Below are 110,816 nucleotides of genomic sequence, written 5' to 3'. Positions count from 1 at the left end.
GACTTATGCCGAAGCAACCCGCCGGGTTCGGCCGCTGCGCGAGATCAGGCTTTCGGCAGACGTGCCCGCCAAATAGCAACGCCGGGCACAAGGCCCGGCGTGATGGAAGCATGCTGCAGGAAATCAGGCAGTTTGCTTGACGGCAATGCCTGCCTTTTCGAAATGCGTCTGCAGTTCGCCGGCCTGGAACATTTCGCGGACGATATCGGCGCCGCCGACGAATTCGCCCTTGACGTAGAGCTGGGGAATGGTCGGCCAGTTGGTGTAGGCCTTGATGCCGTCGCGCAGCTCGGCGCTTTCCAGCACGTTGGCGCTGCCGTATTCGACGCCGAGATAGTTCAGGATCTGCACGACCTGGCCGGAAAAACCGCATTGCGGGAAGTCCGGCGAGCCCTTCATGAACAGGAAGACGTCGTTGTTCTTCACCTTGTCGTCGATGAAAGCGTTGATGTCGGTCATGGGAGAAACCTCTTGTAAGCCGGGGTCAAGGGCCGGATGCTGTTGCCTCTAGATAGGACAGGAGAACGGCGCTGTCGAGATCACCATCGGCAACAGGCGATGTTCGTTCAACCTCAGGGCATTTGAAAGCACCGCATTTCGCCAAGGGATTGCACCTCTTTGGTTGCCAGATCATAGAGTTTTTGCTCGGCCATGATTGCGCTCATGCCGCCCATCGTGAAGTTCTCATATTCTGGGCAGGTTTCGGGCGTGGCTGGTGTGTCGGTCTCCTCGAAGAAGACAATGCCGCCGGGGCCGACCACGTAATCCAGTGCCCAGACCGAGTATATGGGCTCGGTTTTGGGGAGTTCGAAGACGGAAATGATCGTGAACGGGTCGGTGCTGGAGCCGGTGACGGCAAGGTTGCTGAAAAGACCGAAAAATTGGTCGATGGATTCGCCAGCCTTGAGGAAGGCCAAATCCATGCTGTCGGCGCCGCATGGAATTGGCGCATCGAGATATTCGCGCTCGCCAAAATAGACATAGCTATCAAGGTCTGCGGTTTGTTTGACAAAGACGGCGAAGTGGCTGTCGCTGCCATAACAGGCGATGTCGTCGGCCTGGGCCGGGGCAGAAAAGGCGGCAACGAGAAGCCCTGCCAATGAACGCGCCCTGAACGTCAAATCCGGGCTGCTATCCAGGGGTGACTAGTGAAATCGTCGATGGTGTCGAATTGCACGGCTTCCCAACCCGCGGCACGGGCACCTGCGATCACCGCAGGGGTGTCGTCGAAGAACAGGGGCGGTTCGTTCGGTGCTCCTATCTTGCTGTCAACGAAGGCATAGAATTTCGGATCGGGCTTTCGGGCGCCGATGCGCGCGGAGTAGAAGATGTCTTCGAAAAGCTGGTTGAGGCCGAGATGGCTCCAGAGCCAGTGGGCGCGCAGGTGTTCCTGATTGGTCGCTATGTAGAGGCGGACGTCGTCGCGGGCCTTGAGGATGCGAACCTTGTTGAGCAGTGGCTCGTTAAGCACGCTGTCTTGATTGAGCCAGTAGTGGGCGAACGCCATTGGTGAGCCACGATAACCGAGCGGTGGCAATCGGCGCTCAAGCGCATCGAGTAGAGCCATTTCACCAACGATGACCTTCTTGACGAAGATATCGAAGATGAATTCCTGGCGGAAGCGATCGGGGTCTACGCCCGTATCGGCCAAAAGGTCCTTGTCCCAAGGACGGACCCGAGCAGGGTTCGTGTGATAGCCATGCACCAGCACGCCATCGACATCGAGCAGGACGGCGCGGGTCACGCTTTGTGTTTCGTCATTGCGCCAAGTCCGGCAAGGACTTCGCGGGGAATGTTCAGCTCTTGAATCACGTCACTGTGGCGGCGGAAGCCGATCAGTTCGCGTTGGACGAAGTAGGCCCAGACGGCTTCCCGGGCTTCAGCGAGAATCGTCGCCCGTTCACCTTCGCCGGCGGACAGGGCCGCGATGGTGCTTATGACTTTACGCTCGGCGCCGCTGAGCGAGGAGGCGCGCTCCGCGAGAATCTCGTGCTCGAGGGCGGCGGTGCCGGCCTCGGGGCGGACCGTGCGGATCAGATCAAGCGAGTCGCGCAGCGACACGGCTATTCCGGGGCGCTGGTCTGAAGGGCCAGGGCATGCAAAGCGCCGCCCATGTCGCCCTGGAGGGCCGCATAGACGATCTGGTGCTGCTGCACGCGCGACTTGCCGCGGAACTGCTCGGAGATCACCGTGGCAGCATAGTGATCGCCGTCTCCGGCCAGGTCCCGGATATCGATATCGGCATCAGGGAGAGCTGCCTTGATCCGGCGCTCGATTTCGCTGGCATCCATTGGCATGGCTCAACTCCTCGTATCGTCGGCAAGACCGCCGACTCCTGCAAGATATGGCAGGGCGGAGGCCGCTTCAATACGGGCCTGACTAAACTCCCCTATTGGGCGGGGTTGGCCGGCTCGTCCACCGTCGCGCCAATGCAGCATTCGGCGTCGGAACGTGTCGAGAAATTGGCGACGATGAAGTTGACGATCGGGCGAGCCTGGGCGGCCACGTCGGTGGCGAACAGGCAATCGAGCGTGTAGCCGCGGCCTGCGTCGACGGTTTCGGTATGGACGATGGTCAACGGTACGCCCATGGGCGAGTCGGTGCTGGTGCCTTCGTAGATCAATGCAGTACCGCTCTGGTAGGCCGTGGTGGCCTTGGTGCCCAACGTGAAGCCGGCAAAGGTCTCGGCCCAGCTCGCGGTCACTTCGCCGTCGTCGAGCGAAGCCAGCGCGTTTTCGGCCGTCCATTCGGTGTCTTCGACCGGCACTATGGTCAAATCGCATTGCAGCGGGGCATTCGGGTGATTGATGGTGACGGTGCCGCCCGCCTCCCCCGAAGCGATCATCGTGTCGGGGTAGATGAGGGTGTAGGGCTGGTTGGCGAGAATGGAACGACTGACATTGACGCTTTGAGCCAGGGCTACGGCCGGCAGCAAGCCGAGAGACAGGGCCACAAGGCCGCCAATTGCCGGACGAAGGTTCATCGTAGTCTCCGAAAAAGTGACGCCGCCCCTTGAGTGTGAGAACACTCCAAAGAGCGGCGATCATAAGGCGGCAATGTTAATTAAGCAGCAGCGCCATCCATGTAGCTGGGGAACCAGCCTTCATGTGCCGTCTTGAGCGTGGCGACCGGGATAGCGCGAGCCTCGCCCAGAATCAGGTCCGTGCCGCCGGTGGTGCCGATCCACGGGCAGAAGACGCCGAGGGCGTCGCTCTCGCGCCACAGGTCGGTAATCTCGTCGCCTTGCGGGTCGAGATTGATGGTCACGAGGTAGCGCCCCTGATCTTCGCCGAAATATTGCAGGATCGGATCATGCTCGACCAGATCGACGACCGTTGCGCCGATGCCCGAGGCGATGGCCATTTCGGCGAGGCCGACGGCCAGGCCGCCATCGGACAGGTCGTGAACGGCCGTGGCGATGCCGGACCGGATCAGCTTGCGGACGAAGTCGCCGGTGCGGCGCTCATGGGCCAGATCGACCGGCGGCGCAGAGCCGTCGCGACGGCCGAAGAGGTCGCGCAGGTAGATGGACTGGCCCAGATGGGTGCCGCGCGTGGCGGGCGAACCAACGAGCAGAATGACCTGGTTTTCGGCGGCGAAGCCGATACGGGCCATCTTGTTCCAATCGGGCAGCAGGCCGACGCCGCCAATGGTCGGGGTCGGCAGGATGCCGCGGCCATTGGTTTCGTTGTAGAGCGAGACGTTGCCCGAGACGATGGGGAAGTCGAGCGCACGGCAGGCTTCGCCGATGCCCTTGATGGCATGGACGAGCTGGCTCATGATTTCCGGGCGTTCCGGATTGCCGAAGTTGAGATTGTCGGTGGCGGCCAGCGGCTCGGCACCGGTGGCGGTCAGGTTGCGCCAGGCTTCGGCGACGGCCTGCTTGCCGCCCTCATAGGGGTCGGCCTCGCAATAGCGCGGATTGACGTCGGAGGTGAAGGCCAGGCCCTTGGTGGGGTGGCCCTCGACGCGGATGACGCCGGCATCGCCGCCCGGGCGTTGCAATGAATTGCCCTGGATCAGGGTGTCATACTGCTCATAGACCCAGCGGCGCGACGCGATCTGGTGGCTGCCCATGAGCTTTAGCAGCGCATCGGCGACATCCATCTGTGGGATGTCATCGGCGGCGAGGGCCGGGGCGGGGACAGATGGCGTCCACGGCCGATCATATTCGGGCGCCTCGTCGCCGAGTTCCTTGATCGGCAGGTTGGCGACTTCCTCACCCTGCCATTTCACCCGGAAGCGCAAGTCATCGGTGGTGTGGCCGACGGTGGCAAAATCGAGTTCCCACTTCTCGAAGACGGCGCGGGCTTCCGCCTCCTTCTCGGGATGCAGCACCATGAGCATGCGCTCCTGGCTTTCGCTGAGCATCATCTCGTAGGGCGTCATATGCGTTTCGCGCACCGGCACCTTGTCGAGGTCGAGCTCGATGCCGAGGTCGCCCTTGGCGCCCATTTCGACGGCTGAGCAGGTGAGGCCGGCCGCACCCATGTCCTGGATGGCGATGACGGCGCCGGTGGCCATCAATTCGAGGCAGGCTTCGAGCAGGCGCTTCTCGGTGAAGGGGTCGCCGACCTGAACGGTTGGGCGCTTTTCGTCGATATCGCCGCCGAATTCAGCCGAAGCCATGGTGGCGCCACCAACGCCGTCACGCCCGGTCTTGGCGCCGAGATAGACGACGGGCAGGCCGACGCCTTCGGCCTTGGAGTAGAAGATTTTGTCGGTATCGGCGAGGCCGGCCGCGAAGGCGTTGACCAGGATATTGCCGTTATAGCGCTCGTCGAACTCGACCTCGCCGCCCACAGTCGGGACGCCAAAGGCATTGCCATAGCCGCCGACGCCAGCCACGACGCCGGAGACGAGATGGCGGGTTTTTTCATGGTCGGGGGAGCCGAAGCGCAGCGCGTTCATCGCTGCGACCGGACGGGCGCCCATGGTGAAGACGTCACGCAGGATGCCGCCAACGCCGGTCGCCGCACCCTGATAGGGCTCGATGAAGCTCGGATGGTTGTGCGATTCCATCTTGAAGACCACGGCCTGACCGTCGCCGATATCGACGACGCCGGCATTTTCCCCGGGACCCTGGATGACGCGCGGACCCGTCGTCGGCAGGGTCTTCAGCCACTTCTTGGACGACTTGTACGAGCAGTGCTCGTTCCACATCGCCGAGAAGATGCCGAGCTCGGTATAGGTCGGCTGACGACCGATCAGGGACACGATCTTCTCGAACTCGTCGGGCTTGAGGCCATGGTCGGCCACGAGCTGCGGCGTGATTTCGATGTTGTTCTGGTAGGTCATCAAGAGGTTTTTCCGTAGGGAGGCTCTGGAAAATATTCCATGCGGGTCTGGGTCGAGCGGGCGAGGTCCTCGCCGAACAGGTGCCCGACAAGCCAAAGCGACATATCGATACCGGCCGAGACGCCGGCGCTGGTTACCACGCTGCCGTCATGCACGTAGCGTTCGTCAAGGATGTAGGTGTGTGGCGCATGGGCGCGCAGGAAATCGAGGGCGCCGCGATTAGTGGTGGCGCGCCGGCCTTCGAGGAAACCAGCGCGCGCCAATAGAGCTGAGCCAGTGCAGACCGAGGTTTGCCAGGTCGCTGCCGCCAGATAGGGGCGCAGGGCGGTGTTGAAGCCGTCATCCTGAGCTAGCACCCGAGTGCCCTTGCCGCCGGGCACCAGCACGATGTCGGCGTGCGGCGCATCGGCGAAGGGATAGTCGGCGGTGACCTTTAGGCCCTTTGCGCAGGTGATGTTGCTATCGGGCCAACCCAGCGTGAACACCGAAAGCGGTGCGCCGAGGAGCTTGGCCATGGTGAAAACTTCCCAGGGACCCACGAAATCGAGCTCTTCCACATCGGGGAAGATCAGGATCGCAACGCTCATCAGGTGCGCAGCGTCAGTCATGGACCACGTTCCAGCGGCGGGACAGGACCTGATCCAGCCCAATGACGATGGCCAGTAGCACCGTGAGGCCGATGGTCATGTAGGCCGCGTTGATCAGAACCTGACCATAGCCCAGCTTGATCGCGTTGAGGATGGGGTAGGGGTATTCCTGCACCCAGACGCCACGGGCCATCGCATAGATGAAATAGACCAGAGTGGGCACCAGCATGATGGGCAGGTTGGCCCAGCGCAGCACGCCGTGGCGCTGAGCGGCGACCCACCACAGGATGTAGAGTGTGGGATTGAGGTAGTGAAGGATGTTATCGGCCAGCAGGTCCGGGCCTTCGAGCACCGCCAGGTGTCGCAGCACGAAGAACACGTAAAGGCCGACTAGGGCGATATTGGCGGCCATCATGCCGCGCACGACCGGGCTGCGGAACAGCTCAAGCCAGGCGGCGGGCAGGACTTCGGACAGGTAAATCAGGACCAGAACGACATTGGTCAGTATGGTGTAGTAGGCGAAGAAATGTCCGAGAAAGCCGGGGAAGTCGCGCCCGTTGGCGAAGGCCAGTTGCATGGACAGCATAAATTGCAGACCCAGGCCAGCCGCACCGAATGCGAGCCCGAGCCAGGGGAGCAGGCGCCGCGGATTGACCGGCGCGCGCACGCTCATTATGCGGCCTCGCCCAGCAGCCCGGAGAACAGGGCCCGCCCATCGTCGCCGCCGTGGGCGGATTCGATCAGGTTTTCGGGGTGGGGCATCAGGCCCAGCACATTCTTTTGCTCGTTGAAGATGCCGGCGATGTCGTTGATGGAGCCGTTGGGATTGGTGCCCTCGGCGTAGCGAAAGGCGACGCGGCCATCGCCTTCGAGGCGGGCGAGCGTTTCGCTATCGGCGAAATAGTTGCCGTCATGATGGGCGACGGGGCACCGGAACACCTGGCCCTGCGCGTAGCCGCGGGTGAAGGCGGTGTCGGCATTGGTGACTTCGAGCTTGACCTCGCGGCAGACGAATTTGAGCGACTGGTTGCGCATCAGCGCGCCGGGGAGGAGGCCGGCTTCGAGCAGGATCTGGAAGCCATTGCAGACGCCGAGCACCTTGACGCCGGCAGCAGCACGGTCGCGGACGCGGTCCATGATCGGCGAGCGCGCGGCAATGGCGCCGCAGCGGAGATAATCGCCGTAGGAGAAGCCGCCAGGGATCACGATCAGGTCGACATCGGGCAGGTCGGCATCCTGGTGCCAGACCGTGGCTGGGGCAGTGCCGGAAACCTTGGTCAGCGCCGCGATCATGTCGCGGTCGCGATTGAGCCCGGGGAAGACGATGACGGCGGATTTCATCGGCTAGTCCTCGCTATGTCAGGAGTTGCGAGGCCCTTTTGGTGAGTCTTGGCAAAAAAGGCAAGGGCCGAGATTGGATATCCCGGCCCTCGCGATCCAAATCTGGCGGCGACACTACTCGGCGGGCGACGCGACTGCCTCGCCACGCGGGTGCCGCGCGCGCAAAGTGCCGGGCAGATGCGCCCAGGCGGGACGTTCGAACAGGAACTTGCCGAGGCCTGTGCGCTGCACCAGCCACCACAGGATGAGCGGCGAGCCGATGGAAACGACCATGGTGACAAGGCTCAGCAGGTTCGGATCGGTAACGCCGACCTTGAGCAGCACGGTGCGGGCGATGCCCATGGGCAGGACGAAGGCGAGGTAGATGATCAGCGATTTGGTGCCCAGCCACTGCAGCCAGGCCATCCAGGGCAGGCGCGTCAGCAGCGCAGCGATGACGCAGAGTGCCGAGGTGCCTGTTAGGGCCAGCGCCAGGTGGACACCAGGCAGCGCCGCATAGCCCATCTGGATGTGGACCGGGCCCATGACGAAGCCACCCGCAAACACCAGGACGGCGTTGGCGACAGCCCATGCGGCAAGACCAGCCAGAGCCAGGCCGACGTGGTCGACGGCCCAATCGGCGAGGCGGAAGAGCTGGGGGGCAAAGACGTAGCCGGCGTAGAAATAGACGAAGTAGGTGGCGAACTGGTCGATGACGTAGCTGCCGGTATGGATGCCGGCCATTTGCAGGCCTGCGGCGACCGCGAGTACAGCCCAGTGCGGCGCGCGAAGCTCGAACAGCAGCTTGGTGACCGCGCCGAAGACGGCGAGCATGTAGATAAACCACAAGACGCCATAGGGCTCGATCAGGCCCCAGGCCGTGTAGCTCGCGGCGCCGATGGGGTCGCGACCGAGCAGGGCGATCTTGAAGACGATATGGATGACCGCCCACAGCGCGTAGAAATAGAAGTAGTGCACGACCCGGCGATCAGCGAAGGCGCGCCAGGGGCGGGCGATCACCTGTGACAGAAACAGTCCGGAGATCAGGAAAAACTCGGGCATGCGGAATGGCGTGGCGAAGGCGATGGACCAGTGCAGGAACCCGGTCTGGCCGGTATCCTCGCCTATGCTCGAGGCGCAATACATCATGACGACGAGGAAGATGGAAAGGCCCTTGGCCATATCCACCCAATCGAGCCGTTTCGCATCTGCCGACATGGCCGCACTCCGCAAGTTTGTGGAGCGCATAATAGAGCCAAGCTCGTTGCCCGCGCATAACGACTTCGCGACAGGCTTAAGAGAAGTGCTTAACTGGTAAGGATTTAGCTAAACACGATCAATCGATGCGGAAAGCATAAATGTGACCGTCGCTGAAGTTCAGGGCCGAGCCAACTGGTGTGGGGGTGCGACCTGAAGCGGCGATGAAGTCGAGTATCTGGGGGCAGTCCTTGCATACCAGCCAATAGGGTGTGGGCAAGGTTGTGAGACCGGGGTCGATTGCTGTGCGGACGCGGGTGCGCCAATCTATGGGTCCCAGCGTGGCACCGTTGTTGCCGCTGCGATAGGTGAACTCCTCGCTGGCGGCGGCCGAGGCCAGCATATAGTCGGGCCAGGCAACCAGTTGCTGGGTCGGAATGATCGTCATGCCGGCGTCGGCCTGGACGCTGCGGTAGATATCGATGTCGCCGCTCGGGTGGTACTGGAGCGAATTCCGCACGTTGGACATGCCCACTACGGCGTTCGGGAGCAGGACGAGAGCCAGCGCCAGAGCTTGTGCTTTCGTGCCGGCGGCGACAAAGGCGGTGATTGCCATTACCATTATGAACGCGGCGTGCCACGGGTGTTCGCCATAGACAACTGCCGTGCCGGCAGCGAATGCGACGGTCGCTATCAACAATGCGCCTAGGATGAATGGGCTGCGCCAGAGGCCGAGGGCGAGCAGACCGACATAAGCGAGGCTTGCGACGGGGTGGCGATAGTTGTCGCCCGGCATCCACCAGGACAGATTGTCGAGTGTGCCCGGAATGAGGTTCGCCAGGTTTGAGCTGGCCTCCGGATTGTTCATTCCAGAGATGAGGGCACTGGCGCCAAATGCCGCTGCCAGCACCGACGGTCCGATCAACCTCGTGACGCCGATGCCACGACGCCATTGCAAGAGCAGCCACAGCGCAAAGACGAAACCGGTGAAGAAGTGAAGACCGCAGCCGATCGCCAATACCCAGGTGGCCGCGACGCCGCGTCCGCTGCGATCGAGAAGAAGGGCAGCGAGAATGGTCGTCAGAACAAGGCTGTACGGCCGGAAATGGTAGCCCCATTGCAGCAGGATGACGCTATTGCATAGCACAAGTGCCAATAGCAGCACCTGACCGCGCAATACCCGCCAGAGAAGCAACGCGTTCAAGATGGCGACCGTCAACGTCAAGTAACGAGCCTGCTCAAAGCTGAAGAGGGTCGAAAGGGCCCGCAAGAGCCAGAACCACAGCGGAGGATGCCCCTCGGCGGGAATAATGAGAAAATCCATGGGCCGCGACAAAGTCTCGGCCAGCAGCCACGCCTGCGCCTCATCCCGCCATGGCGTGTGGCCGGCAAACAAGGCGATTTCGACGACGGCGTAGGCGAGCACAAGGACGAGGCTGACGAGATCGTCAGTTCTGGTCAGCTTCGCGGATTCGGCCGCGCTTGCGAGGTCAGGCGACGCGGCGGGGAACAAGGCGCTCACCGAGTTCTTGCGGAGTGTCACCGGCCTCGTGGTATTCGGCGTCCTCGTTCACGGTCCAGATGTCGAAGACCCTGGTGCCGGCGATGATGTTGCGGGCCGTCAGCATGCCCGTCATCATCGCATGGTCCTGGTTGTTGTACTTGTGCATGCCGTTTCGGCCAGCCAGGTGCAGGTTCGTAAATCGATCATCGAGGCCTTCTGCAATGGTATCGACGTTCAATTTGTAGGTGTCGTCGTACACGGGGTAGGCCTTGGGCTGTCGGACGACCGAGCCGTCGGTGATATCTTCTGGCGAAACCAGACCCAGTCTGCCGATTTCCGCCCTGGCCCGAGCGATGAGATCGGCATCACTCATGTTCCAGGTGTCGTCGCCGGCGTTGCAGAAGTATTCCATCCCGTAGCAGGCTGTATCGGTATTGGGCACCATATCGGGCGACCACGACTTGAAGTTCTGGATTCGACCGACTTTGACGCCGGGATCATGGATGTAGATCCAATTGTCGTCGAAACGCTCCTTGCCGCGGGCGATGAGCCCGACGATGAGGAAGTCGCGGTAGCGCAGACCGGCCGATGCGGCGGCCACCGCTGGATCGCTATCTGCGCCCAGCATGCGGACGAGTTCGTTGATCGCGGCGGTTGAGACGACGTGGTCGGCAGTGACCCTGGTTTCCTTGCCGTTGGCATCCGTGACAACAGCAATCCACTTGCCCGTGCCGGAGTGCTGGCTGATGGCGGTGATGGTCGAGCCCATCATGACAGTGCCGCCCGCATCGACGACCCTGTCGCGGACGCGCTCCCACATCTGGCCTGGTCCCAGGCGGGGGTAGCGGAAGCTGTTGATCAGCGTCTTGATGACGGCGTCGCCTCCGGAGGAACGCTTGCCTATACCGAAGCTCTGAACGATGGCCTGATAAAGATTGAGCCCCTTGATGCGCTGCGCGGCCCAATCGGCAGAGATTTCGGAACAGTCCATGCCCCACACTTTCTCAGTGTAGGTCTTGAAGAAGATCTGGAACAGGCGACGACCGAAATTATTGACCACCCACTGCTCGAAACTGACGACGTTGCGGTGGGGACGCGCCTGGGCCAATGCGTAGGAAATGACACAGCGCAGGGCCTCGATCGGACCCAGCTTGCTCAGCGCGTCGCCAGCGCGCAGCGGATAATCGAACAGCTTACCGCTATAGTAGATGCGGCTTGATCGGGGGCGCTGCAGCAGTTCGTCTCCCATGATCTCGGTCCACCAGGCCTCGACTTCGGCGCTTTTGGAGAAGAAGCGGTGGCCACCTATGTCGAAGCGATAGCCCTTGTAGTTCACGGTGCGGGAAATGCCGCCCACATAGACCGGATCACGCTCGACGATCGTAACGCTGCGTCCAGCCTTGGTCAGCTCATAGGCGGTGGTGAGGCCAGCAGGGCCAGCGCCGATTACGAGTGTTTCAACGTTCATGGACGCACCGCCGACCGGTTGGAGAACAGGGCCTGGAAGCCTCCACCGAAGGAGATGTGCTTGTGGGCAAAGAAGGAATAGACGGTGACCAGCCCGACAGCCGCGAGGTGGGCGAGACGTTCGGCGGGGGCGGTAGTGGGCAGCGTGTTAATCCAGCCGAAAAGGGGCAGGCCGAATAGCCCGACCAACCCGTAGGCCACCGCAAGGCGCAGCAGCAATGTAGTGAGCGAAACGGCGACGAAGCTTGCCAACTGTTTGGGGGCCGATCGTTGGTCGGCAGCGAAGACAAAGCGCCGCGAAACCAGGAAATTCACCGCCATGCCGCAGGTCGCGCCCGCGGCAATGACCGCGCCGTAGAGCCAAGGCATACGGGAAAACTCGAAAGCGAGCAGTAACTGAACGAGCGCCACGTCGACGCAAGTCGCTGCCCCGGCCGAAAGCAAATAACGTCCAAACGCGACCAAGGAAACCGCCGATGCTGCTCAAGATCAGTTCGATCTGAAGCTAGCCAGCCGGAGTTAAGAAACAGTCAGCGCTAGATTAATTCTTCCAGGCGTCTCTGATGCCTGGCGGGTCTGCTTCTTAGACTGGCACCGACGCGTAGGCGGCAAAAAGAAGGCCGAGGGTCGCGACGAACATGACCGAGAGCGAGATGGTTTTGAGCATGGCAAAATGGTCCTGCGCCAACTCTCGGCGCGACGAATAGAGTAGCCGTGAGGCGTTAATTTGAGATTTCGATCGCGTAGTTTTCGATCACAGTATTGGCCAGCAGCTTTTCACACATGCTGGTCAACTGGGAACGAGCCGCCGCCTCATCGGTTCCGTCCAGGGTAAGGTCAAAGACCTTCCCCTGTCGCACGGATGCAACACCCGGAAAGCCCAGGCCCTTGAGCGATCCTTCGATCGCCTGGCCCTGGGGGTCAAGAACGCCGGCCTTGAGGGTGACCGTGACGCGCGCCTTCATTGGGTATGCTCCCGATATGCTACTGAACGAGGCGCGGACCGGTGGTCAGCGCGTTTTCGGTTTCGACGAGAATGCCAAGCCGCTGGGCGACTTCGCGATAGTTCTCGATCAGGCCGCCAAGGTTCTCGCGGAAGCGGTCCTTGTCCATCTTGTTGCGGGTCTTGACGTCCCACAGGCGGCAGCTATCGGGGCTGATCTCGTCGGCCAGCACGATGCGCATGAGGTCGCCCTCGTAGAGGCGTCCGCATTCGATCTTGAAATCGACGAGCTGGATGCCGACGCCCATGAACAGGCCGGTCAGGAAGTCGTTGACGCGGATGGCGAGGCTCATGATGTCGTCGAGCTCAGCCGGAGTGGCCCAGCCGAAGGCGGTGATGTGCTCTTCGCTGACCATGGGGTCATGCAGAGCGTCATCTTTGTAGCAGAACTCGATGATCGACCGCGGCAGCTGGGTGCCGGGCTCAAGACCCAGGCGCTTCACCAGCGAACCGGCCGCGAAGTTGCGGACGATGATCTCGAGCGGAATGATCTCGACTTCCTTGATCAACTGCTCACGCATGTTGATGCGACGAATGAAGTGAGTCGGGATGCCCAAGCCATTGAGCTTGGTGAACACGAACTCGGAAATGCGGTTGTTCAGGACGCCCTTGCCGTCGATGACTTCGTGGCGGGCGCCGTCACCGGCCGTGGTGTCGTCCTTGAAATACTGAACCAGAGTGCCCGGCTCAGGACCTTCGAAGAGGATCTTGGCCTTGCCCTCGTAGATTTTGCGACGACGGTTCATTGGGAATCCGGGACCGTTGAAAGGAGGGAGAATTTGGCCGCTTCATGCGCCAGAACAGGGCAAAATTGCAAGCTCTTTCGCATGAGGGGGCCTTGCGTGCCGTGCATAAGGTCGCAGCGCGACCGCGGCAATTGATTTGGCTGCTTGAACCGCCTATGTCGGTTGGCAAGCGCCGGAGAGGCGGCAATTAGAGAGCCAAGTGGGAGAGTTGCATGAGCCAGTTCGAGGATCGGCAGAAGGGCCAGGAAGCCAAGTTCGCCTTCGACGCCGAAAAGAAGTTCAAGGCGGAAGCCCGCCGCAACAAGCTGGTGGGCATCTGGGCCGCCGAGCTGATGAGCCTGACCGGTGACGAGGCCAAGGCCTATGCCGCCGATGTTGTGGCCGCTGATTTCGAGGAAGCGGGCGACGAGGACGTGTTCCGCAAGGTTGCCGGCGATCTCAAGGCCAAGGGCCTCAATGTTGGTGACGACGTGATTCGGCAGAAGATGCTGCAGCTCGTGCAGGTGGCCAACGAGCAGATCGCCGCCGAGGGCTGATCGCTTTCATAGAATGCTGAAGGGGAGCTGGTGGAAACACCGGCTCCCCTTTGCTTTGCGCGGCACGAGGTTCATAGTCGTCTCACCGACTTGTGGGGAGAAGGCAAATGCATGGATTCGTTCGATATTTTGGTCTCATCGCCGCCATTCTGAGCGGCATGGTGCTCGGTGGAGCGGCTCTGGCGCAGAGCAACGACACGCGCGTCATCGTTCCGGATTTGCCTGGCGGGGCGCTCGTTTCCGGGTGCTATCGCAGCAATAACCGCATCTATGGGCATTACCGGTTCGAGTTCTGCCTGCAACAACGGGGCACCTATTCGGTGTCGGGCAGCGGCGTGCGCTGCAATGGCCGGCTGGATTGGACCGGGCGTGGCGCCGAGGTCAGTGTCCAGCTCCGCCGCACCTCCTGCGGCAACGGTGTCGCCTGGAGCGCCGATACCATGACGTGCCGCCCCAATCTGCTGCTTGGCCTGCTGGGACTGATCATCGATCCCAACCGGCCCGTGCTGTCGAGCCTGACCTGCAATTATCGGCCAGCCGCTGGCAGTGGCGAAGGGCCGACCCGGTTTACGGTGCGGCGGATAAACTAGGGCCGGCCGGAGCCGGCCCCGGCGGCCTACTCGGCGGCCTGGTCGCGCTGACCAGCAGCGTTCAGTGCCTGGTCCAGATCGGCGAGGATATCGTCGATATGTTCGATGCCGATCGACAGGCGCACATAGCCAGGCGTGACGCCGGCCGAGAGCTGCTCGGCTGGTGAGAGCTGCGAATGCGTGGTGGTTGCGGGGTGGATCGCCAGCGAGCGCGCGTCGCCGATGTTTGCGGCATGGTAGAGCAGCTGCAGGGAATCGACGAAGCGGGCACCGGCCTCGCGGCCATTGGCCAGTTCGAAGCCGATCAGGGCGCCCTTGCCGCGTGTGAGATATTTGTCGGCATTAGCACGTTGCTGGCCGGTTTGTAGCGTCGGATGGGTCACGGAGGTGACTTCCGGGCGCTTGCTGAGCCATGCGGCAACCTTGGCGGCGTTCTCGAAATGACGATCGACGCGCAAGGCCAGGGTTTCGAGGCCCTGGATGGTCAGGAAGGCGTTGAATGGCGAGAGCGCAGCGCCGTGGGTTCGGAGCAGTGTGGTGCGGGCCTTGAGGATATAGGCGATCGGGCCGAGGGGCTTGGCGGCCTCGACCCAAATCGCACCATGGTAAGCCTCATCCGGAGTGTTGAGGCGGGGCTGGCGCTCCGGATGGGCCGCCCAATCGAAGTTGCCGCCATCGACGATGAGACCGCCGATCGAGGTGCCGTGACCGCCGAGATACTTGGTGGACGAGTACACGACGACAGCGGCGCCGTGCTCGAAGGGGCGGGCGGTCAGCGGAGCGGCCGTGTTGTCGACGATCAGCGGGATGCCGTACTCACGGCCAATCGCCGCGACTTCGGCGATGGGCAGCACCGACAGCTTGGGGTTAGGCAAGGTTTCCGCATAGTAGGCGCGCGTCTTGTCGTCCGTAGCCCGGCGGAAGTTTTCCGGATCGGAGGGATCGACGAAGCGGACTTCGATCCCAGCCTCGCGGAAGGTGTTCTTGAACAGGTTGTAGGTGCCGCCATAGAGGTCGGTCGAGGCGACGATGTTGTCGCCAACCACGGCCAGGTTTTGCACGGCATAGGCCGATGCGGCCTGGCCGGACGCGACGGCAAGCGCGGCGACACCGCCTTCGAGCGCTGCGACGCGCTTTTCCAGCACATCGGTGGTCGGGTTGCCGAGGCGGGTATAGATATTGCCCAGCTTGCGCAGCGCGAACAGGTCGGCGGCGTGCTCGCTGTCGTCGAACTGAAACGAGGTCGTCTGGTAGATCGGCACGGCAACCGAGCCGGTGGTGGGATCAGCGCGCCAGCCGGCGTGCAGACCCTGCGTCTCGGGATGCTTGGAATTGACGGTCATCTTGGCCTCCGGCTCTTGGCTACTCGCAATGCAGTGAGCGTAGACGCGACGGCTGCAAGGATCGAGGCCTAAACTACCAAATTAGTCGAGTATAGGCGGAAAGGGGTTCTGCCGGATTTCGGTTTGGCGACAATGCTTAGCGCAGGTCCGGTTCAGCCGATGCGCATGCCCATGCCAACGGACGCCGGCATGACGGGCGCAAAGCCGTATTTGGCGTAGAGGTGCTGCGCGTCGCCGTCAGCGATGAGGCTGACATAGGCGCTGGCAGGCGCGTTGGCGCGGAGGTGATCGACCAGTGCGGCAACGATCCGCTTGCCGAGGCCCTTGCCCTGGTGGGCGGGCTCGACCGCGATATCGACAATCTGGAACGCCGTGCCGCCGTCGCCGATGACGCGGCCCATGCCGATGGTTTGGCCAGCATGACGGATGGTAACTGCATACCAAGTGTTTGGTAGGCCGACTTCTGCGGCTTCCAGCGACTTGGCGCTGAGGCCGGCAACCTGGCGCAGGCGGCGATAGTCGGCGGTGGTGGGTGTGCCGACGATCAGTTCATGATCTTTCTGTGTCATTTGAGGCGCTGCATGAGGCGAGTGAACATCAGAAGGCCCTCCGGCCAGGGGCCGTGGCCCGATGCGACATTGATATGGCCGGCCTCGCCGGCGAGGTGGAAATCCGAACCCCAGCAGGTCGCGAATTCCACTGCCCGATCGATGGTGCAGAGTGGATCGTTGGTCGAGGCGACCAGCATCGAGGGAAAGGGCAGGGGATCGCGGAGGATCGGCCGGAAGCCGTAGGTCTCCTCGGGCGCGGCCGAACTCAGCTCGATGTCGGGCGGGGAGACGAGGAACGCGCCGCGCACATTGTTGGGCAGGCGCGGACCGGCATGGGCCACGGCAATGACGGCCAGTGAGTGGGCGACCAGAACCACGGGACGCGTGGTGAGGCGCGCGGCCTGATCGATGGTGGCGACCCAGTCATCCAGATCGGGTTCGTCCCAATCGGCCTGTTCGACCACGGCAGCACTGGCCATGCGCTCGGCCCAGCGCAACTGCCAATGGCCCGGGCTGGAATTGCCGAGGCCGGGCAGGATCAGGATGTCGCATTCCGAGATTTTCATGCGCTGTCGGTCCGGGGATGAAAGAACGCCTTATACTGTTCCATGCCGAGACCGGCATAGAAGCTCTCGGCAGCGGGCTCTGAGACCAGTATGAACCCGAGCTTGGGCCCGAGGATTTCCCTGCACTTGGCGATCAGGCCACGGCCGATGCCCTTGCCCTGCTGGCTGTCGCGCACGGCCAGGTCCATGCAGTAGCAAATCCACGCGCCGTCGCTCATGCAGCGGGCCAAGCCCACCGCCTGGCCGGAGTCATCGCGTGCGGTAACGATGAAGTTTGAGCCATCGATCATCGCCCGCACGCGTTCGGGGTTGGCGATCGGGCGATTGGCGCCGAGTGTCGTCTCGCCGACCACCGCGATGTAGTCAGCGACCGGAAGGTCCTGCTCGCGCTGGTAGGTGATGCTCATCCAAAGACCCGCTTGAAGATCGTATCGACATGCTTGAGGTGGTAGGCGTCGTCGAACATGGCGTCGATTTGTTCGTCAGGCAGAGTCACTTGCGGGTCGGCCTTGAGGTTGACTGCGAACTGGCCGGTGCGATCGCCGCGCATTTCCCAAACCTTCATGGCGTTGCGCTGCACGGCGGCGTAGCTGTCCTCGCGGCTGTAGCCGGCCTGAGTCAGGGCCAGCAACATGCGCTGCGAATTGTGGAGGCCGCCGAGCAGGTCGAGGTTCTTGCGCATGTTTTCGGGGTAGACGACGAGCTTGTCGATAACGCCGGTGAGGCGGGCCAGCGCGAAGTCGAGGGTGACCGTCGCATCGGGGCCGATCATGCGTTCGACCGAGGAGTGCGAGATATCGCGTTCGTGCCAGAGGGCGACGTTCTCGAGGGCAGGGGTCACCATGCCGCGCACCAGGCGGGCGAGGCCGGTGAGGTTTTCGGTCAGCACCGGATTGCGCTTATGCGGCATGGCCGAAGAACCCTTCTGGCCCGGAGAGAAGAACTCCTCGGCTTCCAGCACTTCGGTGCGCTGCAAATGGCGAATCTCGATGGCGACGCGCTCGATGGAACTGGCGACGACGCCGAGCGTGGCGAAGAACATGGCGTGGCGGTCGCGCGGGATGACCTGGGTCGAAACCGGCTCGATCGCGAGGCCGAGTTTCTCGGCGACGTATTCTTCGACCTGCGGATCGATATTGGCGAAGGAGCCGATGGCGCCGGAAATGGCGGCGGTTGCGATTTCGGCGCGCGCGGCGACCAGGCGCGCACGGTTGCGGCTGAACTCGGCATAGGCCTCGGCCAGCTTGACGCCGAATGTGGTCGGCTCGGCATGGATGCCATGGCTGCGGCCGATGGTGATGGTGTCCTTGTGCTCATAGGCACGGCGCTTGAGTGCGGCGAGCAGGGCATCGACATCGGCGATGAGCAGATCGGCGGCGCGGGCCATCTGTACCGACAGCGTGGTGTCGAGAATGTCGGAGCTGGTCATGCCCTGGTGCACGAAGCGGGCATCAGGACCGACGATTTCGCTGAGGTGGGTCAGGAAGGCGATGACGTCATGCTTGGTGGTGCGCTCGATCTCGTCGATGCGCGCGACATCGAAGCCGTAATCGCCAGTGGCGGCCTTGCGGGCGTTCATGACGTCCCAGATATTCTGGGCCGATTCCCTGGGCACCACGCCGAGCTCCGCCAGCTTGGTGGTGGCGTGCGCTTCGATCTCGAACCAGATGGCGAACCTTGTCTCGGCCGACCAGATGGAGACCATTTCGGGGCGAGAATAGCGCGGGATCATGGGCTTAGGCTTTCTGGTTCAGAAATTGAGTCAGGCGCTGCGGCTGTTGGCGGCCTGGCGGATGGCGGCGATGCGCGGGGCGTAGGTGGTGGCGTCATTGCCGCCGAGGATGGCCGTGCCGGCGACGAAGACGTTGATGCCAGCGGTGGCAAGCTCGCGGGCATTGTCGGCAGATACGCCGCCATCAACCTCAAGCTCGATCGGACGATTGCCGATCAGTGCGTTGGCCTGGCGGATCTTCTCCATGGCATGGGGAATGAATGCCTGGCCGCCGAAGCCGGGATTGATGCTCATCACTAGCAGCAGATCGATGTCGTCGAGAATGTTCTCGACCGCTGCAAGCGGCGTTGCCGGATTGATGGCCACGCCGGTGCGCTTGCCTTCGGCCTTGATGGCTTGCAGCGAACGCTGCAAATGCGGGCCGGCTTCGGCGTGAACAGTGATGCTATCGGCACCGGCCTTGGCAAAGGCGGTGATGTAGGGATCGACCGGCGCAATCATCAGGTGCACGTCGAAGGGCTTGATGGTCAGCTTGCGGATGGACTGCATGACCATGGGGCCGAAGCTGATATTGGGGACGAAATGGCCGTCCATGATATCGACGTGAAAATAGTCGGCGCCAGCGGCGTCGAGCGCGACGATCTCGTCGCCAAGGCGACTGAAATCGGCCGACAGAATCGAGGGAGCGATGCGGATGGGTCGCGTGGTCATGAAGGCTTGCCTTGCCACAGGAGGAGCGCGTCTCTGCCATATAGTTTGAGGCTGGCGCGGGCAAGGGTGGGGCATCACAAACCGGCGATGCGACAGCGCGCGCATTGCTTTGTCCTCGCGACGCGCTAGAAACGGCGTCGCAATAGGAGCGTCAGCCTCTTGGAATTTTCTCTGCCATTGGTGTTCGGCGCAGGCGTGCTGAGTTTCCTCTCCCCGTGCGTGCTGCCGCTGGTGCCGCCTTACCTCACCTATATGAGCGGCGCGAGCTTCGATCAGCTGCGCGACGAAGGCACTACGGCCGGTGTGTTGCAACGGCGCGTGGCGTTTACCTCGCTATTCTTCATCCTGGGGTTCTCGATCGTCTTCGTGACCCTGGGTGCGACGGCCACGGCATTCGGCCAGGCCTTCCGCCAGGCGCTGCCGATTCTGACGCCCATTGCCGGCATCATGATCATCGCCATGGGCCTGCATTTCATCGGCGTCTACCGCATCGGGCTGCTGGATCGGCAAATGCGCCATCAGGGACCTGGCGTTGCCAGCGGGCCAATGGGCGGCTTTCTGCTTGGACTGGCTTTCGCCATCGGCTGGACGCCTTGCATCGGGCCGGTGCTGGCGGCGGTGCTGTCGGTCGCGGCCAGTCGGGGGACCGCGCTGGAGGGGGCAGGGTTGCTCGGGCTCTATTCGCTGGGGCTGGGTGTGCCGTTCTTCCTCGCGGGAATCGCGATCGGGCCGTTCCTGGCTTTCTTCAACGGCTTCAAGCGCCACCTGCGCCGGGTGGAGCAGGTGATGGGCGTGTTGCTCGTCGTCACCGGTCTGTTGTTCCTCACCGGCAATTTTACCCGCATATCCTATTGGTTTCTCGAAACTTTTCCGGTTTTGGCGACCTTCGGCTGACTTAGCGCACGTTAACCGTGGTTCGTCTTTCCGCTCGCGCGGGCTCGCATTCGCGTGAGATTGAACATCGGTTTACCCGGTTCGGGCAAGGTGTCCGCGAGGGGGAGGCACGGTGCTGGCTTTTCAGGCAATTCCGGCGAATTCCAGCGCGAGCGGTGTGGGCACGCAGGCCTTGCCGATCGCCGGCCGCGTGCTGGGTGAAATCAGCGCAGCCGTGACCGACGATATCCGCGAGGTCGAGTCGATCTGGCGCGGACTGCAGGCCGGCGGCGTCGAGTCCCCTGGCCAGAGCTTTGATTTCATTCGCCTCTGGGTTGAAAACCGTCGCATTGCGCGGACCGATCAGCGTTACGTGGTCGGCTCCGTCGACGGCGTGCCTGTGGCGCTATTGGCACTGCATCGTAAGCGGGTGCGCGGGGTCCCGGTGTTTACCTGGTTCCCCGGCGCCAATGTCGGCTGCTACGCTCCCGTTGCGAATTACGGCCGGTTGGCGGCCCTTGAGCCGATCGGGCGCAGTCTGCTGTGGCAATCGATGCTGAGCCGCCTTGAAGGGGCCGACGTGGTGTATCTGCGCGCGATCCCCGTCGAAGTGGGCGGGCATGCGGGACTGTTCAACGAACTGGGCGTGACCGTAGCGGTCGAGAAGGTGTATCGATCCGAATATGCGAATTGGGAGGAATGCGACCGGCTCCAGCGCAATAAATCGCGGCGCAAGCACGACCGGCAGCAGGGCGATCGACTCAGCGCGCTCGGTGATGTGACCTTCGAGGTCATTCGCAATGGTGGCGACACAACCGGCGCGATCGATACCATGTTCCGGCAGCGCTCGGCCCGCTTCAAAGTCATGGGCGTCCGCGACCCGTTCGCGCATGATCGGTTGACCAGCTTCTACCACGACGCGGTCAAGCCCGATTCAGGTGTCGACGTGCGGCTGCATGTCCTGCGGCTCAATGCGGAAATCGTCGCGGTGCGCTACAATATCGTGCAAGGCGACCGCATGTTCTGCCTTATTTCCTCGATGAGCGACGATCCGGCCATTCAGCAGGGATCACCGGGCAAGCAATGCCTGCTGCGGGTCATGCAGAGCGTGTTCGACGATGGTATTCGCGTCTTCGACATGGGCAGCGGCTTTACTGACGAAAAGCGGCACTGGTGCAACGTCCAGACTCCGCTGCAGCAGCACTATATTGGGCTGACCCGGCAGGGCGCACTCATCGTGGCGGCGCACCAGGCGTTTCAGCGCGCACGCTTTGCGCTCAAAGCCAACAAGCAGGTTAGATCGGCCATTCGCGGCGCGCAGGTTCTGTTCGACCGGGTGACCGGCGCCGGTAAGCCCGAAGCGCCGGCAGAGAAAGCCGAGTAAGCCGGTTCTCAGCCCAGCGACATCTGCTTGTTGCTGGCCCGCCGATGTTCACTGAATGCGGATGTTATGGCCCGGAGCGTTTCTCGCGTCTTCGGATCGGTCAGCGACGAATGCAGCACAATGGACAGGGACGGAATTGCGGGCAGGCCGAACACCTGGCCGACCTCGATCATGGAAGACGTGGCCAATCGGCGGGGATAGGCGGCGACGGCAAGGCCTGCCGACAGCGCTGCCGTAACCGCCGATGTGCTGCCGACAAAGGCCTCGGTCCACGGAATAGAGGCTCCATCCAACAGGCGTGTCGCCACCTCCCGCACGGAGCAAGCCGGGGAATGGCTGGCTATTCGCAGCGGGTCGCCGGCGTGATGCTCGAAGTCGGCCGAGCTAAACCAGCCGAAATGCTCGGGGCCAAGCACCTCGCCGTCACGGCGGTCCTCATCACTCCGGACGATCACGGCATCGAGGGAGCCGTCTTCGAAGGAATCCAGCAAGGCACGGGAAGTGTCGCTGATGACTTCGAGAGTCAGGCCCGGATCGAGCCGCTTGAGCTTGGCCAGCAGGATCGGCACTTCCGGGCCCATGATATGGGTGGCGATGCCGAGCCTAAACTTCCGGCGTTCGGCGGAGAGGGCGATGAGCGCCCGCTCGTGGGCGCACAGAAATTCCCGGGCCGCGGGGAGGAAGGCCTCGCCCTGGGCGGACAAGCGCACCTGCCTGGGCGTCCGCTCGATTAGCCTTTTGTCGAGGCGATCTTCTAGCCGCTTCAGTTTCACGCTGATTGCGCCTTGGGTCGATCCGAGAGCCTCGGCGGCGCGAGTGAAGCTCTGGAGGTCGGCGATCATGACGAAGGCGCGGACGGCGTCCACTTCAAGCGCGCTCATGGCAGCATCATCCGAAATTGTTGTCTCTGATATGACCTGACATATCATTGTCTAATGATCAAGGCCGGGGCAGGTTCCGCAGCGAACCTCCCGTCAGAACCGGGTCGCGCCGCCGCGTTCTTGCATTGCAAGAGGCGGTTACGCCGACCCTCTGACATGTAGCAACAAGGCCAAAATCGTGAGCTATGCCCCTTCATCCAAGAACAATCTTGCCCTCATTGCCGTCTGCCTTTCCAGCCTCATGTTCGGGCTGGAAATAACCAGCGTTCCATCCATCCTGCCGACGCTGGAAAAGGTTCTGCCGGCCGACTTCCAGCAACTGCAATGGATCATGAACGCCTACACTATCGCGATGTGCGCCGTCATGATGACCATGGGCGCGCTGGGCGATCGGTTCGGTCGCAAGCGCACCTTCATGGTCGGGATCGTGGTCTTCGCGATCGCCTCGCTGATCTGTGGGCTGGCCACGAGCGCACCGCTGCTGATCGCGGCGCGCTTCCTCCAGGGCCTCAGTGGCGCGGCCATGCTGGCATGCCAGGTTGCCGTGCTGTCACACCAGTTCCGCGACGGGGCTGAGCGGGGCAGGGCATTCGGCTGGTGGGGCGTCGTCTTCGGAACCGGCCTTGGCTTCGGTCCGATCGTTGGCGGCGCCATCATCACGCTCGCCACATGGCACTGGGTGTTTCTGATCCATGTGCTGCTCGCGGTGCCGGCGCTGATTCTCTCCTGGAAAAGCATCGAGGAATCGTCCGATCCCAGTTCAGACCGTATCGACTTCGCCGGCATGATCACGCTGTCGCTGGCAGTGTTCGGCATTGTCTATCTAATCACGCAGGGCCGCGAGCTTGGCCTTAGCGGCCCGACGGCGCTGACCATCCTGGCGGCGAGCGTCGCCAGCTTCGTGCTGTTCGTCGTCGTCGAAACGCGCGCAGCACGGCCGATGTTCGATTTCAGCGCCTTCCGCGTCCGCAGGTTTTCGGGAGCGTTGTTGGGGGCGAGCGGCATGAACTTCAGTTTCTGGCCGTTTGTGATCTACCTGCCGATCTACCTGCAGGCCGCGCTCGGTTATGATGCCATCGTGGCCGGCCTGACCGTGCTGGCCTATACCTTGCCGACCATTGTCGTGCCGCCGCTCGGCGAGCGGTTGCTGCTGCGTCGTGGCCCGGGCTTCGTCATTCCGGTGGGGCTGTTCACGATCGGGGCCGGCTTCGTGCTGCTGAACATTGCCGCTACGAGCGCGTATGCGAGCTGGATGACGCTGCTGCCGGGCTGCCTCGTCGCCGGGATAGGGCTCGGGCTGACCAATACGCCTGTGACCAACACGGCCACCGCCGCCGTGCCGCCGGAGCGGGCGGGCATGGCGTCCGGCATGGACATGAGCGCGCGCATGATCTCGCTGGCGGTCAACATCGCTGTGATGGGCTTCATCCTGGTGAGCGGCGTGTCGTTCCACCTGCTGCAGTCGTCGCAATTGCCGGCTTCGGTCGAGGTCGCCGCGGATGCGATCTCGGCGGGGAATTTCGTGGCGGCCGAAGGGCTGGGATTTGCCGCCTCAGTGGCGCGGGACGCGCTGGCGCAGGGTATCGGCTGGGTCACGATCTATGGCGCGGCCTGTGCGTGGGCGCTGGCCTTGCTCAGTGCCATCGTCTTCGGGCGCCGGACCATGACGGAAGCCGCGGCGTCACCGCGCTGACCGGGCGTACGCTGCGCGGTCTCAAGTCAGAGCAACTTGAGGCCGCGCAGCGAGGCGTGACCGGATTTGCCGATGATGATGTGGTCGTGCAGCGTTATGCCCAGAGGCTTGGCGATATCGGATATTTCCTTGGTCATGCGGACATCGGCCGACGACGGGGCGGGATCGCCCGAAGGATGGTTATGGACCAGGATCAGCGCTGTGGCCGATAGCTCCAGCGTGCGGCGGATGACTTCGCGCGGATAGACCGGGGTGTGGTCGACCGTGCCGGTCTGCTGCACCTCATCGGCGATCAGGCGGTTCTTCTTGTCGAGGAAGAGGATGCGGAACTGCTCGATGGACTGGAACGCCATCTGGCTGCGGCAATAGTCGATCAGTTGCGACCATGACGACAGAATGGGCTGCTCGGCATCGATGCGGTCGTGGCCGAAGCGGGCGGCGACGGCTTGGATGACCTTGATATGGGCGACCGAGGTGGGCCCCAGGCCCTCGACCTTTTCCAGCCGGGCCTGGCTGGCGTTGAACACGCCGGAAAACGAACCGAACTCGCGCAGCAGGGACTTTGCCAGCGCCTTGGTATCGCGCCGGGGAATGACAAGCTGGAGCGCGAGCTCAAGCAGCTCATAGTCCTCCAGCGCATCACCGCCGACCTTGAGAAAGCGCTCGCGGACGCGCTGGCGATGGCCGGCGTGATCATCGGCCTCGGTGCGCGGTGCAGGAACGGCGGCCTCGGCAAACTCGTCGGGCCAATCGCTCATCAGGCGGCCCGCATGACCATGGGATTGAACAGGCCGGCGGGCGACAGCGTGAAAATCTCGCAGTCCGTTTCGGTAATGCCGATCGAATGCTCGCACTGTGCCGAGAGCGTGCGGTCGCGTGTGACCGCCGTCCAGCCGTCGGACAGGATTTTGACGTGCGGCCGGCCGAGATTGATCATCGGCTCGATGGTGAAGATCATCCCCGGCTTGAGCGGAACGCCAGTTCCCGGCGTGCCGAAATGCATGATGTTGGGTTCGTCGTGGAAGAGCTTGCCTAGCCCGTGGCCAACGAAATCGCGCACCACGCTCATGCGCTCGCCCTCGGCCACCGCTTGGATGGCGGCGCCGATATCGCCGGTGGTGTTGCCGGGTTTGGCCGCCGCGATGCCGGCTTCGAGGCCGGCATAGGTGACCTCGATCAGGCGCTCGGCCTTCCGCGAGATTTCGCCGACCGGATACATGCGGCTGGAATCGCCGTGCCAGCCATCGACCACCAGGGTGAGGTCGATATTGACGATATCGCCGTCACGCAGCGGCCGTTCATCGGGAATGCCGTGGCAGACGACATGGTTGATCGAGGTGCACAGGGAGTGGCGATAGCCCTTGTAGAAGATCGTCGCCGGGACAGCGCCGTTATCGCGCGCGAATTCATAGGCGACCTTGTCGATAGTGGCGGTGGGCACGCCGGGCTCGACATATTCGGTCAGGATGTCGAGCGCCCTTGCGGTCAGGGCGCCGGCCTTGCGCATGCCCTCGAAGCCTTCCGCACCGTGCAGCGGGATAACGCCGGGTGTGCGGCGGGCTTTAGCAGGGGCATCGACAAAGGTGATCATCAAGAACTCCGGGTAATGCCGCAGAAAGTAGTCGCATGGCCGGCGGATTGGAAGGGCGACACGTATGCTTGACGCCGATATCTCGTGAAGGCATGTCTGGCGGACAGCAAGCCACGGATTGAGACCATGTCGAGTGCAGATAGCGTGACCGCCGGCCTTCTCGTGATCGGCGATGAAATTCTTTCGGGCCGGACGAAGGACGTCAATATCGGCGCCACCGCCGATTTCTGTACGGACTTGGGAATCGATCTCAAGGAAGTGCGCGTGGTAAGCGATGATACCGACGACATCGTCGATGCCGTCAACGCCCTGCGCGCCCGCTACACCTATGTGTTCACCACCGGTGGCATCGGGCCGACCCATGACGATATTACCGCCGACGCTATCGCCAAGGCATTTGGCGTGGCCTTGCCGATCAATGCCCAGGCTCGGGCTATGCTGGAAACGCGCTGGAAGGAGACCGGTACCGAGGTCAACGAGGCGCGGCTGCGCATGGCACGAATCCCCGAGGGCGCCGACCTGATCGTCAATTCGGTCAGCGCGGCGCCGGGCTTCCGCATCGGCAATGTGCATGTGATGGCCGGCGTACCCATCATCATGCGCGCCATGCTGGAGGCGCTGGCGCCCACGCTCAAGGGCGGCAAGAAGGTGCTGTCGGTCGCGGTGAAGGCAGCTGTGGGCGAGGGGACGCTCGGCGGACCGCTCGGCGCGCTGCAGGACCAGTATCCCGACGTCAAAATGGGTAGCTATCCGCAGATGGGTAAGGATCGGGTGATGACCGAGCTGGTGCTGCGCTCGTCCGACCCGGCGCGGCTGGAAGAGGCGGCGGACAAGGTGCGGGCCATGGTCGCCCAGGCACACCGCAATGCCGGCATTGAGCCGCCCGCTGAGACGGAGTGAGCATAAGTCGCGCCAGCGATTGGCGGAACCGCCTGCGTTTGCTAAGCAACGAACCCTGAAATTCACCGCGGCGCGATAGAGCGTCGGCGCAGGAGACACATTTTGAGTAATCCGAACCAGAAGTCGTTCCCGGTCACCTGGGATCAGTTCCACCGCGACAGCCGCGCGCTTGCCTGGCGGCTGGCGGGTCTGGGAACGTTCGACGCGGTCGTCGCCATTGCACGCGGCGGGCTGGTGCCGGCGGCCATCGTGGCGCGCGAGCTCAATATCCGCACGGTCGAGACCGTGGCGGTCAAGAGTTACGACCACCAGAACCAGGGCGGCATCAAGGTGCTGAAGGAAATCAGCCAGTCGGTGCTCGACATTGCCCGCAACGGTGGCAAGGTGCTGATCGTCGACGACCTGGTCGATACCGGCTCCACCGCCCGCGTCGTCCGCGAAATGCTCCCCGGCGCCCACTTTGCCACCGTCTACGCCAAGCCCAAGGGCCGCGAGATGGTGGATACGTTCATCACCGAAGTCAGCCAGGACACCTGGATTTTCTTCCCGTGGGATCTGGACGTGGCCTATGTGGCGCCGATCAGCGGCGGAACGGACTGAGGCAGGACCTACCTTCCATCAGCAACAGGGGGTCGCCTTTGCCGACGGTGCGCAGCACAGGGCTGCGGACTCGGCCTGCTGCGCCCGATGCCGCGGCTTGCAGATGGCGGCGCGAACGCCGAGCACCAAGGTCGCGCGATCGTCATCGATTGACACGTCCGCGATGTCGAATGCTCGCATGGCCTCGCCCGGTTGGGCGATTTCGATGGTCAGCCGCGCCTCATGGTTGAGGCGTACCTTGCGATCGACCTGCTCCAGGATTTTTCGGAACTTGCCGGCGGTCATTTGTCGCTTGCCTGTTTCCTGGGGAATGTCCTCCACCTGCGGTACCGTTTCGTCCCAGGCATCAGGGTTGCCGCCACAGTCCAGCGTCGTGAACGAGCCGCCTTCACCTCGGTCACATGGTAGCCGGCCTGGACGGCCCGGTCGGAATAGGTGATCGACAACGGCAGATCATCATGCCCATCGAGGCGCGCCAGCACCGCGGCCAGGCCGCTCTCGACTTCGATGTAGGGGACGGTTGCATGCGTGTTCATGTTGCGGCATCCATTGTTTCAATGATACTTGAAATATTGGATGAAATTGGAAGAGGGACGATCTGCGTCGCGGTGTTCGCAGAAATCATGCGACGGGCCAAACCGGCCGGCCGAAGCCGATAAACTACGATCCAGCGAGCTGCCGAGCCATGGCGTCGAGCGAAGGCCATGGGGCGCCTTTGCGTAACGCGCGTGTGAACTCCTCGGCCCACTGTCGGCCGTTGGGGAACTGGTCGCCCGCATCCCAACGCCATGCTGCGACCATCACGAGAACGAGGGCGCGGCATTCGTCCAGCAATGCCTGATCCACGTCTGGATAGTGGTCGACAACCGCCTCGGGCACGTGAGCCAGGTCGAACTCGATCGGCCCGCGGCAGCAAGTCTCAAGGTCAATGAAGAGCGGCCCCAGAGTGGTACTCAGCAGATTGCCTGGGTGGGGCTCGCCGTGCAGCAGCTGATCGGCAGCACCGTGGCCGAGAATCGACAGTTTGAGACTGTCCAACATGCCGCTGAGAAAGGCCCGGTCGGCGTCGGATAGTTCAGGTGTCTGGTCGCGGTTCGCCAGGAGGCGCTCGGCTTCGGCAATTCGGTCGGTGAAATGCGGCGCTGCAAGGTCGATTTTCCGCATGCCGATGTGCAGACGCCGTAGCGCATCGCCGTAGGCGGCAGGCGCGACATCCGACGTGACCGGCGCGTGGTACGTCCAAAATGTAACCGCGAAGCCGTCTGCCTCGTAGACACGCGGGGGGATGCGCGGGTCGAGGGCTCCTGCCGGGCTTTCTGTTTCGGCGAGTTGGCCGGCAAGATCGACCTCGAACTGCGCCACGTGGTCGGTCGACGGGGCGATCCGGGCAAGGATGTCGCAAGGGCGGAGGTGCACGGTCAGCTTGTTCGAATTCTGCAGTACCACCGCGTCATCGGCGGTGAGGCCAAGCGCCAAGGCGGTTGACTTGGCCATCGCCAAAGCACGCGAAACATCAGTTGGCTGCATGGACGGGTCCCATCATCTGAAGGCTTGTGGCAGCACGGATAGCGCAGATCGCAGCAGGAGTTGAGCGGTTTTCCTGGTGCCGTGCCGGGTGCTTCAGCAATAGAGGTGGCCACCCGCCAGGAGCGGCCACCTCTATTGGTCACATCAGACTGGCATCCACCACCATTGTGCCATCGAAGCTGTCGTAAAGCCGGACCGTGTCAGGGCGTGACGCGATACCAGCCTGAAATTCAAAGGCTAGTTACGGCTATCCGATAGCTATTTGGCGCCGACGTAGGCCGAAAATCTGGTCCTATTCTGGTGCAAATGGCCGATTGCCCTTGTTCTACGCGCCACACCGAACGATAAACGCGCCCCTTCCAATCACGATAGCAGGTGCGAGATGGCAGATCGGCAGTTCATGCAGCGGGAGCATGTGGAAGCGGTCCTGAGGGAGACGTTTGGCACTGCTCGCTGCCTCGTTTCCTTTGACCGGCTGAGCGGCGGAAGCAAGAAGGGTGTTTACCGGCTCTGCTGGATGATGGCAGCACAGTCATCCTCTATGCGTGGAATGCGTCCGAGAATTACTGGGCGGACAATGGCACCGACCAGAGCGATCCTTTCGCCGAGGCGTCGGGTATCGACTTTCTGGAGACGGCAGTCGCGGCCCTCGAAGGGGCTGGGGCGAGGGGACCAAAATTGCTGCTGACCGACCGCAGCCAGTCATTGTACCCGGCCGATATCGCCGTCGCCGAAGATCTTCGCAACGGCACGCTTGAAGCGCTCATCGCAGCCGATCCGAAGGCATCCCTGGCGCCACTGCGCGAGCTGGGAGCTATGCTCAATGGTATGGCGAGATACACATCCCCCAGCCTTGGCAAGCCATTCGCCATCGCGTCAGGGGCGGTCCGTCAGGATCGCAGAGCTGAGCAGGTAGTGCTGGATCGAGCGCTCGATCATCTAGGCTCCGTCGCCGGCCAGGTAGAAAGCATTGCAGCTAGCCTTCCCGCTGATCGGGAGCACGCTTCAGAGGCTCTATTCGCTCATTCAGCCGCGCGATTCCTACGGTCTTATTCACGGCGAGCTTGGCGCGGACCATGTCATGCTCGATGACAACGGTCAGTCGGTGATGATCGACATTGAAGGCGTGATGTTCTTCGACGTCGAGTGGGAGCACGCCTTCACCAAGATGCGCTTGGGCGATGCCTACGGCGAGCTCGGCATCAATGTCGAACTCGACCCGGCGCGGATGCACTTCTATGAGCTGGCACAATCCCTGTCCCTGATCGAAGGCCCGTTGCGCATCCTCCAGACCGATTTTCCCGACAAGCCGTTCATGCGGATGCTCGTGTCCATCCACACCGACAAGGTCTTGCGACTAACCCGGGCTTGCTGAGAGCTACAAACTCTATGGTGCAGAGCCATTACCGTCCGAGTATTGTGGACGGCAGCCTTCGGGACCCCTAGGGGATAGTCTGATAACCGCAATCAGGTCGCAAGCGGCCAATGGAAGAACTTATCCCCGCCCCCAATCCCTCCTGCATACTCCAGCCGTCCCCGCCATCACGCGGCCCCGACGCAGGGTCGGGCGGGGAGGCTGGAGACGGGGGCGCCCGTTTGGCTGGGCAGAAAGTCGGCAACCGGGCTTGCAACAATAGTCCCGCTTAGCCGGACCCAGTGAGGAAGCTCCAGTTCGTGATGGGCGGCCCTTGGTCCGTTCTATGTCGACAGTTCTTGGTCCAAAGGCCGCCCATCATCCGTGCAACCGTAAGCCGACGGGCCGGGCGGCGTTTTCGACTGTCCGGCGATTGGCCAACAGCGTTGGCATGCGCCCGGCACCATGCTAATCGCGGTCCGACGCGGGCGTGGTGGAATGGTAGACACACCGGACTTAAAATCCGGAGGGGGTATCCCCGTGCGGGTTCGAGTCCCGCCGCCCGCACCAGAGGCAGAGGGACCATGATCGAACGGATCGAAACGGGCATTGCGCCATCTTCGGCGCCTATCAGCGATGCGGTGAAGGCTGGCAATCAGGTTTGGCTTGTGGCCATTGCCGAAGATCCGGCGACGGGCGAGATCGTCGCTGGCGGCATCGAGGCGCAGACGAGGCGGTGCATCGAGAATTTGCAGATCGCGATTCGCGCTGCGGGCGGCGAGCTGACCAATCTGGTGCAGGTGCAGGTGTTTCTGGTCGACCGCGCCGATGCGCCGGGCATGAACGCGGTCTATCGCGAGTTCTTCACGCAGCAGCCCTATCCGGTTCGCGCCACTGTCGTGGTCAAGGAATTGCTGGCTGATGGGCTGCGCGTCGAAATGTTGGCAACGGCGGTGGTGGGATAATGCTGCTCAAGCTTGAACTGCTCGAGGCGATCAAGGCGGGCAAGGTCGACCTGGTGTTCCGGCGCTGGAGCCGGCCGAGCGTCAAACCCGGCGGCACGCTGAAGACCAAGCTGGGCGTGATGTCGATCGGGGCGGTCGACGACATGGACCCAGCCGATGTCAGCGACGCCGAGGCGAAGCGGGCTGGGTTCAGGGATGTGGCCGATTTCCGCAAGTGGCTCGATACGATGAAGCCGGGCCACCTGTTCCAGCGGATCGAAGTTCGGTTCGCCGACGACGCCTAGGGCAGCATCAGTGGCTTGAAGTCGCGCTGGTAGACACCACCGATCCAACGGTTGAACAGATCCAGCGCCTGCGGGGCCTCCGCTGCCGCCACGTCCATCGACACCACGGCAACGAAGAAGGTGCCATCGTCATCGACGGTCACGCGCGGAGCCGCCGCGCCGGGCGAATATGCCGCCAGCCGCTCGGCGACTTCCTCGCCGGCGGCGCGCGCCTGCGCCTCACCGCCAAATGGCAGGACGATATGGGTCGATGCCTGCACGGGACCTTGTGTGGCGGCGAACAGGACATAGGGGAAAACGATCGCCTCGCCCGGCTCGCTGGCAGCGGCCTCGAACTTGGCTTTGGCACCCTCGGGATCGAGCATGAGGTCCATGCCTGGGCCGGGATCGAAGAAAGCCGACACAGCCCACCCCGACGCCACATCGAGGTGCGCGCCTTCGCCGGATGCGGCGCGCAAACCGTTGATCATGGCAGTCCAGATCTGCTTGTCAGGTGATGGGTGTGGCAGGGCCGCCAATGCGGACCGCATTTCGGGCCAGCCGGCGGTGCGCAGCATATAGTCGGTGCCGAAAGCCAGGCGCTGCGCCTTGCCCATGCCACTGGCGAAGGGATCGGGATCGCGGGCCGTGGTCAAGTCTACGGCGTAATCTTCGCCGCGGGCAAAGACGGGGAGGTCGTCGACAACGGTCTCTTCGAAGCCGCGTGATGCCAAGGTCTCCGGCGCCCCATCGGCAAAGCCTGGTTCGGCGAACAGCATTGTGAGCGTTTTGGGTGGGTCGCCAATGGTGAGCACGCCGGTCACCTCGCCAAAGGCTATGCCGGTGACCGGATCGACGCCTGATGCGCTGACCAGGGCCTGTGCGAGCTGGTTGTCGGCCAGCCCGCCGCGGTAGGCGGCGAAGCCGTCCTTCGGGGCGCTATAGTCGAAGATGTAAGGCGTATCTATGCCGCCTGGAAACGCGCCCACAGCGCTCAGCAGATCGTCAAACGCCGCGGCCGGAGCGCTGAGCGTCAGCATGGCCAGCAGGCCCCAGTGGCAGGATCGCGCGAGTTTCATGAGGTGGCTCCAGCTGGTTTTCGCCGACAACCTAGCGGACTGCGTCAGTGGCTAAAACGGTACTGGTGCGACAAAAGTCATGAACTCGCCACTGGTGGGGTGGGTGAGGCCCAGTTCGGCGGCATGCAATTGCAGCCGGTCGGCAGCGGCGAGGGCAACGGGATCGGCGTAAAATACATCGCCCAGAATCACATGGCCGATGGCCTTCATGTGGACCCTGAGCTGGTGGGTGCGGCCGGTGAGAGGGTGGAGCCGCACGCGGGTGACGTCGGCTTCGCGCTCGAGCACGGTCCATTCGGTCTGTGACGGGCGGCCGTTTTCGTAGTCGACGCGCTGGCGCGGCTTGTTGTCCCAATCGGTGGCGAGCGGCAAATCCACGAGGCCGCTATCGGCTTCGATGATGCCGGCAACCCGCGCGATGTAGGCCTTGGTGGTCTTGCGGTGCTCGAACTGGCTGCCGATGCGGCCATGGGCGCGCTTGTTGAGCGCCATGACCAGGACGCCTGATGTGTCCTTGTCGAGACGGTGGCACATGCCGGCCGTCGGCCATTTCTGGCGGGCGCGGTATTCGATGCAGTCCCACAGCGACGGATCCTTGCCCGGCACGCTCAAGAGACCGCTCTGCTTGTCGAGCACGAGGATGTCGTCGTCCACGTGGAGGACGTTCAGGTACGGTTCAAGCGGGGGAAAGTAATCGACGAGTGTGGGCATGGGACCGGGCATGGGCGCGTCCTAGCAGAGACCTTGCACCTCGAACACCCTTCGTCGTCACTTGCCGCGGATACAGACTCGCGCAAGTGTCCGTCTATCAACTGCTGGGGGACACAGCATGTGGGACTTTTCGATTGGTCGTGCCTTGGGGATGATGGGCAAGACCTGGCCCTTCATTGCGTTTCGAATGGTGGTCTATTTCGGTATCGCGCTGGCCTATGTGCTGGTAACGGGCGTGGGCGCCGGCATCGGCTGGGGCATCGGCGCCATGGGCGACGAGGACTTTCACATCAGCGCCACGGCCTGGGGTGGAGGCCTCGGTTTCGTGCTGACGGCCGGGGTCATCTACTTTCTGCGCGAGTATATCCTTTACATCGTCAAGGCCGGTCACATCGCCGTGCTGGTCGAATTGATGGATAATCGGCCGATACCGGACGGGCGCGCACAGATCGACTATGCGACTACTGTCGTGAAGAGCCGGTTTGCCGAGGCGAGCGTGCTGTTCGCGGTCGATCAGTTGGTCAAGGGCGTGTTGCGGGCGATCACCGGGCTCGTCGATGGCGTGGCGTCGATCCTGCCCATTCCGGGATTGCAGCAGGTGGTTGGCGTGGTCCGGGCCTTTTTGCGGATCGCTGTGGGTCTCGTGGATGAAGTGATACTCGCCTATGCGATCCGGACCCGGTCGACCAATCCCTGGGCTTCGGCGCGCACGGCGCTCGTGCTCTATGGGCAGAACTATCAAGTCATGCTCAAGAACGCGGCCTGGCTGACGGTATTCACCTATGTTCTGAGCTTCGTGGTGTTCCTGTTCATGCTCGCGCCTGCCGCTGCGGCAGTGTGGTTTCTGCCGGGCGGCTGGTCGGCGGGTGGGTTCGTCTTTGCCCTAATCTTTGCTTGGGCGGTGAAGGCGGCGTTGATCGAGCCATTTGCGATAGCATGCCTAATGGACGTGTACTTTGGGGTTATCGCGGGTCAGGCGCCCGATCCGGTTTGGGATCAGCGATTGTCGTCCGCGTCCAACAAGTTCAATACGCTCAAGGATAGGGCGGCAGGATGGATCGGGCGGGGCAATCCGAGTGAACCGCAAAATCCGTAAACGTGACGGAGATTTAGCGGAACGTCCCTGGTTCTGGATCGTTGAGCCAACAACAATCAAACCAAGGAGGCCATCGTGCACAAAGATGAAGTCAAAGGCGTCAGCAAGCAGGTCAAGGGTGCTGTCAAGGACGCCGTTGGCGGCCTGACCGGCAATGAAAAGCTGCAGGCCGAAGGAAAGTTGGATAAGGCTGCTGGCAAGGTCCAGCAAAAGGTGGGCGAAGCCAAAGACGCCACTCGGGACGCGCTGAAGCGCTAGTTTCTGACTCGGATAATGCAAAGGCCGCCCCCAGGGCGGCCTTTTTCGTTGTCAGTCGAAACGGTAGTGCAGACGGGCGCAGCTTTCGCCGAGGGCTTGGGCGGAAATCAGCTTGGCGGTCGATTTGAGGCCGGTCGCCGGGAGTAGCGGAATGCCGCCGCCGATGATCTCTGAGATGATGTAGACCTCGATTTCGTCCAGCGCGCCTTTTTCCATGAAGGTCATCTGCAGCTTGCCGCCGCCAAGCATCCAGACGTCGCCGTCGTCCAATGCCCGTAGCTCAGCGATCAGGGCGTCGATATCCGATCGGGTTTCGAGAGGCCCCTTGGGATTGTCGATGGGTCGCGAGGTGACGACGATGACGCGCTTGCCCTCGTATTCCCAACCGCCGGGGAAGCGTTCGATCCAGTCATAAGTGGCGCGGCCCATTACGACCGTGCGGATGCGGGCGATGAAGTTCTTGTAGTCATGCTCGCCCAGATTGAGATCGGGCTGTTGCATGAGCCAGTCGAGGTTTTCGTCTTCTGTAGCGATGAAGCCATCGAGGCTGGAGGCGATGTATCCGACGATTCTGGCCATTTGTCTTCTCCTGCTGTAAGTTGCCTGAATCTATATAAATGAACGTTCATTTACAAATGGAAATTGCATGGCGCGACCGCGGACAGTGACAGACGAGGCCATACTCGATGCGGCAATGGCCCTGATGTATCGCGAAGGGCCGGACGCGCTGACCTTTGCGGCCGTCGGCAAGATGGTGGGCCTGTCGGCGGCCACGCTGGTGCAGCGGTATCCCACCAAGGCGGCATTTTTGCAGGCTGCAATGCTGCGCGGGTGGGATCAACTGGACGAGACGACAGCGGAGCTCGATCGCTCGGCGCCCGTGAGCCCGGAAGGGGCGGTGAGCTTGCTGCTCGCGATGATTCCGCCTGGATTGAGCGAAGCCGAGAATGCCATGGGATTGGCCATTTTGCGGGAGGACATGCGCGATCCGGTGCTGCGCGCCCGCGGCGTGGCTTGGCGAAACGTGCTTTCGGCGGCGCTGGGGCGTCGCCTGACGCAGGACGTGGCCGAGCAGCAAAGGCTTGGCATGATGCTCGCGAGTCAGTGGCAGGGGGCGCAACTCTGGTGGGGGTTCGATCAGAGCGGGCCCCCAGCCGAGGTGATCGGCAAGGAATTGCGGGACTGGTGTGTGACAGTCCTGCGGCGTTAGGATCGGTTATGGAAACGACGACCTTCGATACTGCGCTGGGTGAATTCGGCATCGGGTGGACCGACACAGGCGTGGCGCGGCTACAATTGCCGGGGCTCGAGCATGCTGATCTGCTGGCGCGGATCAATCGTGATGGCGCGCGCCCGGGTGAGCCTCCAGCGGCGATCGAGGCGGTCATCAACAAAATCGAGGATTATGCCGAAGGCGAGACGGTGGATTTCTCGGATGTCGTGCTGGATCTGGCGGGCGTGCCCGCGTTTCACCAACAGGCTTATGCGCTGCTGGTGACGATCGGCTGGGGCAAGACCACCACCTATGGCGCGATGGCGCGGCAATTGGGGGATGTGACGCTGTCGCGAGCGGTGGGGCAGGCGATGGGGGCAAATCCGATTCCGCTGATCATTCCGTGTCACCGGGTCCTGGCGAGCGATGGGAAGCCGGGGGGCTTTTCCGCCCCCGGCGGTGCCGGATCGAAGCTCAGAATGCTGGCGCTGGAGGGCGTGGCGGTGGGTGCTCCTGCCGGGCAGATGACTTTCGGGTTCTAGGCGTGGGCTTTTCGTTTAACCAGCAGGGCAAGGTTGTCGAGCAGGTTCGCCAGATTGCCGGGGAACAGGTCAGCAAGGCGCTGGAAGACGTCTCGACGGGTGGCGAGTTCGGCGACACGGTGCATCGGCTGCGCCGACGTTGCAAGAAGCTGCGCGGGCTGTTGCGCCTGATCGAGCCGCGGTTCGATGACTTCAAGAAAGAGAACGCGGCATTTCGCGAGGCGGCCGATAGCTTGGCGGGGACGCGCGATGCCGCAGTGATGCTTCAGACATTCGATGCGCTGGTGCGATTTGACAGCGCTAGCGATGCCGCGAGGCAGATCGAGCAGGAGCTGGCGGATGCCGTACGCGCCGAATTGGAAACCGGGGTGGCGGCGATCGGCAAGGCGGAGCAACGGAGGCTACTCGACCGCTTCAGCGAGCTCATGACGCCAGTCGCTGAGCGCATTCCCAACTGGTCGATCGACGGAGCAGGCTTTGGGTGCCTGGGGCCGGGCCTGCAAAGCACCTATCGGCTGCTGCGGGTGGGCATGGCCGCTGCCGTGGACGAGCAGACGGCGGATGCATTCCACGAATGGCGCAAGGATACCAAGTATCACTGGCATCATGTGAGCCTGCTCGAGACCACGGCGCCCGAATTGCTTCAGGGGTATGCGGCCCTGCTCGACCAGCTCGGGGAACTGCTTGGGGATCATCACAATCTGGCGGTACTCGATGCAGCCCTCGCCGGCATGAAGGGCAGGGTGGATGGCGATATCGGTATCGTGCGTGGCGTAGCGGCCGAGCGGCAGTCTATGCTGGCGGTGCGGGCTTTCGGGCTTGGCCGGCAATTGGCTGCGGAGAAGCCGCGGGCGCTGCGCAGGCGTTTCGCGCAATATTGGCACCTGTTGCCGCTGGAGAAGTAGGTTGGGCCAAGAGATTGAGCGCAAGTTCCTTGTGGTGTCGGATGATTGGAGGGCGTTGGCAACGTCGAGCGCCCTGTTGCGACAGGGCTATTTGTCGTCCAATGCCAAAGCGACCGTGCGGGTACGCAGCGAGGATGACCGGTCGGCGGTTGTCACGCTGAAGGGCGCGGTCAGCGGCCTGTCGCGGGCCGAGTACGAATACGCGATTCCCGTGGCCGATGCGCGCGAACTGCTGGAGATGGCGAAGCCGCACGTGATCGAGAAGCGCCGGTATGTCGTGCCGTTTGGCGGACTCACCTGGGAAGTGGATGTGTTCGAAGGGCGGCATGCCGGGCTGGTGATCGCCGAGGTGGAACTGGAGCGCGAAGACCAGCATGTCGAGCAACCCGGCTGGCTGGGGCGCGAAGTGACGGATGACGAGCGCTACTACAATGCTAGCCTCTCGCGCGCGACGGCATTGCCGGATGCGAAGTCACCGGGGGCTGTTGACCCTGACGTGGCGTGAGGGACTATCCAGCTGTCTTGCGGAGACGTGGACAGATGAAGACCTACACAGTCAATAAATTGGCGCAGCTTGCCGGCATCTCGGTGCGGGCGCTGCATCACTATGACGAAATTGGCCTGCTGAAGCCCGCGTTCACTGGCGACAATCGCTATCGCTATTACGGCGATGAGGAACTGCTGCGTCTGCAGCAAATCCTCATCCATCGGGAGCTCGACATTCCGCTTGCGGAGATCGGAGCCATTCTCGATGCGCCGGGCTTCGACAAGATCGAAACGCTGCAGAGGCAGCGCGAACGGCTGGACGAGAACGCGAAGCGATACGCCAGGATGGTCAAGACGATCGACCGCACGATCGCCAGACTGAAAGGAGATCGCGCCATGAAGGACGCGGATTTGTATTCGGGCATCGTGTCGCCCGAGAAGCAGGCGGAGTACGAGCGGTGGTTGATCGACCGATACGGTGCGCCGATGGAGCGCGATATCGCGCATAGCCGCAAGCGCATGGACAAGATGTCCAAGGCCGAGATCGACGCGGCCATGCAGGAATTGCGCGCGGTGGAGGAGGGCCTGGCCGAAGGGCTGCGGCGCGGTGTGCCGCCGCAATCGACCAGCCTCGACCCGATGATCGAACGGCACAAGGATTGGGTTGGCGGCGCCTGGGACCGCGAGTGTACGCCGGAAGCCTATGCGGGGTTGGCCGATGTCTATGAGCATCCGGACTTCCGGAAGCGCTATGAGGCCATCGAGCCCGGCTTTGCCGACTACCTGATGACAGCCATGCGCTCCTGGTCGAAGCGTCAGGCGCAATAAGTGCGGGCGCCGGCGTGACAGGCCGGCGCCTCGCGGCTAATGGAAACGGGCAGTTCGTTAGAGTTCGCCCATGACCAAATCCAACCCGACCGTCGCGCTCTGGCTGGCCACGTTCTCCCTGATCGTCATGGCTGCAATGTCGGCGGCCATCCATGAGGCGGCCAAGGTGGCGCCGGTGGGGCAACTGGTCTTCTGGCGCAGCTTTGTGGCGCTGTTGCCGATCATCATCTACATGGCTGTTCGTGGGCAGCTCCGGGCTTCGCTTCGCACCAGGTATCCGCACAAGCATCTGATCCGCGGCTTGCTGGGCTGTGCGGTCATGTTCTTCTCGTTCATCTCGCTGGCCTACCTGTCCGTTGGACTGGCGACCGCCTTGAGCTATCTGGCGCCGATCCTGTCGATTTTGGCGGCCATTGTGTTTCTGCGAGAGCGGCCTAGGGCGCTTATTTTCGTCGGAGTGGCGCTGGGGTTCGGAGGCATACTGCTGATGCTCTATCCGACACTTGTTGGCGCCGAGCTGCGCGACGGTGCTTTGATCGGCGTGGCGGCCGGCATCGCCATGGCGGCCACCAATGCCCTGTCGCGGGTGCAGGTGAAAGACCTCACCCGAACTGACCCTCCGGCCAGCATTGCATTATCCTTCGCGGTGATCTGCAGCATTGTTGGTCTGGGAACGGTGATTTTTGGATGGGCCGACCTCGATGTACGCGCCTTTGCGCTGTTGGCCGGGGCGGGCCTTCTGGGCGGCGTCGGGCATGTGCTGATGATGGAGGCGGTGGCGCGGGCGCCGGTGTCGCTGCTGGCGGCTTACGAGTACACTGGGATCGTCTGGGCCTTCCTGTTCGACATCGCGCTATTGGGTGTGGCGCTCAATCGCTGGGCAGTCAGCGGGGCGCTGGTGGTGGTCGGGGCGGCGGTTCTGGTGGCGTATGGGCAGGGAAGGTTTTCGGCCAGGCCGGTTCCTGCGGAGTAGACGCATGCTGATCAGGGTTGATGACCTGGAACGGATACAAAGCGGCGCGGTGGACACGGCATTCCGCCGCTGGACGCGCCCAACGGTCAAAGCCGGTGGGACGTTGACCACCGCGATTGGCATGCTGGCTATCGACGCGGTGGATACCATGTTTGCGGAAGGACTGTCCCTAGCCGATGCGCGGCGAGCGGGCTTTGATGATGTGGCTGGTCTCATGGCCTGGTTGGACAGCGGAAAGGCGGGCACGCTGTACCGCATTCGGCTGCATTATCTGGGCGAGGATCCGCGCATCGGCCTTCGCGAGTCGGCCGATGACCTTGAGGCAGTCGAAGCTGCTCTGGCAAAACTCGATGCTCGCGGGGCCTGGACAGAGCGGGTGCTACGTCTGATCGAAAGCCATCCGGGACGGCTGGCGCAACTGCTGGCCGACGAAATGGGGCTCGAAAAGCTCAAGTTCAAAGGCAAGGTGCGGCAGCTCAAGGCACTTGGGCTGACCGAGAGCCTGGACATCGGCTACCGGCTGTCCCGGCGTGGCGAGGCACTGCTGGCGCGGCGGCGGACTATTGCCAGCGCTTGAAGGTCTTGAGATGATCCAATGACTTGGTCACCGTCTGGGTGATTTTCTCGATGCTGTCGGTGACAGGCACGGGCAGGATGTTTTCGACTGTGGGGTCAGGGACTTCCAGCGTGGCGAACTGGCTGTCGAGGAGGCTGGTCGGCATATACTCGTGCTTGCGCTTGGCCATGCGCGCAGCGATGACCTCGCGACTACCGTCGAGGTAGACGAAGAGGATGGGTTCGCCGGCTTTCTCGATGAGGTAATCGCGATAGACGCGACGGAGTGCCGAGCAAGCGCCGACAGCCGCCCCCTTCTTCTCGGCGGCTTGATGCAGCGCGATGGCGAGCCGTTCCAGCCATGGCCAGCGGTCGTCGTCGGTAAGGGGGATGCCGGCACGCATCTTCTCGACATTGGCTTCGGGATGGTAGCCGTCGCCATCGAGAAACGGCACATGCAGCCGACGGGCGATGGACTGGCCGACCGTGGATTTGCCCGAAGAGCTGACGCCCATGGCGATGATGATGCGAGCGGGGATGAGGGCCATGTCAGACGGTCGCCGTGAACGCGCCATCGACGTAGAGAATGTGGCCGTTGACGAAGCGCGATGCCTCTGACGCCAGGAACACGGCAGCGCCGCCGAGTTCGGAGGGCTGGCCCCAGCGTCCCATCGGTGTGCGGCTCTCGATCCAGGCGTTGAATTTGTCGTCCTTGAACAGGGCTTCATTGAGCTCGGTGGCGAAGTAGCCTGGCGCGATACCGTTGATGTTGAGCCCGTGACGGGCCCAATCGACGGCCATGCCGCGGGTGAGGTTGGCGACGGCGGCCTTGGTCGCCGCGTATGGCGCGATCGAAGGGCGAGCGAGTTCGGACATCAACGAGCAGATATTGATGATCTTGCCGGCACCGCGCGCAATCATGTGCCGGGCGACGGGCTGGCTGACATTGAAAACCGAGGTCAGGTTGGTGGTGACGACCTGGTCGAACTTCTCGGGGGGAAATGCCTCGAGGCTCGAGCGAAACTGCATGCCTGCATTATTGACCAGAATATCGATCGGTCCGATTTCATCCTCGATATAGGTCACTGCGTCGTTGACGCTATCACGGCTGGTCACGTCGAAGGCGATGGCCTTGACCGTGGCGCCGGTGGCCGCAAGCGTCTGCGCGGCTGCGCCCAGCGCGACGTTGTCGCGGGCGTTGAGAATGACGGCCGCACCGGCCTCGGCCAGCGCCTGGGCCATGGCGAAGCCGAGGCCACGGCTGGAGCCTGTGACCAAGGCACGCTTGCCGGCGAGGTCGAAAGCAGAGGACATGGAACAGGTCTCCGAAAGTGGAGCGACCGTAGGGATACCCCCTCGAACGCGCAAGCGTTTCTACCATACAAGGGGCGATATTTGCCCAAAATTTGCTCGAATACGACTTCCGTCGAAGGCCGGTTTGTGGTCAGGTTCGCCGCCGCGTGGCATGCGCTGCGCGCATAGATTGAGACGTAAAAGACCTCGGAAGGACGCATTAATGTCGACTGCGGATATCGGCCTGATCGGCCTGGCGGTGATGGGAAGCAACCTCGCCCTCAATATTGCCGAGAAGGGCTACACTATCGCGGTCCACAACCGGTCAGCCGGGCGCATCGACGAGTTCGTCGCTGAAGCCAAGGAGCAGGGGCTCGATGGCAAGACCATTGCCAAGTATGAGCTGGCCGACTTCGTTCAAACGGTGAAGCGCCCGCGCTCGATCATCATCATGGTCAAGGCCGGCAAGCCGGTGGACGAGATGATCGAGCAGTTGCTGCCACACCTGGAGCAGGGCGACGCCATCATCGAGTGCGGCAATTCGCTGTTCACCGATACGCAGCGGCGCTTTGACTACCTCAAGCCCAAGGGCATCGGCTATCTGGGCGTCGGCGTTTCTGGCGGCGAAGAGGGCGCACGCCACGGTCCCTCGATCATGGTTGGCGGCTCCAAGGAGCAGTGGCACAATGCCGAGGCGGTGCTGACCGCCATCGCGGCGCAGTTCAATGGAGAAAGCTGCTGCGCCTATCTCGGCGAGGGCGGCGCCGGCCACTTCGTCAAGACCATCCACAACGGCATTGAATATGGCGACATGCAGATGATCGCCGAAGTCTACGGCGTGATGCGCGATGGTCTCGGGATGACGCCGGGCCAGGCTGCGGACGTGTTCAAGGAATGGAACAAGGGGCCGCTGAACTCGTACCTGATCGAGATCACCGGCCACGTGCTGGCTGCCGTCGATGACCAGACCGGCAAGCCGCTGGTTGAACTTATCCTCGACAAGGCTGGCCAGAAGGGCACGGGCGTCTGGTCGGCGATTGCCGCCCAGCAGATGGGCGTGCCGGCTACCGCCATCGAAGGCGCGGTTGCGGCCCGTTCGATCTCGTCGCGCAAGGACGAGCGCGTGGCTGCCGAAGCTATCTATGGCAAACCGAACCGGGCAAAGACCGATGTGACCCTGGCCGATCTCGAAAAGGCGCTGCTGGCCGGAAAGATCGTCAGCTATGCCCAGGGTTTTGCCGTTATCGCCAAGGCCAGCGAAGAGAATGGTTGGAACCTGCCGCTGGCGACCATCGCCAAGATCTGGCGCGCCGGCTGCATCATCCGCTCGCGTTTCCTCGATCAGATGAGTTCTGCCTATGCCAAGGGCGGAAATGTGAACCTGCTGGTGGTGCCAGACTTCGTTGCCATCATGAAGGACGCGCATCCGAGCCTGCGTAAGGTGGTGGCCGCGGCCGCCGTCGGCGAGTTCCCGATGATCTGCCTTTCCGCCGCGCTGAGCTATTTCGACAGCTATCGCCAGGCACAGGGCACCGCCAACCTGATCCAGGGGCAGCGCGACTTCTTCGGCGCACACGGCTTCGAGATTGTCGGTCGCGGCACGGATTTGCACGGCACCTGGCCGAGCACGCTGGGCAAGTAAGTCGAGCCAGATCGCATGTGACCAAGACCCCGCTTCGGCGGGGTCTTTTGTTTAGCCGGCCCGAGCCCGGCTGCCTGTTCGGCGTTCGCGGGAGGGACGGGCTTGCGGCAGGGGTGCTGGCGCGGGCGCCAGGACGGCACGGTCGCGGCCGGCGCGTTTGGCCGTGTAGAGCGCACGATCGGCGGCAGCTAGCATCTGGGTGGTGGTTTCGGACCGGTGGCGGGTATGCAGTCCCATGCTGACCGTAACTCGATGCCCTTTCGGCACGCCCGGGAAGTCGGTCTCGGCGAGGGCGTTGCGAATGGCTTCGGCGTGAGCCAGCAGGCCGTCGCGACTGGATGAGCGGTAATAGAGGGTGAATTCCTCGCCGCCACTGCGTGAGACCAGGTCGGCCTGGCCGTGCGTGGCCAGGGTCTTGGCGATCGCGGCGATGACCTCGTCACCAACCGCGTGCCCGAAGCTGTCATTGATGAGCTTGAAGGCATCGATATCGACGATCATCACGGCTGGCGGGATATCGCCGACCTGCGTGACGCAAAGCGCCCGAACGCCTTTGTCGAAGCCTCGGCGATTGAGCAGGCCGGTGAGGAAGTCGAGGTTGGCCTCGGCGGACAGTTCGTCGAACAACCTGATGGCAAGGGCAATGAGGAAGGCGAGGCCAATACCGAGCACCAGGATCGGCGTGGTGGCCTGGACCGTCGTCCAATAGGCTGAATCGCGCAGCGAGCCACCCGAATTCAGATCGAGCTGCCCAAACAGGGTTGCCAACGCCCTCACCACGGCGAGCGCCGACAGGCCGACGGACAGGCCGACGAAAAGCCGGTCCACGCTTCGTCTCGGACGGGCGCGAACCAGCCACCACGCGGTGGTGCCGCCGAGCATGGCAAAGGTGGCGCTGGAGACGTAGATGCGCGCCTCAGTCGAGGGCACGATGAACAGGAACCAGCAGAAGCTAACGGCCCACAGCGCGCAGATGCAGGCGTAGAGCAGCACGGGTATTCGAGCCTTGACGCGCAGGAGAGCCCCGACGCTGGCGGCGACAACAGCCATGAGGAAAAGCAGGTTCGACGCGATGCGGGACGCCGGCGCGTCGAATGGATCGACGAAGTCATTGATAATGAAGGCAATGCCGCAGGACAGGAAGGTCAGTGCCAGGGCGCCGAGATAGGTCTGGTCCGGACGCCGGCGCCACAGGGCAACAAAGGTGGCGGCTAGAATCGCCGAAAGCGCGGGATTGAGAAGTGAGAAGAAGAAATGCCCGGTCACGTGCGATAATCCGATGCGGCGCCCGGCGCGTATCAGCGGCGATTTCCGATAAGGAAGGGTTAAGCTGCTGGCTCAGATCAGTTTTTTGAACATCACGTAACTGTCGACATAACCGTGAACAGGGTGGTTGAAGGCCTGGGGCAGGGCGCCGACAATGTCGAAGCCCAGCTTCTGCCAAAGGGCCACGGCGCGGGTATTGGTCGAGACGACGTGGTTGAACTGCATGGCGCGGAAGCCACGTTCCCGCGCGCGAACCAGCGAATGTTCGCACATGGCGCGGGCGATGCCTTTGCCTTGCGCGGCCGGGGCGGTCATGTAGCCGCAATTGGCGACGTGGGCGCCGCCGCCGGCCTGGTTGGCCATGAGGTAATAAGTGCCCAAGATAGTGCCGCCGTCTGCGGCGACGAAGACTTCGTGGGTCGGGCTGAGCCAATAGGCGAGCACGCCGTCGTCATCGAGATCGGTGGCGATGGCGTAGGTCTCGCCTGCGGCCAGCGTGGGGGCGACTATGGCGAGGATCGCCGCGTGGTCGGCCGGGCTAGCGGGACGAATTTGCATCGGAGTCGTCGTTTTCCAGAGGCGGCACCCGGACCTGTCCCGGCGGCGCCATTTCGGGTGCATGCGGGTGATCGGCTACGCTGGGCCGGCGACCCAGTTCGAAGCGCCAGGCCGCAAAGGCGAACAGCACCAGGGCAACCAGCACGCTGGCACTGGCAGCGATAAACGGCGCTCCGGGGAAATAGCCCGATGAGCCAGGGCTGTGCGTGTAGTAGGAGAAGATTTGGGTGGCGGCCAACGGCCCGATGATGGTGGCAAGCGAGCTTGCCGCGTTCACCGCGCCCTGCAATTCGCCCTGGCTGTTGTCGGGTACCTGGCGGGACAGGACGCCGTTGATTGCCGGCGGTGCCAGGCCACTGACGGCTCCGACCATGATGGCTAGATACAGCATGTAGACGTCGTCGGAGAAGCCCAGAGCGGCGAAGGCCGCGACGGCGGCGAGGAGACCAATCATTGCCACCGCGGGCTCGCCGATACCCTTCGACAGAGGGCCGGCGACGAGGGCCTGGCTGATGGCGAAGCCGAGACCGAAAGCGCCCAAGGTGCGACCGATCGTAGAAGAGGTGAAGTGGAACACTTCTACGGTGAAATAGCTGAACACGGTCGGTAGAGCCTGGGCGGAGAGCTGGAAAAAGAACAGCACGGCGAGCAGCCAGAGCACCGAGGGATATTTCTTGAGCGCCAGCACGGCTCCGAGCGGGTTGGCGCGACGAATGTCGAACTTGCGGCGGGACGCCTTGGGCAGGCTTTCCGGCAAGACCAGCAGGCCGAAGAGGAAATTGGCGAAGGCAAGCCCGGCTGCGGCATAGAACGGCACACGCGGGCCGAATTCGCCCAATTCGCCGCCGATCACCGGACCGATGATGAACCCCAGACCGAAGGCGGCGCCGATGAGGCCGAAGCGATGGGTCCGCTTATGCGGCGGTGTGATGTCGGCCATATAGGCGGTGGCCGTGGCCAGGGCCGCACCGGCAATACCGGCGATGATGCGGCCGATGAAGAGATACCAGACCACGGGGGCGATCGACATCATCAGGTAGTCAAAGGTGAGGCCGAGCAGAGACACGAGTAGAACTGGACGGCGGCCGAAGCGATCGGACAGGTTGCCAAGCACCGGCGAGAACACGAACTGCATGAAGGCGTAGGCGAAGACCAGGTAACCGCCGATGACGGCCGCATTGGCGACGCTGCTGCCGCCGGTCAGGTCTTCCAGCAGTTCGGGCAGAACCGGCACGATGATGCCCACGCCAACCATATCAAGCAGGATCGTCACCAGAATACAGGTGAGGGTCAGGCGTGAGCGAGTCGCTGCTTGCATGCTTGGGCGCTAACCTTCGGACTTCGAACCAGCGGTGGGATGTGTCGCGCAGTTGACACAGCCGGGACTGCCAAAGCAAGGCCGAAGGGTCGCAGATGGTTCCGCCGCGACGCCCCGGGACACGGAAAAATCGAGTCGGCGGAAGCGGTTATGGTGCGTCGTTGACATGCTGATTCACTCCGGCGTCATAGTCGTAGAGCCAGGCCAGGCGCTTGAGGTGGCCCTGGCTGCCCTGGGCGCTGATCACGAGATTTCGGGCAATGCTCAGTGGCCATTGCATGTGAAAGATCGTGCCATTGGTGCGCGAAGTGCGGGCGACGCGGGTTACGCGCTGGCGGCGTGCCAGTTCGTATTTGGCGAAGGCGGTTTCGGCGCCGGCTTCGCTGATCAGCAGGGGAGCGAGCACAGCAGCGTCCTCAATGCCCATGGCAGCGCCCTGGGCCTGGAATGGAACCATTGCGTGAGCGGCGTCGCCGACGATCCCGATATTGCCCTCGTGCCAGCGTGGCGTCTCGACCGTGTAGAGCGGCCAGGGCGTCCAGGTGCTGCCAGCGGCGGTAAGGATGACGTCGATGCGCGGGCTGTGCCGCGAGGAACGCGGCAGAACGGGGACGTCGCCGGTCTCCGACTTATTTTGGGAGGCTGCGGCGAATAGGGCGACATTGACCTGCCGCCGATGGGGCAGCGGGTAGCAGACCATATGGTAGCCGGGGGCGAACAGCACCGAGACGCGGTCCAGCGCAAGCTGGCCGGCGAGAGAATCGAAGGGCAGTAATGTGCGCCAGGCCACGCGGCCGCGGTACTGGGCGTCCGTTCCGTGCAAGAGGTTGCGGCGCGTAAGCGAGTGGACGCCATCGGTGCCGATGAGGGCCAGGCCCCGGGCGGTGCGCGATTGGCCGTTGGCCTCGTCGATCGAGACGGTGACGCCGCGCGCATGCGAGACGGCGTCCCAAGAGCGGACGCCGAAGAGTATGTCGATATTGGCGAAGCGCCGGCATGCTTTGTAGAGCGCATCGGCCAGGTCGGCCCGGTGCATCACCGCATAGGGTGCGCCGAACCGGTCCCGCATGGCTTGGCCGAGTTCGAGCGTTACCAGGGGTGACGAGCGGCGATAGGGGTAGATGTCGATGCCTGACGGTTCCAGGCTGTGGGCCGAGATGGTCTCGTCGAGGCCGAGCCGATCGAGCACGCGGCGGGCATTGGGACTGACCTGAAGGCCGGCGCCGAATTCGGACAATACCGGATTGCGCTCAAGCACGACGACCGTGGCGCCAAACTTGGCGAGCGCCAGCGCCAGTGTCAGGCCGGTAATGCCCGCGCCGGCCACATAGTAGGTTCGGCCGATGCCGGGCATATCAAAGGGTCTTAGGCGGCGTCGGCGTGGAAGACGGCGGAGAGCGGGTTGGACGTGCCGGCGGCAAGGCGCGAGTTGAACACGTAGTGCGTCGAGCAATAGGGGCAGACGATTTCGTTGTCCTTACCCATATCGAGAAACACATGCGGGTGGTCGAACGGGGGCAGGGCGCCGACGCACTGGAATTCCTTGGAACCCACCTCGATCTGCCGGAGACCTTCGGTATTGTGGAAGTGTGGCGTGCTGCCGTGTGCCATGAGGAATATCCGCGAGCGGTGATTTGAAGTTGGCCGGACCATAGTCGAAGGCAGAAGCCAATGGAAGGCGGGCCACTCCCATTCGCCTATTGATTTCCAGTGCCATTCCCGCGAAAGCGGGAGGATAACACGGTGACAAACATGCCCACCTTCCAATCCGACGGACTGACGCTGGCCTATGAATCGTTTGGTGAGGGTCCACCGGTGCTCTGCATCCACGGCTTCGCCTCGAGCGGCAAGGTCAACTGGATCGATACAGGTTGGGTGGAAACGCTGACGACTGCGGGATACCGGGCCATCGTGCTGGATAATCGGGGGCATGGCGGCTCGGACAAGCCGTATGACCCGGAGCGGTACTATCCGCAGGATATGGCCCGGGACGCGGTGGCGCTGCTCGATCATCTCGGTATCGAGCGGGCCGCTGTGCTCGGGTATTCGATGGGCGCGCGGATCGCGGCGTTCATGGCATTCCAGCACGAGGAGCGGGTGGTCTGCGCCATTTTTGGCGGGATGGGGATGAACCTCATCAATGGCCTGAGCGACGGCAATGACATCATTTCGGGGCTGCGAGCGCCCTCGCTCGATGGATTGAAGCATCCGACGGCCCGGCAGTTCCGGATTTTCGCTGATCACACCAAGGCCGATCGCCAGGCGCTGGCGGCGTGTATGGAAACTTCGCGCCAACCGATGGCGCGGGCCGACGTGCGGCGAATCGCGGTGCCTGTCCTGGTGGCGGTGGGCGAGGCCGACGAGATGGCTGGTCCACCTGAGCCATTGGCGGAGCTAATGCCGGATGCCGAAGCCTTCGTTATCCCCAAGCGAGACCACATGCGTGCAACAGGCGACACGAAATTCAAAACTGCCGCGCTCGCCTTTCTTGGCAGGACGTTCGCGCCGAACAGCCAATCGTGAACCAGTCACTGCGCCAAGACTTTGTCATGTGGTAAGGAATGGCTTATATCGCTTGTGCACGATGAAGCGGAGATGACGCGCGATGACGAGCAGCGCCAAGAAGTCAGCGGAGATCAAATCCGTGGATCCAGTCTGGGAGGCCGTTCGCGGTGGAGCCCGGCAGATCGTGGCGGCCGAGCCGTCGCTGGCCAATATGGCAATCTCGGCCATCCTCAATCACGATACCTTCGAACAGGCGCTGGCGCATCGTCTGGCCGCAAGACTGGATCATGACGACGTATCCGCCGATCTCATCCGCCAGGCCTTCGCCGAGACGCTGAGCGACGCTCCCGATATCGGTGAGGCGGCGCGCGTCGATCTGGCGGCGACGCTGGAACGCGATCCCGCCAGCCACCGGGCGATCGAGCCGCTGCTGTTCTTCAAGGGCTATCAGGCGATCCAGACGCACCGCTTCGCGCATGCCATGTTCAAAGCGGGCCGTCGGGATTTTGCGCTCTATCTGCAAAGCCGGGCCAGCCAGGTGTTCCAGGTGGACATCAATCCGGCGGTGCCAATGGGCCGCGGCATCATGCTCGACCACGGCACCGGTCTCGTCATCGGCGAGACAGCAGTGGTTGGAGACAATGTCTCCATGCTGCAGAACGTGACGCTGGGCGGCACTGGCAAGTCCGACCAGGACCGGCACCCCAAGATCGGCAATGGCGTGTTGATCGGCGCGGGCGCCAAGGTATTGGGCAATATCAGGATCGGCGACTGCTCTCGCATCGGCGCGGGCTCGGTGGTGCTCAAGGAAGTGCCGCCGCGCGTGACCGTGGCGGGCGTGCCTGCCAAGGTTATCGGCGAAGCCGGTTGCGCCCAGCCGGCTCTGGTGATGGACCAGATGGTGCTGGTGCACGACCTCAACGCTTGATCGCGCGAACCGCAACAACCAGATATGGGCGGTTCTCACCGCTAAAATGCACCTCTTTGGGGGTTGTATGCGTTTGATTGCTGACTAGATTGCCGGCTCAACGAAACAGCAGGACAAGACAGTGAACCATCCCGAGATCATCAAGCTGCAGAAGTTCCTGCAACTCAAGTTCAACAACCGCAATATCGACGTGCGGCCGCGCGCCAAGCTCAACGATTCCGTCGAAGTGTTCATCGGCGATGAGTCGATCGGGCTGATCCATGTGGACGACGAGGATGGCGACAAGTCCTACATCTTCAACATGTCGATCCTCGATATCGACCTCGACGAAGTCAGCTAAGCGATTTCACCACGCACCGATTGGGGCGAGCCATCGCTCCATTTCGGGATCGAACTGACGCCACGATTGCAGAACCGTGGCGTCGAAGGCGTAAATGGCGGCGATGCCGCTGGGCAGATAGACGGTACGCACGCATTTCGCGGCACCCTCAGGCTCCACCGCATCCATGCATTTGGCGACGAACGGGTTTGGTGAAATTGCGTCATACCAGACGGTCTCGCCTGAATAGCCGCTACCACCGCCCATGGGCTTGCCCACGAGGCCGGGTACACCGCTCAGCGTTTCATCATTGAACTGATGCAGATAGACGCCGTCGAGCAGGGCACTGCTGGCGCGGGCGCGGCTGCGCGGCAATAGGGTCACGTCCACGGGAATTGCGGCGCCGTCCGCGGGTGTGAACATCACCCGCAGATCGATCTGGTCGGTGAAGCCGTCGTGCAATTGGCCATCATAGCGGAACCACGCGGCGGGAATGGTCAATTCGCGCCCTCCGATGGTCTGGACGATCGGTTTTCCGTCCTCGAGCGTGGGCGCCACGGCACGGTCGCGGCGTCCCAATTCGTCAACGAGATAGGCAGCCCCCACGGCCAGCAGCATGACGATCACGGCTATGCCGGCCAGGTTGTAGGCCAGCGAGTGGGGCGGCTGACGTTCGTTCGCCGGGGCAGATTGTGGATTCATCGCCAGCGTTAACCAGATTCGCCAAGGAGAGGTGACAGGCAATTGGGCGGTCATTATGCTTAATGAAGGGTTAACATTGGGCGCGCAGGCGGCGGGGACGGATCGGCATGACCAAGGAATTGCTGCTGGCAGCCTTCTTGATAGGCGTCGGCCTGTGCATCGCCGGAGCAGGCACCCACCTCTACCAGTGGCTCGCCAAGCAACAGGCCATGCTGCGCTATGACGGCAAGACGTTTGTCGGGTCGATGGGCAACCTGGCCATGAGCTTTCTCTGCGGGCCATACATCATGCTGCAGCTCGGCTGGCGGACGGAGGAAGACGGCACCATATCGACGACGTCAGCGCTGGTGTCGGCCATCGTGGCCTTTGGCTGGGCGTTCGTTACTGGCCTGCTGTTCATGGGCGCCTACGTCGCCATTCGATATTAAGGCGCGCTTGCTGCCGGACGTCACCCGGTAGCGCTATGCGCCAAAAGCAATGAGGCCAGCTTCGGAACCGAAGCTGGCCTCATTCATCAGACCCCTATCAGGGATAGGCTTTGGGCGGGGTCCGGAAACTGTATCACTTGATAGCGGCGGTTGCGGTGACGGTCTCACGAGTGTCGAGCATGTCGACCCACTTGCCGGCGTCGGCCTGCGACTGGCGCTTGACATACTGGTAGGGCGTGCTGCTCCACAGGTCGATCGAGCCGACCTGATTGTCGAGCACCAGATCACCACGGTCGGTGCGGACCATGAGCACGGCATGTCCTTCGCCGCTGGCCTGCTTGACCACAGCGATCAGCAGGGCGCTGGCGGGCCATCCGGCGTCGATCAGGGTGCGGCGCTTGGCCAGCACGTAGTCTTCGCAATCGCCGTAGCCATTGGGATAGGTCCAGAATTCGGCGACCTGATAGAGGTTCTGGTCGGTGACGGGGACGACGGCCTGGTTCACCGAGGCGTTGACCGTGAGCAATTGCTGCCACAGGCCCTCGGTGAGCGACACGGCCGGCACGATCTCGCTATTCGGAGCGCATTCCGACGGGCGGGATTTGCAGAACTCGGCGTGGCCGACGGGAATGCTGGTGTTCTCGATGCCGGTCTGCACGAAAGCGACATTGGTCGTGTCAAGCGCCTGGGCCGGAGCGGCGATTGCGAGCAGCGCCAGCATGGCGCCAAACAGTGCAGCTCCCGGTCCCTTCTTGTTCGAATGCATAGTGTGATCTCCCTGATGGAGACCACGTTAGAGAGGGCGACTTGCCCCGATAGAAAAACTGCAACGCAGTTTTTATGCGTGTTTTATCGATTGAATTCTTGAACGATTAACCATGCGGGCCAGGCACTTGGCGCGGATGGCTCAGTTGCGGATTCCGGCAAGGACCTGGGCGTATACGTCGTCATCTTGCTCGGCGCCGTCACGGCATTGCTTGGAGCCGATATAGATCGTCGCCGCCTCGGCGAAGTGCGACGAGGCATAGGTGAAGTCGCGCTCGATCGTCGTGCCGTCGGCCATGTACCAGTTCTGGTGGTGGGCGGCGATGTCGCTGCCCGAGGCATCGGTCACCAGCGCGGTGACGCAGACATAGTCGTCGTCATGCGCATCATTGTCGGTGAGCCTCTGGCTCAGGCTCAGCCTGCCTGCGGCGAGATCGAAGGTCAGGTTGACCTCGACCCATTGATCGCGCTTCCAGTCCCACTTTTGTCGATAGGTCGGGCAGGTGAGCGTTGCTTCGGAGGTCTGGCAGTCGGCGATGGCGATTTTCTGCCAGGCATAGCCATCCCAGTCGCCACGACCGTCGGAAAAGGCGCCCTGGGGAGAGCCGAACGCCAGGAAAGTGGCGGCAATGGTAGCGATCGAGGAGGCACGCAGCGCTGTCATGGTTCGGTCATAACCGATGTCAAACCGAGCGGCTACTGACGATGGTGTGTGATGGTAACCGGCGAGCCGGATCAGTTCATCCGCAGGTTCTGCTGCACGACCGTGAGCATTTCCTGGGCCGAGGCGAACTCGACGCCGACGCCGTTCTGGAAGTGACGAACGACGCGGGCGCGCATGCGGCCCAGGGTAATCGGCGTGCCCATCGCCGGTCGAACGTCGAGCTCGACTGCGGCGCCCGACAGCGAGATGTCGATGATCTTGCAATTGTAGCGGCGGCCATCATCCAGCACGACGGTGGAATGGCGGATGTCGGGTACGACGCGTTCGTGCCGGCGGTCCTCGGGCAGGTTGAGGACATCCTTGTTGGCGAGCCAGGTGAGCTGCGCCGCCATCTTGTCGCGCTTGCGCGGCGAGGCGGCGATATCCATGGTGAAGCCGCCGTCCATCTGGCTGAGAAGCGTGCCTTCGACACGGCCGATGTGATCGACGTAGACGATGACCTTTTCACCGACAATGCCGGTCACCGGCGCGATTACCATGGCGTCGCCGGGCGACATCTCGATGATCTGGCACGGAAACTCGCGACGGTCGGCCAGCATGTAGCGGCCCAGAACCGACACTTTGACGCGCTGAAAGCGGTTGGGTTCGGCGCGGGTGCGGGCAGGGGCGATGAACTGCGGGGATGGGATGTCGTCGCTGAGCATTCGCCTGACCGCTGAAGCCGTTACGTTTTCAACAACAAGCTAGACGGTCTTGGTTAACGCATAGTGATGGGCTACGGGCATTTGCGCAGCGGCAGCCGCGCAAATTGCCAGCTTTGCGTTATCAGTACAGTTACTGACGGCCGCCGTCGATCACGGCCAGATGGGCGTAGCGGCGGGCACTGCGGCCATAGACCGTGGCAGGCATGGCGGTGGGGGTGTGATGGGCAAAGGTCACGTCGTTGACCACCTTGGTCGCCACTTCGCGGACGCCATCCTCGAGGGCCACATCATCGGGCCAGATCAGGCGGAGACCAGTGATGCGCTGTTCCATGATGGGCTGGACTCCGAGCCAATAGGGCTCGTCGAGTGCGGTCATCGCGCCCAGAAGGCGGGTGTGGGTGGAGCCGTTGTGCCGCAGGGGCATCAGTATCGTTTCGAAGCTCACCTTGGTGTGGACAGCAGTGGTGCCCTGGAAGGTGACCAGCGCAACGGCATGGTCTTCAGTGACGGCGCGGATAAGGGTTTCCATCGCATCACTGTCGCGCTCGTGCCAGAGTGCAGAGAACGAGCGACCTTTGAGCTCGCGACAATAGCTGGTGCAAAGGTGCGACCCGGCCAATCGGAAGGAGAACTTCTCGCTCTCGTCGAGTTCGAGGATGAAGGTATTGGCGAGAGCCTCGCGAATGCGCGTCGGGTCGATATCCTTCCGCTCGGGCGCGCTGCGCGAGCCACGGATAGAATTCCAGTAGTCATAGAGCGTTCTGGTGCTCGTTTTTTGCATTCTTGTCGTGACCCGCCAAATCGCGCCAGCATCCTCCCCGTGGAATGCCGTCGCCTCCCGCCAACATTGACAAATGCGGGGGGCAAAAGCGCCCTTAAAGAATAGTTAAGGTTAACGGCGCTGTCCCAATGTGGAAAAGAAGGCTGGAAGGCACGGACCGCCAGCGAGTCGGAGCGAAGTGATGAGTGAACAAGGTGGGGCGCCGGTGAATCCGGGCCCGGCGCAGCGCGAGCCGGTCTTCCTGTTGCCTGGCGCGGTAACGGCCGTAATTGGGGTGCTGGCGGCCGTTCATCTTGCGTCAACCTTGGTTCTTAACCAGCAAGGACTCAACCAGCTGGTCACGTGGTTCGCCTTCCTGCCGCTGCGAATCGTGGCTGCGGGCGATGACATTTCGCTGGCGGTGCCGCTTATCTGGACGCCATTCAGCCACGCGCTGCTGCATGGCGGATGGGATCACCTGCTGGTCAATGCCGCCTGGTTTGCGATTTTCGCGACGCCCGTTTCCCGGCGGTATGGGGCAGGGCCGATGCTGGCGATCTTCTTTGTTTCGGCGGCGGCGGGCGCGGCGTTCTTTGCGGCGACGACGCTTTACACCGGCGCATACCTGATCGGGGCATCCGGCGGCGTGGCCGGGCTCACAGGCGCCGCGGTGCGATTCATTTTTCAGCCTGTCATCGTCGCCCAGGATCCGGAAACGGGTCAGCGCGTGGTGGTGGGGCGCAATCTGGCGAGCTTTGGCGATCTATGGCAGGACAACCGGGCGCGCATGTTCATCCTGATCTGGGTGGTGCTGAACGCGGCGGTTCCGTTGCTGCCATTGTTTACCGGCGCTGAAGTCGGTGTTGCCTGGCAGGCCCACCTGGGCGGGTTCTTCGCCGGCATACTCATGGTTGGTCTGTTCGAGCGGCGCAGCTAGCAGCCGTAGACGGCATGGGGATCGAACAGGCGGGGCAGGCCGATGTCGTCGAGGCTCGCTTCGCCCTGTGTCACCGAAGCCCGGCGATAGAAGCATGACTTGCGGCCGGTGTGGCAGGCAGCGCCGCGGCCGGTCTGGTTGACCACCAGTACGATGGCGTCCTGGTCGCAATCGGTGCGGAGTTCGACGACCTCCTGCAATTCTCCCGAGGTCTCGCCCTTTTTCCAGAGCTTGCCGCGCGAGCGCGACCAGTAATGGGCGATGCCGGTTTCCAGGGTCAGCGAGAGAGCTTCGGCGTTCATGTGGGCCAGCATCAGCACTTCGTTGGTGCCGGCCTCGGTAGTGACGACAGTCACGAGGCCAGCAGCGTCGAAACGCGGGGCGAAGGCGGTGCCTTCTTCGAGTTGCTCGTGGGTGAGCGCGGTGGGATCGGCGAAGGTGATTGTCATGCTGGCGTTGTAGCGCCGCATCGGCTCAGAGCGCAATCGGCACCCACACCTCGACCATCCCGTAGCCGGTGACAGGGTCATGGGCGGCGCCATAGCGTTCGAAGTTCGGGCCGCCGGTGGGTATCAGTTCACTCGAGGGAAAGTACTGCGCCCAAATGGAGTAGGCGGTGCGCCGCATGGTCGAGATGTGGCCCGAATGGGCGAAGACAGCGTAGCGCTGGGCCGGGATGTCGATATAGGCCATGCCCTCGTCGAGCTCGGCGGTGGGCGATACCTCCACGCCAGCGACGTAGCCGAAGCTACAATCTTCCTCGAAATCGGCGGCGACGCCGTAGGTCACGTCGCCGCGCTGGCCCGGCATGTGGCCGATATAGGGCATGAACTTCTGCCAGAGGGCCGGGATGCCCTGGTTGGTGCTGAAGGTGTAGCGCTCGCCAAAGCCGGCTATGCGCAGGGGGGCGGCATCCTCGATGCGGGGCCGGGGCAGGTCGACGAGCAGGGTTTCGTCCAGTCGCAGCGGTTCGACCAGCAGGCCGGGGTCAGCGATGCCGTGGGTGCGTAGCTGATCGGGTGTCTGGCCGAAGTGGTCGCGAAAGGCACGGGTGAATGCCTCATGCGAGTTGTAGCCGACATCCAGGGCCACCGCGAGAATGTCGGGCGCGCCGGCCAGCAGCTTATGGGCTGCCAGGGTCAGGCGCCGGCCGCGGACATAGGCCATGACCGGCAGACCAGTAATGGTGGCGAAGCTGCGCGACAGGTGGAACCGCGAAATGCCGCCAACTGCTGCGATCTCGTCGAGGGTGATCTCGTCGGCAAAGCGGGTTTCGATGAACCAAATGGCGCGTTCGATGGACTGCATGGCGGCTCGGCTTTTGATGGTCCGAAATGCCAGCTTAGCCTATGCCGGGCTTGATCGCGATTGCTGTCAGCGGCGGTCGATCATCGCGAAGAAGCGGTCCTGCTCCACACGATCTTCGGCGAAAACGCCGGTGAAACGGTGGGTGATCGTCGAGGCACCATGAGCCCGCACACCGCGCATCGACATGCACATATGCTCGGCTTCCAGCATGACCGCAGCGCCGCGTGGCCCAAGATGTTCGTTGATGGCGTCGATGATCTGCGCTGTCAGGTTTTCCTGCGTCTGCAGGCGGCGGGAGAAGACCTCGACGAGCCGAGCCAGTTTGGACAGGCCGACAACGCCGTCATGTGGCAGGTAGGCGATGTGGGCCTTGCCCACGAACGGGACCATGTGATGCTCGCAATGCGAGCTGAACGGGATGTCCTTGACCAGGACGATATCGTCATAGCCGCCGACTTCCCGAAAGGTCTTGGAGAGGATGGCCTTGGGGTCCTGCTCGTAACCGGCAAAGAATTCGCCAAAGGCACGCGTGACGCGGCCGGGCGTTTCGAGCAGGCCCTCGCGGGTCGGATCATCGCCAGCCCATGCCAAGAGCGTGCGTACTGCGGCTTCCGCTTCTTCCTGGGTTGGCCGAGGGAATACAGCAGTCGAGGTGGTCACGGCGCCCAGGGGCTTGGTACGAGCATCCATCGAAGTGGTTCCTTGCGTCTGGTCATTCTTCGAAACCATGACGTTTGACGACTGCAAATTGCGACACAACCTGACAGTCCGGCTAGGACGACCTATATAGGGGGCGGTGGCGACAGTCACAAGAAACAGAATTGTGCGTTTTATGGAACTTAGCGATCTCTATTCCCAGAAGATCCTCGACCTTGCCGGAAACGCGCGGCAGCCCGGGCGACTGGCGACCCCGGATGCCAGCGCACGGAAGGTAAGCCGGGTGTGCGGGTCTGTGGTCGAGGTCGACGTGACCGTGCGCGATGGTGCCATCGTGGCTTATGGGCACGATATATCGGCCTGCGCGCTCGGGCAGACCTCGGCGGCCGTGGTCGCGCGCGAGATTGTCGGAACGCCGATTGATGAGTTCCGCCAGGTTCGTCAGCAGATGCATGCCATGCTGAAAGAAAACGGCGTGCCGCCTGCGGGCAGGTGGAGCGATCTCGGTTATCTGGAACCGGTGCGGGAGTATCGCGCCCGCCATATGTCGACGCTGCTGGTGTTTGATGCGGTGGTTGAGGCGTTGGAAAAAATCGAATCCGCGGAATCGGTTACGGCCGCGCGCTGATGGATCGAGTCATCGGCTTCTTCTGGCGAGTGGTGGACCTGCCGTTCAAATCCGCGGCGGTGCTGCTGATCACCGTCTACCGCTACACGCTGTCGATGTTTATGGGGCGCAATTGCCGCCACCTGCCGACATGTTCGGAGTACACGCGGGACTCAATCTGGCGCTTTGGCTTCTGGCCGGGCGGGTGGATGGGCCTGGCTCGCATCTGGCGCTGCCGTCCGGGCGGCACACATGGCTATGATCCGGTGCCGGAGGCCGTGGTCGAGCGCGGGCGGTGGTATGCACCTTGGCGCTATGGGCGCTGGAAGTAGACGGTCCCGTGACGGCCGGTTGTTGGCGAGCATTGTGCTTTTGCCAGCCTCGGCTGCTGGAATTGCTTGGAAACCGTGCTAGACAGGCCGCCTTGTTTGCAAATTGCAAACAGCAATCCCAATTTCTGGAGACCTAAAATGACGATCAAGGTGACGTTCCCCGACGGTGCAGCTCGCGACTATGCGCGTGGCACCACCGGGACCACCGTGGTCGAAGGTATCTCCAAGAGCCTCGCCAAGAAGACGGTGGCCATGCGCTGGAACGGCGTGCTTTCCGACCTGTCGGACGCGCTGGAAGAAGACGGCAAGATCGAGTTCGTTACGCGCGACAGTGGGTCCAAGGACGTTCTGGAGCTGATCCGGCACGACACGGCGCACGTGCTCGCCGAGGCGGTGCAGGAGCTGTGGCCCGGCACGCAGGTGACGATCGGCCCGGTGATCGAAAACGGCTTCTATTACGACTTCAAGCGTGACGTGCCGTTCTCGGAAGAGGACTTCCCGGTCATCGAGAAGAAGATGGCCGAAATTATCGATCGTGGGGCGGCCTTCACCAAAGAAATCTGGACGCGCGACCAGGCCAAGGACTTCTTCCGCACCAAGGGCGAGGCCTTCAAGGTCGAACTGGTCGATGCCATTCCGGCTGACCAGTCGCTCAAGATGTACAAGCAAGGTCAGTGGATCGACCTCTGCCGTGGTCCGCATATGCGCACGGTCAAGGATGTTGGCACGGCGTTCAAGCTGACCAAGGTGGCCGGCGCCTATTGGCGTGGCGACAGCAACAATCCGGTGCTAAGCCGCATATACGGCACGGCCTTTGCGACCAAGGAAGAGCTGGATGCCTATCTCCACATGATGGAGGAGGCCGAGAAGCGCGACCACCGCAAGATCGGTCAGGAGATGGACCTGTACCATTTCCAGCCGGAAGCGCAGGGTTCGGTGTTCTGGCACCCCAAGGGCTATGTGCTCTACAATCAGATGGAGGCGTATATCCGCCGCCGTCTGAACTCGTCCGGCTATGTCGAGGTGAAGACGCCTCAGCTGATGAGCTCGAAGTTCTGGGAGGCGTCCGGCCACTGGGGCAAGTACCGCGAAAACATGTTCGTGGTGCCTGACGAAGTGCCCGGTACGGAAGAGGAAGGCCCGGTCTTGAGCGGCAAGGGCGACCTGATGGCGCTCAAGCCGATGAACTGCCCGGCCCATATCCAGATCTTCAACCAGGGCATCAAGAGCTATCGCGACCTGCCGCTGCGCATGGCCGAGTTCGGTTGCTGCCATCGTAACGAAGCGCATGGTGCTCTGCACGGGCTCATGCGCGTTCGCCAGATGACGCAGGACGACGCGCATATTTTCTGCCGTGAAGACCAGATTCAGAGCGAAACCGAGCATTTCGTGCATCTGCTCTATTCGGTCTATGGCCACATGGGTTTCGAGAATGTCGTCATCAAGCTCGCTACGCGGCCGGAGAAGTTCGGCGGCACGATCGAGCGCTGGGACGCGGCCGAGAAGGCGCTGGGCGATGCCCTGCGCGCGACCGGCTATGATTTCGAGATCGCCGAGGGTGAGGGCGCTTTCTACGCGCCCAAGCTGGAATTCCACCTCAAGGATGCCATTGGGCGTTCGTGGCAGGTGGGAACGCTGCAGCTCGATTACGTGCTGCCGGAACGTCTGGACGCGACCTATGTCGCCGAGGACGGTTCACGTCAGTATGTGGTCATGCTGCATCGTGCGATTCTTGGGTCGCTCGAGCGGTTCATCGGCATGATGATCGAGAGCTATGCCGGCAAGATGCCGATGTGGCTGGCACCAACCCAGGTGGTCGTCGCGACCATCGTGTCGGAAGCGGATGACTATGCTGAAAAGCTGGTGAAACAGCTCAAGGCCGCCGGCATCCGTGCCGAACTCGACGCGCGCAACGAGAAGATCAACTACAAGGTGCGCGAGCACTCGGTCGGCAAAGTGCCGCTGATGTTCGTGGTCGGCAAGCGTGAGGCCGAGGAGGGGACTGTATCGGTCCGCCGGCTCGGCGCCGAAGGCCAGAAAGTCGAGCCGTTCATGGATGCCCTTGTGGCGCTCATGGCCGAAGCGACCGCACCCGATCTCAAGGCGAAGGCGGCCTGAACCGTGCCGCAACGTCCGTCCAATCGCGAAATCAAGGCCCTCACCCATCTGGGTGAGGACAATGCGCTTGGACCCGGCGACTTCAAGGATATCGGTGAAAAGGTCTTTGCCGGCATGCTGAAGAAGGGCTGGGTGATCGAGGCGGAAGGCCTGCCGGGCAAGTACCGCGCGACCATCAAGGGCCTGACGATCCACGAGGGTGAGATCATCTTCGCGGGTCGCTACCGGAACTAGGAAGGGGCGGGGATGGCTGATCCCATTGTCATCACCCGCTCCATTTCCATCGATCCCGGCGAGATCGAAGAAACATTCGTGCGCTCAGCCGGGCCGGGCGGGCAGAACGTCAACAAAGTGTCGAGTGCGGTGCAATTGAGGTTCAACCTCATGGCGTCGCCCAATATTCCCGAAGCCATGAAACGGCGCGTGGCGACGCTGGCCGGGCGGCGACTGACCAAGGATGGCATTCTGATCATCGCCGCCAACAGTCACCGGGACCAACCGATGAACCGCGCCGATGCGCTGGAACGGCTGGTGGGCCTGCTGGTGGCCGGTGCCTATGCCCCGAAGGCCCGCGTAGCGACCAGGCCGACGCTGGCGTCCAAGCAACGGCGCCTCGAGGGCAAGGCCATTCGCAGCGTCACCAAGCGTCATCGCAGCGTCAAGCCTGACGTGGACTGATGGCGCGGTCGAACAGGAGAGTCGGCCAATGAACATCGTCATGATCGGAGCCGGATATGTCGGGCTCGTTGCAGGGGCCTGCTTTGCCGATTTCGGCCACCGGGTCACTTGCGTTGATATCGACGAGGATCGCGTCGCCCAACTGATGACCGGCAAATCACCGATCTACGAGCCGGGTCTGGACCAGTTGCTGGCCACCAACCTGGCGGCGGGGCGGCTGTCGTTCACAACCGATGCCAATGGCGCCGTGGCAACGGCCGATGTGGTGTTTCTGGCCGTGGGTACGCCGACTCGTGGCGAGGATGGCGAGGCCGATCTCAGCTTCGTCCACGCCGCTGCCCTGGGCATTGCGCCATGGCTGAGGCCGGACGCGGTGATTGCGGTTAAGTCCACCGTGCCGGTCGGGACGGGGGATCATGTCGCCGGCGTGGTGCGGTTGGCGCGGCAGGGAGATGACATTGCCGTTGTCTCCAATCCCGAATTCATGCGGGAGGGCGCGGCAATCGACGATTTCAAGCGACCAGACCGCATCATCATCGGGGTCGAGGACGAGCGCGCGCGGGCCGTGATGGCGGAGGTCTATCGGCCGCTTTACCTCAACCAAGCGCCCATTCTGTTCACCAGCCGCCGCAGTGCGGAGATCACCAAATATGCCGCCAACGCGTTCCTGGCGATGAAGGTTACCTTCATCAACGAGATGGCGGACCTGTGCGAGGCCTCGGGTGGCAATGTGCAGGATATTGCACGGGGGCTGGGGCTCGATCGGCGGATTGGGCCGAAGTTCCTCAATGCCGGGCCCGGCTATGGCGGGTCGTGCTTCCCCAAGGATACGCGGGCCTTGCTGGCCACGGGCCGCAATTTTGGCCTGCCGATGCGACTGGTGGAGGCCACGATCGCCGTCAATGCTGAGCGGCAGCTGGCTATGGTCGGCAAGATTGTTGAGGCCTGCGGCGGCGATGTTGCTGGGCGGCGAATTGGGCTGTTGGGGCTGACGTTTAAGCCGGAGACCGATGATATCAGGGAATCGCCGGCCGTCGCCATTGCCCGCATGCTGCTGGAGTCTGGCGCAGAGGTGATCGCGTATGACCCGGCGGGAGCGGCGGCCGCAAAGGCACAGTTGCCAGCACTGACGGTGGTTGGAGATGCCTACGAGGCTGCGGAGGGCGTAGCGCTGCTGGTGCTGGTGACGGAGTGGAATGCCTTCCGATCGCTCGATGTCGCCCGGTTGCGCAGCCAGATGGGTGGCGATGTGTTCGTCGACCTCCGTAACGTCTATCGTGCCGATGAAATCACGCGCCATGGGCTGCGCTATGTCAGTGTCGGGCGGCCCGTCGTCCCGCAAGAGGCTGCTGAATGAATGTGTTCGTTACCGGAACCGCCGGGTTCATAGGATATCACCTGGCGCGGCGGTTGCTCGACGAGGGGCACAGCGTTACCGGCTTTGATGGGCTCACCGACTATTACGACGTGTCGCTGAAGCGCGCCCGGCTGGGTGAACTGGCGGGCTACGAGCGCTTCACTCTCATCGAGGGCAGGGTCGAAGACGCCCAGCTATTGCGGCAATCGCTGGAAGGCGCCGATGCCGAGATCGTGGTGCACCTCGCGGCACAGGCGGGCGTACGCTACAGCCTGGAGCAGCCGGCAAGCTATGTCCAAGCCAATCTGGTGGGGACGGCCAACCTGCTGGAAGCGGTGCGGGCATTGCCGCCGCGGCATTTTCTGTTCGCGTCTTCGAGTTCGGTCTATGGTGGCAACCAGCAGGCGCCATTTTCGGAGCTGCACAGCGCCGACCTGCCGCTGTCCTTCTATGCCGCGACCAAGAAGGGCGGAGAGGCAATGGTGCATGCCTATTCCCATCTCTGGGCCATTCCGTCGACCAGCCTGCGCTTTTTCACTGTCTACGGGCCTTGGGGGCGACCGGACATGGCTCTGTTCAAGTTCGTTGCGGCGATCCTCGCCGCGCAACCGATCGACATTTATGGGCAGGGTCAGATGCAGAGGGACTTCACCTATGTCGATGATCTCATCGAGGCGGTGATGCGGCTGATCGGGCGTCCGCCGACCATTGGACAGCCGGTGGACGGGGATTCTCTTTCAGCTGTGGCGCCGTATCGGTGTGTGAACCTCGCCGGTGGACGGCCGCAACCCCTGCTGGATTTCGTGGATGCCATTGAGGCAGCATTGGGCATGAAGGCGGAGCGCCGGTTTCTACCACTACAAGCGGGGGACCCGCGCGATACCGCGGCTGATCCGACGCTGCTCCGGCAACTCATCGGGGACGTTCCGCTCACCGAAATGTCCGAGGGCGTGGCGCGTTTCGTGGATTGGTACCGGCGGTACTATCGCCTATGAAGCGCGAATAGCAGCAGCGAGTATTGTCCGGTGTCCCAGAGCAGCCTCAAATTTGGAACCAGCGGCCTGCGCGGCCTAGCCGTCGAACTCGAGTGGCAGGCGGCCCGGCGATACACGGCGGCGTTCCTGTGTCACATGAGAAGCTCGGGGCAGATCGGTGGCGGCAAGGTATTTCTGGGCCGCGACTTTCGCCCGTCCAGCCCACAGATCATGGCCGATTGCGCTGCGGCGATCGCGCAGCTTGGGCTGCAGGCGGTGGATTGTGGCGCCATTCCCACGCCGGCACTGGCCTACCACGCGATGGCCGCAGGCTGCGGCGCGATCATGGTCACCGGCAGTCACATTCCGGCTGATCGCAACGGGCTGAAGTTTTATCTGCCGAGCGGCGAAATCAGCAAGGCGGATGAGGCAGGCATTCTGGCCGAATTGAACGACGAGTTCTTTCCGGGTAGCTCGGTGCGGATGGGTGACGAGGCCGACGCGGCGGCTGAGCGCTATTTCCAGCGTTTCGCCGATATCCTGCCCGGGGGCGCGTTGGCGGGCCTGCGTATCGGGGTGTTCGAGCACTCCACCGTGGCGCGTGACTTGTTGGCGTCCATCATGCGTCGCGCTGGAGCGGAGGTCGTTCGACTAGGCCGCACCGATGCCTTCGTGGCCGTCGACACTGAGGCCTTTGGCGATGCCGTTCTGGCGCCGCTTGGAGGATGGGTGGCCAGCGAGAGGCTGGATGCGATCGTGTCCTCGGACGGGGATGGCGACCGGCCCTTGATGATGGATGGCAGTGGGGCTTTTGTGCGGGGCGACGTACTCGGGTTGCTTGCCGCGCGGTTTCTCGGCGCGCGAACAGTTGTAACGCCGGTGACGTCCAATTCGGCGATCGAGCGAACGGGGTTTTTCGACAAGGTCATCCGCACCAAGGTGGGGTCGCCCTTCGTCGTTGCTGTCATGAAGGAAAACCGGGATGGGGTCGTGGGTTTCGAGGCTAATGGCGGCACGTTTGTTGGTGATGGTGTGGTGATCGATGGACGACCTCTGCCCCCATTACCGACACGCGACGCGGTTCTGCCGTTGCTTTGCGCCCTGGGTCTCGCTGCGCGGGAGGGCAGGACCATAGGCGAGGTGGTCGCATCGTTGCCATTGCAACATGCAGTGGCCGACCGGATACAGGACGTGCCGTCAGAGCGGAGTGGGGCGTTTCTCGCCCAGCTGGAAAACGACAGTGCCTTTGCCGAAAGCTTCTTCGCGCCGCATGGCATTGCAAGCCTATCGACGGTCGACGGCTTGCAGTTTCGCACGCTGTCCGGCGACATGGTGCACTTCCGCGCGTCGGGCAATGCGCCTGAACTGCGTTGCTACGTCGAGGGCAGTACGTCAGGGGTGGCGGTCGCTTTGCTTGCCTGGGCCATGGGCGCGGCGGCCAAAGCGGTAGCCTGAAAACGAAAGGGCCGCCCGAAGGCGGCCCCAGGTTCTCTTACTTTGCGGTGGCGTCTATCGTCACCTTGCCGATCAGCAGGCTGGGATCGTCCTCGGCGGCCATGAAGTCCATCATGCCGATGCCGGGCGCGTCCTTGGCCGTCATCTCGATGGTCAGGTGCTTGGCATTGCCGCTGACAAAGCTATTGATCGCGGCCCCCACCTTTTGGGCCTCGGCTGCGCCGGCCAGGAACCCCACAACCGTGCCTTCAGCGAGACCGGCGAAGACCGGACGCATGGTTGCCGGATCGCCACCCTGTTCGGCGGCCACGCTCGCCATGATGATGTCGGAGAGCCCCGCATCGATGACGTCAACCTTGAGGTTGGCCACGGCCACGCCCATTGCAGCCATCAAGGCCTCGTTCTCGTCGAGGCTGAACAGGGTTTCGGTGGCATTGGCGATGGTGCCGACGAGCTTGACTGTGGCCAGGTCCGCGCCGGTTATCGATACTTCGTCGAAGGCGATGGTGTCTTCCGCTTCGTTCCAGGATGCATCCACGGTGAAGCCGGCGTCGATGGAGGTCACGCCCAGAGCCAGCAATTGCTGGACCTGTTCGTCGGTGGAATCGGTCGGCAGATCGACCACGATATTGCTGGCTGTGGTCAGCAGATCGGTCGGGATGCCGTTGAGGTAGCTGCCGAGCGTCAGGTCGAAAGCGCCAACGGTGGCTTTGATGCGAGCGCCTTCGGTTTCCGGATCGGGCACGTCAATGCGCAGATCGGAGAACGAGAAGCCTTCGAAGGCTGGGATCATGGCGCGGGCATTTGCCGTGAGCCATGCCTCGTCGATGGTCTCGGGGGCAGCCTCGATGGCGGCGATAGGGCCAGATAGGTCCATGGCCTTCATGTCGAAGCTGCCGAGCCCGACGGCGCCGTCGCCCTCGACGGCGACTTCCAGGCCGGTCATGGTTATGGCCGGATAGATGCCGGGGCTCATTCCGCCGACGGACATGCCAGCGACCTTGAAGTCGATCGGGCGATCTTCCTCGTCGACGCCGCTGCACTCGAAGCCGCCAAACTCGATGGGCGAGGATTCAAACGCGGTCAGCATGTCGGCATACATGCGCATGGCCTGGCCCATAACCTCCGGAGACGCATCTTCTCCCTCGGCTTCCACCGCCTCGGCCAGCGCCATCATTTCAGCGAAGCTGTGCTTAAGCGGGCGGGCCTTGAACTCTGCCGCCGTCATCGAGCCGATCGTGCAGTTCACTTCCGGCGACGTGATGGTGCCGCCCTCGAAGTTGAAGTCGGTGTAGATGGTCTTGAGCTCGGTCCCGCCGCCAGCGTCGACCAGGCCATACATGCCCAGTACGCCGGCAATGTTGAAGTTCGTAGCCGAGACCGCGCCGAATGCGCCGCTGCCATCCTCAGCGCTGTCAATGCTCATGCCCGAGAGCGTCACCGAAGCGGCCACGCCGTCTGCGACGTTGTTGAGCACGAGGTCGCTGAAGGTCACGGTAGCGTTGGTGGTTTTGCCTTCGACGGTCGTGGTTGTTTGTACATTGATCGCCGGAATGGTGATGCTGGTCGCGTCCAGCCCGGCCAGTGCATCGGCATTGTCAGTCACGTTGCCGCTGAAAATGGCGCGAAGGGTATCTTCATCGACGTTGGAGTCGACAGCGTCGATCGTGGGAATATCGACGGATTCCGTAATCACCGGTGCTGATGCTTCCGTAGCCGGTGAATCCTTGGTCTTGGTCTTTTGGGCCCAGGCAGGTGCCATGGGCAGCGCGACGCTCAGTAGGCAGGCGGCGGCAAGCGCGCCAAGGCGGCGCCGGGACGTGGTGCTGGTCAGCATTGGTAGATTTTCTCCCGCTGTGGTTGTCGGCAATCTGGTCTATTGGCATGACAGCTTCAATAGGCAAACGCCGAACCGGGACATCTTGTCAGCGTCGGCGCTGCGGGCAATATAGCGCCCAGTTCCACAACCCGACGAGCCCAGTCCGTGTTCCCAACCGGCGCCGCTACACTGCTCTTCGTTTCGGCTATCGTGCTCGTATTGGTGCAGGGCACTTTGGCGCAGTCGCCATCTGTGCCGCAGGTTCCCGCCAAGCTCGGTACACCAACCATGACGGTCCCGTCGACGGCGCCCTCGCCCGATCCGGGAAGCCTCTTCAACCATGCGGGCTCGATCGGAAAGACGCTGCGATTTGTTGTGGTTGGCAACACGCGCGGTGGTGTTTGGGGCGACGGCATCTACACCAGCGACTCCGTTTTGGCCGCCGCTGCAGTGCATGCAGGCCTGCTGGAGCCGGGCGAAGGCGGGATTGTCAGCCTCGAGGTGATCGAGGGGCCCGCTTCCTATGCGGGAGCTGAGCGCCACGGTGTAACCAGCCTGGCTTATGGCGCCTGGGATATCGCCTATCGGCTGGTCGGGGTCGAGCCGATCGACGGGGCAACTACGCTCCCCGACCCGGGCAACCTTACCCAATATCGTGGCCAGAATGGTACGATCTTCAAGTTCGAGGTGGTCGGCTCGCTGGCCGGGTCTGTCTGGGGCGACGGCGTCTATACCGACGATTCTGCGCTCGCGGTCGCGGCTGTGCATGCCGGAGCGCTCAGGCTGAATGAAGCCGGAGTCGTGGCGGTCGAAATTCTTCCAGGCCAATCGGCTTACGCGGCAGCCGACGCGAATGGCGTGATCTCCAGCGCCTATGCGGAATGGAGTGGCAGTTACCGCATTGTGCCTGCGCTGGGCGCCAAGGTTAGCAGCAAGCTCTCGAACTAGTGGGCGGTGGTCAGTACTTCGATTTCACGCGCTGATCCGGCCTGAACCTGGAACTCGCGGTTGAAGACCTGTTCGCCCTGCTTGGCCAGAACCAGATAGTCGCCTATCGCCAGAACGGTCGAGGGGAAGGCCCCTAGGTCGGAGAAAATAGTCGCGCCGTCGGCGGTCTTGACCGTCCACTCGACGTCGGCAATGGCCTCGCCGCCGGCCTCGGAGACAAGCTTGAACGAGACCTGGCTGGCGTGGTGGTAGAGCGTGGCGTCAGTCAGTTGACCCGGCTCCACCCGCAGATCGGCCCGGACCACCGCGTTTACCGACCCGAAGTGGGAGACGATATGGTAGGTGCCGGCGTTGAGGGTCACGATATCGTTGGGCAGAAGACCTTCGGCAATCACGGTGCGGGTGGCTTCGTCGCCGCCGGTAAAGATGTCGAAGGTCAGCAGGTTGGCCGGGATGGCAATGTCGCCCGTGACCGCCGAATTGAGACGGAGGGCGCCAGCCTCAAGCACGAAGCTCTTTTCGTTGGCGCCGGAGACCACGGCCATCGTCTCGCTGGTCTGGGCGCGGCCATAGGCGACATGCACGACATACTCGCCAGGTGGTAGCTCAACCTTGGCGGAGCCTTCATCTGACTTGGCGACAAGCGCCAGTTCACCGCTGGCGTCGGGTTTGGTGTCGAATATGCGCCAGACTAGGCCATCGGGAATCGGGGCGCCGTCCTGGGTGATGCGGGCGGTGAGCACGACCGACTGCGGCGCCGAGGTCACCGCTGCGATAGCATCGGTTGCTTCGGTCGTCGCGGGCGCGGCCGCTGGCGGCGGGCTGGCGGGTAGAGCGTCTGGATCAGGTCGGGGGCGTGGCATCGGGGGCATCTCGTCCGCTGCCTCCTGAGCGGCGGTAGGGACGACCGGCACAATGGCCATAGGGGATAGAAGGGCCAGGGCAAGCAACAGGGCTGGCAATTGTCGCACGCGCATCTGGTCTCCTGCCGCAACACTGAATCGGCATCGCCGTCATAGGAGGCGATTGGGGAAAAGCTGTGTCACAGAGATCGCGCGATGAAAACAGGGCAATGGCAAGGCTGGTGGTTTTTGTCGCATGCCGCCTGTGGGTTCTGGCGCACCGCGGCCTTTGTGGCTAAAGCTCGCGACGGTCACAGGGAGCTCCGAACATGCCCGTCAATACTGCGTTACGCGACTACCTTCTGACCCGCCGCTCGGTGGGTATTGCGTTTTTGCAGGAGCCAGGTCCCACGCCAAGCGAGCTGGAGCAAATTTTGACGATCGGCACGCGCGTGCCCGATCACGGCAAGATCACGCCCTGGCGTCTGGTTCTCATCGCGGGTGAGGATCGGATCAAGGCCGGTGAGGCGTTGGCGGCAATCGCCAAGCAGAATACGCCGGATCTCGACCAGGCCAGTTTGGACATCGAGCGGCAGCGGTTTCTGCCCGCGCCGCTGACCATAGGCGTGATTTCCTCGCCTAAGGTGCATCCGAAAGTGCCAGAGTTTGAGCAATTGCTTTCGGCTGGCAATGTAGCGTTCAACCTGATGCATGCTGCCTATTCGCTCGGATTTGCGGCCTCGTGGGTGACGCGCTGGTACGCGTTCGACGCCGCTGCCGCCGCCATGCTCGGGGTGCGCGAGGGCGAGCGCTTCGTGGGGTTTGTGCATATCGGTACGCCGACCGCGACGATCGAGGACCGGCCCCGGCCAGCGCTTGGTGATATCGTCAGCCGCTGGGGTGACGCCCAGGCATGAGTGGATGGTTAACGCGCAGTTAACGTTTGCCGATATTAAGATGCGGGGACGCGATTCTGGAGAGCGACCCCGCCCATGGGCGTACAGCCGATTTCAGTGCCACAAAGCCTGGCCTATGTGCTGACCGCAGCGGGAGACCGGAACGGGGTCGACTTCGACTATCTCCTGCAGACCGCGGTTCGCGAAAGCAGCCTCAACCCGGAAGCTAAGGCGCAGACATCTTCGGCGGTAGGCCTGTTCCAGTTTCTCGAGAGCACCTGGTTGCAGGTGATGAAAGAAGAAGGCCCGCGTCTCGGTTACGGCGACATAGCGCAGAATATTGAGCGGAATAGCGACGGCGACTATTTCATCCGCGATCCGGCCATCAAGGCGCAGGTGCTGAAGCTGCGGGAGGACCCGCAGATCGCGTCGGACCTGGCGGCGGCTTTCACCAAGTCCAATGGCGACTATCTGCAGGCCCGCTTCGGTCGCATGCCCAGTGCCGGAGAGCTCTACATCGCCCATTTCCTGGGGGCACAGGGGGCGGAGCGGATGTTCACGGCCGGTTTGCAAAACCCCGACCAGATCGCTGCCGACCTTTTTCCCAAGCAGGCCTCGGCCAATCGAGCGATCTTCTACTCGGACGGGCAGGCGCGCACGATCCGGGATGTGTATCGGGTTTTGGTGTCCAAACACGAAGCCGGCGACACCAATGCCAATTTCGCGGCGCAGCAATTGGCGGGGCAGGGACCGGCACCTGCCACCTTGCCGGTCGTGCCGTCGCGGTTCTCGCCGGAGAACATGTCGTTTACGGGCCTGTTCAAGACCGAGCCAGAGACGACCGGGCCCGCCGACCCTGACGCCGGGGGTGCGTTCTTTACGCAGCTTTACGCGAGGTAAGGCGCTGCGGACATTGTCCGGCTGCCGCATTTATGGTGAACCGTTCCTTAAGCCTTCCCGCATAAGGTCAATTTGCCGATGTGCGGAGAGCGGAATGGTTGCGTATCAGGAGTTCGTGTCACTTTCCCAGTCGCTGGATAGCGAGGAACGTGGCAGCGCGGCCCACCTTTCGGCTTTGGCCTATCTCAACCATGTCGGGCCGGCCGATGAGCATGCCGCTCTTTACGCCGCTCTGATCGGCTTTCTGGACGATCCCTCGGTGAAGGTTCGCGCCGCGCTGGCGTATGGCCTGTTGCACTCGACCGAAGCGCCGCGGCCCATCATGCTGGCCTTGCTGCACGATAGTGCGGTGATCGCGCGTGCCGTGCTGCAATACTCTCCGGTTCTGATCGATGCCGACCTCATCGGGCTTGTTCGCACGCTCGATCTTTCCATGCTGCTGTCGATCAGCCAGCGATCGACGATCAGTCCGCGCCTCGCCGCAGCGCTCGTCGCGCGACAGGATAGCCAACTGACCCTCCGGCTGGTGAAGCGCCGCGAGATTGCCCTCGGCGACACGTTGCTCACCGAACTGGCCGTTGCTTTTGGCGAAGACGCCGAAATGCGAGGGGCGCTGCTTGGACGCAAGGACTTGCCGGCCGCTGCGCGCTTGCTGCTGGTGCAGAAGGTGACCGAGGCATTGCGCCAAGCCCGCATCGTCAAGGGTGCACTGCCGGCTGATCGGCTGGGGCGTGTGTTGCGCGACAGTTCGGATACCGCCCTTTCGGCAATTGGCGAACGCGAGGCTGTCAAGGCGTGCCCGATCTATGTCTCCGACCTGATCGTCACCGACAGGGTCAATACCCGCATCCTGCTGCATGCCGTGGTTACCGGTCATGTGATGTTCTTTGCCGATTGCCTTGCTGAACTGGCGCAGACGCCGCGCGGCAAGGTCTTTGCCCTGCTCGAAAGCGGCAGCCGACCGGCGCTTAATGCATTGTTTGCGCGGTGCGGCCTGGGCGCTGGCGTCCGCAACCTGCTGGCACGCCTGGTGCTGCATGCCCGCGCCACCGATCTTGCCGACGATGCAGGTGCACGCCACTACGTGGTCACCGCGTTAACCGAGGAGCTGATCGGCGAGCATGATGGGGTCATCCCCCCGGAACTTGAGGAAGCATTCGCCTATCTCAGCGAGCAGAATATCCTGCTGGCGCGCAAGGCGGCGCGCGGCGTGATGGCAAGCTTCGCCCAGGACGCCTCGGCGCCAATGGCCCTGCCAGGCTTGATGGAGGAAACCCGGCTCGCCTTGCCGGCCGCCTGAGCTAAGCCGCCTGCGTCAGTATCGGAACTGCTCGCTGAGCACGCGTTCCTCAAGGCTCGTGCCGGGGTCGAACAGCAGCGTCACGCCGTGGGTCCGATCCTCCTGCACCGTCACCTCCAACACGTTCTGGAATTCCACATTATCAGCCACCGCGCTGACCGGGCGCTTGGCCGCCTCGCGCGTGACGAACTTTACCACGGCGCGGTTTGACAGAATGGCGCCGCGCCAGCGACGCGGGCGGAATGGAGAAATGGGGGTCAGCGCCAGCAGCGGCGCCTCGATCGGCAAAATCGGGCCGTGGGCGGAGAGATTGTATGCCGTAGAACCGGCCGGCGTGGACAGAAGGGCGCCATCGCAGATCAGCTCATCCAGCCGCGTCTCGCCGTCAACAATGATCTGGATCTTGGCCGCCTGGTAGGTCGAGCGGAACAACGAGACTTCGTTGAGCGCGAGGGCGGTCTGACTTTTGCCCGATGTATCGAGAACCTGCATGGACAGCGGGTAGATGCGGGTACGCTGGACGACGCTGAGGCGCTGCTCAAGGTCGTCTTCAGAGAAAGCGTTCATCATGAACCCGACCGAACCGAAATTCATGCCGTAGACCGGCACCCCGACGCGCATGACGCGGTGCAGCGTCTGCAACATCAGCCCGTCGCCACCCAGGGCAACCACGATATCGGCGGTTTCCAGCGCGTAATCACCATAGCGGGCCTTAAGGCGCGCAGCAGCGGCATCTGCTTCCGGCGTGCCATTGGTGACGAAGTTAATGCGGTCAGCGGGTTGGCTCGACACGGTAGTCTCCGGAAAGAGTCGCGCGTCTGCCTAGCATAGGGAGGGGGCGGGAGCCAGCTAGCGAGAGGCCAGATCGGAGGGCAACGGGATACGATCCGCGTTGGACTAGACTTCTGCCGTGTCAAAGAAAGAGAGCGTACCGGATCGATCCATGCGCACCGCCGTCAGGATGCCGGTGGCAAAGGCCGCGGTATCGATGCCGATACGGTGGGAGCGTATGCTTGGCCTGTCCGAAGGTGTGTGACCGTGAACCACTCGCGGGCCGGAATGGCTCTCAAGGCCCAAGAAGGCTTCGCGGATCCAGATGAGATCTTCGTCTTGCTGCGCTTCAATGGCGACGTTAGGCCGAATGCCCGCGTGGACGAACACCATGCCTGGCAGTGACAGCATGATAGGCAGGCTGCTCATGAAGGCCACATGGTCCGGCGGGATACTGTCGTCGAGTATCGATCTGCGACCGGTCAGGTCGGCTTGCGCAAAGAGGGCCTCGTCGATGCCGTATGACCTGAGCGTCTCAATGCCGCCAAACCGGAGCCAGCTGGAATCGTTGCGGGGATTGGCGAGGAAATCCAGCATCATCGCCTCGTGATTGCCGAGGAGGCACACGCGCCGGAAGCCCTCAGGCGGAGGCCGGCAAAGATGATGCAGGACGTCGGCGGATGCTGGTCCGCGATCGACGTAATCGCCCAGCATGATCAGCCATTTTTCGCCAGCCACACTGGCTGCATCGGCGGTGATGATGGCTTCAAGCCGCATCAGTTCGGCGTGACATCCGTGAACGTCGCCTATGGCGTAGACGACAGCCGGCCATTCGTCAGAGCTCAACCGGGGATGACCGATATCCTCACGGACCGGCGGCGACAGGAGTTGTTTGATCAAGCGGAGCATGCGGTTGTTGCGGCCTTCGAGAGTTCGGCTTGTGGATGGTGCTGCTCAGGCCGTCGGCCACCTGCCTTGCTCGCGAAGCAGCATCAATCGAGCTTTGCCATGCAGTCAACGGTCATGCCATGGACCGTTTTGATATGGGTCGCTTGCTGATTGGCGCGGCGAATGCTAAACGCGCCCGCATGCCGGTATAGCTCAGTTGGTAGAGCACCTGATTTGTAATCAGGGGGTCACGGGTTCGAACCCTGTTGCCGGCACCATCCGATTTTGACGTTCTCCAAGAACCCCTGGGACGGACGCACGATAGTCGTTCGTTCTCTATAGATACCGCTCCATGAACTGGTCCGGAATATCGAACAGCTCCGCCTCCAACTCGGGCAGTTCGGCGATCGATGCGAGCCATTGCAGCAGAATCTCTTCATTCATGCTTTCCGCGAGGGCATCAAGCACGGCCCGCCGGTTTTCCGGCGGGAAGAACGGCCCGTCCTTGTTTGACGGATCACCCTTGAGGCAATGGGACCAATTCCAGTGGATGGCGGGTTCGCCGCTACGCTGGAGTTCAGATGGCGATTTGACATCGCCGGTCAGCAAGCCATGGCCCCCGACGAACCAGGTGAGGAGTTGCGCGTGCCAGTAAGGACATTCAATCAACAACGCTGATCGGATCCAGGACTGGACGTCGTCGGGCGTGAGGTATTTGAGCAGGAAGGCCATTGAAGCCGACAGGTCGCCGCTCGCGTCGTGCCAACCCCATCGGCCGTCGGGCCATGCATGCCGGTGTAGTACAGCGCCGAGGACAATCCGGCCATTGTGCCAGCAGGACGGGAGCACCAGGACACGCCCGAGCGTGTTGATCGCGTCCTCGCGAAACAGCTTGTATGGCGGTTCTACTACTCCAGCCGGGTATACGGCCATGAATGCGGTGACCAGCGTCTCGCCGAGCGTGCTCACCCAGCTCTCGTTCGCACGCGGGATGAGGCGCGGAAGCAGATAGTGGAACCAGTCGCGCCATTCGTCGGATGGACCGAAGCTCGACGCTCCGCCCGCGATCTCTTCCAGTGGCTTGTCGAGCTCCTTGATTGGCAGGCCGTCGAGGTCACCCATCAAGTTGGTGAACATGTAGCGGGTTTCGCCCATGAACCACGCCTCTCCCATTGGACTATCCGGACGAGGGAAGGCTTTCCGCATGCGGGCCAGCGCAGCTTCGCCGGGGCCATTGGAGGGGTGCCATCGAAAGGCTGCGCTGGTCATCATGTCCTTTCTAGAGCGATACTGGAGGCCTTTCCGGCATGGTATTCGTGCGGCGGCATGGGGCCAATGATATTCGGTGACCCTGCCTCTCCGGTCCAAGTGAGGATTTTTTTTGCGCAACAGGTGCTGCGGGAGCACTTCTTTGGCACTGCGTGAACGTCGCACAGAGTGCTATGGCGAGCTTCGGCGGGGTCGCAGACAAATATGCCCCAAGGCCTTGTAGGCTAAGGGTTTGCGGGGGTTTTGGGCTTGATCGGAAGGCGGCTCCGGCCTAACCACTGGCAGGTAATAGCGCCCAGTTGGGGCGTGGTGTTGGAGTATGGGCCGCGTGAGCCAGAGTCCCTTGACCCACCTGCAGACCCTCGAGGCGGAGAGCATCGAAATCCTGCGCGAGGTTGCCGCGAGTTTCGAGCGGCCGGTGATGATGTATTCGATTGGCAAGGACTCCAGCGTCCTGCTGCATCTAGCCCGCAAGGCGTTCTTCCCCAGCAAGATTCCGTTTCCGCTACTGCACGTCAACACGACCTGGAAGTTTCGCGAGATGATCGCGTTCCGCGATCGGATGGCGGAGGAATACGGGTTCGATCTGATCAGCCACACCAATCCCGATGGCCTGCGCGACAATATCAATCCGTTCGATCACGGCTCGTCGCGCTATACCGACATCATGAAGACCGCAGCTCTGCGGCAGGCGCTCAATGCTGGGCAATACGATGCCGCTATCGGTGGGGCGCGGCGTGACGAGGAGAAGTCGCGCGCCAAGGAGCGCATCTTTTCGCACCGCAATGCCACCCATGCCTGGGATCCAAAGAACCAGAGGCCCGAGTTGTGGCGGGTGTTCAATACGCGCCTCAATCCGGGCGAGAGCATGCGTGTGTTTCCGCTCAGCAACTGGACCGAGCTGGATATCTGGACCTACATCTATTCCGAAGGCATTCCGATCGTGCCGTTGTACTTCGCCAAGAAGCGCCCGATCGTCGAGCGGTTCGGCACACTGATCATGGTCGATGACGATCGCATGCCGCTCAATACCGATGAGGTGCCGCGCGAGGAAATGGTGCGCTTCCGTACGCTGGGCTGCTATCCGCTGACCGGCGCGATGCGATCCACGGCGGCGAGCCTGCCCGAGATCATCATGGAAATGCAGGCCAGCCGCACATCTGAGCGGGAAGGGCGGCTGATCGATAGCGACAGCGTTGGTTCGATGGAAAAGAAGAAGCAGGAAGGGTACTTCTGATATGACCCTGCCGATGGCTACACCTGATACCGATATCGACCTCTGGCTCAACCAGCAGACCGATAAGTCGTTGCTGCGCTTCCTCACCTGCGGCAGCGTCGATGATGGCAAGTCGACGCTGATCGGGCGGCTGCTTTATGACAGCCAGCTCATCCTCGACGATCAGTTGGCGAGCCTGAAGAAAGAGAGCCGCAACCGCACGACCGGCGATGAGGGTATCGACTTCTCGCTGCTGGTCGATGGCCTGGCGGCCGAGCGCGAGCAGGGCATCACCATCGACGTCGCCTATCGTTTTTTTTCGACCGACAAGCGCAAGTTCATCGTCGCCGACACGCCTGGCCACGAACAGTATACGCGCAACATGGCAACCGGTGCGTCGAATGCCGATCTGGCGCTGGTGCTGATCGACGCCCGCAAGGGCGTGCTGACGCAGACGCGTCGGCATAGCTTCATCCTGTCGCTGATCGGCGTGAAGCACGTGGTGCTGGTGGTCAACAAGATCGATCTCGTCGACTACGATCAGGCCGTGTTCGACAAGATCGTCGCCGAGTATCGCGCCTTCGCCGAGCCCCTCGGTTTCAAGAGCCTGGCGGCGGTGCCGGTTTCGGCGCTGCGGGGCGACAACATCCTCGCAACTAGCCCACGCACGCCATGGTACAGGGGCTCGGCGCTGGTGCCATACCTTGAAACTGTCGAGGTGGCCGAGGATCGAACGGAGCAGAAGTTCCGCTTCCCGGTGCAATGGGTCAATCGGCCCAATCTCGACTTCCGCGGATTATCCGGCACCGTGGCGTCAGGCGCCATTGCGGTTGGCGATGATGTGCTGATCGCCTCGTCGCGCAAGCCGGCCGTGATCAAGCGCATCGTCACAATGGATGGCGAGCTGAACCAGGCGGTGGCCGGGCAGGCCGTAACTCTGGTGCTCGATCGCGAGGTGGACGTGTCGCGCGGCGATGTGTTGGCGCGGCCCGGCGAGACGCCCGAATTCTCCAATCAGTTCCAGGCACGCCTGGTCTGGATGAGCGAGGAGTCCGCTTTTCCAGGACGCTCTTACCTGCTGAAGGTCGGCTCGCAGCTCGTGCCGGCGACCATCACCGATCTCAAGTTCCGCACCAACGTCAACACGCTGGAGCATACTGCAGCGACCAAGATCGACCTCAACGAGGTCGCCACCGTTACCATCGCGACCGACAAGCCGTTGGCCTTTGATAGCTATGCCACTAACGCCTTGACCGGCGGCTTCATCCTGATCGACCGCTTGTCCAACGCTACCTTGGGGGCCGGCACGATCGAGTTCGGCCTGCGGCGGGCGCAGAATCTGACCTACCAGGCTTTCGACGTGAATCGCGCGGTTCGTGCCTCAATGAAGGGCCAGCAGCCGCGGATTGTTTGGTTCACGGGGTTGTCGGGGTCGGGCAAGTCGTCCATCGCCAACCTGCTCGAGAAGCGGCTGACGGCGGAGGGCCGCCATGCCTATATCCTTGATGGCGACAATGTGCGCCACGGCCTCAACAAGGATCTCGGCTTCACCGAGGCAGCCCGCGTTGAGAACATCAGGCGCGTGGCTGAGGTCGCCAAGCTGATGGCTGATGCCGGACTGATCGTGCTGGTCTCGTTCATCTCGCCTTTCGAGAAGGAACGGCGCCTAGCGCGCGAGATTGCCGGCGATATCGACTTTGCCGAGGTCTATGTCGATACGCCGCTGGAAGTCTGCGAGGCTCGCGATCCCAAGGGTCTCTACAAGCGCGCCCGCGCCGGCGAGATCAAGAACTTCACCGGCATCGACTCGCCGTTCGAGGCTCCCACCAATGCCGAGCTGGTACTGCATGGGGCCGAAGACGAGCCAACGGTGCTTTCCGAACAGCTTTATGACTGGCTGAAGATCTAGGCGAGGCCGGCGAAGTCGGCCTGGTCGATCTCATTGAGGGTCTTCATAAGCAAGCCCTTGAAGATTGGTTCCTTCTCGTCGTGATGCGGCACGATCTGCGGCATGCCGTTGATACGGCACACCAAAGTGCCGGCCAGGGCAGCGGTAATTTCGCCCTGCATGAGGCTAAAGGCCCGGGCGCCTGGGCCGACGATCAGGACGTGCGAGGGGTCGAACACCGCCATCATGCGGCTCAGCCCAAAGCCGATGGCCCTGCCGGCGAGGTTAAAGGCGTGGGTCGCAGCTCGATCGCCGGCTTCGGCCCGGGCGATCAGGCCCTCGTACTGTGCTGCGGGCACAGCGGGGGCAGGGGCCGCTGTTTCGGGCACGGAATAGGCCGCACGCAACACGCCATAATCCGAGGCATATGCCTCGATGCAGCCGCGCATGCCGCAGCGGCACAGGGCGCCATTGGGCATGTGGTTCATGTGGCCAAACTCTGTGGCGCCTTCGTCGCCGCGCCCCATGATCTGGCCACGAAACGTGATACCCATGGCTACGGTCGAGCCGACGAAAACCGTGGCGACGCTGGCGTCATGCAGGCTCGGATCGAGCCAACGGGCGCCTTCCGCTAGCAGGCGGCCACGCTTGTGCACGGTTACCGGATGGCCGGTTGACCTGGCTACGTCGTCGGCAAAGGCATGGCCAGCCAGGTGTGCTATTGGCGACCACTTGAGGCTGCGCCCCTCGCGGTCGAGAATGCCCTGGACCGACACCGCGATGCGCTTGAGGTTTGGACTTTCCTTGGGGTTGCGCGCCGCCAGCTGTGACAGGCGTTCGGCAAGGAAGTCCGTTGGTGCGGTCTCCTGGAAGGTGGTCGGCGTTACCGGGCTTTCAAAGCGGTCGACCAGCACGCCGCCATAGTCCACCAGCGAGACCCGTGCCCTGTTTACGTCGATCTCGACCAGCGCGGCGTAGCCGATGGTGCGGTTGAAGCCCACCAGCGTTGCCGGCCGGCCACGTGTGCGGCCCTGCGGCTTCTCCGCCGAAACCAGTTCGACTATGATGTTTTGTGCGACGAGGTCGGTGGTGATCGCGGTTATCGTGGCGTGGCTCAGCCCAGTTTGGGCGGCCAATACGGTTCGCGATTGCGGGCCGTGCACCCGCAACGTGCTCAGCACCAGCCCGCGGTTTTCCCGCCGCACGCTATCGCTATCGCTGACCTTGGGCGCCAAGCGGCCGTCTCCCCTCACTTAGCCGGCTCGTGATAGCACTGGACTAGCTCAATCCGGCATTTAATTCGAGGCTCGAAATTGGCGTTGACAGCGATTGTGGGGCAATGTCACTTCGCCTGTGGCGGTGGGTGGCCGCCGGGGAGGTCGACAGTGGCGTGGCATCAAGCGGTCCTGCTTTGGATCGGCGTTCTGCTGGGGACGACTGCCGCCAGTGCTCAGGATCAATTGGTCATCGGCGTGAGCTGGAACAATTTTCAGGAAGAGCGCTGGAAGACCGATGAATTTGCATTGCAGGCAGCTGTGACCGCGGCCGGTGCTCGCTACATCTCCGCTGACGCCCAATCGTCCGCTGGCAAGCAGTTGACCGATATCGAGAGCCTCATCGCGCAAGGCGCTGATGCGCTCATCGTTCTGGCCCAGGACGGCGAGGCGGTGGGGCCCGCTGTGTCGGCTGCGGTGGCCGAGGGCATTCCCGTCATCGGTTATGACCGGCTGATCGAAAATCCCGACCTGTTCTACCTCAGCTTCGACAATAAGGAAGTGGGACGCCTGCAGGCTCAAGCGGTGTTCGCGGTGCGGCCCACCGGCAACTACGTCTTCATCAAAGGGAACTCGGCCGATTCCAATGCCGATTTCCTGTTCCAAGGTCAGATGGAGGTCCTGGGGCCGGCGCTGGAAGCCGGCGCCATCGTCAATGTCGGCGAGGCCTATACCGACAACTGGAACCCCGAGGTGGCCCAGGGCAACATGGAGCAGTTCCTGACGGCAAACAACAACGAGATAGACGCCGTTGTCGCCTCCAATGACGGTACTGCCGGCGGCGCCATCGCCGCACTCGCCGCGCAGGGTCTCGCGGGAGCGGTGCCGGTCTCGGGGCAGGATGGCGAGCATGCTGCCCTGAACCGGATCGCGCTGGGTACGCAAACCGTGTCGGTGTGGAAGGATTCCCGCGAGCTGGGCAGGAAGGCCGCAGAAGTGGCTATCGCACTGGCGGAAGGGACGGCGCTGGATGCGATCGAGGGCGCAACGAAGTTTTCCGGTGGGCCGCGAGGGGTCGAAATGAACGCCTTCTTTATCGCACCCGTGGCGGTGACGCGCGACAACCTGAACGTCGTGATCGATGCCGGGTGGGTCGGCAAGGCTATTGTTTGCCAGGGCGTCACGCGCGGCAGCGTTGCGGCCTGTGACTAGGAGTTCGATTTGACCGACCAGAACGCATCGCCGGTCACGCATCCCAGTGCATATGCGCGTAATCCGGTGCAGCGCTTCCTGCTGGCTACGGAAATCGACACGCGGTTGGTCGGCATGATGGGGGCGCTGGCCATCGTGTGGATCGGCTTCAACGTTTTTTCCGACGGGCTGTTTCTGACGCCGCGCAATCTCTGGAATCTGTCGGTTCAGACGGCCTCGGTGGCCGTCATGGTCACGGGGATGGTCTTCATTATCGCCACGCGGAATATCGACCTGTCCGTCGGCTCCATCCTCGGACTCGTGGGCATGGTCATGGGTGTCATGCAGACCAACATCTTGCCGGTGCAGCTTGGCCTTGGGCTCGGACACCCGCTGATCTGGGTGCTGTCCCTGTTGGCTGGCCTGCTCGTGGGCGTGGGTATTGGCGGGCTGCAGGGCGTAATCGTCGCCTATTTGCGGGTGCCGTCGTTCATCGTCACGCTGGGTGGCTATCTGATCTGGCGCGGGGCGGCGTGGTGGGTCACCATGGGCCGCACCGTTGCCCCCATGGACCCGACCTTCCAGCTCATGGGTGGCGGGCCAACGGGGTCGATCGGGGCGTTCTGGACCTGGATCGTTGCTGCCATCGCCTGCCTCGGCATCGTAGCCGCCCTCTATTCAGGTCGGCAACAGCGGCTGCGCTTCAACTTCCCGCGGCGTCCGCTATGGGCCGAGATTGCGCTGGGCATTCTCGGCTGCGGATTGGCCATGGCAGCAGCGTGGGTTGCCAATGCCTATCCTTGGCCTCGGCGCATCGCCGAGAGCTATGCCGCAGCCAATGACGTGACGGTGCCCGAAGGCGGCCTCTTCATTTCACACGGCTTGGCAATTCCCGTGCTGATCGCCCTGGGAGTCGGCGTGGTGATGACCTTCATCGCCACCCGTACGCGTTTCGGCCGCTACATTTTTGCCATGGGCGGCAATCCGGAAGCCGCGGAACTCGCGGGCATCAACACCCGCTGGGTGACGGTCAAGATATTCATGCTGATGGGTGGGCTCTGCGCGATTGCCGCCGCCATCTCATCGGCACGCCTCAATGCCACGACCAATGCCCTTGGCACCCTCGACGAGCTCTATGTCATCGCCGCGGCCGTCATCGGGGGAACATCGCTGGCGGGCGGCGTTGGGACGATTGCCGGGGCCTTGCTTGGGGCGCTGGTCATGCAGTCTATCCAGTCGGGCATGGTGCTGCTGGGGCTCGATAGTCCGCTGCAATCGATCGTCGTGGGTGTCGTGCTCGTCTTTGCGGTCTGGCTCGATACGCTCTACCGCCGCCACAAACGCTAGGGAAAGCCAGTCTCGATGCTCGATAGCAGAACACCGCTGGTCGAAATGGCCGATATCTCGATCTCGTTTGGCGGCATCCGGGCCGTTGACCGGGCGTCGATCGACCTGTTCCCGGGGGAGGTCGTTGGCCTCTTGGGCCACAACGGGGCGGGCAAGTCGACGCTTATCAAGATTCTATCCGGTGCTTACAGGCGCGACGCCGGTTCGATCCGCATCGACGGGCAGGCGGCGACCATCAACAATCCACGCGACGCCAAGGGCTATGGCATCGAGACGATCTACCAGCAGCTGGCCGTGGCCGATAATGTCGACGCCGCCGCGAACCTGTTTCTGGGGCGCGAGATCACTACCTCGCTCGGTACGCTCGACAATGCAGCGATGGAGTCGAAGGCCCGCGAAGTGATGGGGCGGCTCAACCCCAATTTCCGCCGCTTCAAGGAGCCGGTCAAAGCGCTCTCCGGTGGCCAGCGGCAATCAGTGGCCATTGCACGGGCCATCCTTTTCGATGCGCGCATCCTGATTATGGACGAGCCGACCGCGTCGCTTGGACCGCAGGAGACCCAGCAGGTCGGCCAGCTTATCCGCCAACTCAAGGCCGACGGCATCGGCATTTTTCTCATCAGCCATGATATTCACGACGTCTTCGATCTCGCCGATCGGATCGTGGTGATGAAGAATGGTCAGGTCGTGGGCAGCGCTCGCACTACCGACGTAACCAAGGACGAGGTGCTTGGCATGATCATTATCGGCAAGGTGCCGGCGGGCGCGACCGCCGGGCCGGGAGCTATTTCCGGCTGAGCGCGTTGTGCGCCGCGCCGTGACTGCTCGACAAAGGGGTACTAGATGGCGACGCGAAGCAAGCGACCGGCCAAGAGCGCCGCGGGAAAACCCAGGAGCCGGCGCGTGGCATTCGGCTTGCGGATTGCGTCGGTCAAATTGCCCCGCCATGGGGCTTTCTTCATCGGGCTGGCCTTGGGGGCCGTCGTGTTCCTGGTCAGCTTATGGCTGGCGCCGGTATTCGCCGTGCCATTTGGCGCCATCACGATGTTCCTGGTCTACCTCGTACTGGTAGCGCTGATGTTACCGGTACTGACGCCGGAATTCCTGCTTTCGCGCGCCGACGAGGCGGATACACCGACGGCCTTCATTTTCGCCGCAGCCATCGGTGTTGTCGGGGTGTGCTGCGCAACGCTGTTCATGGCCCTGAACGGGGAAGAGGGGCCGCTGCTCTACGAGGTGCTATTGAGCGTGATATCGGTGCTGTTGGGATGGTTCACCATCCACACCATGGCCGCGCTGCACTATGCCTACGAGTATTACGAGTCGCCCTCGGCCAACCCGGGCGGTAAGTCGGGTGCCCTCATCGGTGGGCTCGAATTTCCCGAAGGCGACAATCCCGATGGGGTGGCCTTCCTCTATTTCGCCTACGTGATCGGCACCGCCTTCGCGGTTTCGGACATTCGCGTCACGTCCAACAAGATGCGCAAAATCGTGGTGATGCATTCCACGTTTGCCTACTTCTTCAACACGTTGATCGTCGCCGCGACCGTCAATGTCGCGGTCGCAGTGGGCAATATCTGAAGGTAGAGCGGTTGCCGCCCGGGGGACCGCATGCCAAACCTTGGGAAAGCCCACCAAGGAGAATCTCATCATGAAAACCCGTGCCGCCGTCGCCTTTCAAGCTGGCAAACCGCTTGAAATCGTCGAGGTCGATCTCGATGGTCCCAAGGCCGGCGAGGTCATGATCGAGATCAAGGCGACGGGTATCTGCCACACCGATGACTTCACTTTGTCCGGTGCCGACCCCGAAGGATTGTTTCCCGCTATTCTTGGCCATGAGGGCGCGGGCGTGGTGGTCGATGTTGGTCCTGGTGTGACCAGCCTTAGGAAGGGTGACCACGTCATCCCTCTCTACACGCCCGAATGCCGGGAGTGCTATTCCTGCCGTTCCGGCAAGACCAATCTCTGCACTGCCATTCGGTCAACACAGGGGCAGGGACTAATGCCCGATGGAACCTCGCGTTTCTCGTTCGAGGGCAAGCCGATCCATCACTATATGGGCTGCTCGACCTTCTCGAACTTCACCGTTCTCCCGGAGATCGCCGTCGCGAAGATCGATGCTGCGGCCGCTTTCGACAAGGTCTGCTATGTGGGCTGCGGCGTGACTACGGGCATAGGCGCGGTGATCAATACGGCCAAGGTTGAGATTGGCGCGACCGCAGTGGTTTTCGGGTTGGGCGGCATAGGCCTCAATGTCATCCAGGGCCTGCGCCTGGCCGGCGCCGACATGATCATCGGTGTCGATATCAACAATGACAAAAAGGCCTGGGGCGAGCGCTTCGGTATGACGCATTTCGTCAACCCGAAGGAGATCGAGGGTGACATCGTTCCCCATCTCGTCAACCTCACCAAGCGCCGTGGTGACCTGATCGGCGGCGCCGACTACACGTTTGACTGCACCGGTAACACGATGGTTATGCGTCAGGCCCTCGAAGCCAGCCATCGCGGCTGGGGCAAGTCGGTTGTTATCGGCGTGGCCGGTGCGGGCAAGGAAATCTCGACCCGGCCGTTTCAGCTCGTCACGGGCCGTACCTGGATGGGAACGGCGTTCGGTGGTGCCAAGGGGCGCACCGATGTGCCCAAGATTGTCGACTGGTATCTCGACGGCAAGATCGAGATCGATCCGATGATCACTCATACGCTGCGCCTCGAGGACATCAACAAAGGCTTCGAGATGATGCATTCGGGCGAGAGCATTCGCAGCGTCGTAGTCTACTAGCGACGAAGCGGCGCGTATTGGCCGGCTTGCCGCCATGCCCTCGGGCTCCGACCCGAGGGCTTTGCCAGCGTGCCGTGACAGCAGCGTCAAGCACCGAAGCCGCGCCGTCACTCCAGCCAGATCGTCTCGAAAGTCCCAGCCTCATGGATATCGATCTGCTCAAGCAGGTCGGGGCCGAGGTTAGCGAATTTGTGGGGCACATTGGCCGGGCAGACAACGATCTGGCCGGCGACCGCATCGATCGTTTCGTCGCCGACGGTAAACCGCACCCGCCCATTGCGGACGATGAAGGTTTCAGGGTAGGGGTGTCGATGTAGCCGTGGTCCGTCCCCGATCTTTTCGGTGCGGACAAAGATCACGCAGATGTTGGCGCCGTAGGCCCCACCTTCGAACTCCCCGCGCCAGTGATCCTTCGCTTCGGCGGCATCGGCCCATTCGGCCTTGTTCACGACCTTCCCCGTCATCTCGCTCTCCCGGCCAGTCATGGCCCAATTCCTCATTGCGCAAAGGACGCATCATGATCACGCATGCCGACAATCTCTTCATCATCACCGGCGGCCCTGGCGCTGGCAAGACTACGCTTCTTACGGCCGCCGCCTCGGCCGGCATTTGCATCGGAAAGGAGGCCGCCCGGGCTATCATCCAGTCGCAAACCGCTATCGACGGCCCAGCTGTGCATTGGCGGGATAAGGCGCTCTTTGCCGAACTCATGCTCGATCGAGATATTCAGACCTTCGAGGCTTTGAGCTCGATAGCGGGGCCGGTGTTATGTGATCGCGGCATACCCGATCTTGTTGCCTATGCGCACATGTTCCCGCTCGCCCAGGATGCGCATTTCCGACGCGCTGCCAACCTCTACCGCTACAATCCAATCGTCTTCTTCGCTCCGCCTTGGCGCGAGATCTTTGTAACCGATGCTGAGCGCGTGGAGGGCTGGGAGCATGCCGTGAGCGTTTATGCGCCGATGCGTGACGTCTATGCCGAACTGGGGTATCGCGTTGTTGAGCTACCGAAAGCGCCAGTGGCGGAACGACTGGCCTTTGTGAGAGATGTCATTGCCCATGCCTGATCCGACCATCTTCGTGGATGCTGATGCCTGTCCAGTAAAGGACGAGGCTATGCGCGTCGCCGAGCGGCTTGGGCTGGTCGTCACCTTTGTCAGCAATGGCGGAGTCCGCCCGTCGCGCGACCCCATGGTGCGCGTAGTGGTTGTCACGGCCGGCGCCGACGCGGCCGACGACTGGATCGTGGAGCAAGCGCGGGCCAACGACATTGTGCTTACGGCCGATATTCCTCTCGCCAGCCGCGCCATCGATAAGGGCTGCCATGTGCTGGGTTTCACCGGCAAGCCATTCACGACAGCGTCGATCGGCATGGCGCTGGCGATGCGCGACCTCAAGCAGCATTTGCGGGAAACCGGCGATATCAAGGGGTACAATCCGGGCTTTCGACCGGCCGATCGTTCCGCCTTTCTAAGTGCGCTGGACACCCTTGGCCGCAGGGCCAAGTCGTTGGCCGGTAAGTAGTTCTTAAGCTTTCACGAGGGGAATATTAACCATAATCGCCAAAACTGAGCGCAGTTGTGATTGCGCTGAGTTTTGGCTGTGTCGCTTACGCGTTTCGTTATGCCTTTTGTGCTTGCCGGGATCGCCCTTTGTGGGTGTGCCAAGCCTCCCAGCCAACACAGCGTTATGGGGCAGCGTGTCGCCGCCATAGATGCTACGTCGGTCACCGGCAGCATCTTTCCGGCCTCGCAGCCGATCAATCAGCAGCCGCTTCCGGAGCGCATCTTCTCATCGGGCACACTGGGCGGGCGCACGCTGCAGGTAGCGTCGACCACCGACATCATCCTGCGACCCGGCGAGGTCGTGCTGACATTCGACGATGGTCCGCGCCCGGGCAAAACCGGGGAAATCCTGGCAACGCTCGACCAGTTCGGCGTCAAGGCGACGTTCCTGATGCTGGGCTCGGCAGCGCAATCCCACCCGCGGCTGGCGCAGAAGGTCGCTCTGAGCGGACATACGGTGGGTAGCCACACCTTCGACCATGTCGATCTGAATACTCTCAGCCGCCAGGCGGCGCTGGACGAGATCGCCAAGGGTGAACGCGCTGTGTCCCTGGCGCTAGCGGGCGCCGGTCAATCGCTGTCGCCGTTCTTCCGCTTCCCCTATCTGTCGCAGAGCGGTTTCCTGCGCACCAATCTGATGCAGGGAAGCGTTGTGGTGCTCGATGTCGATATCGACAGCAAGGACTATTACTCTGACACGCCCGAGGCCGTTGCCGCCCGCACGCTGGCACGCCTCGACCAGCGCGGGTCCGGCATCATCCTGTTTCATGACATTCACCAGCGCACGGTCGACATGCTTCCCGCCTTCCTGGCGCAGCTCGAAGACCGCGGCTACTCGGTCGTCCGGCTCGTGCCCAAGGATACCGGCATATTCGGCCGCGACGTCATCACCGCCGACGCGCCGGATTTGCGTGGGACGCTTTGACGCTGCAGGTGTAACGAGAGCTATGGACTACCGTCATGTCACTGTTCGCCCCGCGTAAGGTGGACGCCAACAATAACCATGGTTGTTAACATTAACGACAGCGCGCCTCGGACGTAAGCACGCAAAGTCGCTATCCGGTCCTCCTTGCATGGGGAGACCGAGATGAGCGTCGACGCACGAAGCGGTGAGCAGTTTCCGGCGAGCATCGGCACGGGATGGCTTGTGCCGCTGGCCATATTGGTCATCGCTGGGCTAGCAATCGTTGGCTGGACGCTGGCGCCGGCGCTTGCTGTCGGCGATGCGGCCAACGACGCCCTGTTTCTGGCCGACGGTGCTCGACGCATGGCCGCGGGCCAGTGGCCGCATATCGACTTCTCCCTCCCCACCGGCGCTCTGCCGTATGCACTCTACTGGGCCGCGCAAGCCTGGTTGCCGGGCGTGCCGGCCTTTATGGGAATGCAAATTCTCGGTTTTCTTGTCGTTGCGCCGTTTCTTATCCTTTCTACGGCGAACATGCCCAGTCTCTGGGCTCGGCTGGCGCTCACATTAATGGTCGCCGTGACTGCGATCCTGCCGTTCAACGTCACGGCAAGCGGCCTGTGCACGCCGGACCTTTTCGCTTCCTATAACCGACTTGGCGCTGCGTTCTCCCTGGCATTTCTGCCTTGGATATTCCGAACCCGTGAGGGCCAGGGTATCGCGGGACCCGCCGCCGTGATCGTCGCTGCCGTTCTGGTGGCGATCTCCATCAAGGTGGTTTATGCAGGCGTGGTTCTGGCGCCCCTAGGTGTCCTGTTCTTGCTTGATCGTCGCTGGCGCATCATTGCGCTGGCCGCCCTTGTCGGTGTTGCCGCTGTTCTGGGGGCTGTTGAGCTGACGACCGGCCTGGTTCGTGGCTACGTTCATGACATTCTGTCCATGTCCGCGGTCAATGGTCCGTTCGCGAAGTATTTCCTGGGTTCGTTTGTCTACAAGCATTTCTTCACCATCGGTCTGTCGATCGCGCTGGTGGCATGGCTGATGTGGGAGGCGAACGACCGCGTTTCGGTGGGTGCTGGTCTTTTGTTCCGTCTGCAATCTGTGGCCGTGCCCTTGGCAATGGGTGCAGCCGTTTTTGCCGTCGCGGTGTCGGAGAGCCAGAGTACCGGCGGCATGGCGATGACGGCCGCGCTCTCGCTTCTCTTTGTTCCGGGACTGCTGACGGCCAAGGGCCAGTCTCAAACCCGATTGATCTTGGTGGCGGGCGTGGCCGTCGCGATCGGCGGACCCTTGCTCGTAACAGCGGCGCAGCGCAGCTACTGCTCGCTCAGCGCGCGCAATGGCGAGAACATAGCCACCGATTGGTCACGCTCATTTTTGCCGTATGCGGTGGTGCCTGCTGAGGCCGCTCGAATTGCAGAGGCAAACGCGCAGATTTGGGAAACGGCTGATGAGGCTTCACAGCAGCTCCTCGACGAACTGATGGAACCGGTTGAGCCTGTCCGCTACCTGACCGAGTGGAAAACCGCGTATGACGCTGTCACGGCGTTGCGTGAACGTGGTCTCGACAGCGATTTGGGCAAGACGACGACGATAAGCTACGTCGACCTGTTCGGGGCGGCGCTGCAGACCGATATGCCCAAAGGCGTCAAAGTGGTGCCGATCATCGAACGAACTATCGCCGAGCTCAGCGATGCAGAAGCAAGCGCTTATCTTGCCGACGCGGATACGGTGTTCCAACCGACCTGCGGCGTCACCAAGGGGCGTCCGGGCTTTCGCTTGGACACTTGGTTCCTGCCCACGCTGGAACGAGAATTCAGCGCAACACCGCTCACCAATTGCTGGACGATGTATCGTCGAAAGCCGTAGCGATGAAGCGGTTTTCCAGGCTCAAAGCTCTCTTGCTGTTACGCCCGCAACAGCAAGGAACGGTCGTGCTAGCGCGCGATCAGGGCTGGGCCGGTGGTTTTGCGGATCACCAAGCTTGTGTTGAGGACATAGCGAACGTCTCGGATCGCCTGGTTTTGGAGAATGTCCATCAGCAGGTTCAAGGCGGCCTTGCCGGCTTCGACTGAGCGGTTGGATACGGTGGTCAGCGAGGGGTAGGTGGCGGCGCCCAGCACGTCGTCGCAGCCGACCACGGCGAAATCGGCCGGTACGGCGACGCCCTGATCCGCGAGTTCGGCAAGCATGCCCTGCGCGGTGAGATCGTCGAAGGCGATAGCGGCTGTCGCGCCGGTCGCGAGGACGCTGGCGGTGATCTTGCGGCCAGATTCGAACGCCGCGAACTCGTTGGAGATGACGGTGACTTCGAGCCCGAATTCTTTCGCCGAGCGCCGGACGGCGCTTCGGCGCTGCTTGTTGGACCAGGAGCCGTGCGGGCCACCCACATAGACCAGTTTTCTGTGACCCAGGCCAGCAAGGTGGGCAACGGCTTCGGCGACGCCGGTGGCGCTGTCGATCAGGATGCGCGGAATGCCCTCCACGTCGCGGTTGACCAATACCAGTGGGCGGCGGGCGGCATGCTCGATGATCTGCTCTTCGCTGAGCCGCGAGGACACCAGAACGAAGCCCTCTACCTGGCCGGCGAAGCGCCCGATAAGCTTGTCTTCCTGCTGCGGATTTTCATCGGAATTGCCGAGAAACACGCAATAGTCGGAACGATCGGCTTCCGATTGGGCAGCCCGGATCAGGGGTGGGAAGAACGGATTGGCTACGTCCGGCACGATGAGGGCAATGTTGCCATGCCGGCCGGTGCTGAGTGCGCGGGCCGTATGGTTGGGGACGTAGCCCAATTGCTCCGCCGCCGCGAAGATTTTGCGTACGGTTTCCTCGCTGAGCATTTCTGGCCTTGTAAAGGCGCGAGACACGCTGGACTTGGTCACGCCGGCTGCGGCAGCGACCTGATTGATCGTGGGTCTGTTCTGGCGGGGCGTCATCGTGGGGTCTCTAGCTTGCCTTGAACGTCATGACATGGTCGGGGGGCATAAGGCTAGTCATACCCGCTTGACATGCAACCGGTTGCATTAAATAGTCGCCAAAGCTGGGCGTCGCATTCTATCGAGAGCCTGGCGTGTGGAGGTTTTCTTGACGCTTGATGCTTCAACCCGGGCAAACATCACCCGCAAGGCCGGCCTGATGGGCGTTCAGTCCTTTGCCACCAGAGCGCTGATGGGCGAGGCAGCCGCGCGCGATATCGCCGATGCTCTGCGCGGCGCGTTAGCGCACCAGCAGGATGTGCGCATGGTTTTCGCAGCCGCGCCCAGCCAAGCCCAGATGCTGGCCGCATTATGTGCGGCCGAAGGTGTCGACTGGACCCGCGTCACCGCATTCCACATGGACGAATATATCGGCCTAGCGCCCGACGCGCCCGAGCGCTTCGCCTCGTGGCTGGACAACAATCTCTTTGGCCGCGTGCCATTTGCCCAGGTGCATCATATCGTCCCCGAACCTGATGCATCGGCCGCGGCAATGCGCTACGCGGATTTGCTGGCTGCTGCGCCAATCGACTTTGTGTGCTTGGGGATTGGTGTCAATGGACACATTGCTTTCAATGATCCGCCGGTCGCGGACTTCGCCGATCCGCTGGACGTCAAGGTGGTCACCCTTGATGAGCAATGCCGACAGCAGCAGGTCGACGACGAATGTTTCGCCAGCTTCGATGATGTTCCCGAGCAGGCCATTACCCTGACAGTGCCGCGCCTGATGCGCGCCGGTCGGCTTTTTTGCGTGGTGCCCGGCCAGTTGAAGCGGGACGCCGTGCGTGCGTCTCTTTATGGTCCGATCAGCACCGAATGCCCGGCGAGCATTCTGCGTCAACATCCCGATTGCAGCCTCTATCTCGATTCGGAGTCCGACCCCGATGCCCAATAACTCAGTGATCGACGCCGACGCGCTATGCGCGGGTTACTTGTCGGGCGTTACTGCCCTGATGCAGTCCATTCTGGTCGAAGAGCGCGATGCTCTTGACCGCGCGGCGGCGCGGCTGGCCGACCAGGTCGCGGCTGATCGCCTGATCTATGTGTATGGGCCTGGCGGGCACTCCAACCTCGCGGCGCAGGAAATCTTCTTTCGCGCCGGCGGGCTGATGCATGTCAGTGCCATACTGGACGAAGGCACGCTGCTATCCAACGGCGCGCTGCGATCCATGGCCGTGGAGCGCACGCCGGGCTATGGCAAGGTTGTCATCGACGACCAACGCCTCGGGGAAGGCGACCTGCTGCTCCTCACCAATGCCTATGGCATCAACGCTGCGCTGATCGACGCCGCCATAACTGCGCGTCAGCGCGGAGCCTTCCTGATCGGTTTCAATTCACACGCCCATGCCAATGGGAGTGCGGCAACGCATCCGGCGCGTCACCCGACGCGACAGAATTTGCACGATATCGTCGATATCTCGATCGACACCAAGGTGCCGATCGGCGATGCGCTGGTGACGGTCGATGGCGTCGGTGAAAACATCGCAGCGGTTTCCACTTTTGCCAATGCTTTCGCGCTCAATTGCCTAGTGATCCGCACCGTGGCCAAGCTGGCGGAGCGGGGCGTCGAGCCGCCGATCTGGCGCAGTGGCAATGCGCCAGGCGGCGATGAAGCCAATGGGCGGTTCCTGGCGCGGTTCCGTGATCGGGTGCGCTGGCTGTGAGTAAGGCTGCCCGCATTGTTGGACGCGATCCGGCAACCGGGCAGGGGACTGCCATAGATTGTCGTGACGGGAGGATCGTCGCCATCACTCCCGCCATCGTGGACGAGACCGCGCCATTCCTTTCCGCTGGTTTCGTCGACCTGCAAGTCAATGGCTATGCTGGTCATGACTTGAATGCTGGCGCGCCCAGCCGCGAAACCCTTGAGCAACTGGCCCGCCACCTGCTTGCGGCCGGCGTTACTTGCTTTGCACCAACGCTTATTACCGCCAGTGAGCCCGCCCTTTGCGCCGCCTTGGACAGCATCGCTGCGGCAAGGCGAGAAAGTCCGCTCTTAGCGCGGATGATTGGGTTCGTGCATGTCGAGGGGCCGTCGCTCGACCCGGCGGATGGCCCGCGCGGCGCGCATCCACTCGAACATGTCCGCCCGCCCAGCCTTGAGGAATTCGTCCGATGGCAGCGCGCCGCTGAGGGCCTGGTGGGGCTGGTGACTCTGTCGCCGCATTATCCGGGCGCACCGGCTTATGTCGAGGCGCTGACGGCCCAAGGCGTCCTGGTTTCGATCGGCCACACCGGCGCCACGCCAGAGCAGATCATGGCGGCGGTGGATGCCGGGGCAAGACTGTCGACGCATCTTGGAAATGGTGCTGCCAGCATGCTGCCGCGCCACCCCAATTTCATCTGGTCGCAACTATCCGACGATCGGCTGACAGCCAGCTTCATTGCCGACGGACATCATCTTCCCGCGACAACGCTTAAGGCGATGCTCCGGGCCAAGACGCTGGACCGATCCATTCTGGTTTCCGACGCGGCAGCGTTGGGCGGCCAGCCGCCGGGACGTTATCGAAGCAGCATTGGTGGGGACGTAGACGTTTCCGTCGATGGGCGTCTCAGTGTCGCCGGCACGCCCTATCTGGCGGGAGCCGGGCATCTGCTCGATCGCAATATTGCCTATGCCATCGAGGCGGCAGGTCTGTCGCTGGCGGAAGCGCTGCGTCTGGCGACCTGTAACCCCGGGCGATTCATGGGCGGGCGGGGAACGCTTGCGCCTGGTCAGTGGGCCGATATCACGCGGTTTTTCTGGGCGCCCGGCGATCGCAAGCTAACGATTGAAGACGTGTTCCTGGGTGGAGAAAGGGTTTCGGCATGATCCGCGCGGGGGCGGCAGTTGTGGATATTACGCCGGAGCCCGGGCTGCATCTGGCGGGCTTTGCGGCACGCACGGAGCCCGCAACTGGCGTGCACGACCCGCTGACGGCTCGCGCCATCGTGGTCGAAGATACGGCGGTCGTTGTCCTCGACGTGATCGGTTTGCACGAAGACATGGCCGCGCGGATACGCCGACGCAGCCCACTACCAGACGACCGTATCATCGTGGCAGCAACGCATACCCATGGCGCACCGGTCTCCATGTTGGGGCGGCTGGGGCGAGCTGCGGACCCAGAATTTCTGCGGCGTATCGAGGACGGCGCTGTCGAGGCTGTGCGGCTGGCCTGCGAGAACCGGCGCCCGGCGACCATTGCCGCGGGTATGGGGGGCGACCCCGGCGTGGCTTGGAACCGGCGCCATGCTGACGGTCCCCTGGACCGATCGGTGCCCGTGATCCGCATTCGCGATACGAACGGGCAGTGCATCGCCGTAATGGCGTCCTATGCCTGTCACCCCGTGGTGCTGGCTGCGGACAATCTGCTGATGACGTCGGACTATCCGCACTTTGTTCGGCAGGCGATTGAGGCAGCGCATCCGGGAGCGGTGTCCTTGTTTCTCACTGGCTGTGCGGGTGACGCCAATACCGGCCACACGGCCCAGGCGTCCTGGACGCTGGCGTCCAACACTGCCCGAACCTTTGCCACTGCGCAGCGCCTGGGTGAGCGGATCGCGGCAGCGGCCATGGAGGCGGAGGAGCGAAGGGGCGCCGATACGGTCGGCGCTGGGTATCGCGAGATCGATTTGAGCCTGACGCGTCTCGAAGATGCGCCCCTGCCGGGTTTGGCTGCGAGTTGGCGTCTGGAGCAGGAAACGGCTGAGCCCGTCCGGGCCATCCTGCTTGGCCATTGGATCGAGTGGGCTGAGCGTAATCGCAATGTAGCGCCCGGCACTTGGCGGGCCCGGGTCAGCCTGCTCGATTGGGGCGGCATTCCCATCGTAGCCATGCCGGGCGAGATCTTCAGCGAGACCGGACTTTCCGTCCGGGGCGCCTGTGCCGGCCGGCCGGCCTTCGTGCTTGCCTATGCCGAGGGGACGCCCGGCTACATTCCACCGCGCAGTGAGTTTGCATTCGGGGGTTACGAAGTGGAGGAAGCTCACCGCTTTATCGGCATGCCGGGTGCCTTCGCGCCTGGTTCGGCGGAGGCGCTGGCCGAGGCCGCGCGCGCATTGCTCGGTGAACTCCACTTGACAGCGCAACCGGTTGCATAACAAACTCCACTATCGCCTGTGTAGGGAACGAGCGAAACAAGGGGAACTTTCATGACACGTGTATCGAAGCTAGGCCGCCATTCTGCATCTGGTGGGTTGAGGCTGGCATTGCTCGGCTCCGCAATGGGCTTTGCAGCAGTCGCAATGGCACCGGCCGTCAGCGCACAGGAAATCCGGGTCTGGAGTGGTTATCCGGAGCTGGCGCCGTTCTATGAGCATGTCGCCGAAGGCATGAAGGCCGAGTATCCCGATCTCAGCGTCAAGGTGGAAGCCATCGCGCTGCGCGAGCACGAGAAGCGGCTCGCGCTGGGGCTGACGTCGGGCGAAGCCGCTGAAGTCATCGAACTCGGCACCTCGACGGCGACGCGCTACCTCGAAAACGGCCTGTTCAACGTCGCGCCAGAGGCCGTCGCGGCCTTCGTGCAGGACCCGGCTAACTTCAATGACTTCTTCCGTGACTCGGCCAGCTATGACGGCACCGTCTATGGCCTGCCGCTGTTCCGCGGCCAGAGCGCACTCTACTACAACACCGAAATGTTCGAGGCCGCCGGCCTTACAGAGCCACCGGCCACCATGGCCGACTACACGACATATGCCGAAGCCCTGACGCAGCGGGATGGCAGTGGCGCTCCTACCGTGTCTGGCTGGAGCATGCGCCTTTCCGGCGGCGGCCAGGGCATTGCCGAGAAGTTCTGGATCAACATGTTCCAGTACGGCGAAAGCCTGGTCGAGCAGGATGCCGACGGCAAGTGGAAGGCGGACTTTGCTAATGAGCAGGGCCGCGCTGCGCTCAAGCAGTATCTGGAGAACGTCCACACGCTGAAGACGGTGACGATCGAAATGCCGGCCGATGCCGAAGCGTTCGAGCGCGAACAGACCGCTATGTTCATCCGCGAGTCCTGGGTTATCGGCGATATCGCCGCCAAGGCACCGGATTTGCCCTATGCCACGACCACGTTGCCGCGCGGCTCAATCGTTGCGCCGGTGTCGCTGTGGATCAGCGGCGAGGGCGCGGAAGCGGAAGCCGCGTGGGCCTTCGCGCAGGCGGCCAACGAGCCGGACAACCTGCTATGGCTTTTGGACAATGTCGGCTGGCTGCCAAACCGGTCTGGTTTGGACTATAGCGCGATCCTGGAGGCCAAGCCGGCACTGGCAGCTTTCGTCGATTATCCGGAAACCTATGAGTTCTTCTCGCTGCCCAATATCGGGCCGGTAGAGGAAATTCTGACCCGGACGGCGGCGCGCCTGACCGAAGCCTTCGCCAACCCTGCGCTGGCCACGGACGACGCGGCGATCGACGCAGTGCTGGTCGCCACGCAGGACGAGATCAACGGCCTACTCCAGCGTGAAGGGCTGCTGGCCGAATAAGCCAGCGCTGCCGAATGCCAACCAGCCTGGGAGGTTTCGTCCCTCCCAGGCCCCACCAGCGGAGATTGCAATGCTGCGGCGCAAGAGATGGCTCTTCGCTATACTCGCCATCCTGCCCACGCTGGCACTCTTTGCCTGGCTGCGCATGTATCCCATTTTCGAGACCCTGCGGCTCAGCCTGCACAAATGGGACATCCTCTCCAAAAACAAGCCGTTCATCGGCCTGGCTAACTTCCAGGAGTTGATGAGCGACCGCCTGTTCCATGAGGCGCTGCTCAACACCACCATCATCGCCTTCGGCGTGCTGATCATCACCATTCCCACCGCGATGGTGCTGGCGGCAATGATCCACTACCGGACACGGTCGCGGGCGTCGGGCTTCTACGAAACGGCTATCTTCCTGCCGCATGTGGTGTCGCTGGTGCCCGCGGCCATGGCCTGGAAGTGGATTTTCGACGCCAGGCTAGGTCCGCTCAACGCCGTGCTCACCTTTTTCGGTTTTGAGCCGCAGGCGTGGCTGTTCGATCCGACGCTCTCGGTTATCAGCGTCATCGTGCTGTGTTCGTGGCAGGCGCTAGGTTACGCGGTGCTGATCTATCTCGTCGGCTTCAAGAGCCTGCCGGTGTCGCTGTTCGAGGCGGCCAAGCTGGATGGCGCTTCAGGTCCGCAATCATTCTGGTTCCTGTCGATGCCGATGCTCAAGCCCATTACGCTCTACGTATCGGTGGTAACCTTGGTCTCCGGGTTTAACGTCTATGCCCAAGCCTTCGTGCTGGCGTCGGACGCGCAGGGCGCGCCGGGCCGGCAGGTTCGCGTGCTGGTGCTCGACATGCTGGAAAACAGCTTCCGCAACTACCGCGTCGGCTATGCCGCGTCCGAGGCGGTTGTCCTCCTCGTGATTGTGCTGGTGCTGACGTTGATCCAGTTTTCCCTGCTGCGGGAAAGGGGGCGTGCATGAGCGCCAATCGCTCGACCCAAAGCGGCAGGAGCCGCCGCCTGCGCAAGATGTTCGTCGATCGCGGGATCGACCTCATATTGCTGGTATTCAGCCTGCTGATGCTGCTTCCGCTGGTGTTTCTCGTCTCCAATGGGTTCAAGACACCTCAGGAAATGCTCGCTTGGCCGCCCACGATTATTCCGGCCGATCCCACGATCGACAATTTCGCCGCGGTGCTGCAGGACACCCCGCTGTTGCGGTGGATGTTCAACAGCATCCTTTTCGCGGTGCTATCGACCCTGGCGATCCTGGCGACCTCCTCGATCGCCGGGTACATCCTCGCCAAGTTCCGTTACAGCTCGCTCAACGTGATCTTCGCCCTGGTGCTAGCGACGGCTATCGTGCCGTTCGAAGTCTACATGATCCCGCTCTATTTCCAGGCGCAAAGCATGGGCATCCTCAACAGCATTTGGGGGCTGCTGCTCGGCTATCTGGTAATGAGTTTCGGCATCTTCCTGATCCGGCAGAACGTCATCCATTCCATCCCCGATGAACTGCTGGAAGCGGCGCGCATCGACGGTGCTGGTGAGCTCTGGATATTCTTCCGCATCGTCTTGCCGCTGCTGCGCGGCGCCCTCGGCGCGCTTGGCGTCCTGGCATTTTTCCAGGCCTGGACGGCCTTTGCCTGGCCGATGATCGTCGCCACCAATCGCGAGGCCTATACGATCGAAGTCGGCTTGGCCCTGTTCCAAACCGGATTCACTGTCGATCTGGGTCGCCTCAGCGCCGCGTCGGCGCTGGTGCTCATTCCCTCGATCAGCCTCTTCGTCATTCTGCGCCGTAACTTCGTGCAGGGCGTGGCCAGCACGGGGCTCAAGGAATGAGCGATCCCGCGGGCTTCATCGAGCGGGCCGCTAGGGTCTACGTCGACGCCAATGCGGCGAGCCTGCACTGGCTGCTGGCCCGCCCGCTGCTCGGTCCCGGCTTTCTGAATAGCAAGCAAAACAGCATGACGCTGGCCGACTACGGCCCCGGCGATGGTCTGCGCAGCCCGCAGTTCACCTATGGCTGGATCCAGGGCAGGGGGCTCGAAGCACTGGTGACGCATGCCGCATTTTTCGCGGCGTCAGACCCTGAATTGACCGCATCCATCGACGCCGTAGCGCGCCCTCTGTACGATATCCTCCGGCGGCTTTGGTCGGGGAATGGCCATGCCTACTTCTGCTACGACCCTAACCTCGAGCCAATTGTCGCCGCGCCGAATGGTGTCACCACGCCGCAAGCCCAGCCGGCCGGCATCTACACCTATTCCGACATCTTCGTGCTCAAGGGCCTGATTGCTGCCGCTGCCCGCTATGACGTGCCGCATCTTGATGGCTACCTGGCCCAGCTGCCCGCGCTTGTCGACGCCATTGAAGGCGGTCAATTCCAGATGGACGAGCGGCAGCCGCTGTCCGCCGAGGCGGCGCGCAACCAGCCTGCCGACTTCGGCCCGCGCATGATCCTGCTTGGTGCCGCCGGCATGCTCAATCGCATCGGCAGGCCCGATGCTGCCCGCTTCGCCGATCGTTTCATCGCTCATGTGCTCGAACACTATCTGGATCCGGCCTCCGGCCTGTTGCGCAATGTGCCAGGCATGGATGTCTGCAACGTGGGGCATGGGATCGAGTTTGTTGGCTTTGTCCTCGATTATTTACCTCGCGATGCCGACCTTGCCTTGATGAAGAGACTGCAGGCTATTCTCATTGCCTCGTTCAACGCAGGTCTTCATGGTCCGGGAGTCGCGCTCACGGTTTCGGTTGCATCTGGTCGACTGACCAGCCCCTATTGCCCATGGTGGTCGCTGCCGGAAACCATCCGCAGTGCGGCCCTGTGTCACGAGCGGACCGGCGATGCGCGCGCGCTCGATATCTGGCAGAAGGCGCATGCGGCATTTTTCGATAGCTATTGGCGCGGCGAACCGGCAATCGCCTACCAGACGATGACGAAAGACGGCCCGGTCGACTTCGTTCCGGCAACCCCCGATCTCGATCCCGGTTACCACACCGGCCTCAGCCTTCTGGCAGCCGTAGAAGCTGCCACACGTATGGGTGCGGGTAGTGCCCTCCAAACCAGCATAGGTGCATAAATGGCTGCCGTAGAAATCACCAACGTAGCCAAGTCCTTCGGTCCCACGGATATTATCCGAAACATCAACGTCAAGGTTCCCGATGGTGCCTTCGTGGTCCTGGTTGGCCCATCGGGTTGCGGGAAATCCACGCTGTTGCGCATGATTGCTGGACTCGAGGACATCGACAAAGGCGAAATCTCGATCGGCGGGCGGGTCATCAATGACGTCGAGCCCAAGCACCGCGATATTGCGATGGTGTTCCAGAACTACGCGCTCTATCCGCACATGACCATTGCCGAAAATATGGGCTTCTCGTTGCGCCTGGCCAAGCAGTCCAAGGCAGAGATCGACCAGCGTGTCGGCGAGGCGGCCCGCATTCTGGGCCTCACCGATTACCTCAATCGATTCCCCAAGCAGCTTTCCGGCGGCCAGCGCCAGCGTGTTGCCATGGGGCGCGCCATCGTACGCCAGCCGCAGGTCTTTCTGTTCGACGAACCCTTGTCGAACCTCGACGCCAAGCTGCGGGTGCAGATGCGCGGCGAGCTCAAGGACATGCATGCTCGCTTCAAGACCACCACGATCTATGTGACGCATGACCAGATCGAAGCCATGACCATGGCCGACCTGATCGTGGTGATGCGCGATGGCGTAGTGGAGCAGATCGGCACACCGCTCGATCTCTATGACTTCCCGGCCAACATGTTCGTGGGCAGCTTCATTGGCTCCCCAGCCATGAACTTCCTCAAAGGCACCGTTCGCCAGGACCAGGGCCAGCAGATCTTTGAAACCGGCAGCGGTTTCCGTCTGCCAGTCCAGGCGGCCGCGGGTGCGCCTGACGGCCTTACGGCAACTCTGGGCATTCGGCCGGAACACCTGGCGCTGTCGAACCCCGGAGAGGGGCTTGGTGGCAAGATCACGACCATCGAACCGACTGGGTCCGAAACCTTCGTGGTGGTGCAACTGGGTGAGGACCGAATATCAGCTCTGCTTCGCCAGCGGCTTACGGCAAGCGTTGGCGATGAGCTGTGGTTGGCGCCGCAGCCAAATACGACGCATCTGTTTGACACTGCGACGACCAAGCGGCTGGCTGACATCGGCAGCGGCAACCGCTGATGACAAGAAAACTCCGCATTGGCATTATCGGGCTGGGTATGGCGTCTCTGCCCCATGCTCGGGCGCTGCTGCTGCTGGGTGACCGGATCGAGACTCTTCACGCCTTCAGTCCATCCGCCGATCGCCGCGCTGCCTTCGCCAGGACCCATGGTCTGCCGACGACGGATGCAGCCGACGCGATCTTCAATGATCCGCGTGTCGATGCGGTTTTGGTGCTGACCCCGCCCAACACGCATCTCGAAATCGTGCAAACGGCGGCTTCGGCCGGCAAGCATGTGCTGCTGGAAAAGCCGCTCGAGGTCAGCCTCGAGCGGGCCGAGCAACTGGTCACCGTTGCTGAAGCCGCCGGGATCACTCTCGGAATTGTGCTGCAAAACAGGTTCCGGCCGGCAGCGCGGGAGCTCAAGACGATCATCGGTGAGGGGCGCCTCGGTCAATTGGTGCAGGTGAGCGCGCGTACAAGCTACTGGCGCCCGCAGAGTTATTATGACGAGCCGGGTCGCGGCACCTTGGCGCGCGATGGTGGTGGCGTGCTTCTGACCCAGGCCATTCACAACCTGGACCTGATGATCTCGCTGGTTGGTGCGCCTGAAACGGTAACCGGGTTTGCCTCGACCAGCCCGGTCCATGTGATGGAGGGCGAAGATGTGGCGGCCGCGACACTTCGCTTTGCCAATGGTGCGCTTGGCAGCATTACGGCCACGACCTGCGCCTTCCCAGGACGCGCGGACGTCATCGAGATCATCGGAAAGAAGGGAAGCGCGCTGCTGGACGGGGAACACCTCACCGTGGCTTTGCATGACGGCACCAAGATCGACTTCGAAGGCGCTGACAGCGGTTCCGGATCGGGCGCCGATCCCATGGCATTTTCCAGCAGGGCTCATCAGGCCCTGATCGAGGACTTTGCCGCCGCGATCGCAACCGGCGGACAGCCAGCCGCATCCGGGCGCGATGTCCTGGCCGTGCATCGCTTAATCGCCGCCATCATCCAGTCCAACGGCCAACCGATCCGCCTTTAGGGTGTTGCGAACGCGACCCGCCCACTAGCTCATGCCGCGCGCTGCCACCCTTTCGGAGTGAACAAAGAAATCGCCGCGAACGAAGTGGACATGGTCGACCATGTTGCTCACGACGCAGGCATGGTTGGGTATTACGCGCAACACATCGCCAACTGCTGGCGCTTGTTGACCGCACTCCAGACGGCCGTGTTCCTCGTTGAGGGAGACAATGGAGATATCGGGACGTCCGACGACAAGGCCGTAGTCGCGAAATCCGAATAGATCCGAAGTCAGGACCTTGGTCCCCGCATCGACCACAGCACGCCTGTCCTCTGGTGAGCTGACCACCGTGGTGAGAACTGTGAGCGCACAGTCAGCCTCCGCGCAGGAACCGGCAGATAGCACCGAGCGGTCGTTGTAGACGTAGCTGCCGGGCCTGTACTCGGTGATCGAGGGGTTATGAGTCAGGGCATGAAGGTCAGGCGTACCGCCGGTGGAAACAGACTCCACTGTCAATCCGTTCGCACGCACCAGACGCGCTGCATCCTCCAGCCATTCGCAAGCCGAATTGCCTTGGCCCGGAGCCGGATAGGTCATGAGACCCGCAAACCTCAACCCCGGCCTGCCATGGATTGATTTGGCGAGTTGAAGCGCCGCTTCGGGTGTCAGGACGCCGCATCGGCGCATTCCCGTATCGCATTCGACAAGCACGGCGAGTGGCTTCGAGGCGCCTTCGAAAGCGGCCGCAAGTCCTCTGACGATCTCCTCGCTGTCCGCCACCACCGTCAAACGGCACCTATCGGCGAGCTGCCGCAAGCGGCGAAGCTTGCGCTCTCCGACTATATTGTAGCTCAGCAGGGTATCCTCGACGCCCGCATCGGCCATGACTTCGGCTTCGCCGAGCTTCTGGGCGGTCACGCCGATGGCGCCAGCGGCAAGCTGAGCATGGGCGAGAAGCGGCAATTTGTGCGTCTTGATGTGCGGGCGGACTTTGAGGCCCAGATCGTCCAATCGGGCCTGTCCGCGGACGATGTTGCGCTCGACAATGTCGAGGTCGATCAGAACGGCAGGCGTATCGACGACGTCGCGCCAGAGTTCATTTCCAGCGAGAGGCAGATTCAGGTTCTTCATTTCGGCGCATCCTGGTCGACATGGCGCAGGTAGCCTAGGACCATGTCAGTCATGTGCGCGAGGCGCCTATCCTCGGCGCTCTCGTCCAGCAGGTCGCGATTGAAGACAACGCTGAGTGTCCAGCGATTGGACAGGAAGAAATAGCCGAGGCCGACAATCGATACGTACAGCTCGATGATATCGACATTCTGGCGAAAGATGCCTTGATCCTGGCCGCGCCGGATCAACTCGCCGAGGCGCGTCGAGAGCGGCGCGAACATGCTGTGGACGCTTTCCGACTTCGTCAGGTGGACCGCCTTCATCAGGTTCTCGGCGTTCACCAGTACAATGAATTCCGGATGGGTCACGAAGTAGTCGTAGGTATGGGCGATCAGCTCCCGTATGCCGGCTTCGGGCTCGAAGTCGTCGAGAACCAAGGCCTCATTCTGCGAACGAAGCTCCTGATAGATGTCTTCCAGGACCGCCACGAACAGCTCATCCTTGGACCGGAAATAATGATAGAGCACGCCCTTGCTCATCCCGGTTCCGGCCGCGATGCGGTCCGTTCGTGCGCCGTCGTAGCCGTATTCGGCAAACTCGACCCTGGCGGCGGTGATCACCGTGCGCATGGTCCGCTCGGGATCCCGCTTCTTGGGAGCGCTGGTTTCAGCTGCGGATTTTTGCTCACCCATTTAGCGATCCGATCCGTTCTTCTGTGTCCGACGCAAACAAATGAAGGTTCGCGGGGTCGAACGACAACCCGACCCGCTCCCCGGAAACCACATGCCGGCGGGTGCGCGATTGAACCGTCCATTCATCAGTGCCGACCTTGAGGATAATGTTGGTCTCGCAGCCCGTATGCTCCACCAGCTCGACAGTCCCGGTAAGCGGGGCCTGGCTGGGGTCGATGATCTCGATATGCTGCGGTCGCACCCCGGCGATGACGGCCTGGACACTACTGCTCTGAAACCCGCTTAGGGTCAGAGGCTGCGTACCGGAGGCAAAGCGGATCACGGTGGTGCTATCCTCGCCGGCCAGTTCGGCCTTGGCAAAGTTTATGGTAGGCGATCCCAGGAATGCCGCGACGAAGACGTTGGCGGGCCGGTCGAACAGTTCCAGGGGCGTGCCGATCTGCTCAATCTTGCCGCGGTTCATGACCACAATGCGGTCCGCCATCGTCATGGCCTCAATCTGGTCGTGCGTTACATAGATCGACGTTGCACCCAGCGATTTGTGTAGCTGGCGCAGTTCGATACGCATGTGATGACGCAGCTTGGCGTCGAGATTGCTCAACGGTTCATCGAACAGGAAGGCTCGTGGCGCTCGCACCATGGCCCGCCCCATGGCGACGCGCTGACGCTGACCACCCGACAGGGCTCGTGGCTGGCGGTCGAGCAGCGTGTCCAGGTGAAGCGTGGATGCAACCTCCGCCACTGCCCGATCGACGTCCCCCTGCTTGGCGCCCCGCAGCTTGAGCGGAAAGCCGATATTCTGCGCCGTCGTCATGTGGGGGTACAGAGCATAGCTCTGAAACACCATCGCCAGGTCGCGACGCTGCGGGCCGAGACCGTTGACGACTTCGCCATCGATTTCTATGGCGCCGCCGCTAATGGACTCAAGCCCGGCGATCATTCTGAGGAGCGTGGACTTGCCGCATCCGGAAGGCCCGACGAGCACGACGAATTCGCGATCTTCGATGGCAATGTTGACGTCGTCGATGATTTTGAATGCGCCGAATTCCTTGCGCACATTCTTGAGGTGAATCGATGCCACTCTGGCCTCCTATTTCACTGCGCCCAGCGACATGCCGCCAATGAGGTAGCGTTGGATACTGGCGAATACGATTGCGACCGGCACCGAGGCGATAAGCGTTGCCGCCATGATGAGGTGCCATTCGATTTGGTAGAGAGTGCCGGTCAGGAAGGCGATCTTCACCGGGGCCGTCTGCTGGGCGACATCGCGCAGCAGGGTCAGCGACATCGCATACTCGTTCCATGAGTTGACGAAGGTGAAGATCGAGGTCACCACCACACCCGGCAGGCAAAGCGGCAGGAAGACACGTATGAAGGCGCTGAAGCGGCTTGCGCCATCGAGCCATGCCGCCTCTTCGAGGTCCTGGGGGATCGTCGCGAAGTAGCTTTTCAGCATCCACACCGCGAAGGCCGTGAAGAACGCGCTATGCGCGATGATGACCGAAAACAGGCTGTTGATCAGCCCGAAGTAAGCAAACATCCGGAACAGGCCCAGGATGAGCACGATCGGCGAAATCATCTGGGTGATCAGCAGGTAATTAGTCAGCGCGCCTTCGCCGGGCACTCGCATGCGGGTCAGCGCATAGGCGGCAGGAATGGCGACGGCCAGCGACAACAGGGTGGCCCCGACGCTGATGATCAGAGAATTGCCGAGCGCCTGCCCGAATCCTCGCTCGAACATCAGCTCCGCGAAATTGCCCAGATAGAAATCGCGGGGCAGCCACGTCCGCTCGAACGTGAAGATCTCGTCCTCTTGCTTGAGCGCGGTCGATAGCATGGTCGCGTAGGGAAACAGAACGACGATGAGGAAGGGCGAGAGCAAGGCCCAGCACAGGATGCTTTTTTTGGCCTTAGACATCGCTGTTTGCTCCCCGCGAGCGCGTCAGGTAGAGGTAAATGATTGCAAAGCCCAGCAATGCAGCGAACATGATCACCGAACCGGCAGCCGCGTTGCCTAACTTGCCGAACGCAAATGCCTGTTTGTAGACATAAGTAATCAAGATGTCTGTCCGATTGGATGGGCCGCCATTGGTCATGATCCATATGATCGGGAACGAGTTGAATACATAGATCACGTTCAGAACGATGGCGATTTGCATGAATGGCCAAAGCAATGGCATCGTAATGTGGCGAAAGCTATTGAACGGTGATGCGCCGTCAATGGCGGAGGCCTCGTAGAGGGTACTCGGGATCGACGTCAGCCCTCCCAGCAGGATGGTGACGGTGAACGGCACCGACACAAGGATGCCGACCAGAATCTCGATCAGGAAAGCTACTCTGGCGTCGGCAAGCCAAGGATAGTTGCCGACCGGCAGGCCCAGCGCAGAGAGGGTCATGTTGAGGGTGCCGAAGTCACCGTTGACGACATAGCGCCAGACCACCGCAGTCATGGCGAGAGAGATCGCCCAGGGCAGGAGCACGATGGTTCGGGCGATGGTTCTTCCATAGAAGTCTTCGTGAAGAATGAGCGCTATGGGGATCGATACCAGGATCGTTCCGCCCACTACCGCAACGGTCCAGATGAGCGTCTGCCACGCGGTTTGCAGGAAGACCGGGTCGGCAAAGGTCTTCGTGAAATTCTCGAGGCCGGCGAAATCGCGGACAACGCCGATGCGGCTGATGTCGAATAGCGACATGCGCAGGACGTCGAAAATTGGGTAGCCAATCACCGAAATCGATAGCAACAGACAAGGCGCAACGAGGAGCAGGGCCCACATCGAGGCCGAGCGCTCGGAATTGACTGCCCGTCCGATATCCGGCGCCTTTCGAAAAGCGTTCATACTCTTTCCCCGTACGCGATGGGTATGCGCCAGGTGGTCGTGAGTGGCCACCTGGCATTGTTGCGGAAGTCGGCCGTTACTGCTCTTCGGCGAGCAGGGCGTCCATCTTGGCGGCGGCTGCCTGAAGACCTGCCTCGACCTCGACCTCACCGGAATAGATGAGAGCCAGTTCCGATTTCAGTCCTTCAGCCATTTCCTCCCAGCGGGGCAGCAGGGGAGCAAACTTTGCTACGGGCCCCATTTCCAGGAACACGGCCATGTTTGGGTTCTCGGTGAAGAAAGGTTCGGTGGATTCCGACTTCAGCACCGGAACGAACCCTTCCAGCTTGCCGAAGGCGAGCCTGTTTTCCTCGTTGAAGATAAACTCGAGGAACTTCATGGCCTGCGGCTTCACATCGGAGCCTTCCACGATCGCAATGGTGTCGGTGACGCCATAGGTCGCCTCGGTCGTGGCGACCGGAATATGGGCGATGCCATATTCGACGTCCTTGCCCTGCTCGGCCAGTTGGGCATTGAACCAGGGACCGGACAGGACCATGCCGAGCTTGCCGGCGGCAAACAGGTTCTGAAGGTCCTCGCGGCTGGATCCGGTTACACCGGGCTGCGCCAGGCCTTCGCTGATGAAACGAAGGTAATTCTCGGTCGCCGCTACGGCCTCGGGAGAAGCAAAGCCGCTCTTGCCGTCTGGCCCGATAATGCTGCCGCCATGCGTCCACAGCGAGTAGAACCAGTAGCCCTCGGTATCGAGGTCTTTGCCCTGCAGGCCCATGCCGTAGATGTCGCCGCCAAGAGCGCTGATTTTCTTGGCCGCCTCGAAGGCCTCGTCCCAGGTGGTGGGGATTTCGGTGACGCCTGCGCGCTCGAACAGGTCCTTATTGTAGAAAAGGCCACGTGCCGACGCGGCGATCGGGAGGCCCCAGGTCTGGCCGTCCTGCTTCTGCAGGTCGAGATAGGTCGGCACGAAGGTATCGGCAAAGCCGGGCGACATCAGATCGTCGATGGGCGCCAGGGCGCCATCAGCGGCAAAGCCCGCCATCCAGCGCGTTGCCATGTGCGAAATGTCGGGCGCAGTTCCGGCAGAGATATCGGTCATCAGCTGTTGCTGCATCTCGGGCCAGGGCAGGTACTCCACCTTTACCTCGATATCGGGATTGGCAGCGTTGAACTGGTCCGCGAGTTCCTGAAAGAATGGCCCAGTTTTGGTGCTGTATTCGGCGAATCGGGCCCTGACCGTATCCTTTGCCCACACGCCTCCAGTTTGCAGCATGACTGCAACCAGAGCGGTGCCAAGTACCAGCCCTCCCATTAATCCTCTACGCATCAGCGTCTCCTCCAGAGTGACGTTGTGAATGTCGAATGACACCGGCATATGTGACGAAGCTTTTGTCGCTGTCAATATTGACTGACTAGTCAGTATGTGATTTTTTCGCGATGCCCGGTGACACTGCCGGGCCTCCGAAAACACACCCAAGCTAGAGCCATGACTCAAAGAACAGTTTTTAGGGGCGCAGAGGTCTTGGCCTTTACCGGTCAAGCGCCAAACGTTGATATCGCGATTCAGAACGGCCGTATCACGGGTGTTGGCGACATTTCCCCAATGGCGGGCGATATCGTTATCGAGGCATCCGGCGCCATCATCACCCCCGCACTGACCGACATCCATACGCATATATATTGGGGTGGTACGGCACTCGGCGTGCGTCCCGAACTTGTCGCGCATAGATCGGCAACCGGGGTGTTTGTGGATGCGGGATCGGCCGGCGCGGGCAATTTCGAGGGCCTGAACTCCTTTATCTTCCAGGACTCGCCGTTCCACACCTTTGCCTACCTGAACATATCGTTCCCGGGGATTTTTGGCTTCTCGTCACGTGTGATGGTCGGCGAATGCTGCGACATGCGTCTTGTCGACAGCGAAAGCTGCATCGAGGTGGCACAGGCCCATCCGGACAAGGTGGTCGGCATCAAGGTCCGGGCTGGGCGCAAGGCCGCCGGCGAGAATGGTGCCAAGGCGCTGGAGATTGCGCTCAAGGTCGCGGATCGACTCGGTTTGCCGGTCATGTGCCACGTCGACCTTGATCCGCCGACGATCGAAGAAGTTCTCCAGCAATTGCGCAAGGGTGACATCATCACCCATTGCTGCCGCCCCGATCCCAACGCAGCGACGCAAGCGGGTCGCGTGCGCCAGACGGTCTGGCAGGCTCGCGAGCGCGGCGTTCACTTCGATATCGGTCACGGCATGGGCGGCTTCTCGTTCCAGGTGTGCCGCGAGATGCTCGCCGAGGGCTTTGTTCCTGATCTGATCAGCTCTGACATTCATTCGCTCTCGGTCAACGGACCGGCATTCGACCTTCTCACAACGATAAACAAGCTCATCGCGCTGGGCGTGGATCCGACAACGGCCTTGGCGGGAGGCAGCACCAATCCTGCGGCTGTGCTGCGGCGTCCGGAATTGGGGCGGATCGCTGTGGGCGACGAGGCCAACATCGCTGTCCTGAGATGGAAAGAGGAACCCTGGTCGTTCAAGGACGCGATGGGCGAAACCCTCGCCGTTTCGAGACGGCTGGTTTGCGACCGGCTGATCGTCAAGGGCCGTGAGATCGGTCCTGACGGCTCGCCGCTCGTCGAACGGGGCCAATTTTCCGGGGGTAGCAAGTGACGCTGAACACTCCAAGCCTGGTCAAAGCCGATCATTTCATAAATGGGCGGTGGACGCCGTCCCGTGCTGGCAAGACCTTCGAGGCGCGGTCGCCTTTCAACAGAACCTTGCTCGGCCATGTGGCCGAGGGTGATCGCGAGGACGCCCGGGACGCGATCAAGGCCGCGGCATCCGGCTTCGTCGCCTTGGCTAAGCTATCGCCGTGGGACCGCGCGCGCCTCTGCAATCGTGTTGCCGAAAGCATCGAGAAGCGCAGGGACGAGCTCGCCACCATCCTGGCGCTTGAACAGGGAAAGCCGCTGGCGACCGAGGCCTATGCCGAAGTCGACGCAGCAGCGACTGGATTCCGTGAGGCAGGCGAGCTGATCAAGTGGCTCGAAGGCGAATATATCCCGGTCGAGACGCCCGGGAAGCGCGCAATCAGCTTCCGCCAGGCCCGCGGTGTCTACGCCGTCGTCACGCCCTGGAATTTTCCGATCAATATTCCGGTCGAATACCTCGCGCCCTGCCTGGCCGCCGGCAATGCCGTTGTCTGGGTGCCGGCGCCGACGACCTCGCTCTGCGCCGCGAAGCTGGTGGAGTGCCTCGTGGACGCGGGCGTTCCCGACGGCGCGGTCAACGTGGTCTTCGGACCTGGCGCGGTGGTGGGCGACGAGGTTGTTTCCAATCCCGGAACGCACGGGATCGGTTTCACAGGCAGCCCTGGCACAGGAAACATTATCGCCACCCGGGGCGCGGGCAAACCGATGCTGCTCGAACTGGGTGGCAATGGCCCGGTGGTGGTGCTCGATGACGCCGATCTGGACCGTGCCGCAGAAGCGGCTGCATTCGGCAGCTTTTTTAATGCGGGGCAAGTTTGTGCTGCCACCGGCCGTATCCTGGTCACTGGGAAGAACCACGATGCGCTCGCCCGGCGAATAGCCGACATTGCATCGGCAATCCGCCTCGGCGACCCTCTCGCACTCGAAACGACGATGGGGCCGCTCAACAACGCCCAGGTTTTCGCAAAGGTCGAGGAACATGTGGCCGATGGCCTAGCGCGCGGCGGCGAACTTATCGCCGGGGGTAGGCCTGGAGTATCTGGCTCTGGCCTTTCCTATCAACCGACCGTCATGGGTCGGGTTGCCCGAGATGCGTTGCTCAACAGGTCGGAAACATTTGGACCCGTCGCCCCCCTGGTGGTGTGCGCCGACGCAGCCGACCTGCTGGAGACCGCCAACGCGTCATCGCACGGCCTGGCGGCCAGCGTCTTCACGCGCGACCTGAGCCAGGCTTTCGCCTTCAGCGAGAAGCTGCGCGCCGGCCTAGTGAACGTCAACAGCGCCAGCTGCTACTGGGAGTTGCACCTGCCGTTCGGCGGCGCTTCCGGCAAAGCCAGCGGGCTCGGTCGGTTGGGCGGCAAGCACACGTTGCGTGAAATCACCGACGTCAAAACCATCACCTTCGACATCACCTGAACAATCCCACGCGGTTAAGACATGAGACTCTGTAGCTTCATACGCAATGATCGAGCCGGGTATGGCGCCTTGGTTGACAACCGGATCGCCGACATCAGCGCGGTTCTGGGCAGTAACTATCCCACGCTCGCCGAGTTGATCGCCCACTCGCAATTCCTGGAGATCGCCACTCGGGCCATCGATGATGCCCAACTCGTAGCGATGTCCGACCTGCAGCTGCTTCCGGTGATCCCGGCGCCACGAAAGATCATCTGCGTGGGGCTCAATTACCAGGACCATCTGGCCGAAACCAAGCACGCGCCGACCCAGCTACCACCCCTATTCTCAAGGTTTGCCGACTCGCAATGCGCGCATGGTGAGCCGATCATACTGCCATCGGTATCGGAACAGCTCGACTTCGAAGCCGAACTCGCGGTGGTCATCGGCAAGGCAGGGCGGCATGTCGAGTCTGACGCTGCGCTCGGCCACATCGCTGGATACTCCTGCTACAATGACGGCTCGATCCGCGACTGGCAGACCCATTCCTCACAATTCCTTCCCGGCAAGAATTTTCCACGAACGGGGGCCTTTGGGCCCTTCCTGGTGACGGCTGACGAGATTGCCGACCCGCAGGACCTTGAGATCGCCTGTCGCCTGAATGGCGAGACGGTGCAGTCGGCCAGTACCAGCCAGATGATCCACTCGGTCGCGAGCCTGATCTCATACATCTCGCGCATCACGCCACTGGGCGCCGGCGACGTCATCGTGACAGGTACACCGGGGGGTGTCGGTTTCACGCGGGTACCGCCGTTGTTCATGAAAGCCGGCGATGTGGTCGAGGTGGTGATCGAGCATGTCGGCACGCTGCGTAATTACGTCGCCCCTGAGACGACCCTTTCTGGGAGGGCGCAATGAGACTCCCGCAACTGGCCGCACCACTGATTGCGTCCGCACCAACCGCACAACGCTGACCACGTCAGTCCCGCTGTACACGTAGCGATATCGACGGCCAAGGCCGATCGAACGGCATTTTCAAGGAGATCCCTATGGGTGAAGTTATTGAGTTTTCCGCCGGGGGGTACTCGTTTTTGCGAGGCGTTTCTCAGTATTCTGGTGGCGTTTCGGCTCTGCCAGGCTTTCGGCTGGAGCGCGCTAGGCTTCGGCAACCGCTGAAGCTGAAGGACGGATTTGCCGTTGCCGAGGCGTATCTCAGGGCCGCTGGTCGCCCCCTTACCGCCTTCGCCGGCTGCGAACTTCGCTCTCCGGCACCGTTTTCCGAGGAAGGATTTGTAGCCTTCAACGAGGAGTACACGCAGACCTTAGCGGCCTGGGGGCTGCTGACGACCGGGCTTAATCCGGTGGCGAGAAGCAACGTCTGCCCCAAGATCGCCCCGCCGCCCGAACCGTCGATCTATGCGTTTTCGTTCACGATGCCCTCCGACGACCCAACACCGTCCTTCGTGATCTCGGGCTCGGCGGAAGTGCCTGAGGGGCACGCGGCCTATCGCGATCATATCGTTCGCCGAGGCGATTTGTCTGCCGATGGGCTACGCACCAAGGCGCAGTTTGTTCTTTGCGAGATGGAAAGTAGGGCTGGCGGACTGGGATTTGGCTGGAACGACACGACGGCGGTCCAAGTCTACACCATTCACAACCTCTACCCATTTCTTGCCGACGAGATTGTCTCCCGCGGGGCGGCACGGGCAGGCTTGACCTGGCACTACAACAATCCGCCGGTTGTCGACCTCGAATACGAAATGGACTGCCGCAGTATTGCGGTGGAACACGTCATCTGAGCGATCTGAGGTCGTAGGTTGGTTATGGAAAATCGGATCGACCTCGGACGCTACGACTATGTCGTCGTTGGCGCCGGATCGGCGGGCTGCGTTATGGCCAATCGGCTGAGCGCCGATGCGACCAAACGCGTCCTCCTGCTGGAGGCAGGCGGATCGGACAACTATCATTGGATTCACATTCCGGTCGGTTACCTCTACTGCATGGGCAATCCCCGGACAGACTGGGGGTATCGCACGGCGCCGCAGAGCGGATTAAATGGCCGTTCTCTTGCCTATCCGCGAGGACGGGTGATGGGCGGCTGCTCATCCATCAACGGCATGATCTATATGCGTGGTCAGGCGGCCGACTATGATCACTGGCGCCTGCTGGGTAATTCTGGCTGGGGTTGGGACGATGTGTTGCCGCTGTTCGTCAAGTCGGAGAACCATCATCGACTGGCAGGCCCGTCTCATGGCCAGGGTGGTGAACTACGCGTCGAGCGTCAACGGCTCTCTTGGCCGATCCTGGAGGCCGTGCGGGAGGCGGCCGAAGAGCTGGGTATCCCCAAGGTCGATGACTTCAATTCCGGCGACAATTTCGGCTCGTCCTACTTCGAGGTGAACCAGAAGGCCGGCTTCCGATTCAATGCTGTGCGCGCCTTCATTCGACCGATACGGCACCGCGCCAATCTCACCGTTATCACCCACGCCCAAGCCGAACGCGTCATCTTCGAAGGTCGACGGGCGACCGGCTTGCACCTGCTACTGAACGGCAAGTCGGCGAGGGTCACGGCTTCGCGCGAAGTCGTCCTCTCCGCCGGCGCCATCGGAACGCCGCAAATCCTGCAGCTCTCGGGCGTCGGCCCCGGCGGGCTGCTGCA

Annotated in this window: 124 protein-coding genes and 2 tRNA genes (2 of these 126 only partly in view); 66 read left to right on the top strand and 60 right to left on the bottom strand. The window is 62.4% G+C overall.

Annotated elements, in window-relative coordinates; translation table 11 throughout:
• Positions 1–76: the final stretch of a Dabb family protein gene (locus MF606_RS12560; protein ID WP_240229595.1), read on the top strand. The gene continues 212 nt to the left of window position 1, outside the view; 76 of the gene's 288 nt are visible here — the last part of the coding sequence; its start codon lies off the left edge, out of view; it ends in the stop codon at positions 74–76.
• Between the two features lie 47 nt (positions 77–123).
• Here the strand turns inward: MF606_RS12560 and grxD are convergent, their stop codons facing one another.
• The 16 genes from grxD to purC all read right to left on the bottom strand — a co-directional run bounded on the left by grxD (position 124) and on the right by purC (position 13,122).
• Entirely contained in the window at positions 124–459 is a 336-nt protein-coding gene (grxD, locus tag MF606_RS12555; RefSeq protein WP_240229593.1) for a Grx4 family monothiol glutaredoxin, read from the bottom strand.
• A gap of 113 nt (positions 460–572) precedes the next feature.
• Complete coding sequence (locus tag MF606_RS12550; protein WP_240229592.1) at positions 573–1,100, bottom strand: hypothetical protein; 528 nt, start codon at positions 1,098–1,100, stop codon at positions 573–575.
• Between the two features lie 17 nt (positions 1,101–1,117).
• On the bottom strand, positions 1,118–1,744 hold the full coding sequence (locus tag MF606_RS12545; protein ID WP_240229590.1) for an HAD-IA family hydrolase: 627 nt from the start codon (positions 1,742–1,744) through the stop codon (positions 1,118–1,120).
• A complete protein-coding gene (locus MF606_RS12540) occupies positions 1,741–2,061 on the bottom strand; it encodes a DUF6665 family protein (RefSeq protein WP_240229588.1) in 321 nt (106 codons plus the stop codon). The genes MF606_RS12545 and MF606_RS12540 overlap by 4 nt, the downstream gene beginning before the upstream one ends.
• A 2-nt stretch (positions 2,062–2,063) precedes the next feature.
• On the bottom strand, positions 2,064–2,297 hold the full coding sequence (locus MF606_RS12535; RefSeq protein ID WP_240229587.1) for a BolA family protein: 234 nt from the start codon (positions 2,295–2,297) through the stop codon (positions 2,064–2,066).
• 92 nt (positions 2,298–2,389) lie between these two features.
• Positions 2,390–2,983 carry a hypothetical protein gene (locus MF606_RS12530; protein ID WP_240229585.1) on the bottom strand — a complete coding sequence of 198 codons (594 nt, stop codon included), beginning with the start codon at positions 2,981–2,983 and terminating at the stop codon, positions 2,390–2,392.
• Positions 2,984–3,063: 80 nt separating this feature from the next.
• Complete coding sequence (gene purL / locus MF606_RS12525; protein ID WP_240229583.1) at positions 3,064–5,298, bottom strand: phosphoribosylformylglycinamidine synthase subunit PurL; 2,235 nt, start codon at positions 5,296–5,298, stop codon at positions 3,064–3,066.
• Positions 5,298–5,906, bottom strand: coding sequence for a DJ-1/PfpI family protein (locus MF606_RS12520; protein ID WP_240229581.1), 609 nt, complete (start codon positions 5,904–5,906; stop codon positions 5,298–5,300). The genes purL and MF606_RS12520 overlap by 1 nt, the downstream gene beginning before the upstream one ends.
• Complete coding sequence (locus tag MF606_RS12515) at positions 5,899–6,558, bottom strand: Pr6Pr family membrane protein (protein WP_240229580.1); 660 nt, start codon at positions 6,556–6,558, stop codon at positions 5,899–5,901. The genes MF606_RS12520 and MF606_RS12515 overlap by 8 nt, the downstream gene beginning before the upstream one ends.
• Entirely contained in the window at positions 6,558–7,226 is a 669-nt protein-coding gene (gene purQ, locus MF606_RS12510; RefSeq protein ID WP_240229578.1) for a phosphoribosylformylglycinamidine synthase subunit PurQ, read from the bottom strand. Before purQ ends, MF606_RS12515 begins: the two co-directional genes overlap by 1 nt.
• Before the next feature lie 114 nt (positions 7,227–7,340).
• The gene (locus MF606_RS12505; RefSeq protein WP_240229577.1) at positions 7,341–8,423 is read right to left on the bottom strand and encodes an acyltransferase family protein; all 1,083 of its coding nucleotides are present in this window, start codon (positions 8,421–8,423) and stop codon (positions 7,341–7,343) included.
• Positions 8,424–8,541: 118 nt separating this feature from the next.
• Entirely contained in the window at positions 8,542–9,915 is a 1,374-nt protein-coding gene (locus MF606_RS12500) for a hypothetical protein (protein ID WP_240229576.1), read from the bottom strand.
• Positions 9,893–11,374, bottom strand: a complete 1,482-nt coding sequence (locus tag MF606_RS12495; protein WP_240229575.1) for an NAD(P)/FAD-dependent oxidoreductase — start codon at positions 11,372–11,374, stop codon at positions 9,893–9,895. Before MF606_RS12495 ends, MF606_RS12500 begins: the two co-directional genes overlap by 23 nt.
• The gene (locus tag MF606_RS12490; protein WP_240229574.1) at positions 11,371–11,838 is read right to left on the bottom strand and encodes a GtrA family protein; all 468 of its coding nucleotides are present in this window, start codon (positions 11,836–11,838) and stop codon (positions 11,371–11,373) included. The genes MF606_RS12495 and MF606_RS12490 overlap by 4 nt, the downstream gene beginning before the upstream one ends.
• 257 nt (positions 11,839–12,095) lie before the next feature.
• Positions 12,096–12,338, bottom strand: a complete 243-nt coding sequence (purS, locus tag MF606_RS12485; RefSeq protein WP_240229573.1) for a phosphoribosylformylglycinamidine synthase subunit PurS — start codon at positions 12,336–12,338, stop codon at positions 12,096–12,098.
• Between the two features lie 19 nt (positions 12,339–12,357).
• Complete coding sequence (gene purC / locus MF606_RS12480) at positions 12,358–13,122, bottom strand: phosphoribosylaminoimidazolesuccinocarboxamide synthase (RefSeq protein WP_240229571.1); 765 nt, start codon at positions 13,120–13,122, stop codon at positions 12,358–12,360.
• Positions 13,123–13,334: 212 nt separating this feature from the next.
• On the opposite strand from purC, the gene MF606_RS12475 reads away from it, so the two are divergent.
• The gene (locus MF606_RS12475) at positions 13,335–13,658 is read left to right on the top strand and encodes a DUF1476 domain-containing protein (RefSeq protein WP_240229569.1); all 324 of its coding nucleotides are present in this window, start codon (positions 13,335–13,337) and stop codon (positions 13,656–13,658) included.
• Between the two features lie 107 nt (positions 13,659–13,765).
• On the top strand, positions 13,766–14,248 hold the full coding sequence (locus MF606_RS12470; RefSeq protein WP_240229567.1) for a hypothetical protein: 483 nt from the start codon (positions 13,766–13,768) through the stop codon (positions 14,246–14,248).
• A gap of 26 nt (positions 14,249–14,274) precedes the next feature.
• On the opposite strand, the gene MF606_RS12465 is transcribed toward MF606_RS12470, so the two are convergent.
• From MF606_RS12465 to rpe, 6 genes are all read right to left on the bottom strand, one after another.
• Complete coding sequence (locus MF606_RS12465; protein ID WP_240229565.1) at positions 14,275–15,591, bottom strand: O-acetylhomoserine aminocarboxypropyltransferase/cysteine synthase family protein; 1,317 nt, start codon at positions 15,589–15,591, stop codon at positions 14,275–14,277.
• Positions 15,592–15,743: 152 nt separating this feature from the next.
• Positions 15,744–16,160 carry a GNAT family N-acetyltransferase gene (locus tag MF606_RS12460; RefSeq protein WP_240229563.1) on the bottom strand — a complete coding sequence of 139 codons (417 nt, stop codon included), beginning with the start codon at positions 16,158–16,160 and terminating at the stop codon, positions 15,744–15,746.
• A complete protein-coding gene (locus MF606_RS12455) occupies positions 16,157–16,708 on the bottom strand; it encodes an RBBP9/YdeN family alpha/beta hydrolase (RefSeq protein ID WP_240229561.1) in 552 nt (183 codons plus the stop codon). The genes MF606_RS12460 and MF606_RS12455 overlap by 4 nt, the downstream gene beginning before the upstream one ends.
• The gene (locus tag MF606_RS12450; RefSeq protein ID WP_240229560.1) at positions 16,705–17,115 is read right to left on the bottom strand and encodes a GNAT family N-acetyltransferase; all 411 of its coding nucleotides are present in this window, start codon (positions 17,113–17,115) and stop codon (positions 16,705–16,707) included. Before MF606_RS12450 ends, MF606_RS12455 begins: the two co-directional genes overlap by 4 nt.
• Complete coding sequence (gene purB, locus MF606_RS12445) at positions 17,112–18,440, bottom strand: adenylosuccinate lyase (protein WP_240229558.1); 1,329 nt, start codon at positions 18,438–18,440, stop codon at positions 17,112–17,114. Before purB ends, MF606_RS12450 begins: the two co-directional genes overlap by 4 nt.
• A 30-nt stretch (positions 18,441–18,470) precedes the next feature.
• Entirely contained in the window at positions 18,471–19,151 is a 681-nt protein-coding gene (rpe, locus tag MF606_RS12440; protein WP_240229556.1) for a ribulose-phosphate 3-epimerase, read from the bottom strand.
• A gap of 159 nt (positions 19,152–19,310) precedes the next feature.
• On the opposite strand from rpe, the gene MF606_RS12435 reads away from it, so the two are divergent.
• On the top strand, positions 19,311–20,045 hold the full coding sequence (locus MF606_RS12435) for a cytochrome c biogenesis CcdA family protein (RefSeq protein WP_240229554.1): 735 nt from the start codon (positions 19,311–19,313) through the stop codon (positions 20,043–20,045).
• 112 nt (positions 20,046–20,157) lie between these two features.
• Positions 20,158–21,408, top strand: a complete 1,251-nt coding sequence (locus MF606_RS12430) for a GNAT family N-acetyltransferase (RefSeq protein ID WP_240229553.1) — start codon at positions 20,158–20,160, stop codon at positions 21,406–21,408.
• 8 nt (positions 21,409–21,416) lie between these two features.
• On the opposite strand, the gene MF606_RS12425 is transcribed toward MF606_RS12430, so the two are convergent.
• On the bottom strand, positions 21,417–22,289 hold the full coding sequence (locus MF606_RS12425) for a LysR family transcriptional regulator (RefSeq protein WP_240229551.1): 873 nt from the start codon (positions 22,287–22,289) through the stop codon (positions 21,417–21,419).
• 241 nt (positions 22,290–22,530) lie between these two features.
• Here MF606_RS12425 and MF606_RS12420 point away from each other — a divergent pair, with 241 nt between their 5' ends.
• Entirely contained in the window at positions 22,531–23,982 is a 1,452-nt protein-coding gene (locus tag MF606_RS12420; RefSeq protein WP_240233841.1) for an MFS transporter, read from the top strand.
• Between the two features lie 26 nt (positions 23,983–24,008).
• Here the strand turns inward: MF606_RS12420 and radC are convergent, their stop codons facing one another.
• Positions 24,009–24,740, bottom strand: coding sequence for a RadC family protein (gene radC, locus MF606_RS12415; RefSeq protein ID WP_240229550.1), 732 nt, complete (start codon positions 24,738–24,740; stop codon positions 24,009–24,011).
• Entirely contained in the window at positions 24,740–25,573 is an 834-nt protein-coding gene (gene map / locus MF606_RS12410) for a type I methionyl aminopeptidase (RefSeq protein WP_240229548.1), read from the bottom strand. The genes radC and map overlap by 1 nt, the downstream gene beginning before the upstream one ends.
• A gap of 126 nt (positions 25,574–25,699) precedes the next feature.
• Between map and MF606_RS12405 the strand changes: the two genes are divergently transcribed.
• Positions 25,700–26,473, top strand: a complete 774-nt coding sequence (locus MF606_RS12405; protein ID WP_240229547.1) for a competence/damage-inducible protein A — start codon at positions 25,700–25,702, stop codon at positions 26,471–26,473.
• A gap of 102 nt (positions 26,474–26,575) precedes the next feature.
• Positions 26,576–27,073, top strand: a complete 498-nt coding sequence (gene gpt / locus MF606_RS12400) for a xanthine phosphoribosyltransferase (RefSeq protein ID WP_240229546.1) — start codon at positions 26,576–26,578, stop codon at positions 27,071–27,073.
• Between the two features lie 18 nt (positions 27,074–27,091).
• Here the strand turns inward: gpt and MF606_RS12395 are convergent, their stop codons facing one another.
• The 3 genes from MF606_RS12395 to MF606_RS12385 form a co-directional block, all read right to left on the bottom strand.
• The gene (locus MF606_RS12395) at positions 27,092–27,394 is read right to left on the bottom strand and encodes a DUF6428 family protein (RefSeq protein ID WP_240229545.1); all 303 of its coding nucleotides are present in this window, start codon (positions 27,392–27,394) and stop codon (positions 27,092–27,094) included.
• On the bottom strand, positions 27,355–27,609 hold the full coding sequence (locus tag MF606_RS12390; RefSeq protein WP_240229544.1) for a hypothetical protein: 255 nt from the start codon (positions 27,607–27,609) through the stop codon (positions 27,355–27,357). The genes MF606_RS12395 and MF606_RS12390 overlap by 40 nt, the downstream gene beginning before the upstream one ends.
• 124 nt (positions 27,610–27,733) lie before the next feature.
• The gene (locus tag MF606_RS12385) at positions 27,734–28,600 is read right to left on the bottom strand and encodes a phosphotransferase (protein ID WP_240229543.1); all 867 of its coding nucleotides are present in this window, start codon (positions 28,598–28,600) and stop codon (positions 27,734–27,736) included.
• A gap of 1,081 nt (positions 28,601–29,681) precedes the next feature.
• Between MF606_RS12385 and MF606_RS12380 the strand changes: the two genes are divergently transcribed.
• From MF606_RS12380 to MF606_RS12365, 4 genes are all read left to right on the top strand, one after another.
• Positions 29,682–29,975 (top strand): hypothetical protein, encoded by a 294-nt coding sequence (locus MF606_RS12380; RefSeq protein ID WP_240229542.1) that lies wholly within the window; start codon positions 29,682–29,684, stop codon positions 29,973–29,975.
• A gap of 463 nt (positions 29,976–30,438) precedes the next feature.
• Positions 30,439–30,524: transfer RNA gene (locus MF606_RS12375), tRNA-Leu, on the top strand.
• Between the two features lie 14 nt (positions 30,525–30,538).
• On the top strand, positions 30,539–30,919 hold the full coding sequence (locus tag MF606_RS12370) for a RidA family protein (RefSeq protein WP_240229541.1): 381 nt from the start codon (positions 30,539–30,541) through the stop codon (positions 30,917–30,919).
• Positions 30,919–31,203 carry an ASCH domain-containing protein gene (locus MF606_RS12365; protein ID WP_240229540.1) on the top strand — a complete coding sequence of 95 codons (285 nt, stop codon included), beginning with the start codon at positions 30,919–30,921 and terminating at the stop codon, positions 31,201–31,203. Before MF606_RS12370 ends, MF606_RS12365 begins: the two co-directional genes overlap by 1 nt.
• On the opposite strand, the gene MF606_RS12360 is transcribed toward MF606_RS12365, so the two are convergent.
• Positions 31,200–32,261, bottom strand: coding sequence for a hypothetical protein (locus MF606_RS12360; RefSeq protein WP_240229539.1), 1,062 nt, complete (start codon positions 32,259–32,261; stop codon positions 31,200–31,202). The genes MF606_RS12365 and MF606_RS12360 overlap by 4 nt on opposite strands.
• 51 nt (positions 32,262–32,312) lie before the next feature.
• The gene (locus MF606_RS12355) at positions 32,313–32,984 is read right to left on the bottom strand and encodes an RluA family pseudouridine synthase (RefSeq protein ID WP_240229538.1); all 672 of its coding nucleotides are present in this window, start codon (positions 32,982–32,984) and stop codon (positions 32,313–32,315) included.
• Between the two features lie 106 nt (positions 32,985–33,090).
• On the opposite strand from MF606_RS12355, the gene MF606_RS12350 reads away from it, so the two are divergent.
• Both MF606_RS12350 and MF606_RS12345 read left to right on the top strand, forming a co-directional pair.
• The gene (locus MF606_RS12350; RefSeq protein ID WP_240229537.1) at positions 33,091–34,068 is read left to right on the top strand and encodes a hypothetical protein; all 978 of its coding nucleotides are present in this window, start codon (positions 33,091–33,093) and stop codon (positions 34,066–34,068) included.
• A gap of 75 nt (positions 34,069–34,143) precedes the next feature.
• The gene (locus MF606_RS12345) at positions 34,144–34,326 is read left to right on the top strand and encodes a CsbD family protein (protein ID WP_240229536.1); all 183 of its coding nucleotides are present in this window, start codon (positions 34,144–34,146) and stop codon (positions 34,324–34,326) included.
• A 51-nt stretch (positions 34,327–34,377) separates the two neighbouring features.
• On the opposite strand, the gene MF606_RS12340 is transcribed toward MF606_RS12345, so the two are convergent.
• Entirely contained in the window at positions 34,378–34,905 is a 528-nt protein-coding gene (locus tag MF606_RS12340) for a dihydrofolate reductase family protein (RefSeq protein ID WP_240229535.1), read from the bottom strand.
• A 67-nt stretch (positions 34,906–34,972) separates the two neighbouring features.
• On the opposite strand from MF606_RS12340, the gene MF606_RS12335 reads away from it, so the two are divergent.
• The 7 genes from MF606_RS12335 to MF606_RS12305 all read left to right on the top strand — a co-directional run bounded on the left by MF606_RS12335 (position 34,973) and on the right by MF606_RS12305 (position 39,850).
• Positions 34,973–35,536 carry a TetR/AcrR family transcriptional regulator gene (locus MF606_RS12335; protein WP_275693077.1) on the top strand — a complete coding sequence of 188 codons (564 nt, stop codon included), beginning with the start codon at positions 34,973–34,975 and terminating at the stop codon, positions 35,534–35,536.
• A gap of 8 nt (positions 35,537–35,544) precedes the next feature.
• Positions 35,545–36,081 (top strand): methylated-DNA--[protein]-cysteine S-methyltransferase, encoded by a 537-nt coding sequence (locus MF606_RS12330; RefSeq protein WP_240229533.1) that lies wholly within the window; start codon positions 35,545–35,547, stop codon positions 36,079–36,081.
• Between the two features lie 2 nt (positions 36,082–36,083).
• Positions 36,084–36,986, top strand: a complete 903-nt coding sequence (locus MF606_RS12325) for a CHAD domain-containing protein (protein ID WP_240229532.1) — start codon at positions 36,084–36,086, stop codon at positions 36,984–36,986.
• A 1-nt stretch (position 36,987) separates the two neighbouring features.
• Positions 36,988–37,491, top strand: a complete 504-nt coding sequence (locus tag MF606_RS12320) for a CYTH domain-containing protein (RefSeq protein WP_240229531.1) — start codon at positions 36,988–36,990, stop codon at positions 37,489–37,491.
• A gap of 35 nt (positions 37,492–37,526) precedes the next feature.
• The gene (locus MF606_RS12315; protein WP_240229530.1) at positions 37,527–38,300 is read left to right on the top strand and encodes a MerR family transcriptional regulator; all 774 of its coding nucleotides are present in this window, start codon (positions 37,527–37,529) and stop codon (positions 38,298–38,300) included.
• Positions 38,301–38,370: 70 nt separating this feature from the next.
• On the top strand, positions 38,371–39,273 hold the full coding sequence (locus MF606_RS12310; RefSeq protein ID WP_240229529.1) for a DMT family transporter: 903 nt from the start codon (positions 38,371–38,373) through the stop codon (positions 39,271–39,273).
• A 4-nt stretch (positions 39,274–39,277) separates the two neighbouring features.
• Positions 39,278–39,850: an ASCH domain-containing protein gene (locus MF606_RS12305; RefSeq protein WP_240229528.1), complete on the top strand. Its 573-nt coding sequence runs from the start codon at positions 39,278–39,280 to the stop codon at positions 39,848–39,850.
• Here MF606_RS12305 and MF606_RS12300 read toward each other — a convergent pair.
• Positions 39,834–40,376, bottom strand: a complete 543-nt coding sequence (locus MF606_RS12300; protein ID WP_240229527.1) for a gluconokinase — start codon at positions 40,374–40,376, stop codon at positions 39,834–39,836. The genes MF606_RS12305 and MF606_RS12300 overlap by 17 nt on opposite strands.
• A gap of 1 nt (position 40,377) precedes the next feature.
• Positions 40,378–41,142: an SDR family oxidoreductase gene (locus tag MF606_RS12295; RefSeq protein ID WP_240229526.1), complete on the bottom strand. Its 765-nt coding sequence runs from the start codon at positions 41,140–41,142 to the stop codon at positions 40,378–40,380.
• Between the two features lie 202 nt (positions 41,143–41,344).
• Between MF606_RS12295 and gndA the strand changes: the two genes are divergently transcribed.
• Positions 41,345–42,763: an NADP-dependent phosphogluconate dehydrogenase gene (gndA, locus tag MF606_RS12290; RefSeq protein WP_240229525.1), complete on the top strand. Its 1,419-nt coding sequence runs from the start codon at positions 41,345–41,347 to the stop codon at positions 42,761–42,763.
• A gap of 51 nt (positions 42,764–42,814) precedes the next feature.
• On the opposite strand, the gene MF606_RS12285 is transcribed toward gndA, so the two are convergent.
• The 5 genes from MF606_RS12285 to MF606_RS12265 form a co-directional block, all read right to left on the bottom strand.
• Positions 42,815–44,029, bottom strand: coding sequence for a GGDEF domain-containing protein (locus MF606_RS12285; protein WP_240229524.1), 1,215 nt, complete (start codon positions 44,027–44,029; stop codon positions 42,815–42,817).
• 72 nt (positions 44,030–44,101) lie between these two features.
• Complete coding sequence (locus tag MF606_RS12280) at positions 44,102–44,587, bottom strand: GNAT family N-acetyltransferase (protein ID WP_240229523.1); 486 nt, start codon at positions 44,585–44,587, stop codon at positions 44,102–44,104.
• The gene (locus tag MF606_RS12275; RefSeq protein WP_240229522.1) at positions 44,568–45,905 is read right to left on the bottom strand and encodes a TCR/Tet family MFS transporter; all 1,338 of its coding nucleotides are present in this window, start codon (positions 45,903–45,905) and stop codon (positions 44,568–44,570) included. Before MF606_RS12275 ends, MF606_RS12280 begins: the two co-directional genes overlap by 20 nt.
• Before the next feature lie 148 nt (positions 45,906–46,053).
• Positions 46,054–47,259 carry an FAD-dependent monooxygenase gene (locus MF606_RS12270; protein WP_240229521.1) on the bottom strand — a complete coding sequence of 402 codons (1,206 nt, stop codon included), beginning with the start codon at positions 47,257–47,259 and terminating at the stop codon, positions 46,054–46,056.
• A gap of 11 nt (positions 47,260–47,270) precedes the next feature.
• A complete protein-coding gene (locus tag MF606_RS12265) occupies positions 47,271–47,516 on the bottom strand; it encodes a zinc-finger domain-containing protein (protein WP_240229520.1) in 246 nt (81 codons plus the stop codon).
• Between the two features lie 141 nt (positions 47,517–47,657).
• On the opposite strand from MF606_RS12265, the gene MF606_RS12260 reads away from it, so the two are divergent.
• The 3 genes from MF606_RS12260 (at position 47,658) to MF606_RS12250 (ending at position 49,678) form a co-directional block, all read left to right on the top strand.
• Positions 47,658–48,428, top strand: a complete 771-nt coding sequence (locus MF606_RS12260; RefSeq protein ID WP_240229519.1) for an alpha/beta fold hydrolase — start codon at positions 47,658–47,660, stop codon at positions 48,426–48,428.
• Between the two features lie 82 nt (positions 48,429–48,510).
• On the top strand, positions 48,511–49,338 hold the full coding sequence (gene cysE / locus MF606_RS12255) for a serine O-acetyltransferase (protein ID WP_240229518.1): 828 nt from the start codon (positions 48,511–48,513) through the stop codon (positions 49,336–49,338).
• A gap of 121 nt (positions 49,339–49,459) precedes the next feature.
• Positions 49,460–49,678, top strand: coding sequence for a DUF3126 family protein (locus MF606_RS12250; protein ID WP_240229517.1), 219 nt, complete (start codon positions 49,460–49,462; stop codon positions 49,676–49,678).
• A 6-nt stretch (positions 49,679–49,684) separates the two neighbouring features.
• Here MF606_RS12250 and MF606_RS12245 read toward each other — a convergent pair whose 3' ends face one another.
• Positions 49,685–50,413, bottom strand: coding sequence for a hypothetical protein (locus MF606_RS12245; RefSeq protein WP_240229516.1), 729 nt, complete (start codon positions 50,411–50,413; stop codon positions 49,685–49,687).
• A gap of 53 nt (positions 50,414–50,466) precedes the next feature.
• Between MF606_RS12245 and MF606_RS12240 the strand changes: the two genes are divergently transcribed.
• Positions 50,467–50,787, top strand: coding sequence for a DUF6949 family protein (locus MF606_RS12240; protein ID WP_240229515.1), 321 nt, complete (start codon positions 50,467–50,469; stop codon positions 50,785–50,787).
• A 133-nt stretch (positions 50,788–50,920) separates the two neighbouring features.
• Here the strand turns inward: MF606_RS12240 and MF606_RS12235 are convergent, their stop codons facing one another.
• From MF606_RS12235 to MF606_RS12220, 4 genes are all read right to left on the bottom strand, one after another.
• The gene (locus MF606_RS12235; RefSeq protein ID WP_240229514.1) at positions 50,921–51,553 is read right to left on the bottom strand and encodes a transglutaminase-like cysteine peptidase; all 633 of its coding nucleotides are present in this window, start codon (positions 51,551–51,553) and stop codon (positions 50,921–50,923) included.
• 141 nt (positions 51,554–51,694) lie between these two features.
• Entirely contained in the window at positions 51,695–52,216 is a 522-nt protein-coding gene (locus MF606_RS12230; RefSeq protein ID WP_240229513.1) for a hypothetical protein, read from the bottom strand.
• 71 nt (positions 52,217–52,287) lie between these two features.
• Positions 52,288–52,920: a PilZ domain-containing protein gene (locus tag MF606_RS12225; protein WP_240229512.1), complete on the bottom strand. Its 633-nt coding sequence runs from the start codon at positions 52,918–52,920 to the stop codon at positions 52,288–52,290.
• Between the two features lie 130 nt (positions 52,921–53,050).
• The gene (locus MF606_RS12220) at positions 53,051–53,701 is read right to left on the bottom strand and encodes a PAS domain-containing protein (protein ID WP_240229511.1); all 651 of its coding nucleotides are present in this window, start codon (positions 53,699–53,701) and stop codon (positions 53,051–53,053) included.
• A 130-nt stretch (positions 53,702–53,831) separates the two neighbouring features.
• Between MF606_RS12220 and MF606_RS12215 the strand changes: the two genes are divergently transcribed.
• Complete coding sequence (locus MF606_RS12215; RefSeq protein WP_240229510.1) at positions 53,832–54,617, top strand: rhomboid family intramembrane serine protease; 786 nt, start codon at positions 53,832–53,834, stop codon at positions 54,615–54,617.
• Here the strand turns inward: MF606_RS12215 and hisI are convergent.
• The 3 genes from hisI to folE all read right to left on the bottom strand — a co-directional run bounded on the left by hisI (position 54,614) and on the right by folE (position 56,615).
• Entirely contained in the window at positions 54,614–55,066 is a 453-nt protein-coding gene (hisI, locus tag MF606_RS12210) for a phosphoribosyl-AMP cyclohydrolase (RefSeq protein ID WP_240229509.1), read from the bottom strand. The genes MF606_RS12215 and hisI overlap by 4 nt on opposite strands.
• Before the next feature lie 25 nt (positions 55,067–55,091).
• A complete protein-coding gene (locus MF606_RS12205) occupies positions 55,092–55,925 on the bottom strand; it encodes an AraC family transcriptional regulator (RefSeq protein ID WP_240229508.1) in 834 nt (277 codons plus the stop codon).
• A gap of 66 nt (positions 55,926–55,991) precedes the next feature.
• Positions 55,992–56,615, bottom strand: coding sequence for a GTP cyclohydrolase I FolE (folE, locus tag MF606_RS12200; RefSeq protein WP_240229507.1), 624 nt, complete (start codon positions 56,613–56,615; stop codon positions 55,992–55,994).
• A gap of 142 nt (positions 56,616–56,757) precedes the next feature.
• Between folE and MF606_RS12195 the strand changes: the two genes are divergently transcribed.
• The 8 genes from MF606_RS12195 to MF606_RS12160 all read left to right on the top strand — a co-directional run bounded on the left by MF606_RS12195 (position 56,758) and on the right by MF606_RS12160 (position 64,103).
• Positions 56,758–57,210: an iron-sulfur cluster assembly scaffold protein gene (locus MF606_RS12195; RefSeq protein ID WP_240229506.1), complete on the top strand. Its 453-nt coding sequence runs from the start codon at positions 56,758–56,760 to the stop codon at positions 57,208–57,210.
• The gene (yidD, locus tag MF606_RS12190; RefSeq protein WP_240229505.1) at positions 57,210–57,521 is read left to right on the top strand and encodes a membrane protein insertion efficiency factor YidD; all 312 of its coding nucleotides are present in this window, start codon (positions 57,210–57,212) and stop codon (positions 57,519–57,521) included. The genes MF606_RS12195 and yidD overlap by 1 nt, the downstream gene beginning before the upstream one ends.
• 138 nt (positions 57,522–57,659) lie before the next feature.
• Complete coding sequence (gene thrS / locus MF606_RS12185) at positions 57,660–59,639, top strand: threonine--tRNA ligase (RefSeq protein WP_240229504.1); 1,980 nt, start codon at positions 57,660–57,662, stop codon at positions 59,637–59,639.
• A 3-nt stretch (positions 59,640–59,642) separates the two neighbouring features.
• Positions 59,643–59,873 (top strand): hypothetical protein, encoded by a 231-nt coding sequence (locus MF606_RS12180; protein ID WP_240229503.1) that lies wholly within the window; start codon positions 59,643–59,645, stop codon positions 59,871–59,873.
• Between the two features lie 12 nt (positions 59,874–59,885).
• The gene (arfB, locus tag MF606_RS12175) at positions 59,886–60,317 is read left to right on the top strand and encodes an alternative ribosome rescue aminoacyl-tRNA hydrolase ArfB (protein WP_240229502.1); all 432 of its coding nucleotides are present in this window, start codon (positions 59,886–59,888) and stop codon (positions 60,315–60,317) included.
• A 28-nt stretch (positions 60,318–60,345) separates the two neighbouring features.
• Positions 60,346–61,674: a UDP-glucose dehydrogenase family protein gene (locus MF606_RS12170; protein ID WP_240229501.1), complete on the top strand. Its 1,329-nt coding sequence runs from the start codon at positions 60,346–60,348 to the stop codon at positions 61,672–61,674.
• Positions 61,671–62,669 (top strand): NAD-dependent epimerase/dehydratase family protein, encoded by a 999-nt coding sequence (locus tag MF606_RS12165; RefSeq protein WP_240229500.1) that lies wholly within the window; start codon positions 61,671–61,673, stop codon positions 62,667–62,669. The genes MF606_RS12170 and MF606_RS12165 overlap by 4 nt, the downstream gene beginning before the upstream one ends.
• Positions 62,670–62,699: 30 nt before the next feature.
• A complete protein-coding gene (locus MF606_RS12160; protein ID WP_240229499.1) occupies positions 62,700–64,103 on the top strand; it encodes a phosphomannomutase in 1,404 nt (467 codons plus the stop codon).
• Between the two features lie 37 nt (positions 64,104–64,140).
• Here the strand turns inward: MF606_RS12160 and MF606_RS12155 are convergent, their stop codons facing one another.
• The gene (locus MF606_RS12155) at positions 64,141–65,940 is read right to left on the bottom strand and encodes a hypothetical protein (protein ID WP_240229498.1); all 1,800 of its coding nucleotides are present in this window, start codon (positions 65,938–65,940) and stop codon (positions 64,141–64,143) included.
• 147 nt (positions 65,941–66,087) lie between these two features.
• Between MF606_RS12155 and MF606_RS12150 the strand changes: the two genes are divergently transcribed.
• Positions 66,088–66,870, top strand: a complete 783-nt coding sequence (locus tag MF606_RS12150) for an LCCL domain-containing protein (RefSeq protein ID WP_240229497.1) — start codon at positions 66,088–66,090, stop codon at positions 66,868–66,870.
• On the opposite strand, the gene MF606_RS12145 is transcribed toward MF606_RS12150, so the two are convergent.
• The gene (locus tag MF606_RS12145) at positions 66,867–67,733 is read right to left on the bottom strand and encodes a hypothetical protein (RefSeq protein ID WP_240229496.1); all 867 of its coding nucleotides are present in this window, start codon (positions 67,731–67,733) and stop codon (positions 66,867–66,869) included. The genes MF606_RS12150 and MF606_RS12145 overlap by 4 nt on opposite strands.
• Before the next feature lie 308 nt (positions 67,734–68,041).
• Between MF606_RS12145 and MF606_RS12140 the strand changes: the two genes are divergently transcribed.
• The 3 genes from MF606_RS12140 (at position 68,042) to MF606_RS12130 (ending at position 70,808) form a co-directional block, all read left to right on the top strand.
• Positions 68,042–68,629: a nitroreductase family protein gene (locus MF606_RS12140; RefSeq protein ID WP_240229495.1), complete on the top strand. Its 588-nt coding sequence runs from the start codon at positions 68,042–68,044 to the stop codon at positions 68,627–68,629.
• Positions 68,630–68,704: 75 nt separating this feature from the next.
• A complete protein-coding gene (locus tag MF606_RS12135; RefSeq protein ID WP_240229494.1) occupies positions 68,705–69,508 on the top strand; it encodes a transglycosylase SLT domain-containing protein in 804 nt (267 codons plus the stop codon).
• A 94-nt stretch (positions 69,509–69,602) separates the two neighbouring features.
• Complete coding sequence (locus MF606_RS12130) at positions 69,603–70,808, top strand: DUF2336 domain-containing protein (protein WP_240229493.1); 1,206 nt, start codon at positions 69,603–69,605, stop codon at positions 70,806–70,808.
• Positions 70,809–70,823: 15 nt separating this feature from the next.
• On the opposite strand, the gene MF606_RS12125 is transcribed toward MF606_RS12130, so the two are convergent.
• Positions 70,824–71,600, bottom strand: a complete 777-nt coding sequence (locus MF606_RS12125) for an NAD kinase (protein WP_240229492.1) — start codon at positions 71,598–71,600, stop codon at positions 70,824–70,826.
• A 105-nt stretch (positions 71,601–71,705) separates the two neighbouring features.
• Positions 71,706–72,479 (bottom strand): metallophosphoesterase family protein, encoded by a 774-nt coding sequence (locus MF606_RS12120; RefSeq protein ID WP_240229491.1) that lies wholly within the window; start codon positions 72,477–72,479, stop codon positions 71,706–71,708.
• Positions 72,480–72,669: 190 nt separating this feature from the next.
• On the opposite strand from MF606_RS12120, the gene MF606_RS12115 reads away from it, so the two are divergent.
• A tRNA-Thr gene (locus tag MF606_RS12115) sits at positions 72,670–72,745 on the top strand.
• A gap of 58 nt (positions 72,746–72,803) precedes the next feature.
• Here MF606_RS12115 and MF606_RS12110 read toward each other — a convergent pair.
• Complete coding sequence (locus tag MF606_RS12110; protein WP_240229490.1) at positions 72,804–73,736, bottom strand: hypothetical protein; 933 nt, start codon at positions 73,734–73,736, stop codon at positions 72,804–72,806.
• 328 nt (positions 73,737–74,064) lie between these two features.
• Between MF606_RS12110 and cysD the strand changes: the two genes are divergently transcribed.
• Together cysD and cysN are read left to right on the top strand one after the other, a co-directional pair.
• Positions 74,065–74,973 carry a sulfate adenylyltransferase subunit CysD gene (gene cysD, locus MF606_RS12105; RefSeq protein WP_240229489.1) on the top strand — a complete coding sequence of 303 codons (909 nt, stop codon included), beginning with the start codon at positions 74,065–74,067 and terminating at the stop codon, positions 74,971–74,973.
• A 1-nt stretch (position 74,974) separates the two neighbouring features.
• Positions 74,975–76,861: a sulfate adenylyltransferase subunit CysN gene (gene cysN / locus MF606_RS12100; RefSeq protein ID WP_420842207.1), complete on the top strand. Its 1,887-nt coding sequence runs from the start codon at positions 74,975–74,977 to the stop codon at positions 76,859–76,861.
• On the opposite strand, the gene MF606_RS12095 is transcribed toward cysN, so the two are convergent.
• Positions 76,858–78,075 carry an ROK family transcriptional regulator gene (locus MF606_RS12095; RefSeq protein ID WP_240229488.1) on the bottom strand — a complete coding sequence of 406 codons (1,218 nt, stop codon included), beginning with the start codon at positions 78,073–78,075 and terminating at the stop codon, positions 76,858–76,860. The two genes, cysN and MF606_RS12095, sit on opposite strands and share 4 nt — an antisense overlap.
• 171 nt (positions 78,076–78,246) lie before the next feature.
• Between MF606_RS12095 and xylF the strand changes: the two genes are divergently transcribed.
• From xylF to MF606_RS12070, 5 genes are all read left to right on the top strand, one after another.
• A complete protein-coding gene (gene xylF / locus MF606_RS12090) occupies positions 78,247–79,266 on the top strand; it encodes a D-xylose ABC transporter substrate-binding protein (RefSeq protein WP_240233839.1) in 1,020 nt (339 codons plus the stop codon).
• A gap of 9 nt (positions 79,267–79,275) precedes the next feature.
• Positions 79,276–80,592, top strand: coding sequence for a sugar ABC transporter permease (locus MF606_RS12085; protein ID WP_420842206.1), 1,317 nt, complete (start codon positions 79,276–79,278; stop codon positions 80,590–80,592).
• 15 nt (positions 80,593–80,607) lie between these two features.
• Positions 80,608–81,390: an ATP-binding cassette domain-containing protein gene (locus tag MF606_RS12080; protein WP_240229487.1), complete on the top strand. Its 783-nt coding sequence runs from the start codon at positions 80,608–80,610 to the stop codon at positions 81,388–81,390.
• A 105-nt stretch (positions 81,391–81,495) separates the two neighbouring features.
• Positions 81,496–82,173 carry a DUF1345 domain-containing protein gene (locus tag MF606_RS12075; protein WP_240229486.1) on the top strand — a complete coding sequence of 226 codons (678 nt, stop codon included), beginning with the start codon at positions 81,496–81,498 and terminating at the stop codon, positions 82,171–82,173.
• A gap of 70 nt (positions 82,174–82,243) precedes the next feature.
• Positions 82,244–83,371 (top strand): S-(hydroxymethyl)glutathione dehydrogenase/class III alcohol dehydrogenase, encoded by a 1,128-nt coding sequence (locus MF606_RS12070; protein WP_240229485.1) that lies wholly within the window; start codon positions 82,244–82,246, stop codon positions 83,369–83,371.
• Positions 83,372–83,478: 107 nt separating this feature from the next.
• Here MF606_RS12070 and MF606_RS12065 read toward each other — a convergent pair whose 3' ends face one another.
• Positions 83,479–83,835 (bottom strand): cupin domain-containing protein, encoded by a 357-nt coding sequence (locus MF606_RS12065; RefSeq protein ID WP_240229484.1) that lies wholly within the window; start codon positions 83,833–83,835, stop codon positions 83,479–83,481.
• Positions 83,836–83,888: 53 nt separating this feature from the next.
• Here MF606_RS12065 and MF606_RS12060 point away from each other — a divergent pair, with 53 nt between their 5' ends.
• From MF606_RS12060 to MF606_RS12045, 4 genes are all read left to right on the top strand, one after another.
• The gene (locus MF606_RS12060) at positions 83,889–84,440 is read left to right on the top strand and encodes an AAA family ATPase (protein WP_240229483.1); all 552 of its coding nucleotides are present in this window, start codon (positions 83,889–83,891) and stop codon (positions 84,438–84,440) included.
• Positions 84,433–84,897, top strand: coding sequence for a YaiI/YqxD family protein (locus MF606_RS12055; RefSeq protein ID WP_240229482.1), 465 nt, complete (start codon positions 84,433–84,435; stop codon positions 84,895–84,897). The genes MF606_RS12060 and MF606_RS12055 overlap by 8 nt, the downstream gene beginning before the upstream one ends.
• 165 nt (positions 84,898–85,062) lie before the next feature.
• Positions 85,063–85,863, top strand: a complete 801-nt coding sequence (locus MF606_RS12050; protein ID WP_240229481.1) for a polysaccharide deacetylase family protein — start codon at positions 85,063–85,065, stop codon at positions 85,861–85,863.
• A 162-nt stretch (positions 85,864–86,025) separates the two neighbouring features.
• Entirely contained in the window at positions 86,026–87,711 is a 1,686-nt protein-coding gene (locus MF606_RS12045; protein WP_240229480.1) for a hypothetical protein, read from the top strand.
• 68 nt (positions 87,712–87,779) lie between these two features.
• Here the strand turns inward: MF606_RS12045 and MF606_RS12040 are convergent, their stop codons facing one another.
• Positions 87,780–88,781, bottom strand: coding sequence for a LacI family DNA-binding transcriptional regulator (locus MF606_RS12040; RefSeq protein ID WP_240229479.1), 1,002 nt, complete (start codon positions 88,779–88,781; stop codon positions 87,780–87,782).
• Positions 88,782–88,929: 148 nt separating this feature from the next.
• Here MF606_RS12040 and MF606_RS12035 point away from each other — a divergent pair, with 148 nt between their 5' ends.
• The 10 genes from MF606_RS12035 to MF606_RS11990 all read left to right on the top strand — a co-directional run bounded on the left by MF606_RS12035 (position 88,930) and on the right by MF606_RS11990 (position 99,447).
• Entirely contained in the window at positions 88,930–89,715 is a 786-nt protein-coding gene (locus tag MF606_RS12035; RefSeq protein WP_338084370.1) for a glucosamine-6-phosphate deaminase, read from the top strand.
• Positions 89,705–90,484, top strand: a complete 780-nt coding sequence (locus MF606_RS12030; protein WP_240229478.1) for a sugar isomerase domain-containing protein — start codon at positions 89,705–89,707, stop codon at positions 90,482–90,484. The genes MF606_RS12035 and MF606_RS12030 overlap by 11 nt, the downstream gene beginning before the upstream one ends.
• The gene (locus tag MF606_RS12025; RefSeq protein WP_240229477.1) at positions 90,481–91,632 is read left to right on the top strand and encodes an N-acetylglucosamine-6-phosphate deacetylase; all 1,152 of its coding nucleotides are present in this window, start codon (positions 90,481–90,483) and stop codon (positions 91,630–91,632) included. The genes MF606_RS12030 and MF606_RS12025 overlap by 4 nt, the downstream gene beginning before the upstream one ends.
• Positions 91,629–92,900, top strand: coding sequence for a neutral/alkaline non-lysosomal ceramidase N-terminal domain-containing protein (locus MF606_RS12020; RefSeq protein ID WP_240229476.1), 1,272 nt, complete (start codon positions 91,629–91,631; stop codon positions 92,898–92,900). The genes MF606_RS12025 and MF606_RS12020 overlap by 4 nt, the downstream gene beginning before the upstream one ends.
• 144 nt (positions 92,901–93,044) lie before the next feature.
• On the top strand, positions 93,045–94,268 hold the full coding sequence (locus tag MF606_RS12015; RefSeq protein WP_240229475.1) for an ABC transporter substrate-binding protein: 1,224 nt from the start codon (positions 93,045–93,047) through the stop codon (positions 94,266–94,268).
• Between the two features lie 70 nt (positions 94,269–94,338).
• Positions 94,339–95,226 (top strand): carbohydrate ABC transporter permease, encoded by an 888-nt coding sequence (locus MF606_RS12010; protein ID WP_240229474.1) that lies wholly within the window; start codon positions 94,339–94,341, stop codon positions 95,224–95,226.
• Positions 95,223–96,089: a carbohydrate ABC transporter permease gene (locus MF606_RS12005; protein WP_240229473.1), complete on the top strand. Its 867-nt coding sequence runs from the start codon at positions 95,223–95,225 to the stop codon at positions 96,087–96,089. The genes MF606_RS12010 and MF606_RS12005 overlap by 4 nt, the downstream gene beginning before the upstream one ends.
• Complete coding sequence (locus MF606_RS12000; RefSeq protein ID WP_240229472.1) at positions 96,086–97,333, top strand: AGE family epimerase/isomerase; 1,248 nt, start codon at positions 96,086–96,088, stop codon at positions 97,331–97,333. The genes MF606_RS12005 and MF606_RS12000 overlap by 4 nt, the downstream gene beginning before the upstream one ends.
• Positions 97,334–98,428 carry an ABC transporter ATP-binding protein gene (locus MF606_RS11995; RefSeq protein WP_240229471.1) on the top strand — a complete coding sequence of 365 codons (1,095 nt, stop codon included), beginning with the start codon at positions 97,334–97,336 and terminating at the stop codon, positions 98,426–98,428.
• Positions 98,428–99,447 (top strand): Gfo/Idh/MocA family protein, encoded by a 1,020-nt coding sequence (locus tag MF606_RS11990; protein WP_240229470.1) that lies wholly within the window; start codon positions 98,428–98,430, stop codon positions 99,445–99,447. The genes MF606_RS11995 and MF606_RS11990 overlap by 1 nt, the downstream gene beginning before the upstream one ends.
• 24 nt (positions 99,448–99,471) lie before the next feature.
• On the opposite strand, the gene MF606_RS11985 is transcribed toward MF606_RS11990, so the two are convergent.
• From MF606_RS11985 to MF606_RS11960, 6 genes are all read right to left on the bottom strand, one after another.
• Positions 99,472–100,557 carry a D-TA family PLP-dependent enzyme gene (locus MF606_RS11985; protein ID WP_240229469.1) on the bottom strand — a complete coding sequence of 362 codons (1,086 nt, stop codon included), beginning with the start codon at positions 100,555–100,557 and terminating at the stop codon, positions 99,472–99,474.
• On the bottom strand, positions 100,554–101,228 hold the full coding sequence (locus MF606_RS11980) for a TetR/AcrR family transcriptional regulator (RefSeq protein WP_240229468.1): 675 nt from the start codon (positions 101,226–101,228) through the stop codon (positions 100,554–100,556). The genes MF606_RS11985 and MF606_RS11980 overlap by 4 nt, the downstream gene beginning before the upstream one ends.
• Positions 101,221–102,309 carry an ABC transporter ATP-binding protein gene (locus MF606_RS11975; RefSeq protein WP_240229467.1) on the bottom strand — a complete coding sequence of 363 codons (1,089 nt, stop codon included), beginning with the start codon at positions 102,307–102,309 and terminating at the stop codon, positions 101,221–101,223. The genes MF606_RS11980 and MF606_RS11975 overlap by 8 nt, the downstream gene beginning before the upstream one ends.
• Positions 102,310–102,318: 9 nt before the next feature.
• Positions 102,319–103,146 (bottom strand): carbohydrate ABC transporter permease, encoded by an 828-nt coding sequence (locus MF606_RS11970; RefSeq protein WP_240229466.1) that lies wholly within the window; start codon positions 103,144–103,146, stop codon positions 102,319–102,321.
• A complete protein-coding gene (locus MF606_RS11965; RefSeq protein ID WP_240233836.1) occupies positions 103,139–104,005 on the bottom strand; it encodes a carbohydrate ABC transporter permease in 867 nt (288 codons plus the stop codon). Before MF606_RS11965 ends, MF606_RS11970 begins: the two co-directional genes overlap by 8 nt.
• Positions 104,006–104,144: 139 nt before the next feature.
• Entirely contained in the window at positions 104,145–105,389 is a 1,245-nt protein-coding gene (locus MF606_RS11960; RefSeq protein ID WP_240229465.1) for an ABC transporter substrate-binding protein, read from the bottom strand.
• Between the two features lie 117 nt (positions 105,390–105,506).
• On the opposite strand from MF606_RS11960, the gene MF606_RS11955 reads away from it, so the two are divergent.
• The 5 genes from MF606_RS11955 to MF606_RS11935 form a co-directional block, all read left to right on the top strand.
• On the top strand, positions 105,507–106,724 hold the full coding sequence (locus MF606_RS11955) for an amidohydrolase/deacetylase family metallohydrolase (protein ID WP_240229464.1): 1,218 nt from the start codon (positions 105,507–105,509) through the stop codon (positions 106,722–106,724).
• On the top strand, positions 106,721–108,181 hold the full coding sequence (locus MF606_RS11950) for an aldehyde dehydrogenase family protein (protein WP_275693076.1): 1,461 nt from the start codon (positions 106,721–106,723) through the stop codon (positions 108,179–108,181). The genes MF606_RS11955 and MF606_RS11950 overlap by 4 nt, the downstream gene beginning before the upstream one ends.
• Positions 108,182–108,202: 21 nt before the next feature.
• Entirely contained in the window at positions 108,203–109,075 is an 873-nt protein-coding gene (locus MF606_RS11945; RefSeq protein ID WP_240229462.1) for a fumarylacetoacetate hydrolase family protein, read from the top strand.
• A gap of 131 nt (positions 109,076–109,206) precedes the next feature.
• The gene (cnbZ, locus tag MF606_RS11940; protein ID WP_240229461.1) at positions 109,207–109,956 is read left to right on the top strand and encodes a 2-amino-5-chloromuconate deaminase CnbZ; all 750 of its coding nucleotides are present in this window, start codon (positions 109,207–109,209) and stop codon (positions 109,954–109,956) included.
• Positions 109,957–109,980: 24 nt separating this feature from the next.
• Positions 109,981–110,816, top strand: the 5' portion of a protein-coding gene (locus tag MF606_RS11935) for a GMC family oxidoreductase (RefSeq protein ID WP_240229460.1). Its footprint extends 778 nt past the window's final position; 836 of the gene's 1,614 nt are visible here — the first part of the coding sequence; its start codon is at positions 109,981–109,983; its stop codon lies beyond the right edge, outside the window.

The organism is Devosia lacusdianchii, from assembly GCF_022429625.1.
In the GTDB taxonomy this organism is placed as follows: Bacteria; Pseudomonadota; Alphaproteobacteria; order Rhizobiales; family Devosiaceae; genus Devosia; species Devosia lacusdianchii.
Note: the sequence above shows the minus strand (reverse complement) of the source record. Positions and strands in the feature narration are given on the sequence as shown.

Coding starts and splice junctions, on each gene's coding strand:
- grxD (WP_240229593.1), bottom strand. CDS start 459: ATGACCGACATCAACGCTTTCATCGACGACAAGGTGAAGAACAACGAC.
- MF606_RS12535 (WP_240229587.1), bottom strand. CDS start 2,297: ATGCCAATGGATGCCAGCGAAATCGAGCGCCGGATCAAGGCAGCTCTC.
- MF606_RS12530 (WP_240229585.1), bottom strand. CDS start 2,983: ATGAACCTTCGTCCGGCAATTGGCGGCCTTGTGGCCCTGTCTCTCGGC.
- purL (WP_240229583.1), bottom strand. CDS start 5,298: ATGACCTACCAGAACAACATCGAAATCACGCCGCAGCTCGTGGCCGAC.
- MF606_RS12520 (WP_240229581.1), bottom strand. CDS start 5,906: ATGACTGACGCTGCGCACCTGATGAGCGTTGCGATCCTGATCTTCCCC.
- MF606_RS12515 (WP_240229580.1), bottom strand. CDS start 6,558: ATGAGCGTGCGCGCGCCGGTCAATCCGCGGCGCCTGCTCCCCTGGCTC.
- purQ (WP_240229578.1), bottom strand. CDS start 7,226: ATGAAATCCGCCGTCATCGTCTTCCCCGGGCTCAATCGCGACCGCGAC.
- MF606_RS12505 (WP_240229577.1), bottom strand. CDS start 8,423: ATGTCGGCAGATGCGAAACGGCTCGATTGGGTGGATATGGCCAAGGGC.
- MF606_RS12495 (WP_240229575.1), bottom strand. CDS start 11,374: ATGAACGTTGAAACACTCGTAATCGGCGCTGGCCCTGCTGGCCTCACC.
- purS (WP_240229573.1), bottom strand. CDS start 12,338: ATGAAGGCGCGCGTCACGGTCACCCTCAAGGCCGGCGTTCTTGACCCC.
- purC (WP_240229571.1), bottom strand. CDS start 13,122: ATGAACCGTCGTCGCAAAATCTACGAGGGCAAGGCCAAGATCCTCTTC.
- MF606_RS12475 (WP_240229569.1), top strand. CDS start 13,335: ATGAGCCAGTTCGAGGATCGGCAGAAGGGCCAGGAAGCCAAGTTCGCC.
- MF606_RS12470 (WP_240229567.1), top strand. CDS start 13,766: ATGCATGGATTCGTTCGATATTTTGGTCTCATCGCCGCCATTCTGAGC.
- MF606_RS12465 (WP_240229565.1), bottom strand. CDS start 15,591: ATGACCGTCAATTCCAAGCATCCCGAGACGCAGGGTCTGCACGCCGGC.
- MF606_RS12460 (WP_240229563.1), bottom strand. CDS start 16,160: ATGACACAGAAAGATCATGAACTGATCGTCGGCACACCCACCACCGCC.
- MF606_RS12455 (WP_240229561.1), bottom strand. CDS start 16,708: ATGAAAATCTCGGAATGCGACATCCTGATCCTGCCCGGCCTCGGCAAT.
- MF606_RS12450 (WP_240229560.1), bottom strand. CDS start 17,115: ATGAGCATCACCTACCAGCGCGAGCAGGACCTTCCGGTCGCTGACTAC.
- purB (WP_240229558.1), bottom strand. CDS start 18,440: ATGATCCCGCGCTATTCTCGCCCCGAAATGGTCTCCATCTGGTCGGCC.
- rpe (WP_240229556.1), bottom strand. CDS start 19,151: ATGACCACGCGACCCATCCGCATCGCTCCCTCGATTCTGTCGGCCGAT.
- MF606_RS12425 (WP_240229551.1), bottom strand. CDS start 22,289: ATGAGCGCGCTTGAAGTGGACGCCGTCCGCGCCTTCGTCATGATCGCC.
- MF606_RS12420 (WP_240233841.1), top strand. CDS start 22,531: ATGTTCGGGCTGGAAATAACCAGCGTTCCATCCATCCTGCCGACGCTG.
- radC (WP_240229550.1), bottom strand. CDS start 24,740: ATGAGCGATTGGCCCGACGAGTTTGCCGAGGCCGCCGTTCCTGCACCG.
- map (WP_240229548.1), bottom strand. CDS start 25,573: ATGATCACCTTTGTCGATGCCCCTGCTAAAGCCCGCCGCACACCCGGC.
- MF606_RS12405 (WP_240229547.1), top strand. CDS start 25,700: ATGTCGAGTGCAGATAGCGTGACCGCCGGCCTTCTCGTGATCGGCGAT.
- MF606_RS12390 (WP_240229544.1), bottom strand. CDS start 27,609: ATGAACACGCATGCAACCGTCCCCTACATCGAAGTCGAGAGCGGCCTG.
- MF606_RS12385 (WP_240229543.1), bottom strand. CDS start 28,600: ATGCAGCCAACTGATGTTTCGCGTGCTTTGGCGATGGCCAAGTCAACC.
- MF606_RS12380 (WP_240229542.1), top strand. CDS start 29,682: ATGCTCGATGACAACGGTCAGTCGGTGATGATCGACATTGAAGGCGTG.
- MF606_RS12370 (WP_240229541.1), top strand. CDS start 30,539: ATGATCGAACGGATCGAAACGGGCATTGCGCCATCTTCGGCGCCTATC.
- MF606_RS12365 (WP_240229540.1), top strand. CDS start 30,919: ATGCTGCTCAAGCTTGAACTGCTCGAGGCGATCAAGGCGGGCAAGGTC.
- MF606_RS12360 (WP_240229539.1), bottom strand. CDS start 32,261: ATGAAACTCGCGCGATCCTGCCACTGGGGCCTGCTGGCCATGCTGACG.
- MF606_RS12355 (WP_240229538.1), bottom strand. CDS start 32,984: ATGCCCGGTCCCATGCCCACACTCGTCGATTACTTTCCCCCGCTTGAA.
- MF606_RS12350 (WP_240229537.1), top strand. CDS start 33,091: ATGTGGGACTTTTCGATTGGTCGTGCCTTGGGGATGATGGGCAAGACC.
- MF606_RS12340 (WP_240229535.1), bottom strand. CDS start 34,905: ATGGCCAGAATCGTCGGATACATCGCCTCCAGCCTCGATGGCTTCATC.
- MF606_RS12335 (WP_275693077.1), top strand. CDS start 34,973: ATGGCGCGACCGCGGACAGTGACAGACGAGGCCATACTCGATGCGGCA.
- MF606_RS12330 (WP_240229533.1), top strand. CDS start 35,545: ATGGAAACGACGACCTTCGATACTGCGCTGGGTGAATTCGGCATCGGG.
- MF606_RS12315 (WP_240229530.1), top strand. CDS start 37,527: ATGAAGACCTACACAGTCAATAAATTGGCGCAGCTTGCCGGCATCTCG.
- MF606_RS12310 (WP_240229529.1), top strand. CDS start 38,371: ATGACCAAATCCAACCCGACCGTCGCGCTCTGGCTGGCCACGTTCTCC.
- MF606_RS12305 (WP_240229528.1), top strand. CDS start 39,278: ATGCTGATCAGGGTTGATGACCTGGAACGGATACAAAGCGGCGCGGTG.
- MF606_RS12300 (WP_240229527.1), bottom strand. CDS start 40,376: ATGGCCCTCATCCCCGCTCGCATCATCATCGCCATGGGCGTCAGCTCT.
- MF606_RS12295 (WP_240229526.1), bottom strand. CDS start 41,142: ATGTCCTCTGCTTTCGACCTCGCCGGCAAGCGTGCCTTGGTCACAGGC.
- gndA (WP_240229525.1), top strand. CDS start 41,345: ATGTCGACTGCGGATATCGGCCTGATCGGCCTGGCGGTGATGGGAAGC.
- MF606_RS12280 (WP_240229523.1), bottom strand. CDS start 44,587: ATGCAAATTCGTCCCGCTAGCCCGGCCGACCACGCGGCGATCCTCGCC.
- MF606_RS12275 (WP_240229522.1), bottom strand. CDS start 45,905: ATGCAAGCAGCGACTCGCTCACGCCTGACCCTCACCTGTATTCTGGTG.
- MF606_RS12270 (WP_240229521.1), bottom strand. CDS start 47,259: ATGCCCGGCATCGGCCGAACCTACTATGTGGCCGGCGCGGGCATTACC.
- MF606_RS12265 (WP_240229520.1), bottom strand. CDS start 47,516: ATGGCACACGGCAGCACGCCACACTTCCACAATACCGAAGGTCTCCGG.
- MF606_RS12260 (WP_240229519.1), top strand. CDS start 47,658: ATGCCCACCTTCCAATCCGACGGACTGACGCTGGCCTATGAATCGTTT.
- cysE (WP_240229518.1), top strand. CDS start 48,511: ATGACGAGCAGCGCCAAGAAGTCAGCGGAGATCAAATCCGTGGATCCA.
- MF606_RS12245 (WP_240229516.1), bottom strand. CDS start 50,413: ATGACCGCCCAATTGCCTGTCACCTCTCCTTGGCGAATCTGGTTAACG.
- MF606_RS12240 (WP_240229515.1), top strand. CDS start 50,467: ATGACCAAGGAATTGCTGCTGGCAGCCTTCTTGATAGGCGTCGGCCTG.
- MF606_RS12235 (WP_240229514.1), bottom strand. CDS start 51,553: ATGCATTCGAACAAGAAGGGACCGGGAGCTGCACTGTTTGGCGCCATG.
- MF606_RS12230 (WP_240229513.1), bottom strand. CDS start 52,216: ATGACAGCGCTGCGTGCCTCCTCGATCGCTACCATTGCCGCCACTTTC.
- MF606_RS12225 (WP_240229512.1), bottom strand. CDS start 52,920: ATGCTCAGCGACGACATCCCATCCCCGCAGTTCATCGCCCCTGCCCGC.
- MF606_RS12220 (WP_240229511.1), bottom strand. CDS start 53,701: ATGCAAAAAACGAGCACCAGAACGCTCTATGACTACTGGAATTCTATC.
- hisI (WP_240229509.1), bottom strand. CDS start 55,066: ATGACAATCACCTTCGCCGATCCCACCGCGCTCACCCACGAGCAACTC.
- MF606_RS12205 (WP_240229508.1), bottom strand. CDS start 55,925: ATGCAGTCCATCGAACGCGCCATTTGGTTCATCGAAACCCGCTTTGCC.
- folE (WP_240229507.1), bottom strand. CDS start 56,615: ATGGATGCTCGTACCAAGCCCCTGGGCGCCGTGACCACCTCGACTGCT.
- MF606_RS12195 (WP_240229506.1), top strand. CDS start 56,758: ATGGAACTTAGCGATCTCTATTCCCAGAAGATCCTCGACCTTGCCGGA.
- yidD (WP_240229505.1), top strand. CDS start 57,210: ATGGATCGAGTCATCGGCTTCTTCTGGCGAGTGGTGGACCTGCCGTTC.
- thrS (WP_240229504.1), top strand. CDS start 57,660: ATGACGATCAAGGTGACGTTCCCCGACGGTGCAGCTCGCGACTATGCG.
- arfB (WP_240229502.1), top strand. CDS start 59,886: ATGGCTGATCCCATTGTCATCACCCGCTCCATTTCCATCGATCCCGGC.
- MF606_RS12170 (WP_240229501.1), top strand. CDS start 60,346: ATGAACATCGTCATGATCGGAGCCGGATATGTCGGGCTCGTTGCAGGG.
- MF606_RS12165 (WP_240229500.1), top strand. CDS start 61,671: ATGAATGTGTTCGTTACCGGAACCGCCGGGTTCATAGGATATCACCTG.
- MF606_RS12155 (WP_240229498.1), bottom strand. CDS start 65,940: ATGCTGACCAGCACCACGTCCCGGCGCCGCCTTGGCGCGCTTGCCGCC.
- MF606_RS12145 (WP_240229496.1), bottom strand. CDS start 67,733: ATGCCACGCCCCCGACCTGATCCAGACGCTCTACCCGCCAGCCCGCCG.
- MF606_RS12140 (WP_240229495.1), top strand. CDS start 68,042: ATGCCCGTCAATACTGCGTTACGCGACTACCTTCTGACCCGCCGCTCG.
- MF606_RS12135 (WP_240229494.1), top strand. CDS start 68,705: ATGGGCGTACAGCCGATTTCAGTGCCACAAAGCCTGGCCTATGTGCTG.
- MF606_RS12130 (WP_240229493.1), top strand. CDS start 69,603: ATGGTTGCGTATCAGGAGTTCGTGTCACTTTCCCAGTCGCTGGATAGC.
- MF606_RS12110 (WP_240229490.1), bottom strand. CDS start 73,736: ATGACCAGCGCAGCCTTTCGATGGCACCCCTCCAATGGCCCCGGCGAA.
- cysN (WP_420842207.1), top strand. CDS start 74,975: ATGACCCTGCCGATGGCTACACCTGATACCGATATCGACCTCTGGCTC.
- MF606_RS12080 (WP_240229487.1), top strand. CDS start 80,608: ATGCTCGATAGCAGAACACCGCTGGTCGAAATGGCCGATATCTCGATC.
- MF606_RS12070 (WP_240229485.1), top strand. CDS start 82,244: ATGAAAACCCGTGCCGCCGTCGCCTTTCAAGCTGGCAAACCGCTTGAA.
- MF606_RS12065 (WP_240229484.1), bottom strand. CDS start 83,835: ATGACGGGGAAGGTCGTGAACAAGGCCGAATGGGCCGATGCCGCCGAA.
- MF606_RS12060 (WP_240229483.1), top strand. CDS start 83,889: ATGATCACGCATGCCGACAATCTCTTCATCATCACCGGCGGCCCTGGC.
- MF606_RS12055 (WP_240229482.1), top strand. CDS start 84,433: ATGCCTGATCCGACCATCTTCGTGGATGCTGATGCCTGTCCAGTAAAG.
- MF606_RS12050 (WP_240229481.1), top strand. CDS start 85,063: ATGGGGCAGCGTGTCGCCGCCATAGATGCTACGTCGGTCACCGGCAGC.
- MF606_RS12045 (WP_240229480.1), top strand. CDS start 86,026: ATGAGCGTCGACGCACGAAGCGGTGAGCAGTTTCCGGCGAGCATCGGC.
- MF606_RS12040 (WP_240229479.1), bottom strand. CDS start 88,781: ATGACGCCCCGCCAGAACAGACCCACGATCAATCAGGTCGCTGCCGCA.
- MF606_RS12030 (WP_240229478.1), top strand. CDS start 89,705: ATGCCCAATAACTCAGTGATCGACGCCGACGCGCTATGCGCGGGTTAC.
- MF606_RS12020 (WP_240229476.1), top strand. CDS start 91,629: ATGATCCGCGCGGGGGCGGCAGTTGTGGATATTACGCCGGAGCCCGGG.
- MF606_RS12015 (WP_240229475.1), top strand. CDS start 93,045: ATGGCACCGGCCGTCAGCGCACAGGAAATCCGGGTCTGGAGTGGTTAT.
- MF606_RS12010 (WP_240229474.1), top strand. CDS start 94,339: ATGCTGCGGCGCAAGAGATGGCTCTTCGCTATACTCGCCATCCTGCCC.
- MF606_RS12005 (WP_240229473.1), top strand. CDS start 95,223: ATGAGCGCCAATCGCTCGACCCAAAGCGGCAGGAGCCGCCGCCTGCGC.
- MF606_RS12000 (WP_240229472.1), top strand. CDS start 96,086: ATGAGCGATCCCGCGGGCTTCATCGAGCGGGCCGCTAGGGTCTACGTC.
- MF606_RS11995 (WP_240229471.1), top strand. CDS start 97,334: ATGGCTGCCGTAGAAATCACCAACGTAGCCAAGTCCTTCGGTCCCACG.
- MF606_RS11990 (WP_240229470.1), top strand. CDS start 98,428: ATGACAAGAAAACTCCGCATTGGCATTATCGGGCTGGGTATGGCGTCT.
- MF606_RS11985 (WP_240229469.1), bottom strand. CDS start 100,557: ATGAAGAACCTGAATCTGCCTCTCGCTGGAAATGAACTCTGGCGCGAC.
- MF606_RS11980 (WP_240229468.1), bottom strand. CDS start 101,228: ATGGGTGAGCAAAAATCCGCAGCTGAAACCAGCGCTCCCAAGAAGCGG.
- MF606_RS11970 (WP_240229466.1), bottom strand. CDS start 103,146: ATGTCTAAGGCCAAAAAAAGCATCCTGTGCTGGGCCTTGCTCTCGCCC.
- MF606_RS11965 (WP_240233836.1), bottom strand. CDS start 104,005: ATGTGGGCCCTGCTCCTCGTTGCGCCTTGTCTGTTGCTATCGATTTCG.
- MF606_RS11960 (WP_240229465.1), bottom strand. CDS start 105,389: ATGCGTAGAGGATTAATGGGAGGGCTGGTACTTGGCACCGCTCTGGTT.
- MF606_RS11945 (WP_240229462.1), top strand. CDS start 108,203: ATGAGACTCTGTAGCTTCATACGCAATGATCGAGCCGGGTATGGCGCC.
- cnbZ (WP_240229461.1), top strand. CDS start 109,207: ATGGGTGAAGTTATTGAGTTTTCCGCCGGGGGGTACTCGTTTTTGCGA.